At 58.8% G+C, this 115,343-nt stretch carries 74 protein-coding genes, 1 tRNA gene, 2 pseudogenes and 1 riboswitch (1 of these 78 running past the window's edge); of the genes and pseudogenes, 32 read left to right on the top strand and 45 right to left on the bottom strand.

What is annotated here, in order from left to right; genetic code table 11:
• Positions 1–479 carry the 5' portion of a CinA family protein gene (locus tag U9R25_14335; protein ID MEA3337084.1) on the bottom strand. Its footprint begins 25 nt before the window's first position, so 479 of the gene's 504 nt are visible here — the first part of the coding sequence; its start codon is at positions 477–479; its stop codon lies off the left edge, out of view.
• Positions 480–910: 431 nt separating this feature from the next.
• On the opposite strand from U9R25_14335, the gene U9R25_14330 reads away from it, so the two are divergent.
• Positions 911–1,102: a Trm112 family protein gene (locus U9R25_14330; protein ID MEA3337083.1), complete on the top strand. Its 192-nt coding sequence runs from the start codon at positions 911–913 to the stop codon at positions 1,100–1,102.
• A 95-nt stretch (positions 1,103–1,197) separates the two neighbouring features.
• Here U9R25_14330 and U9R25_14325 read toward each other — a convergent pair whose 3' ends face one another.
• From U9R25_14325 to U9R25_14310, 4 genes are all read right to left on the bottom strand, one after another.
• Positions 1,198–2,517 (bottom strand): trypsin-like peptidase domain-containing protein, encoded by a 1,320-nt coding sequence (locus U9R25_14325; protein ID MEA3337082.1) that lies wholly within the window; start codon positions 2,515–2,517, stop codon positions 1,198–1,200.
• Positions 2,518–2,625: 108 nt separating this feature from the next.
• Complete coding sequence (locus tag U9R25_14320; GenBank protein ID MEA3337081.1) at positions 2,626–3,303, bottom strand: zinc metallopeptidase; 678 nt, start codon at positions 3,301–3,303, stop codon at positions 2,626–2,628.
• 280 nt (positions 3,304–3,583) lie between these two features.
• Entirely contained in the window at positions 3,584–5,494 is a 1,911-nt protein-coding gene (gene dnaK, locus U9R25_14315) for a molecular chaperone DnaK (GenBank protein MEA3337080.1), read from the bottom strand.
• A gap of 230 nt (positions 5,495–5,724) precedes the next feature.
• The gene (locus tag U9R25_14310) at positions 5,725–6,786 is read right to left on the bottom strand and encodes an MraY family glycosyltransferase (protein ID MEA3337079.1); all 1,062 of its coding nucleotides are present in this window, start codon (positions 6,784–6,786) and stop codon (positions 5,725–5,727) included.
• A gap of 101 nt (positions 6,787–6,887) precedes the next feature.
• On the opposite strand from U9R25_14310, the gene U9R25_14305 reads away from it, so the two are divergent.
• The 3 genes from U9R25_14305 (at position 6,888) to U9R25_14295 (ending at position 9,927) form a co-directional block, all read left to right on the top strand.
• Positions 6,888–7,955, top strand: a complete 1,068-nt coding sequence (locus U9R25_14305; protein MEA3337078.1) for a peptidoglycan bridge formation glycyltransferase FemA/FemB family protein — start codon at positions 6,888–6,890, stop codon at positions 7,953–7,955.
• Positions 7,956–8,164: 209 nt separating this feature from the next.
• Positions 8,165–8,785: a transcriptional repressor LexA gene (lexA, locus tag U9R25_14300; GenBank protein MEA3337077.1), complete on the top strand. Its 621-nt coding sequence runs from the start codon at positions 8,165–8,167 to the stop codon at positions 8,783–8,785.
• A 128-nt stretch (positions 8,786–8,913) separates the two neighbouring features.
• Positions 8,914–9,927, top strand: coding sequence for an alpha/beta fold hydrolase (locus tag U9R25_14295; GenBank protein ID MEA3337076.1), 1,014 nt, complete (start codon positions 8,914–8,916; stop codon positions 9,925–9,927).
• A 309-nt stretch (positions 9,928–10,236) separates the two neighbouring features.
• On the opposite strand, the gene U9R25_14290 is transcribed toward U9R25_14295, so the two are convergent.
• Positions 10,237–14,100 (bottom strand): GEVED domain-containing protein, encoded by a 3,864-nt coding sequence (locus tag U9R25_14290; protein MEA3337075.1) that lies wholly within the window; start codon positions 14,098–14,100, stop codon positions 10,237–10,239.
• A 448-nt stretch (positions 14,101–14,548) separates the two neighbouring features.
• Here U9R25_14290 and U9R25_14285 point away from each other — a divergent pair, with 448 nt between their 5' ends.
• Positions 14,549–16,390, top strand: coding sequence for a GAF domain-containing sensor histidine kinase (locus U9R25_14285; protein MEA3337074.1), 1,842 nt, complete (start codon positions 14,549–14,551; stop codon positions 16,388–16,390).
• Between the two features lie 2 nt (positions 16,391–16,392).
• Complete coding sequence (locus U9R25_14280) at positions 16,393–17,070, top strand: response regulator transcription factor (GenBank protein ID MEA3337073.1); 678 nt, start codon at positions 16,393–16,395, stop codon at positions 17,068–17,070.
• Positions 17,071–17,369: 299 nt separating this feature from the next.
• Here U9R25_14280 and U9R25_14275 read toward each other — a convergent pair whose 3' ends face one another.
• From U9R25_14275 to U9R25_14225, 11 genes are all read right to left on the bottom strand, one after another.
• Positions 17,370–17,789, bottom strand: coding sequence for a cytochrome c (locus U9R25_14275; GenBank protein MEA3337072.1), 420 nt, complete (start codon positions 17,787–17,789; stop codon positions 17,370–17,372).
• 48 nt (positions 17,790–17,837) lie between these two features.
• Positions 17,838–19,502, bottom strand: a complete 1,665-nt coding sequence (locus tag U9R25_14270) for a copper chaperone PCu(A)C (GenBank protein ID MEA3337071.1) — start codon at positions 19,500–19,502, stop codon at positions 17,838–17,840.
• Positions 19,503–19,785: 283 nt separating this feature from the next.
• Complete coding sequence (locus U9R25_14265) at positions 19,786–20,592, bottom strand: hypothetical protein (GenBank protein MEA3337070.1); 807 nt, start codon at positions 20,590–20,592, stop codon at positions 19,786–19,788.
• Positions 20,593–20,606: 14 nt separating this feature from the next.
• On the bottom strand, positions 20,607–21,716 hold the full coding sequence (locus U9R25_14260) for a hypothetical protein (GenBank protein MEA3337069.1): 1,110 nt from the start codon (positions 21,714–21,716) through the stop codon (positions 20,607–20,609).
• Between the two features lie 8 nt (positions 21,717–21,724).
• Positions 21,725–22,609 (bottom strand): aminoglycoside 6-adenylyltransferase, encoded by an 885-nt coding sequence (locus tag U9R25_14255; protein MEA3337068.1) that lies wholly within the window; start codon positions 22,607–22,609, stop codon positions 21,725–21,727.
• A gap of 2 nt (positions 22,610–22,611) precedes the next feature.
• On the bottom strand, positions 22,612–24,264 hold the full coding sequence (gene pgm, locus U9R25_14250; protein ID MEA3337067.1) for a phosphoglucomutase (alpha-D-glucose-1,6-bisphosphate-dependent): 1,653 nt from the start codon (positions 24,262–24,264) through the stop codon (positions 22,612–22,614).
• Between the two features lie 62 nt (positions 24,265–24,326).
• Positions 24,327–24,884: an MOSC domain-containing protein gene (locus U9R25_14245; GenBank protein ID MEA3337066.1), complete on the bottom strand. Its 558-nt coding sequence runs from the start codon at positions 24,882–24,884 to the stop codon at positions 24,327–24,329.
• Positions 24,885–24,939: 55 nt separating this feature from the next.
• Entirely contained in the window at positions 24,940–25,974 is a 1,035-nt protein-coding gene (locus U9R25_14240) for an acyltransferase (GenBank protein MEA3337065.1), read from the bottom strand.
• 151 nt (positions 25,975–26,125) lie between these two features.
• Positions 26,126–26,851, bottom strand: a complete 726-nt coding sequence (locus tag U9R25_14235) for a PIG-L deacetylase family protein (protein MEA3337064.1) — start codon at positions 26,849–26,851, stop codon at positions 26,126–26,128.
• The gene (locus U9R25_14230) at positions 26,851–28,230 is read right to left on the bottom strand and encodes a cytochrome P450 (GenBank protein MEA3337063.1); all 1,380 of its coding nucleotides are present in this window, start codon (positions 28,228–28,230) and stop codon (positions 26,851–26,853) included. Before U9R25_14230 ends, U9R25_14235 begins: the two co-directional genes overlap by 1 nt.
• A gap of 239 nt (positions 28,231–28,469) precedes the next feature.
• Positions 28,470–29,621, bottom strand: coding sequence for a hypothetical protein (locus tag U9R25_14225; protein ID MEA3337062.1), 1,152 nt, complete (start codon positions 29,619–29,621; stop codon positions 28,470–28,472).
• A 238-nt stretch (positions 29,622–29,859) separates the two neighbouring features.
• Between U9R25_14225 and U9R25_14220 the strand changes: the two genes are divergently transcribed.
• From U9R25_14220 to U9R25_14205, 4 genes and pseudogenes are all read left to right on the top strand, one after another.
• A complete protein-coding gene (locus U9R25_14220) occupies positions 29,860–32,787 on the top strand; it encodes an insulinase family protein (GenBank protein MEA3337061.1) in 2,928 nt (975 codons plus the stop codon).
• 411 nt (positions 32,788–33,198) lie between these two features.
• Positions 33,199–33,903: pseudogene (locus tag U9R25_14215) on the top strand (transporter substrate-binding domain-containing protein).
• Positions 33,904–34,662 carry a transporter substrate-binding domain-containing protein gene (locus U9R25_14210; protein MEA3337060.1) on the top strand — a complete coding sequence of 253 codons (759 nt, stop codon included), beginning with the start codon at positions 33,904–33,906 and terminating at the stop codon, positions 34,660–34,662.
• 180 nt (positions 34,663–34,842) lie between these two features.
• Positions 34,843–35,706: an amino acid ABC transporter permease gene (locus U9R25_14205; protein ID MEA3337059.1), complete on the top strand. Its 864-nt coding sequence runs from the start codon at positions 34,843–34,845 to the stop codon at positions 35,704–35,706.
• Positions 35,707–35,714: 8 nt separating this feature from the next.
• Here U9R25_14205 and U9R25_14200 read toward each other — a convergent pair whose 3' ends face one another.
• Genes U9R25_14200 through U9R25_14190 form a run of 3 tightly spaced genes read right to left on the bottom strand, consistent with a single transcriptional unit; the run spans position 35,715 to position 38,464 of the window.
• Positions 35,715–35,906: a hypothetical protein gene (locus U9R25_14200; GenBank protein MEA3337058.1), complete on the bottom strand. Its 192-nt coding sequence runs from the start codon at positions 35,904–35,906 to the stop codon at positions 35,715–35,717.
• Positions 35,907–35,933: 27 nt separating this feature from the next.
• Positions 35,934–36,197 carry a hypothetical protein gene (locus tag U9R25_14195; GenBank protein ID MEA3337057.1) on the bottom strand — a complete coding sequence of 88 codons (264 nt, stop codon included), beginning with the start codon at positions 36,195–36,197 and terminating at the stop codon, positions 35,934–35,936.
• Positions 36,198–36,202: 5 nt separating this feature from the next.
• On the bottom strand, positions 36,203–38,464 hold the full coding sequence (locus tag U9R25_14190) for an AAA family ATPase (GenBank protein ID MEA3337056.1): 2,262 nt from the start codon (positions 38,462–38,464) through the stop codon (positions 36,203–36,205).
• Positions 38,465–38,797: 333 nt separating this feature from the next.
• Here U9R25_14190 and U9R25_14185 point away from each other — a divergent pair.
• Positions 38,798–39,046: pseudogene (locus tag U9R25_14185) on the top strand (phosphotransferase).
• Between the two features lie 26 nt (positions 39,047–39,072).
• Here U9R25_14185 and U9R25_14180 read toward each other — a convergent pair.
• The 8 genes from U9R25_14180 to U9R25_14145 form a co-directional block, all read right to left on the bottom strand.
• The gene (locus U9R25_14180) at positions 39,073–39,456 is read right to left on the bottom strand and encodes a hypothetical protein (GenBank protein ID MEA3337055.1); all 384 of its coding nucleotides are present in this window, start codon (positions 39,454–39,456) and stop codon (positions 39,073–39,075) included.
• A gap of 54 nt (positions 39,457–39,510) precedes the next feature.
• Positions 39,511–40,863, bottom strand: a complete 1,353-nt coding sequence (locus U9R25_14175; protein ID MEA3337054.1) for a PQQ-dependent sugar dehydrogenase — start codon at positions 40,861–40,863, stop codon at positions 39,511–39,513.
• A gap of 82 nt (positions 40,864–40,945) precedes the next feature.
• Positions 40,946–41,806 (bottom strand): DegV family protein, encoded by an 861-nt coding sequence (locus U9R25_14170; GenBank protein MEA3337053.1) that lies wholly within the window; start codon positions 41,804–41,806, stop codon positions 40,946–40,948.
• Between the two features lie 278 nt (positions 41,807–42,084).
• A complete protein-coding gene (locus U9R25_14165; GenBank protein ID MEA3337052.1) occupies positions 42,085–44,307 on the bottom strand; it encodes an ATP-binding protein in 2,223 nt (740 codons plus the stop codon).
• The gene (locus tag U9R25_14160) at positions 44,304–45,914 is read right to left on the bottom strand and encodes a hypothetical protein (protein MEA3337051.1); all 1,611 of its coding nucleotides are present in this window, start codon (positions 45,912–45,914) and stop codon (positions 44,304–44,306) included. Before U9R25_14160 ends, U9R25_14165 begins: the two co-directional genes overlap by 4 nt.
• A gap of 28 nt (positions 45,915–45,942) precedes the next feature.
• Positions 45,943–47,790 (bottom strand): SH3 domain-containing protein, encoded by a 1,848-nt coding sequence (locus U9R25_14155; GenBank protein ID MEA3337050.1) that lies wholly within the window; start codon positions 47,788–47,790, stop codon positions 45,943–45,945.
• Positions 47,791–47,795: 5 nt separating this feature from the next.
• Positions 47,796–51,710, bottom strand: coding sequence for a hypothetical protein (locus U9R25_14150; protein MEA3337049.1), 3,915 nt, complete (start codon positions 51,708–51,710; stop codon positions 47,796–47,798).
• Positions 51,711–51,743: 33 nt separating this feature from the next.
• Entirely contained in the window at positions 51,744–52,547 is an 804-nt protein-coding gene (locus U9R25_14145) for a response regulator transcription factor (protein MEA3337048.1), read from the bottom strand.
• Between the two features lie 223 nt (positions 52,548–52,770).
• Between U9R25_14145 and U9R25_14140 the strand changes: the two genes are divergently transcribed.
• The 10 genes from U9R25_14140 (at position 52,771) to ggt (ending at position 73,601) form a co-directional block, all read left to right on the top strand.
• A complete protein-coding gene (locus tag U9R25_14140; GenBank protein MEA3337047.1) occupies positions 52,771–55,134 on the top strand; it encodes a hypothetical protein in 2,364 nt (787 codons plus the stop codon).
• Positions 55,131–57,485 (top strand): hypothetical protein, encoded by a 2,355-nt coding sequence (locus U9R25_14135; GenBank protein MEA3337046.1) that lies wholly within the window; start codon positions 55,131–55,133, stop codon positions 57,483–57,485. The genes U9R25_14140 and U9R25_14135 overlap by 4 nt, the downstream gene beginning before the upstream one ends.
• A gap of 65 nt (positions 57,486–57,550) precedes the next feature.
• Positions 57,551–59,824: a 6-pyruvoyl-tetrahydropterin synthase-related protein gene (locus tag U9R25_14130; protein ID MEA3337045.1), complete on the top strand. Its 2,274-nt coding sequence runs from the start codon at positions 57,551–57,553 to the stop codon at positions 59,822–59,824.
• Positions 59,814–61,772 (top strand): glycosyltransferase family 39 protein, encoded by a 1,959-nt coding sequence (locus U9R25_14125; GenBank protein ID MEA3337044.1) that lies wholly within the window; start codon positions 59,814–59,816, stop codon positions 61,770–61,772. The genes U9R25_14130 and U9R25_14125 overlap by 11 nt, the downstream gene beginning before the upstream one ends.
• A 111-nt stretch (positions 61,773–61,883) precedes the next feature.
• Positions 61,884–64,724 (top strand): interleukin-like EMT inducer domain-containing protein, encoded by a 2,841-nt coding sequence (locus U9R25_14120; GenBank protein MEA3337043.1) that lies wholly within the window; start codon positions 61,884–61,886, stop codon positions 64,722–64,724.
• Complete coding sequence (locus U9R25_14115; protein MEA3337042.1) at positions 64,724–67,267, top strand: DUF2723 domain-containing protein; 2,544 nt, start codon at positions 64,724–64,726, stop codon at positions 67,265–67,267. The genes U9R25_14120 and U9R25_14115 overlap by 1 nt, the downstream gene beginning before the upstream one ends.
• Before the next feature lie 8 nt (positions 67,268–67,275).
• Positions 67,276–68,565: a gephyrin-like molybdotransferase Glp gene (gene glp / locus U9R25_14110; protein ID MEA3337041.1), complete on the top strand. Its 1,290-nt coding sequence runs from the start codon at positions 67,276–67,278 to the stop codon at positions 68,563–68,565.
• Between the two features lie 5 nt (positions 68,566–68,570).
• A complete protein-coding gene (locus tag U9R25_14105) occupies positions 68,571–70,541 on the top strand; it encodes a molybdopterin biosynthesis protein (GenBank protein MEA3337040.1) in 1,971 nt (656 codons plus the stop codon).
• Positions 70,542–70,584: 43 nt separating this feature from the next.
• Complete coding sequence (locus tag U9R25_14100) at positions 70,585–71,955, top strand: M28 family metallopeptidase (protein ID MEA3337039.1); 1,371 nt, start codon at positions 70,585–70,587, stop codon at positions 71,953–71,955.
• Between the two features lie 20 nt (positions 71,956–71,975).
• Positions 71,976–73,601: a gamma-glutamyltransferase gene (gene ggt / locus U9R25_14095; GenBank protein ID MEA3337038.1), complete on the top strand. Its 1,626-nt coding sequence runs from the start codon at positions 71,976–71,978 to the stop codon at positions 73,599–73,601.
• Positions 73,602–73,634: 33 nt separating this feature from the next.
• Here ggt and U9R25_14090 read toward each other — a convergent pair whose 3' ends face one another.
• A complete protein-coding gene (locus U9R25_14090) occupies positions 73,635–74,969 on the bottom strand; it encodes an MFS transporter (protein MEA3337037.1) in 1,335 nt (444 codons plus the stop codon).
• Positions 74,970–75,198: 229 nt separating this feature from the next.
• Between U9R25_14090 and U9R25_14085 the strand changes: the two genes are divergently transcribed.
• Together U9R25_14085 and U9R25_14080 are read left to right on the top strand one after the other, a co-directional pair.
• On the top strand, positions 75,199–75,840 hold the full coding sequence (locus U9R25_14085) for a metalloregulator ArsR/SmtB family transcription factor (protein MEA3337036.1): 642 nt from the start codon (positions 75,199–75,201) through the stop codon (positions 75,838–75,840).
• 6 nt (positions 75,841–75,846) lie between these two features.
• Positions 75,847–76,287: an NAD(P)-dependent oxidoreductase gene (locus tag U9R25_14080; GenBank protein ID MEA3337035.1), complete on the top strand. Its 441-nt coding sequence runs from the start codon at positions 75,847–75,849 to the stop codon at positions 76,285–76,287.
• Positions 76,288–76,318: 31 nt separating this feature from the next.
• Here the strand turns inward: U9R25_14080 and U9R25_14075 are convergent, their stop codons facing one another.
• The gene (locus U9R25_14075; protein MEA3337034.1) at positions 76,319–76,912 is read right to left on the bottom strand and encodes a DUF1349 domain-containing protein; all 594 of its coding nucleotides are present in this window, start codon (positions 76,910–76,912) and stop codon (positions 76,319–76,321) included.
• A 61-nt stretch (positions 76,913–76,973) separates the two neighbouring features.
• Positions 76,974–78,020, bottom strand: a complete 1,047-nt coding sequence (locus U9R25_14070; protein MEA3337033.1) for a fatty acid desaturase — start codon at positions 78,018–78,020, stop codon at positions 76,974–76,976.
• A gap of 332 nt (positions 78,021–78,352) precedes the next feature.
• On the opposite strand from U9R25_14070, the gene U9R25_14065 reads away from it, so the two are divergent.
• From U9R25_14065 to U9R25_14035, 7 genes are all read left to right on the top strand, one after another.
• Positions 78,353–81,172 (top strand): putative glycoside hydrolase, encoded by a 2,820-nt coding sequence (locus U9R25_14065; GenBank protein MEA3337032.1) that lies wholly within the window; start codon positions 78,353–78,355, stop codon positions 81,170–81,172.
• An 82-nt stretch (positions 81,173–81,254) separates the two neighbouring features.
• Positions 81,255–82,574: a hypothetical protein gene (locus U9R25_14060; GenBank protein ID MEA3337031.1), complete on the top strand. Its 1,320-nt coding sequence runs from the start codon at positions 81,255–81,257 to the stop codon at positions 82,572–82,574.
• A 125-nt stretch (positions 82,575–82,699) separates the two neighbouring features.
• A riboswitch (SAM riboswitch) is annotated at positions 82,700–82,816 on the top strand.
• A gap of 114 nt (positions 82,817–82,930) precedes the next feature.
• On the top strand, positions 82,931–84,142 hold the full coding sequence (locus tag U9R25_14055) for an aminotransferase class I/II-fold pyridoxal phosphate-dependent enzyme (GenBank protein ID MEA3337030.1): 1,212 nt from the start codon (positions 82,931–82,933) through the stop codon (positions 84,140–84,142).
• 13 nt (positions 84,143–84,155) lie between these two features.
• Positions 84,156–85,187, top strand: a complete 1,032-nt coding sequence (locus U9R25_14050) for a ThiF family adenylyltransferase (GenBank protein ID MEA3337029.1) — start codon at positions 84,156–84,158, stop codon at positions 85,185–85,187.
• Between the two features lie 86 nt (positions 85,188–85,273).
• Positions 85,274–85,498 (top strand): hypothetical protein, encoded by a 225-nt coding sequence (locus tag U9R25_14045; GenBank protein MEA3337028.1) that lies wholly within the window; start codon positions 85,274–85,276, stop codon positions 85,496–85,498.
• 15 nt (positions 85,499–85,513) lie between these two features.
• A complete protein-coding gene (locus U9R25_14040; GenBank protein MEA3337027.1) occupies positions 85,514–87,988 on the top strand; it encodes a penicillin acylase family protein in 2,475 nt (824 codons plus the stop codon).
• Positions 87,981–88,217: a hypothetical protein gene (locus tag U9R25_14035; protein MEA3337026.1), complete on the top strand. Its 237-nt coding sequence runs from the start codon at positions 87,981–87,983 to the stop codon at positions 88,215–88,217. Before U9R25_14040 ends, U9R25_14035 begins: the two co-directional genes overlap by 8 nt.
• 296 nt (positions 88,218–88,513) lie before the next feature.
• Here the strand turns inward: U9R25_14035 and U9R25_14030 are convergent, their stop codons facing one another.
• Positions 88,514–89,626 carry a LysM peptidoglycan-binding domain-containing M23 family metallopeptidase gene (locus U9R25_14030; protein MEA3337025.1) on the bottom strand — a complete coding sequence of 371 codons (1,113 nt, stop codon included), beginning with the start codon at positions 89,624–89,626 and terminating at the stop codon, positions 88,514–88,516.
• A 179-nt stretch (positions 89,627–89,805) separates the two neighbouring features.
• On the opposite strand from U9R25_14030, the gene U9R25_14025 reads away from it, so the two are divergent.
• Positions 89,806–90,687: a class I SAM-dependent methyltransferase gene (locus U9R25_14025; GenBank protein ID MEA3337024.1), complete on the top strand. Its 882-nt coding sequence runs from the start codon at positions 89,806–89,808 to the stop codon at positions 90,685–90,687.
• Positions 90,688–90,736: 49 nt separating this feature from the next.
• On the top strand, positions 90,737–91,441 hold the full coding sequence (locus U9R25_14020; protein ID MEA3337023.1) for a nucleotidyltransferase domain-containing protein: 705 nt from the start codon (positions 90,737–90,739) through the stop codon (positions 91,439–91,441).
• Positions 91,442–91,508: 67 nt separating this feature from the next.
• On the opposite strand, the gene U9R25_14015 is transcribed toward U9R25_14020, so the two are convergent.
• The 13 genes from U9R25_14015 to U9R25_13955 form a co-directional block, all read right to left on the bottom strand.
• On the bottom strand, positions 91,509–93,158 hold the full coding sequence (locus U9R25_14015) for a lipid II flippase MurJ (GenBank protein MEA3337022.1): 1,650 nt from the start codon (positions 93,156–93,158) through the stop codon (positions 91,509–91,511).
• Positions 93,155–94,318 (bottom strand): tetratricopeptide repeat protein, encoded by a 1,164-nt coding sequence (locus tag U9R25_14010; protein ID MEA3337021.1) that lies wholly within the window; start codon positions 94,316–94,318, stop codon positions 93,155–93,157. The genes U9R25_14015 and U9R25_14010 overlap by 4 nt, the downstream gene beginning before the upstream one ends.
• A 112-nt stretch (positions 94,319–94,430) precedes the next feature.
• Positions 94,431–102,047 carry a tetratricopeptide repeat protein gene (locus tag U9R25_14005; GenBank protein ID MEA3337020.1) on the bottom strand — a complete coding sequence of 2,539 codons (7,617 nt, stop codon included), beginning with the start codon at positions 102,045–102,047 and terminating at the stop codon, positions 94,431–94,433.
• 98 nt (positions 102,048–102,145) lie between these two features.
• Positions 102,146–103,519: a sulfatase-like hydrolase/transferase gene (locus U9R25_14000; protein MEA3337019.1), complete on the bottom strand. Its 1,374-nt coding sequence runs from the start codon at positions 103,517–103,519 to the stop codon at positions 102,146–102,148.
• A 62-nt stretch (positions 103,520–103,581) separates the two neighbouring features.
• A complete protein-coding gene (locus U9R25_13995; protein MEA3337018.1) occupies positions 103,582–104,772 on the bottom strand; it encodes an NAD-dependent epimerase/dehydratase family protein in 1,191 nt (396 codons plus the stop codon).
• Between the two features lie 615 nt (positions 104,773–105,387).
• Positions 105,388–105,948: an acyltransferase gene (locus U9R25_13990; protein ID MEA3337017.1), complete on the bottom strand. Its 561-nt coding sequence runs from the start codon at positions 105,946–105,948 to the stop codon at positions 105,388–105,390.
• Entirely contained in the window at positions 105,945–106,994 is a 1,050-nt protein-coding gene (locus U9R25_13985) for a lysylphosphatidylglycerol synthase transmembrane domain-containing protein (protein ID MEA3337016.1), read from the bottom strand. Before U9R25_13985 ends, U9R25_13990 begins: the two co-directional genes overlap by 4 nt.
• Positions 106,967–107,677, bottom strand: coding sequence for a class I SAM-dependent methyltransferase (locus U9R25_13980; GenBank protein MEA3337015.1), 711 nt, complete (start codon positions 107,675–107,677; stop codon positions 106,967–106,969). The genes U9R25_13985 and U9R25_13980 overlap by 28 nt, the downstream gene beginning before the upstream one ends.
• Positions 107,677–108,816, bottom strand: coding sequence for a glycosyltransferase family 4 protein (locus U9R25_13975; GenBank protein MEA3337014.1), 1,140 nt, complete (start codon positions 108,814–108,816; stop codon positions 107,677–107,679). Before U9R25_13975 ends, U9R25_13980 begins: the two co-directional genes overlap by 1 nt.
• Complete coding sequence (locus U9R25_13970) at positions 108,816–109,856, bottom strand: DUF2304 family protein (protein MEA3337013.1); 1,041 nt, start codon at positions 109,854–109,856, stop codon at positions 108,816–108,818. The genes U9R25_13975 and U9R25_13970 overlap by 1 nt, the downstream gene beginning before the upstream one ends.
• A 55-nt stretch (positions 109,857–109,911) precedes the next feature.
• The gene (locus U9R25_13965) at positions 109,912–112,674 is read right to left on the bottom strand and encodes a tetratricopeptide repeat protein (protein MEA3337012.1); all 2,763 of its coding nucleotides are present in this window, start codon (positions 112,672–112,674) and stop codon (positions 109,912–109,914) included.
• A 3-nt stretch (positions 112,675–112,677) separates the two neighbouring features.
• Positions 112,678–114,690: a hypothetical protein gene (locus U9R25_13960; GenBank protein ID MEA3337011.1), complete on the bottom strand. Its 2,013-nt coding sequence runs from the start codon at positions 114,688–114,690 to the stop codon at positions 112,678–112,680.
• A gap of 212 nt (positions 114,691–114,902) precedes the next feature.
• A tRNA-Leu gene (locus U9R25_13955) sits at positions 114,903–114,985 on the bottom strand.
• Positions 114,986–115,343 lie beyond the last annotated feature (358 nt).

Genomic DNA, 115,343 nt, shown 5'->3' with positions numbered 1-115,343 from the left:
CGCGCCTCCAGATAATCCAACAGTAACTGGAGCGCTTCCCGGGCTGAACTGAGCTTGTTTGCCCGGCGGTTACCCTTCCAGACTGCTTTTCTACCGATCTCTGCGTCGGGCGCCGACAGGTGCAGGAAGGTTAAGCCCAGGGGTTTGTCTTCCGTGCCGCCGCCCGGACCGGCGATTCCGGTGACACTTACAGCCAGGTCGGTCTCAAAGAGCCGGCGTGCGCCCAGAGCCATCTCGGCAGCACACTCGGGGCTAACGGCGCCCCGGGCATCCAAAGTTGCTGCGTGTACGCCCAGCAAGGTCATCTTCGCCTGGTTGCTGTAAACGATGGCTCCGCCCAGGAAAACCTCGGAACTGCCGGGCACATCGGTAATATGATCTCCAACAAGACCACCGGTACATGACTCAGCCAGTGCCAGCGATAATCCCTCTCTGTGTAGAAAATCAGCAATTCTGTTTGCTAACTGAAAGCTTTCCATAACGGATTCCGTCCTATGGGATTTGCACTCTGGTACCCTACTCCTTCAGGGCATGGAAACTGCATGATTCCGGTTGGCATTCTACGGCACTGGACAAGCCCGACAGCATGTGGTAGCATGAATATACAGCCACTTGCCTGCGGCGTGACCGTTACATGGTCAATCCTGTATTCGGCAGATCGTTTGGCACATGGCGTGGCAACACGAAAGCATTTGACTGGGCATCCATTCACAGGCCCGGCAGTCACTGAAGGAGCAGGATAATGATTAGATTACTCAAGATTTTCGCTGTCATGGCAGTGATCGGTGGCGCTGCCATCGTGGTTAAGAAGATTCTGGATCAACCGGACGATGCCCTTCCAGCCCCGATGGCCGATGAGTTGGACTCCGCCGATCTGCAGGCGTTCGATGAAAGCGAGTTGGGCGGCGAGGTGAGTCCGGAACTCCTGGACATCCTGGTGTGTCCCGAGGATAAAGGTCCTCTGGTGCTCTCCGAGGATGGAAAATGGCTCATCAATCCCCGCAACGGCTACCGCTACCCGATTCGGAAGGGCATCCCTGTGATGCTTATCGAAGAGGGTCGTAACTATCGGGACGTAAGCTTGATCGTGGAATCTGTTTAGGAAACTGATTCCGTTCCTCATTGATGCAAAAAAGAATGGCGAGGCTGGTCATGAAGGTCAGCCTCGCCGTTTGATTCCCGGTCCCGATAAAGGTGCTACCGGCCGGGGCGCACTCCTAATTCCACCGGTATCACGACCTGAGAGCCATCCGCCCGAAGTGTAGTCAACTGAACCACGTCACCTGGGGAAGCAAAGCGGAACAGGTAGATCAGCAAATCATCGAAGCGCTCGACGGGACGATCATTGATGCCAGTGATCAGGTCGCCGCCGGAGCGAAGGTGGACCGGTTCACCGCTCAACATATCGATACCGATGACAACATCGGTGTCGTTGTGGGCTCCCACCAGACCGGCCAGGTCTGCCGGGTAGCCATCAAGAGCTTCGGTGACATAAGCCCCCTTGACGTCGCGGGAAAAGCCCAGGGCATCCGACCATTCTGGTGAGTAAGTCTGACCGGAGACGCCAATGAAGGGGTGTTCGTAGGTGGTCCCGGCGGCCAGGGCCGGCACGACCCTTTCGGCGATATAGATTGGAATAGCGAAGCCTACCCCTGAATTCGCCCGGATGTCTCCTTCGGTGCGGATCTGCGCATTGATGCCAATGATCTGGCCCCGTGAATTCAGCAGCGGTCCACCGGAGTTGCCCGGATTAATAGGCGCATCGGTTTGAATTACCTCGGGAATGGTGTATCGCATGTTCAAAGAGCGAATGCTTCGACCAAGGCCACTGATGGTGCCCGAGGTCATGGAGCCCGCGAAGTCGAAGGGCGCGCCGATGGCAATTGCCCGATCGCCAACCTGTACGTCATCGATGTTGCCTCGCTCGACAGCCTGCAGATTGAAACCCTCGGGATTGATCTCGATCACCGCCAAATCACTGTTTGGATCGGCTCCCAACACCTGGCCTATGGTGACACGGTCGTCGAGAAAGACAATCTGAACGCCGTCAGCGCCGGTGACCACGTGGGCATTGGTCACGATCAACCCGGAAGCATCCCAGACGAAACCGGAGCCCTGGCCCTGGGGGAAAAGCTCGTCCTCGTCCATGCCGCCCAGCTGCCCATTGCCGAGACTGACGACCTTGACGACTGATGGATTCACCTTGCGATAGACTGCTCGAAGAATCTGTGATTCGACATCCGCACCGGGTTCCACCTCGATAATCACCGATGGGGCGTTAACTGCAGGCTCAACCGGCGTGTTGATGCTGGGCGTCGCTGCGGGCTGGTTCGTTTTTGCCGCCGGAGGGGTGGAAGTAGGAAGCCGGTTGATCTGGACCGGCGCTGGCGGCGCCGCGACCATGTTGTTGGCCATCTGGCCAACGGCTACGGCACCGACGGCGAGGCACAGGCAAAGAAAGATGGACCCTGCCAGGAGGGCAATAACGAGAACCGGGCCACGTTGGTTGGACTGCATGTACTAACTCCTCTAAACCTGGAAAAATAGCGAACGGACATTTGCTGAAAACATGTTCCAGGCAAATGTCCGTGCTGGTGCATCGACAATGATTTTCTCAGACCTCCTCTATCGCCTGCGACGGCCCAACAGGTAGACCAGAGTAAGCAGAGACTGGACGGCCATCGCCACATAGGTCAGGGAGGCTGCTTGCAGTACCGACTTGGCCCCTTTCATCTCTGCATTGTCCAGCAGGCCATAACTCTCCAGCATAGTGAGGCCACGACGGCTGGCGTTAAACTCGACCGGCAGCGTGATCAGGGCAAAAACGACTGTCAGCGAAAAGACAACAATGCCCAAATTGGACAGCGTGGTACTGGCAAACATCATTCCTGCAAAAAACAGGCCGTAGGCGATCATTGGACTGAGTCGCACCGCTGGCACGATAGCGCCGCGCAACTTCAACGGCATGTAACCAGTCTTGTCCTGCATGGCGTGGCCAAGCTCATGGGCCACAATGGCAACCGATGCCACCGAAGCTTGATTGGCGACGCCGGGCGACAGCCGCAGCGTTTTACTCCTGGGATCGTAATGATCCGAAAGTTCTCCCGGAGTGCCTTCCACATCCAGGTGAAGGCCCTGGGCCGCCATCAGCTGGTTGGCGGCCTGCAAACCGGTGATTCCTTTTGCATTGGGGACCTGCAGGTACTTTTTGTAGGTTGATTTTACCTTGGACTGCGCCCACAGGGCCAGGAGAAACGCCGGTATCAACATCAAAAAATATACCGGATCAAAAAAGAACATCATTTACCTCTTCTCTACGCAATAGCTGATCTTGCGATCAATCATCTTCAACCATTATATCATAGCAAAACTGCTCCCGCCAGACATTATCCTTACGTTTGGGCGACATGAACAGTTGCGTAACTGACAAATCGAGTCTGCCGGGATGCTTCAGTGTGGACTAAAAACGGGGCCGCGGCTCGTTTCCCGATACTACTCGACAGGAAAACGACCCACAGCCCCGAAACTCGATGTTCATCCTGCCGGGACGATCATCGACCGTCCCGGCAGGTATCAATTCAGTTTAGACCGAGCGGAACTCACCTTCGACAACGTCGTCCGATTCAGGCTGGCCATTGTTCGCATGGCTGTTGTGTCCGTTCGTCCCGTTGGCGGCTGCGCCGTTAGCGGCCTCGGGAGTGGCATACAACTGCTCGCTCAGCCGGTAGCTGGCTTGCTGAAGCTGCTCCATCGCGCTGCGGATTGCCGTCACGTCTTCGCCGTCCAGACTCTGGCGCAAGTTACCGACCAACTGTTCCAGCGCCTGGCGATCCGCGCTATCGACCTTGTCTCCCGCTTCTTGCAGGGTTCGCTCCACGCTGTAGGCGAGGCTGTCACCCTCGTTGCGGGCCTGGATCAGGTCGCGGCGCCGGTCATCGGCAGCCTTGTTGATCTCGGCTTCCCGGACCATGCGATCCACCTCGGCGCTGTCCAGGTTTGTGGACGCAGTGATAGTTACGCTTTGTTCCCGGCCGGTGGCCTTGTCCTGAGCGCTGACATGCAGAATGCCGTTGGCATCGATGTCGAAGGTCACTTCGATCTGCGGCAGGCCGCGGGGCGCAGGCGGGAGGCCCTCAAGGTTGAACTGGCCGAGGCTGGCGTTGTCAGACGCCATCGGGCGCTCGCCTTGCAGCACCTGAACGGTCACAGCCGTCTGGTTGTTTTCAGCGGTGCTGAAAGTCTGGCTCTTGCGCACTGGCACGGTAGTATTGCGCTCGATGATGGGCGTTGCCACCCCACCGAGGGTCTCGATACCCAGGGTCAATGGCGTTACGTCCAGGAGCAATATGTCCTTTACGTCACCCTGAAGGACTCCGCCCTGCAGGGCTGCTCCAACTGCGACTACCTCATCCGGGTTGACGCCCTTGTGGGGCTCCTTGCCTCCGGTAACCTCTCGAACCAGTTCCTGAACCATGGGCATCCGGCTCGAACCACCGACCAGGACCACCTCGTCGATCTCACTGGTCGACAGGTCGGCGTCGTTCAGCGCCGCCTCAAAGGGGGCGCGCAGCCTGGCGGTCAGTTCGTCGCTCAACTGCTCGAACTTGCTGCGGGTCAGCCGCATCTGAAGATGCTTGGGCCCACCGGCATCGGCGGTGATGAAGGGCAGGTTGACCTCGGTCTCCATAGTGCTGGAGAGCTCAATCTTGGCCTTTTCGCCCGCTTCCTTGAGCCGTTGCAGTGCCTGGCGATCGGCCTTTAGGTCGATGCCTTCCTGCGTCTTGAACTCGTCGGCGATCCAGTTCACGATCAACTGGTCGTAGTCATCGCCACCCAGGTGGGTGTCGCCCGCAGTGGCCTTAACCTCGACCACACCGTCGCCAACCTCCAGAACTGAGACATCGAAGGTACCGCCACCGAGGTCGAAGACCAGGATCGTCTGACTTTCTTTTTTGTCCAGTCCGTAGGCCAGGGCTGCGGCTGTGGGCTCGTTGATGATGCGCATGACTTCCAGGCCGGCAATCTTGCCAGCATCCTTGGTAGCCTGGCGCTGGCTGTCGTTGAAGTAGGCCGGAACCGTGATCACTGCTTGGGTGACCGGTTCACCCAGGTAAGCCTCGGCGTCGGCCTTGAGCTTGCCCAGGGTCATGGCGCTGATTTCCTGCGGCGAATAGGTTTTGTTTTTCAGTGGAATGTGAACCCGGGCGTCACCCGAGGGACCTTCCTTGATCTCAAACGATACAGGCTCATCAGCGACCTCATCGGCTCGTCGACCCATGAAGCGCTTGATGCTGGAAATGGTGTTTTCTGGATTCACCACGGCCTGGCGCCGGGCCGTCTGGCCCACCAACCGCTCGCCGTTCTTGGTGAATGCGACCACGGAGGGGGTCGTGCGACCGCCCTCGGCATTAGGGATAACTACCCCATCGCCGTTTTCGACGATGGCGACTACCGAGTTGGTTGTACCCAGATCGATACCAACAATCTTACTCATCTTTAAATACTCCTCTTAACTTCTTCCTATTTTTATCTGTTCGGATAATTTTTTGTTTTGCGGTGCAACTGGCGATCGATCGCCAGTTGGCGGGTGGAAAAGCGTGGCGATGGCGCATTATCGCATCTCCACACTGTGTAATCAGTATACCAGCCGTGTGTTAGAGGAATATTAGCGAAGTGTTTGAGCAGTGTTAGAGAAACTGTGGCGGGCGGAAGTTTCCGGAGGCGCTACGGTGGGCTGTTTGTCTGCGCGATCTCCTGGCGCTCTGCCCACCAGAGCACGGCCAGGACTACGAGTCCCATCCCCATCAATGCCAGGAGCTTGTAGATGCGAGGGCCGATGCTGAGAGCCAGCAGTCCAAAGGCTGCGCAGAAAGCGTAATACCCCAGGACGATTTGCCGCTGCCCAATACCCAGATCCTGCAGGCGAAAATGCAGATGATCCCGTCCACCCTCGCCTGGCGAGACCCCCCGCCGCCAGCGGCGCCAGATCAACCATGCTACATCCACAATGGGCAATCCCAGCACCATCAGGACCGTTGCCATTCTGGCGCCTCCAATAATACCCAGCGCGGCCAGGGCAAAGCCCAGGAAATAGGATCCGTTGCTGCCCATGAACACCCGGGCCGGATGGAAATTCCAGGGTAAAAAGCCCAGGGTAGCACCCAACAATGCCAGCGGCAGAATCGCCACTGAGAGTTGGGGTGGCACCGCTCGAAACAGCATGTGCAGGACCAGAACCGCACAGAGGATCGCGGCCACACCGGCTGCCAATCCATCCAGGCCATCCAGCCAGTTGACGGTATTCATGGCTCCCAGAAACCAGAAGGTGGTCAGGGCCCAGACGATCAGATCGGGGAAGATGATCTGCGCGTCGACGGCGAAGGGGTTGTTGATCCGTTCGATGAATATCAGCGTGACAATGGCGATACCTGCCGCGCTCAACTGCACCAGAATCTGTCCCCGCCAACTGAGTTCCCGCCAGTCATCGACCAGGCCCATGACAAATGCAAAGGTGCTACCCAAAAGAAGACCCAACAGCCGCGTTGTTTCGTCGGGATCGCTGGAGATGGGTAGCCAATTCTCTGGCAAGCGCAGTGCGATCAGGATGGTAACGACAAAGGCGGCATAAAGCGCGATTCCACCTGTGCGTGGAATCACGCCACGATGGGCCCGACGGCCACCCGGGCGATCCACCAGGCCGAACCGGTGGCCCAACCGACCGGCCAGGGGAGTCAGAATCAAGGCTAGGAGGATGGCTACAGCCAGAAGCAACAGATAAAGGGTCATTGATGCAATTATCAATGGTCAACGGGCAATTGTCAACTGTCAATGGTCGATGATTGACAATTAACGATTGGCAATTGGCAATTGACCATTAGAATGTTATCATGCACGGCATCATGGCTGCCCTGGAAATCCTCTCTACGCAGACCGATGCTGCTGAAATCCAGCGTTGGGATGACTTCGTCGCGAAGCATCCTGATGGCCACCTGTTGCAGACCAGCCGGTGGGCTGCGCTCAAGGAACGATTTGGATGGCAGTCGGAACGGGTGGCGCTTGCCCGCAAGGGAGAACTAATCGCCGGTGCCCAGGTGCTGTTGCGCAAGATGCCGTGGGGCCAGTCCCTTGCCTATGTTCCGAAGGGGCCGATCGTCGACTGGCATGACGTCAGCCAGGTTCGGCCGCTGCTGACGGCTGTGCAGGAGGTGATTCGCCCACACAGCGCGTTCCTGCTGAAGATTGAGCCCGATATCGCCGATGGGCCAGTGACAGATCTATTGCTGGGGAGTTATGGCTTCCGGCGCGGACATCCGGTGCAGCCTCGAAGCACCATTCAGATCGATCTGTCTGAAGGCCAGGACGCTGTGCTGGCCAATATGAAACAAAAGTGGCGCTACAACGTGCGCCTGGCCGGCCGCAAGGGGGTCGTCGTTCGATCGATGACAAGGGAGGATTTCCCCCGTTTTCATGCGATGAACGAGGAAACCAGCCTGCGAGATAGTTTTCCCGTGCACCATCCGACCTACTACGAGACGGCTTTTGAGCTCTTTGAGCCGGTCGGCCAATCGAACTGGCTGCTGGCTGAGTTCGAAGGGCAACCCCTGGCAGCAATCGTCCTCTTCGCCCTGGGTGGCAAGAGCTGGTACATGTGGGGAGCCAGCAGCAATCGAGAGCGCAAACGGATGCCAAATCATGCCTTGCAGTGGGCGGGCATGCAGTGGGCCGCCGGCAAGGACTGTTCGATCTACGACTTCTGGGGTATTCCTGATGAGATCGGCGTTGACCCTGAACAATGGTCCACAAACTACGTCAATCAACAAGGTGACCTGTGGGGCGTCTATCGCTTCAAACAGGGGTTTGGCGGCCAGATTGTGCGCATGACCGGCGCGTGGGATTTGACACTGTCATCTGCCGGCTACAGGCTCTATCGTCTGGGCCGCCGGATCAGGAATTAGTACCTTGAAATCAAAAACCCATAACCGCAGACAAACGCAGATCAGAGAAATGGCGCATGGTACTGTACCATTTCTACATGTGGGGACTTGGGAAACGTTCTTGGGATAATTTGGGAATTTGACATAGAACGGGCGTTCGTGGTACAATGACAGCGAACAGATATTCTACGGGTAATCGCCGGGCGAACAGCAGTGAATCGGAGGCCATCGTGAATCTATCAGAGCGCCAGGCCAGGATGATCGAATTCATCCGGCAGTTTTTGGCAGAGAACCAATATCCCCCCACCATTCGAGAGATCGGCCATAATGTAGGCATCAGCTCGACGTCGGTCGTCAACTACAACCTGAATAAGCTGGTTGATGCCGGTCTCATCGAGCGCAACAAGGAAGTCTCCCGGGGTATTCGCCTGGTAGACCTGGGAGGCAGCGGTTTTCGGGGCATTCCCATCCTGGGCCCCATCGCCGCCGGCCAGCCGATTGCCGTTTTCCCGGACAGCCAGGACACGGCTGATAGAGTCGACCTGGCCACCGACGTGGTCGGCCGGACGGAAGATGTTTATGCCTTGCGGGTACAGGGAGACTCCATGATCGATGCCCTGGTTGACACCGGTGACCTGGTAATTCTCAGCTATCAAAAGACGGCTGAAAATGGCCAGATGGTAGCGGCCTGGCTCAAGGATCGCGAGGAAACCACGCTCAAGTATTTCTACCAGGATGGCGCCATGGTCCGGCTTGAGCCTGCCAATGTCAACTACGACCCGATCATCGTGCCTGCCGACCAGGTGGAGATTCAGGGCAAGGTCATCGCAATCATACGCCAGTTGGGCTGATATCCCTGCTTTTTGCCCGGTGGCTCTGGTCCTAAATCGGTTGTTACTCAGGTCGGTCACGGCTTGTGTTCTCACCGGTCTGAACCGGGCCAGCCCGATTTCCGATTCCCCGGTGACGGAATATCCTGTTGCAATCCCCATCATTCCCGACATCTTTCTCCCTGGAACCATTTCGACCTGCCCGCGGGTTTGCCAACAACCATGTGCAAACGGTTGCGGCGGCTGTTCTAAAACCGACCGGCGGCCTGCAATTTCGTCGGGTCCGTATTGATACTCCTGACGGGGGATTCATTGATCTGGATTTCCCCCAGGTGGCCGGTTGCGACCTGGACCAGGACTCTCCGCTGATCCTGCTCATCCACGGCCTGGAAGGTTCCGCCCGCAGGCCCTACGCCTGTGAGACCTACCGCCAACTGGCTCAACGAGGTATGCGCGCGGTTGGCATGAACTTCCGATCCTGCGGCGGAGAGATGAATCGCACGGCACGATTCTATCACGGGGGCGCTACCGACGATGTCGCACTGGTCCACGACTGGCTCGACCGTCAGTTTCCCGGTGCAAGCGGGGGTGCCGTCGGGGTTTCCCTGGGAGGAAACGTGTTGCTCAAGTACCTGGGGGAACTGGGTGCCAGCCGGGTTGACCGCTGGTCGGCGGCTGCCGTGATATCACCTCCTTTCGATCTCGCCCTGGGCGCAGCACTGGATGACGGGAAAACAGGTCGACTCTACACCTTCAGTTTCCTGCGCAGCCTGAAGGCCAAGGCGAAAGCCAGTGCCGCCCTTATCGATGGCATCGTCGATATGGAAAAGGCCCTGCAGGCTCAGACTATCTGGGACTTCGATGAGGCCTTCACCGCACCATTGCATGGATTTCGCAGCGCCCATGAGTATTACACGCGGTGCAGCTCGGTCCATTTTCTGGAAGCCATCCGTCTGCCAACCCTGGTAGTGCGGTCCCTGGACGATCCAGTCATCCCCCGGGCCGATATTCCCCACCGGAAACTGGAAGATAATCCCTTTCTTTTGCCCGCGATAACTGACTTTGGCGGCCATTGTGGTTGGATGGAGCGGGAGAGGATCGGCCGGTTTCGCTTCTGGGCAGAACGCCAGGTTGCCGCTTTTTTCGCCAGCCACCTGATGTGATCGGCGGCACCCGGGGGCACGGAGTCGGAGAAGTCGGACTTTTGGCAGTCAACTCACCCGTGCCAGAAAAGGGGTGCCGGGATCGGCAAGTGCTAAATAGAGGGTTGCATCGCGATCCCGGCGCCTGCTCAGGATGACCTGTTCGCTCGAGCCAGGCATCCCAACAGATAGAGTATAACACGTCTCCCCGATGAAAAAGCTTACAATGAGCTTACAATCTCCTGCGCCCCTGAAACATTGCCATTACGCGAGTACCACGGAAGCCCCTACGACACCCGTGCACATGACCAGGGCAGGGAAACCCGGCCCCTACATTCCAATGCGGGCGCGCCGGGCGAATCGCGCGGCCAGCAATGCCAACATGGTGCTTCCTGCCACCAGCAACCAACTCAGGTTCCCACCAGCTTGTTCGGTGGCCGCCAGTTCATCCAGTGTGACGACAGTCGGTGCCTGCAGGGTTGCACTGACCGGTCCGTGCAAACTGGTCGCACCATTGGCATCCACATCCTCCAGCCAGTACCAATAGGTCTGCCTGGCAGTCACGTCGGCATCCTGATAGGCATAGCTGGCGCCCGATGATCCGCCCGGCCTGATCGAGGGCACAAAGGCCAGCAGGATTCCCGGTTGGCTGGCCGAACGGCTGCGGTAGAGGTTGAAGCCGATGTTGTCGACTTCACTCACCGTGGTCCACGCGACCTGGATATGGTCACCTGCCGCGGTTGCCTGGAAGTCGGCCAGCGTCACTGCCAGTGGCACCGTAACTACCCTGTAATCCTCCACTTCCCCATCGGGCGCCGGACCGTATGGATCGAGGCCAGGGAGGGTGCTGCAGCGGAAACGGGCATAGGTCGTGCCGATCACCGCATCCGAAGGCACGCTGATGTCTAGCCCCAGAATGTCATTGCCTGACAAAACTACGTCGTCGGCGAATTGCTCTCCTGGATCGTCCCAGGAACCATTGGCGTTGAAGTCGATCCAGGCATTCAAGAAGCAGTCGACTGGGTTGGAAACCGTATTGACGACAACCCGGCCATCCTGACCCGGAACGAGATCCTCAGTAAACTCGACACCATCCTCATCGTCTCCCGGTGGATCACAGGTGCCAATGCTGATGGTTCCTACGTTGTTGTCATCTCCATCTGCGTCAAGCGACGCCAGACCATCGCTTTCGCCGTCGACGCAGTGGCCGAGGAAAGGCCCACCGCTGTGCTGGTTCAGCCCATGGCGAGCGCCATCGTTTACAGCCAGAGTGGGGAAACCATCCAGGGGATTCGGTGGCAGCTCGGGGGCATCCCCCCAGTCGATGCCCTCCACGGCGAATCCCATGTCCAGGCCATGGTTGTTGCCGCCTGGCCCGCCGGTGTCGAAAACGATCTCCGCGAAGGTTTCGATGCCGATGACGACTTCAGAAGCGTCTGAATCGCGGATATCGAAGGTGGCATCATTGCTGGCGTCCCCTTCGACATCGGTGGTGGAGAGCGTGTTGCCGCAACGCAGGGTTTCCTGGCTGAGATCGACGCGGATCTCGCATGGGGTGTTGCGAGGGATGAGGTCGCCATCGGTACCCGGATTGACCTGAGCGTCCCACATCTGATCGGTGAAGAGATATTCGCCGTTGGCATCGGTGGTGGTCAATGCCGAATCAGCGCCACAGGTCAGGCTGACCTCGATGCCGGCGCCTGGGCTGGGCTCACCCGGATCCTGGATCCCGTCGGGCCCTCCATTGCCATCGAATCCGCCATCGCACCAGAGACGATTGCCGATCTCCATGGGCGCTGTATCGCAGAGGGCTTCCACATCTCCCAGGCCGTTGGCCTGGCCGAAAAAGGTGTGAAGGATTCCGCCGGGAACAAAGACAACGGGTGGATAGAGCTGTGTGCGATTCACGGTGAGACCGGCATGGGTCGTGATCGCGTCTGGATAGGGAAGATCGACGAAACCACCCGCGGGCGGCAAATCGGGGTGACTTTCGACATTACTCAAGCGCAGCAGGCCGCCGTCGTTTTTCTGCAACTGGGCGTTGGCTGTCACAGCCAGATGGGGATCACCCTGGCGCTGGAAAAGGCCGCCGGTGACCACCTGCTCATTGCCCCAGTAGTAGCCACCCACCCCAGTGACCACTGTCTGGGTATCGATCAGGTCGGGGGAGGGATTGCGGTTGCCAGGTCCGGAGTCGTCCCAGTACCATTCCCCCCAGCCGCTGCTGCCGTCGTCCGGAATGGCATTGCCCGGACCGGGTCCCTGCCCGTTGTCGACGCCGTGGGTCGTGATTCCGCCGCAGTTTCCATTGTCTTCCAGCATCCAGCCGCCCCCGCCGTCGGCGCAGGCGCGTAATAGATCGCCGTGGCCGACGCCGTTGATCTCATAGGCCTCGGTGGTGATGTCGATGATCTCCCAGGGATCGGAGGGCGGCCCGGTGACATTGGGATAAGCCAGGTTCGCATTGGGCGCAAATGAAAAGTTGCGATCGCCGGTGCGATCGCCGTTGATATCGCGCAAGGCCAGAAGCATATTGTCGTCGTCGAATCCGATATCGCTCAGCCAGGGATGGGGAGTTTCGACCTGAACCAGATCCTGCACGCCGTCTGGCGAACTCTGTCCGCTGCCGTCGTATTTCCAATCTGGCTTGCCGGGTGCGTTACGGCCAGCGTTGCCCATATAGTGCTCTTCCCAGGTCTGTGGCCAGGGATTCCAGTGGGCGTTGTCGTAGTCCATGGCAGTGCCGTCCCAATAGGGCTGGCAGTTCTGGCCCGTGGCTGCGTTCTTGGGCGCGTTGGCGCTGGGGTTGTCGGCCCACAGGCAGCCGCGGGGATAGTTCAGGCTGAGCTGGAATACCGGGCCGGCGCTGAAGGTTTGGCTGGCGGGATCGAAAGTCCAGACCTCCGAGGACAGCTCGCTTTCAATCTGGGTCGACTCGGCGGTGCAGGTCACGCCCACATAGAGCAGGCCATCCTTGAAACCCAGGCCGCCTGGTATGGCATCGGCGGCGGCCGCGCAAGTGTTGGGGACTGGAATCGGTGGCGCGGCCAGCTCTGCAACCGGCCAACCGGCGGTTTCTACGGGCAGCTGGTAAAGCTGTTTATCCTTGAGGTTGATCGCGAAGATGGTGGTTTCCTCGTCGTCGATCTCCAGATCGCCCAGGCCTTGTTTGCCTACCAGGTCCCACCCGACCGGGTCATGCCGCCAGCAGCCAAAAAAACCACCCGAGGGAGGCAAGGCCTGTCCACATTCACCATCGGGATACCAGGAGTCGTAATCGACGTCCCCGGTGCGGCGGGCATCAATGCCCGCCACGTCGTTTGGCAACGGGCTGCCGTCGCCGGGATTGATGATGCCATTCAGATTGGCGTAGAGAGAAGGGTCGCCGCCCGCTGGATCGATGGCATAGATGGCACCCAGGGGATCAGCCACCGGTCCCACATCGGCGTACATCTTCCAGTAGGCGCCCGCCAGGATAATTCCCGCCTGACGCGCGTAGGCCAGACCGAAGAGGGTGCCGGTTTGATCGAGACGGGCGTGGGTGGTGTGGTCCGTCGGGTCCGACAGGTTGCCGCTGGCCGTGTAGGGCAGGCCGATCAGCGATTCGTTCAGTCCGTGGGGATCGTTGGGCGGCAGGGGCATGTAAGTGCGGGACCCGACCGAGGTTTTGGCGGTGATCAGCGGCGGTTCGGCCTGGCAATAGTCGGCCGGATTGTTGAAGCCCGCGTTCACATTGGAGAGGGTCCCATCGATCGGAACGCTGACGAATTGCACGGTGGTCGGGCCGGCTGCGCCCGGATGGAGATAGGCCATGCTGCCATCGGTGGGCAGGGTGAACTCTACCCGGTAGCTGGCCCCTGCCGGCACATCCAGGCTATAGCTGCCGTCGGCAATGCTGGTTGTGCTGCCGGCGGGAGCGCCGGTGGTATCGTAGGCGGTGACAACTGCGTTGGGCAGGCCTGGTTCGTCGAAGGCACCGCTCGTGGAGGCGGTGGTGTCGTGCAGGCCGTTGGCGTTGTAGTCGCGAAAGGCGGTCCCGCTGATCTCGCCGGCCTGCGGTTCGCGCGCCGGGATGGCCTGCGAGGCGTGCAGTGTGGCCGGCAGAATGAGCGCGACGATCATGAGCAGCCACAGGCCGGTGGTAACAGCCTGGCTCTCTTTTCCAATCTTTTTGCCGAGGTTTTCGTTTAGCATATTTCCCTCCGGTTTTTCCAGTGTCTGAGCGACTGAACGTTCGTTGGACAGGTTTCTTTCGGTGCCCGCATCACTCCAGTGAAGCTCCTCGTTGGCGCTGGAATCAATCATACTGAGAGATGGCGGTTTTGTCGAATTTCTGGCGTGCCTCCCTAACCCCCCAAAGGGGGGACGCAGGGAGGGGGCGACACGGGGAGGGGGCGACACGGGGAGGGGGCGACACGGGGAGGGGGGACGCGGGGAGGGGTATTCGGTAATCGGAAAAAGGTGTCAAGGAATATGACAATACCGATTACTGATCACCGATCACCACCCACAATCCACTCCGCTGCTGGACGCCCGTACAATCTCTGTGGTACAATGCAGCGACATTCCTTCAGCACAAAACTTTCCATGGGTTACGATGCCATCGGACGCAGAGCGCCAGAACCAGGACGCCGACAACAGGATGAGCTCGCTTTACCGCCGCCTGGCGGAACTGCGCTGGCCCATCTTTTTTATCGTGGTTGGCGCGGCAGCCATCCATCAGGCGTTGTTGCTGGGCCTCCTGCGTTTCCTGCCTCCTTCACAGCACAATCTTGTCCAACTGGCCCTCTACAGCCTCACGGGCATGGTGGTAGCCTGGTTTGGTTTGAGACAATTGACCAGGGCGGCTGCCAGACAGGAACAGGCCGAGAGTGATCTGCGCGGGGCCTATGCCGGGTTGCAGCGTGTCCATAGCCAGTTGCAGATCATTCACGAAGTGAGCCGCCGGGTCACCAACGCTTCCGATGTGCAGGAATTGCTGGAAATCGCCGCTCGAATTCCGGTTGACCTGCTGGACGCCCGCGGGGCCACAGTCATCACCTTCGACGACGATTCTAACCAGAGCAGCCTGCAATTTACCTTGGGCATGGATGATGCCGTGGTTCGCTTGCTGCGCCACCAGGTGACAGCAGAGCATTCGGCGGACCGTTGCCGTACCTGCCAGCCCCTGAGCGCGCACATCCACGATGATAACGAATGTCCCATGTTGATATCCGCGCATGAGGCAACTGACGAAGATCCGCCAGGCCAGATCGTATGCCTTCCCCTGGGCCGCGGGGAGTCCCAGAGTGGTGTTGTGATAGCTTTTCTCGACAAGGATATCGCCCTTTCCGAAGAAGACTCCCGATTGATGGGTGTGGTGGCAGCCGAGATTACCGGCGCCATGGAAAACGCCCATCTGCGATCGAAACAGATGGCCACTCTCTATGCAGTGGATCAGGCCACCCAGGAGCGGCGCAGCCTGAACCTGTTGCTCAACCGGGCGCTCGAGAGTACAGTGGCCGGCTGGGATGTCCCTGCGGGCGCGATTTTGCTGACCGATGGCGACGGAAGTCGCTGGAATCTTGGCGCTGTCCAGGGGCTGGAACGCGATTCCTCCTTGATCGATTTGGCAATCCGCCTGGCAGATCGGGCGGAGATCAGCGATAACCCGGTTTTCATCCGGGAGCAGTCCGGTGACGAAGCGCTGGTCTCAGTGGCAACCGTTTTGTTGCAGACAGAAGGGGAAATGCTGGGCGCTCTTGTGCTTGGCAGCAATCGCGAAGGGTATTTCAAGCCGTCGCAGCTAGGGCTGCTGAAGGCTGTCGGTAGCCAGATAGCCCTGGCTATCCGCAACGTGCAACTCTACTCCCGCTTGCGGGAAACTGCTGTCGTGGAAGAGCGCTACCGGCTTTCCAGAGAGATGCATGATGGCCTGGCGCAGACCCTGGGATATCTGGGCATGCAGGCTGAACATCTGGAACGTATACTGGATCGGGGAGAGCAAGCCCGGGTGCGTTCGGAGTTGGTTGCCCTGCGCCAGGTGATTGCCGAGGCCTACCTGGAAGTGCGAGAGTCTATCGATGGCCTGCGCCTGACGGTGGATCAACCGGGCGGATTCGTCGGCGCGCTGCAGGCACATGCCGCAGAGTTTGCCAGGCGCAGTGATCTGCAGGTTGACTGCAGTTGCATCGATGAACCGGAGCAACTGCCCGCTGAGGTAGCACTTCATCTTTTAAGGATTACGCAGGAAGCGCTGGCCAACGTCAGGCGTCACGCCAACGCCAGCCACGTGGAGATCAAGCTGGAACGGGACAATGGCAATTTGGAGTTGTCGATACGCGACGATGGCCGGGGGTTCGATATCTCGGCTCCGATGGACCGGCAGCATGTCGGACTCATGAGCATGCAGGAACGGGTACGCAGTCTGGACGGACAACTGACGCTTTCCACCAGCCCGGGCCAGGGTACTCAGGTGATTGCCCGGATTCCCATTGAGAAATAACAATGGAACGAATTAAACTGCTCGTCGTCGACGATCACAACCTTTTTCGGCAGGGCCTCATACGCATCCTGGCAGATTTCGAAACGCTGGAGATCGTCGGGCAGGCATCGGATGGACAGCAGGCGGTGGTTCAGGTCGAAAAACTGGCTCCCGACCTGGTGTTGATGGACCTGAACATGCCGGTTCTTTCAGGCCCTGAAGCGACCAGCATCATGCAGCAACGCTTTCCGGAGATCCCGATTATTATCCTCACTGTGTCTGAGCGGGACGAGGATCTTTTCGATGCTATTCGCGCTGGTGCCAGGGGATATCTGTTGAAAAACGTGGGTACCGATGAATTGCTCGATGCCGTTCAGCGCGTCCATGCCGGAGAGGCCATTGTGGCGCCCTCCATGGCGGTTCGATTGCTGGAGGAGTTCAGGACCCTGGAAGAAGGGCTGGCCAGCACACCGGAATCGGCATCGGTTGAGGTTCTCAGCCAACGGGAGATCGAAGTGCTGAGCCGGGTCGCTCACGGTTTCTCCAACAAGGAGATCGCCGGTCAGCTGAACCTGTCGCAACATACCGTCAAGAGCCATCTACGCAGCATTCTGGAAAAGCTTCGTCTTCGCAGCCGCGCCCATGCTGCGGCCTATGCCGTTCAGGCTGGCCTGGTGCGCGATGTCAAACCGGAGGAATAGGATTTCAGCCTATGCCTTCGAACAGGCCACGCTTTGTCGCGTGCCTGCCACGTTTTCGGAAAGTAGTCTGCCCCTGGCCAGCGCCTAAAACCGACGGAACAAGCGGGTCCCGTCTCTGCCTCTACCTGAATGCGATAGTGCCCGGGGGCCGGATTGCGAATGACGTCGTCTTCTGTCGAGACGAATAGTTGCTCGCTCAAAATATGGGTCTCCTCGGAGTGGCCAGTTAGGTCGTTAGGGACCGCGTTCCGCCATCGCATCTCGCGTGACACGAACGCGGTTCCTCAACCGCCAGATGCCTACTTCTGGATGGAACGCATAAAGGCGATGATGTCCATCAGTTGCTCGTCGGTTAGCGCCGGATTGCCGCCTTTGGGGGGCATATCGACGCCGGTGGTGCTGAGCGGATCGCTGATCGGCCGTCCCTTCTTGACAAACTCGAGCAGTTCAGCATCGGATAAACCGGCGATAAACTCGCTGGTGGTCATGTCCTTGCCCAGGTTGGGCACTCCTTCACCCCCGGGCCCGTGGCAGGCAACGCAGGCGGTGGCAAATTGTTCCTGACCGGCCGCGCTATCGCCGGCCGGGAGTGAAGCTTCCTCTTGTGCAGCTGGCGGCTCGGTGGGAGCGGGCGCGCTCTCCTCACCGCCGCCACCGCACGCCGCCAACACAAAAAGCATCACAATCAACAGTGCTAATCCCAGGGCATACCTTCGCATAATTGTCTCCTTCTCTTGAAATTGAGTGAAATGGGTGGATACAATGGTTTACTGAACATCAAACTCGAAAACAACTTCTCCCGGAAAGTTACCGCCACGTTCTGCAGCTACGGTGACCGTCCAGGGTCCGGACATACTGAAATTGACCTGGCCGAGATAGTGGCCATTCCCAATCGAAACCGGATTTTCGTTATTGGTTGATCCGTGGTCCATGGTAGGCATCCAGGGCGTGATTTCCATATCCAGATCATCTACGGGCGGCCAGTCCGTGGCCGAAGCTTTTTGCATGGCATAAACCTCAAAAGGTTGTGCGCCAACGCCGGGGGCGATAGGCTGCACGGCCATGAGGAATAGCTTGCTCCCGTCCGGGGCGAGGAAGGAGCCAGACAACCTGGAGGGCATGACCTCGACGTCAAAAGCAGTCTCGCCGCTTGCGCCCGTAGCCGGGTCGGCGAAGGAAACTGTCAGGGTCCAATTGCCCAGATCGGGGCCGGAGGGCATGGGGAAGGCGACTGCACCGTGATACATGCCCGGCATTTCTTGCCCAGGTTGCTCGACGCCGGCAGCATGGTTCATCCCTTCCTTCATTGCCATCATTGGCTTGAACATGATCTCGGCGTCAGATACGGGTTCGCCCGCGGCATCGTTGAGGTGCACCATGACCACGTTGTAGCCACTGTGCAGGGGCGCGTGGCTGACCAGCTCCAACTGGAAACCCTCCACGTCTGCCATACCCAACACCGTTTCTTTCATGTGGATCGGCATGGCGTCGCCTGCCATGGCCTCGTGATCGTGCTCCATCCGCATCCCGCCCGGTGCGACAACTTCGGCCGGTACATCTATCGCGCCCGCATTGGCGAATTGCAGCGTGATCTCAATCGTTTCGCCAAGTTTGAATTCACCCGTTTTGCCGATGCACATTACGTGCAAACCGCCCGGCTTCAACTCGACCATTTCACCGGCCGGGACAGGAATCTGGCCTCCTTCCACGGGGCGCATGATCATGACATCATTTTCGATGACCATGTCGTGCAGTTCAATCACAGCGCAGCCATCAACCTCGGCGCCAACAAGCGCTTCGTCTGTATCCGTGCCATTGTGGATTTCCATCCAGAGGGAACCTGTATCCGCGGGTATTGTCAGGTTGGCTCGCACGTTTGTGATTGTCAATTTTCCCTGCGCCGTGCTCTCGGCCATTTCCGTGTCCGGCATTTGAGCGTGAACCATCAGTTCGCCGGCCCGGTGCCTGGTTACAACGCCATCCCAGTCCAGCACCTCGCCGTTCAGCTCTTCGGCCATCTTTTCTGCATCGGCCAGATCGGCATGGGAGGCCGTGCCCTGGGCCATGGGGCTTATCATCTCGTCGCTGAAGACGAAATGTGCTTGCGTGGCATCCAGCCATTCCTGGGTGGCGTAATCGTGGACGTACCAGGCGACGATCTGATGGTTGGGATTCGCATCAGCGTAGAGGAACAGCTCGCCGATATCGTCGAAGGGGATGCTCTCGTAGCGGCCCGGGCTGATTTCGTGTACATAGGCGGACGCGAAGCGCGGGTCGCTGATGATCATGTTGCACTGGATGCAGATGTCCTCGCCATAGCGAATTTCGGGCGGCTCGATCTCGGTTTGGCCCTGGGCGCAGGCGGCGAGGAAAAGCATCATCACCAGCACGGCAACGACAATTTTCAGTATGTTCTTTTTTTCATTGAGCATAGGTCCCATCCAGTTCCATCCTCGCAAATTACCGCTAAGAAACTGTTTGAAAAGTCTTGTCCATGGGCTTGTTGGGTCTTCAAAGTGTGCTTGGCGGCATCAGGCGGGTTTCCAGGCCTGAATTGCAGCTTTCGAGCGGCCTGGGAAGACCTTCGACCCCTTTTCAAACAGCTATCAAGGCCCCGATCTTGCTTTGGGCCACCTGTAGCGCAATTTTCCCGAATTGCGCCCTGGCAAGTTGGAAACTTGCCCAACACTCGCACTTTCCGGGGCCAAACGATGATCATGGCCCCGGCAAAAAATCACCGCGTTGAGCCCTCAAGCTGACGTTCTGGCCGCCCAGTTGAAAACCGTGGGTGGCGTCATGGGCTGTTTCCACGTTGGTGATGTGCCAGGTCACGTGGTCGCCCGCCTTGAGCTCGACACGATCAGGCGTGATGTGGGAACGGATGGAGATGGAGAATATCTCGACCTCGTTGCCGTTGCGATCGATGCGCTCCTCGCCCAGTTGGGTAGCGAACTCCGAGGGCGCCTGGGCGATCGGATCCCAGCCCACTTCGGGATAGACATTCCAGGCGTTGATCTTGTCGGCCTTGATCATCTGGGCGTAGTGCGGCTCGCCAACGCCCAGCGCCATGTCGTAGATCACTTTCATGGGACCGCCGCCAATGTCGATCAATTGCTCGTTCTGCGGCAGCAGGGGCCCTACGGGCAAGAAGAGGTCCACCGCCCACTTGTTCAGCGCCACCAGGTACTTGCCGTCGGGGTCTACGGTATCACCCTCGGCGGCAACCAGGCGACCGATATTGTACTGCACGGGCACCTTTTCTACAAGTGCATAGGCGTCGGGATCGTCGCCACCCAGCTTCCACTTAGCCACGGCGCTGTCCAGGTAGAGGCTGGTGTAACCATGACCGGTATTGTCGAATTGGGTGTGTAGCGGCCCCAGGCCCAGTTCGACCTGCGCCTGCATCACAGCGTCGTAGTCCAGCACAGGAATGCCGTATGGGTCCAGCGTCCAATTCCCGTCGGCGATGGCCTTCTGGAGTTTGCGGAGATGAAGGATGATCAGGGAACTTCTGTCAGTCAATCAGGTGAAGCTTGTCAATTTATCAGGGGTAGAAACACTCGAGGCACGGGTGGCATATCGTTCAGGAATATTACAGTAGCCGGCTGGCTCCAGTCGCCCGGGTAGCGGTGATTGGGCCATGCGCCATTTGATCCCGGCGGTTGTTCCGATCTTGCACGCAGGCGAAATTGATAGCGATGGAAACCACAACTTCCAGCTGCCGTAAACAAAGCTTCCCCGGCCGGCCGGCTTACAAGCCAATCGGTCCAGCTATCGGCTCCATCCTCGCGGACCTGAATATCGTAGAGAAGTTCGTAGGTACCACCCGGTATCGCTGCGATGTCGGGACTCTGGCTGCCATTCCAGCCAACGGTGACCTGGTTGCCGTCCACCAGCGCCGGCAGGCCGACGAAATGGGCGGTCGGCGAGCGAACCAGGCTGATGGCGTCGAGAAAGGCGTGGGCACCGTGCCAGCGAAAGGGGCTGCGAATCCGGGCAAAAATGGTGAGATGGTCCTCCTGGGCGGTGGTACCCAGCCGCAGGTTTGCCCAGCCACTCTCGGTGAAGTTCCTCAGATCCTCGATCCAGACCACGCTTGATGCCTCCGGATCGACTCCCCCGGTCGGGTCGATTCCCAGCATCTTGGACATGTAGTATCCATCGGGGCAGTCATTGGGGATGGCACTGCCGCCGCACAGGCTGACCATCCAGCTGCTGAGACTATAGGCGGTGCCGGCCAAAACAGAAGTTCGCTGGTAGACCAAAGCGTCAAAGGGTTTTCCAGGGTGAGGTGGGGTCTCGATATCCTCGGAAACCATAACCAGGCTATCCAGTCCCTCGATGCGTTCCACAAAACCACCGTCGCCACATTGCCCCGTATACCGGACACGAGAGCTGTCCAACTCGGGTCGCCCATCGAGCAACAGCCCGGTCCATCCAAGGGGCACCGATCCGTCGATTCCCAGTTGGCTACCAAAGCCCTGCGAACATTCAAATCCAGGATTGACGAGAACGGGTCCCTCCGCCGTCTGGTTTTCGGACCAGGAAACCGGCCCTTCACCTGCCTTCACCGAAGAAACCGCCAAGACCAACGCAAGCAGAAGTCCCAGAATCAAAATCCATACCTGGTAGCGTAGTTGAAACATCTTCCCTGCTAAGATTGTTCTCTTTCCATGTACAACGCCTTGACCAACGCTGTTGCCTGCTGCTCGCCAGTCGCCGGATAAGGATACCCCAACAGTTCTGCCGTCTCGGGGGCCAGCCAGGCAAACAGGTCCATGGTCGCCTGCAGTGCCCGCCAGATGTCCTCGCCATCGTAATGCGCATAAACGTCGGTCAAGGCAGCCACCGCTCGCGGATCGGCCCACTGTTCCAGAAACCGTCCCCGCATCCAGGTGTCCCACTCAGGACCCTTAACAGCGTGCGCGTGCCACTCCAGCATCTGCTGTAACAGGTATTTCAGGTGACCGTCACATCCCCCTTTGGCCCACCAGAGTTCACGCCGTCGCAGATGCTTGGCCGCCCAGACCGCGTGATACCAGAAATCGTGGACGAGATTGAGGAAGCGGGAATCAGTCGGTGGCTGGTAGACAGGAGATTCGATCCCGGCTGGCTCCAGATACCGAGCGAAGCCGTCCTTGTCGATCAAGATTCGCACACCGCGGCGAATGATATCCTGGACGCCCGGCGGAAAACCCTGTTCCGCCATGGCCCGGACTTCAGCCACTGACACGGGGGCGAAGTCCACATCCAATCCCCCCTCGAACAGGACGCGACGTTCAAATCCGCTGCCATCGCCAGTCGGCTCCACAAAGGTCAACCATGGCACGCCGATCCCGCGCACCCACTCGCTGTCATCCAGATAGCGTTGCGGATCATTGGCCAGGATGAGCACATCCAGGTCGGACCAGCGGTCGGCTGGATGATCCTTCCGTGCACGCGAGCCTATGACGATCGCGGCTCGAACGTTCTCCTGCTCTCGCGCCCATGAGATGATTTGATCTATCAACTGCTCGTAAGCGAGTTGCGTCTCATCCATGGCTACAACCCGGCTGCCTGAAAGGCGGCTCCCACGATGTCCTGTGCTTCAGCCTGGATCTGTGCCAGATGGGAGTCTCCCCTGAAACTTTCCGCGTAGATCTTGTAGATCGCCTCGGTGCCCGATGGCCGGGCGGCAAACCAGCCGTTTTCGGTCACTACCTTGAGGCCACCTATGGGTGCATTATTGCCGGGAGCGTTGGTCAATTTGGCCACGATGGGCTCGCCGGCCAACTCGCTGGCCTCTACCCTATCTGGTGACAGAGTCTTCAGCACGGCCTTCTGCTCGGTCGTGGCAGGTGCATCCATGCGCTGGTAAACCGGAGCACCGAACTGGGACTCCAGTGCCTGATAGTGTTCCCCCGGGTCACGGCCGGTCCTGGCGGTGATTTCAGCAGCCAACAGGCCCAGGATGATGCCATCCTTGTCGGTGGTCCAGACTGTGCCATCCTGCCGCAGGAAGGAGGCGCCAGCGCTTTCCTCGCCACCGAATCCGTAGGAGCCATCGAGCAGGCCGTCGACGAACCACTTGAAACCCACCGGCACCTCGGAGAGCTGTCGGCCCAGGTGAGCCGCAACGCGATCGATCATGGAACTGGACACCAGGGTTTTGCCGATAGCTGCAGCGCTGGGCCAGGCGGGCCTGTTCTGGAAGAGATACCAGATGGCCACGGCCAGGAAGTGGTTGGGGTTCAGCAGACCAACGCTGGGTGCAACGACGCCGTGGCGGTCCACGTCGGGATCGTTGCCAAAAGCAACATCGAAACGATCTTTCAGGTCAATCAGGCTCGCCATGGCGAAAGGAGAGGAACAATCCATCCTTATCTTGCCATCCCAATCCACCGTCATGAACGAAAAGGCAGGATCGACCCGCCGGTTGACTACCTCCAGATCGATGCCGTACATCTCAGCAATGGGATCCCAATAGGCCACCGACGCCCCACCCAGAGGATCGACCCCTACCTTGAGGCCAGCCTCGGCGATGACTGACATATCTACAACGTTTTTCAGGTCAGCCACATAGGCCGTTACGAAGTCGTGGGTCTGAACTGTGTCGGCATTCAAGGCCTTTTGCAGAGAAATGCGCCTGACCTCAGCCAGATCGCCACGAATGATCTCGTTGGCCCGGTCCTGGATGGCCTGAGTAGTTGCCGCATCCGCAGGACCCCCTTCCGGTGGATTGTACTTGATACCACCATCGCTGGGTGGATTGTGGGAAGGTGTGATGACCACGCCATCGGCCAGGCCTTGCCTTTGTCCCCGGTTGCAGGTCAGAATGGCATGGGAGATGACTGGTGTGGGCGTGTATCCCAGGCCCTCCGGGATCACCACATGGACGCCGTTTGCCACCAGTACTTCCAAAGCCGTCGCCTGGGCAGCTTCCGACAGGGCATGGGTGTCCATGCCCAGGTACAAGGGACCATTGATGGCCATCGATTGCCGGTACTCGCTGATTGCCTGGCAGACTGCCAGAATGTGATCCTCGTTGAAAGAGTTTTTCCGGGAAGTGCCGCGATGCCCCGAGGTTCCGAAGGATACCAGTTGGGAAGTTTCGCTGGGGTCAGGCCGATCTGTATAGTAGGCAGATACAAGCCGCGGTATATTGACAAGAATATCCGGTGGCGCGGGCTGACCCGCGAGCGGATGGTGAGCCATGATTGTCTCCTGATGTTTGTGGGGTGTCGGGATTCCAATGCCTGGCGTATCTCGCAACACCCTCATATCTTTCGCGCGACATCTCCAATCCGAATCACGCCGGGCTGAACAACCCTGGCGTTGATGCCCCGCAGATGGAGTTGTTTGCCCTCGGGAGAATTGACGAATTTCGTGGCGTCCACTCCAAAGCGAAGTGTAAACTTCTTGCAGCCGGTGTGGGGCAGGTCGGTGACTTCGATCACAGACGACCCGAGGGCAAGTTTCGTTCCTGCCGGCAGGTTTTCAGTGCTCAAATCCAGATCGAGAAAAAGCTGATCCCCGGCCAGCGGCCAGCGTTCCTTCTCCTGGGCCAGAAGCGCGATCGCGCGGGCATTCATGATATTGAGTTGTGAGTCAGGGTGTGCCGAGCCATCCGCTGTTTGCGCATTGCCACGAGCTTTCCAGTTGTCCCCCACAAGCCCTTCCTGCAGATCCAATCGTCCTTCTTCCAGAACTTCCCGCTCATCAACCTGTGGCCTGCGCACAATCATGGCCAACACGCCGTCGTCCTTGGGCGACCGGCGGATTAAATCCAATCCTGTCTGCAGCTCTTCCATCGTCAGATGTCTAACATCGGTCATAGCAATACAATCTCCTTACCTTAAATACAGGGTTGGATTACCGAAGCCTCATGTCTCATCCTTCGTTCTTTGATTTTAATCTGATATCTGCAACGGAGAAGCCGGGCACCTTAATTCTCCTGCTCGTCAGGTATGCCAGAACTGGACGTTCCCAGAAAACATAACCCAGTGCTCCTACTGTCACTGCCCCAACTGTCATGGGGAGAGCCCAGATTGGTGCCACCGGCAGTACCTGGCTCCAGGCCTGAAAAAACATGGTGTGGCTCAGATACAGTACATAGGATGAGGCGCCCAGCCAAACGAGCCAGGGAGTCGTCAGGAAGCGTACCATGCCACTTTTCGCGTCCTTCAGTTCAAGGGACGATACTCCTAGAATGAATACTGCAATGGGCACACCGACGATGAACGCCCGTCCCTCGGCGTCGTAGCCGAGATTCAACAATACCGTGCCCACCACAATGCCGAAGAATCCTGCCCACATGAGTGTCCTGGCCTGGGCAGTGCGCAACCAACCGTTTCGCAAGATCACCCCGACACCGTAGCCCAATATGAAGTCCAGATTCCGCTCGGCAAACAACAGATTGTTCCAGTAGTCTGGGAATTGGGGCTGCCAGTTCGTAAGATTATACATCGCGATCAGGATCGCCCAGGCTGAAAAGAGCAGCCACAGAACCTTCTCGCTCTTCACCAGGAAACAGACGCTGAACACAAAATAGAAGAGCATGAACATGGACAGCATCCAGGTGGGGCCGATGACAGGTGCCCGATCCATGGGAATGAAGAAAAAGGATCTCACAGCCCAGCCCAGGTCTGCTTCGCTCCACTTGAAGATCAACGCAATGAAAAACAGGGGAATATAGGTAACATAGAGGCGCCGATAGCGGGATTTGATGTATCCCCACCAGTTGCCGGCGGGAATCCGTTTGGCCTGGGTGTAGGCCGTCACCACGCCCACCAGCACCAGGAAAATATCGGTTCCAGGATGACCGATCGCGACATCGAAATAGTTCTCCCAGAGATGATATTGAACTACTCCTAACGACGCAAACAAACGCAAAGTTTGTAGGCTATTGATTCTCGGTGTCTTCATGATCGAGAAGATTATAACGGCGCTTGACGGCTGTGTCAATCGGGAATCAAACACCATTTTCCAGAAGTTCTTCCTTCAAGGTGTCGCCTGATGGACGAATATCTGAACGGTGGAGCACTGGCCGGCCTCAGTGGGCAGGTCGGGCATACTGCTACTGGCTCTCCTCGTCGACCAGCTTCATCACCCGGAAGGCCTCAGCGTAGTCGAATCCAACAATCCCGCCCGTCTCAACAGCCCACTTGCGAATCCACTCCCCATCGCCCACATCAAATTGACTCTTGTGGCAACGCAACGCCTCGATCTTTTTTTCGATGGTACCCGATATATCGACAAAGGTGTTGATAGCGGCCCTGTCGCTCGTCATGTAAATCTCATTGACCTGGTGCGGCTCATGTCCCTCCGCCAGAAGTTCCGGGAAAATCGGGCGGGTCACAGCACTCGGAAAAACAGCGTAAAGAGCAGCCTCGCCGGCCGCGCGATGGTCGGGGTGGTTGATGTATCTGTCGCCCCTGAAATAGACCGTTGGGTCCCCCACGACCACTCGTTGAGGCTTCACCTGCCGGATGATCCGGGTCAGGTCGCGCCGCAGTTCCAGGCTTGCCTGCAGGGTACCGTCGGCGTAGCCCAGGAAATGTACCTCTTGCACACCCAGGACCGCGCAGGCCGCCCGCTGCTCGGCCTGACGGATGTACACCAGTTCGCCGATATCCTGGTCCCGGTCATTGCTGCCCGCTGCCCCATTGGTAACGATAACGTAGGTGATATGGGCTCCCTGCTCAACCCATGCGGCAGCACTGCCGGCACAGGAAAATTCAGGGTCGTCGGGATGGGCAAAAATGGCCAGGACCCGCAATTCGCCACTGCTTTGATCGTTCATCAATGCTCCCTCTTATGTAATGTCATGAGCAGATCCTTGTCAGGGCGCAATGTCCCCATGAACTCGGGCATGAGTTGTAGTCCCGGCACGACCTGGAGTTGATAACGCTGGGCCAGTTCGGCCACGACCAAAACCCCCTCAAGGAGGGCGAAGTGTTGCCCGAGGCAAATGCGTTGGCCCGCGCCGAAGGGATAGTAGGCATAGCGAGGCCGCTTTTCGATCTCCTCAGGTGTAAATCGTTCGGGCATAAAGGCTTCTGGATTATCCCAAAACTCGGGGTGGCGGTGGGTAATGAATGGCGTTATCGAAACCAGCGATCCTGCAGGCACTTCATATCCTCCGATCACGTCGGCCTCGATCGGATCGCGCGCCATGATCGCCACCGGCGAGTAGAGGCGCAGCACTTCGTCGATGATCATGCGGGTATAGGCCAGCTCGGGAATATCCTCGACGGTCGAGTGCCGGCCGGCCAACACCCTGTGCAACTCATCCTGAAGCTTTTCGTCTACCGCGGGATACTTGGAAAGCAGATACCAGGTCCAGGTCAACAGGGTTGCCGTGGTCTCATGGCCGGCGAAGAAGGTGATCAGAACCTCATCTCGCAGCTGTTCCCGCGTCATCACCTCCCCCGTTTCCTCATCCCGTGCGGTCATCAACAGGCTCAGCAGATCATCCCCGGGCGGTTGCTCGCTCCGTTCGTCGATAATGGCGTAGAGGAAGGTATCCAGAGCCTCGATCGAGCGCTTAAATCGCCGGTTCATGGGTGTCGGAAGGAAGAGCGGCGGATCAATAAACGACATGGAGCGCTCGGCCGCGAACTCCAGGATGGTTACCAGCGCCTCTCCGGCTTCGGCGAAATCCTCGCTGATATCCAGGTCGAACATGGACCGGGAGATCACGCTCATGGTCAGACGCATCATCTCAGCATTGACGACCAGCGTATCATCCGATTTGGTCTGCACCTGCCAGCGTTTGATCATCTGTTCGGTCGCGTCAACCATGATATCGGCAAACCTGGTGACGGCCCGTGGTGTATAAGTGGGTTGCATAAGCCGCCGCTGCCGCTGCCAAAGGGGACCACCACTGGTCAACAGGCCGTTGCCCAGGGCAATGCGCAGCTTGTCATGGCTCATGCCCTTGGGATAGTTAGCCGCATTCCGCACCATGATATGCCTGACATGCTCGGGCAACACAAACTGCTGGACGGCAAGCGGTCCCATGTTCAGACGTACCACGTCACCATACTCTCGCCAAAGCTCCACGTAGGAAGCGATCACGTCCTCTTTGGAGGAGTTCAAAAGTGCGCCAAGCAGTTGATTTCCCTCAGGCCCGGGAGCAACCTTTCCTTTTTCGCGCGTTGTCGTTGTGTCCGTTGCCATGTATTTATCTCCTGGTTCCATGAAACTGACCCTGCAGATCAAACATTTCGTTTGAAGGCGAAATTACGGGGACTATTTGTGCCACCATTTCCATTGCGGTTTCGATTATAACACACAGCATGGGAAAGTCTGTATGGCAGACGGCTTTCAGAAGACCGCGGACGGCAGACGGCGGACCGCGATCCGTGATCGGTTACAGGCGGTCGGCGGTCAGCGGCAAAACTGCGTAACATCGGTTATCAAGCCTGTGCCGGTACCAGATCTGGTGCGACAGGGCACAACCCGCCAGTCTCGCCGGAAGGGAACCCGACACCCAGAGCCGTGCCAAGCATCAGAATTGCGCTGTCAGGCGTCCCGGCATGAGCCAGCGAGGCTGCGGTCCCATCGTGAATGACCCGCACCGTAGGATGATGACCAGTACGCTGCCCAACCGCATCGCCGATGATGGTCTCCGCCGACGCCTGGCCTCCCGCAGCATGAATGGTTGCATAAGGTCCATTGCCCACCAATCTTCCCTGTTGCCTGTAGGCAGCAATGCTGACGATGGCCGCCGGTTCAGTCTGAGGAAGCTCGCTGAGGGCCTCGGCGATGGTACGCGCTACGAAGTTCAGCACCCTGAAGCCCACCGCTTCAGACGCCTCCGCCTGGCCCAGAATCTGCTGCCAGTCGGCCAGGCGCGGCGCCAATGGCTCAAGTCCGACCATGACACCATCCCGGAAAATCAAACCCGCTCGTTTCACCAGCGTATGGCCGAAGTCCAGGCACAGAACAGTGCGTTGTCTATCCATCAACGCGACAGGGACGGTACGGCCAGCGCCCACCAGGGCAACCAGATCCCGATATGGCGACAGCTTCACGGTGATAACGCCACAATGCATCGCCCGCAACAGGGTTTGGGCCTCCTCAGCGATCAGGTCACCCAATTGTCCGATGGAAAGACCGCCGCCAAGCCAGACGGTGCGTACGGCGCTCCACCTTTCCCAGTCCCGGGCGTGCCAATCAGGCCGGACAGATCGATTGCATCTGTCACCCCGGTGCAGAGCCACCAGCAGCCATCCCAGATTACGCCCCAGTCGCCGGGCAATCGACTCTGCCGCGGCCCGCGCCTCCCCTTCCGGTCCGGACAACGCCTCTTGTACCATACGTGCGGCCTGATCCCGCAGAAAAACATCGCTCTGGGTAAGTTGGGGCGTCCTGCCGATCAGGGAATCACGGCGCAGCCCCAGGGCCTCAGCGTATTCGGCTGCCAGCGCCATCAATGCGCGGTTGGAAATCAGTTCATCACCGCGCCGGTCGCGAACCGCGTCATCCAGGGGCAATCCCGGTAGATCCATGATTCGCACCCGGTTCATCGATGCGCTGGGTGGGGTTTCGAAGCGAAAGAGGGTCATTGATGATGAAGTTTTCCCGGACGAAATCTGCGAAGGAGACGCCGATCGCTCAACTTTATCCCAAACGATCATAGAATGCAAAATGAGATCATGTTGCTATTTGGATTTTGCCCGTGCAAACGGTAAAATGCTCTTTCAAATAATCAGCTCAACGACCCGCGAAATCGGTAGAAAAGCCGTTGGAGGGGTCAGTCATAATGGTTTCCTTACCCCGGGAGCCCCAGGAGAAACACGTAGAATGACGATCCATGGATTTGAATTGGTCGAGGAACGTTTCGTTCCCGAGATAAACTCACAGGCATTGGTGTATCGGCACGTCAAGACCGGCGCTCGCCTGCTGGCTTTGGAAAATGACGACGAGAACAAGGTGTTTGGCATTGCTTTCGCCACGCCACCCGAGGACTCCACCGGGCTGCCCCATATCCTGGAGCACTCGGTCCTCAGTGGCTCCGAGTCCTATCCAGTCAAGGAGCCGTTCAAGGAGTTGCGAAAGGGCTCGCTGAACACCTTCCTCAATGCCTTCACAGCACCGGACAAGACCATGTATCCGGTGGCCAGCCAGAATCTTCAGGATTTCTATAACCTGATCAGCGTCTATCTGGACGCGGTGTTCAAACCATTTATCACCCCGGAGACACTGCAAACGGAGGGCTGGCACTATGAGTTGGAGAGCGCCGATAGTCAACTGACCTACAAGGGCGTCGTTTTCAACGAGATGAAGGGTGTTTATTCGTCGCCGGACTCCCTGATCGGTCGTTACACGCAGCAGTCTCTGTTTCCAGACAATGTCTACAGCCTGGATTCAGGTGGCGATCCGACGGTAATCCCCGATCTCACCTATGAGCAGTTCAAGAGTTTCTACCAACGACATTATCATCCATCCAATTCCTATATCTTCTTCTACGGCGATGATCCTTCGGACGATCGCTTCCGCCTGGTCGACGCCTATCTGAGTGGCTACGAAGCAATCGAACCTGCACCGCCGATTGCGCTTCAACCTCGCTTTGCAGAAACCAGGCGGTTCACCTTCGGCTATGATGCAGGCTCGGAAGGCGAGGAGGGAAACCAGGATCCGGTCAATCGCAGTTTTATTACCGTCAATTGGATGTTCGACGAGATCACCGACATCGAGAACACACTGGCGCTGGAAATCCTTTCCCACACTCTGGTTGGCAGCCAGGCATCTCCTCTGCGCAAGGCTTTGATCGACTCCGGCCTCGGCGAGAATCTGACAGGCCAGGGCTACGACAGCGCCTATCGCCAGGGTATCTTCTCCACCGGCTTGAAAGGTATCGCAGCCAAGGACGCTGACAAGGTGGAGCAGCTGGTGCTGGATACGTTGACCGGTCTGGCTCGCGACGGCATCGACCCCGACATGATCGCCGCATCGCTCAATACCATGGAATTTCGACTCCGGGAAGCCAATACCGGTTCCTTCCCGCGCGGCCTGGCACGCTGGCTGACCTCGCTCTACCTCTGGCAGCACGGTGGTGACCCCATCGACGCCCTGGCCTTCGAGGCACCCCTGAATTCAGTGAAAGCCAATGTCGAAAAGGATCCGCGCTACTTCGAAGAGCTGATCGAGAGCAACTTCCTGAACAATCCCCACCGCACGGTGGTGCTCTTGCAGCCCGATTCATCGGCACGGGAAGAGGCAGAAGCCGCCGAACGGACCCGGTTGGAGGCCGCGCGCAGCCAGATGGAGCAGGAAGACCTTCAACGAGTCATGGAGGAGATGAACCGTCTGAAGAAACTGCTGGACATGCCCGACTCCCCGGAGGATCTGGCAACGATCCCGACCCTGACCGTCGATGACCTGGACAGGGAGATCAAAAAGATTCCGATTGAGGAGACAGAGATCCACGGCGTACCTGTCCTCACCCATGACATCGCCACCAATGGCATCCTCTACCTTCAGGTAGGCTTCAATCTGCAGACATTGCCTCAGGACCTGTTGCCCTACGCAGGCCTGTTCGGTCGTCTGCTGTTGGGCATGGGCACCGAGGAGGAGGATTACGTAAAACTGTCCCAGCGTATCGGCAGGGAAACCGGTGGCATCTCCGCCACGACCCATCTGGCTACGTCGCGCCCAGGTGATACAGAAAGCTGGTTCTTCCTGGATGGCAAGGCGACGGTCGACAAAAGCCAGGCGTTGCTGGATATCCTGCGCGACGTCCTGCTCAGCGCCGATCTGGACAACCAGGATCGCTTTCGCCAGATCGTGCTGGAGCGAAAGGCCGGCCTGGAGGCGGGTCTGATTCCCTCAGGGCACAGCGTCGTTTTCCGCCGTTTGCGCTCCCACTTCCGCACAGCCGATTGGCTCAGCGACCAGATGCACGGCGTGGACCAGATCTTTTTCCTGCGGCAACTGATAGAATGGATCGACCAGGATTGGCCTGCCGTTCTCGTCAAACTGGAACAGATGCGAGACACGCTGGTCGATGGTAACAGCATGCTGCTTAACGTCACTTTGGATCATGATGCCTACGATGGTTTCCAACCCCAACTTGCCACCTTTATCGACGCCATGCCCAAAAAGCAGGCTGCCCCCGCCGACTGGCAGCCCGAATTCGCCAGGGGCCCGGAGGGATTGACTATCCCGAGCATGGTCAACTACGTTGGCAAGGGAGCCAACCTGTACGATCTGGGATATGAGTTGGATGGATCATCCCTGGTTGTGGTCAAATTCATGGATAATACCTGGTTGTGGGACCAGGTGAGGGTCCAGGGTGGCGCTTACGGCGGATTCGGTGCCTTCAACAACATATCCGGCATGCTGGCCTACCTCTCCTACCGCGATCCAAACCTGGAAAACACCTTAACTATCTATGATGCAACCGCCGACTACCTGCGCGAGGTGGACCTCACCCAGGAGGACGTGGACAAGATCATCATCGGCGTCATCGGAGGCATGGACCAGTACATGCTGCCAGATACGAAAGGTTTTGCTTCAATGACCCGTCATCTGGATGGAAACAGCGACGAGATCCGCCAGCGCCTGCGCAACGAGGTACTGACCACAGAGGTCAGGGATTTCCGCTCTTTCGCCGATCTGCTGGACCTGGTAGCGGAACAAGGGGACATCGTGGTCCTGGGCTCCGAACAGGCCATCAGCGAGGCCAACCAGTCGCTGTCGCCGCCGCTGTCCGTCACGAAAGTGCTGTAGCTCGAAGGGTCGGAGTATCAGAGTATCAGAGGTCGGAGGATCAGATGGTCACTTCCAGGAATCTGAATCGATACCCTTGACCGCCGACAATTGACGATTTTCCCACCGCCGCCGTGTCGCATTGGCCGCGGGGATGACATGTTGCACCACAGGTTACCCAGAATGCCCCGGGCGGGGTATAATTCACGAAAGACAATCGCCACCTTGAGACTCGTTCCAACAGGAGTGAATAGCATGAGGACCTTCCGAGCCTTTCTGTTCCTGATCGTGATCGTAAGCATGGTCGCAGTGGCCTGCACACCACCAGCGATTCCCCAAGCCGTTGTACCGGATGCGCCGGCGCCAGCCGGGCAAGAACCGGCCAAAGAAGAAGCCCCCGCCCCGGAACCGGCCGCCCCTGTTGCCAAGGGTGATCTTTTTGACCTTGGTGGCCGGACGATCGTGGCAGTCACTGGCAATGACTACATTCCTCTCAACTACGTTGATCCCAAGACCGGTGAGGCCGTCGGATGGGAGTACGACGCGGTGGAGGAGATCTGCCGGCGCCTGAACTGCGACGTCGACTGGAACGTCACCGCCTGGGACACCATGATCTCCGCCGTTCGCCAGGGCCAGTTCGACGTGGGCATGGACGGCATTACTATCACCGAGGAGCGGGGAGAACAGGTTGATTTCTCCAACCCCTACATGGTGTCACAGCAATACATGCTGGTCGGTGCCGGCGAAGACCGCTTCACCACGCCGGAAGAATTCGCAGCCAACGACGAGTTGCTGATCGGCTCCCAGGCCGGCACGACCAACTTCTACGTTGCCGTCTACGACGTCCTGGATGGCGACGAGTCCAACGCCCGCATCAAGCTCTTTGAGACCTTCGGCGCGGCCGTCCAGGCCTTGCTCTCAGGGGATGTGGACATGGTGCTGATGGATGCCGCCTCAAGCCGGGGCTACATGGGTGCCAACCCTGACCAGTTGAACATCGTGGGTGAACCTCTTGGCACCGAGGAGTTCGGCTTCATCTTCACGCCGGAAAGCGATCTGGCAGAGCCCTTCGATGCCGCTATTGCCTCTATGCAAGAGGACGGCTTTCTGCACTTCCTCAACAACAAGTGGTTCTTCCTGACCGATCCGAACCAGGATGACCTTTACGACAGCCTGCCCGATCTGGAAGGCCGCACCGTTGTTGCGGTCACCGGCAACGACTACGTACCGCTGAACTTCGTCGATCCCAAGACCGGCGAGGCCATTGGCTGGGAGTATGACGCCATAAACGAGCTATGTGTGCGAATCAACTGTGAGGTCGACTGGAACGTGACCGCCTGGGACACCATGATCTCCGCCGTTCGCCAGGGCCAATTCGACATCGGCATGGATGGCATCACCATTACCGAGGAGCGGGGGGAACAGGTTGACTTCTCCATTCCCTACATGACCGCCGAGCAGTTCATGTTGGTCGGTGCCGGCGAAGATCGCTTCGCCACGCCGGAGGAATTTGCAGCCAACGATGAGTTGCTGATCGGTTCCCAGGCCGGCACCACCAACTTCTATGTTGCCGTCTACGACGTACTGGATGGCGACGAGTCCAACCCCCGCATCAAGCTCTTCGAGACCTTCGGCGCAGCCGTCCAGGCCTTGCTTACCGGCGACGTGGACATGGTGCTGATGGATGCTGCATCGACCAAGGGATACATCGGCGCCAATCCTGATCAACTGGAGGTGATTGGAGAGCCACTGGCGAGCGAAAACTTTGGCTTTATCTTCACACCAGACAGTGATCTGGTCGAAAGCTTCGACCAGGCCATCGCTACCATGCGCGTGGATGGTTTCTTTGATCACCTGAGCAACAAGTGGTTCTTTGCCTACGATCCAACCGAGTAGAGAGACGCTGATTGGACCTCCCTGCTGGACAGGTGCCTGAAGTACGCTGCCGGCAGGGTGAAGACCATCCACTTAACGATTTGACTGCCGGAGCTCGCGGCGCAGCGCTGCGAGCTCTGTTGCGTAAAAGCGGGACCGACGGAACCGCCACTGTGAATCCTCTGGGAAAAGGATAAAGCTATGAGTGTCAACGCTCAGACCGTACCTACGATTGACCGCAAGGGCTCGATAAGCAGCCTGCTGCGGCGTCCACCCTACTGGTTGATCTTCATTATCATCCTGGGGCTGATTTTCATCTGGAAGATCATCAGCGACGAGGATTATACGGTCATTTTCCAGGCGGTCGTAAAGGGTGTTGGCATCACGATCAAGGTTTCGGTGATCGCATACGCCCTCTCGATGGCGTTGGGGTTGCTGATTGCCTTGATGCGGGTATCACACAGACGCGTGCTGCAGGAAATCTCGACCTTCTACGTCGAGGTCATCCGCGGTTTGCCGATGTTGGTGCTGCTCTATTTCATCGTCTTCGCCGGAGCGCCAGCGATGGCTCAGGCTGTCAACGCCGTGGGAGAATTCCTGCTGGGGTTGGGTATTCTGACTGGACTTGGGCAGGCGCTGGCCGGTGTACAGGTGCGCGATTTCGACTTCACCACAAGAGTCATCATTGCGCTGACCATCGGCTACAGCGCCTTTCTATCCGAGGTCTTCCGCGCAGGGATCGAGTCCATCGAACGTGGCCAGATGGAGGCTGCCCGTTCCCTGGGCATGTCCAACTGGCAGGCCATGCGCTATGTAATTCTTCCCCAGGCGGTTCGCCGGGTGCTGCCCCCGTTGGGAAACAACTTTATCGCCATGCTGAAGGACTCATCCCTGGTGTCGGTGATGGGAGTCGCGGATATCACCTTCCAGGGCAAGGTCTATGCAGCCAGCACCTTCAAGTTCTTCGAAACCTACAACGTGGTGGGCTTTCTCTACCTGATCATGACCATCGGCCTGGCTCTCGCCGTGCGCGCCGTGGAAAGGCACATGTCCACCAGCGAGTGATAGCTGAGTTACCGGGTAAGTTCCTCCAGTGCCGGCGCCTTGCCAACCCAGCGATTCAGCTCGTTGCCCTGGGCATCATACAGGATGAAGGTAGGGGTCACCTCAAAACCGACATCCTCGGCAAATCGCCTGATCTGCGGATCCATCACGTCCAGGGTCACCACCCTGCCATCGGTCCACTGGTCCTCAAGTCGCTGCACGAGCGATCGATTGGCTACACAGCCCAGTCAGTAGTTGGAAAAGAACTCTACCAGGGTTGGTTGTTCACCTGAGGCCAGCGATCTGCGGATATTCTCGTCGCTATCGAAACGCGCCGTATTCCGTTGACCGGTGGATAATACGATCGCCAGGAAACCAACTAGCAGAATGGCCCAACCGGCCCACCAGGTCCAACCGGCATGGCGCGCCAGAAGCACGATCGCAGCAATAGCGAACAGCGTCAGGGGAAAGATCAAAAAGGAAAACTGATTGGCGATTTGAGTTGCTGTCATGTTTTTCACCTTCCGGCCTTGAGGAAAGCATTAGCACCGGACCAGCTAACGGTGGCATTGCTGAGCTGGAGCCGAAATGCCTTCTGCACAGTTTTCAGGTCGTCAGCCGTCAATGTCCGGGCAAGATGGTCACGGTAGCTCGGGCGTTTTTCGTCGGAAGAGGGCTGAAACCAACGATCGAGCATGGCCTGCGAGATGATTAGCTCCCGCTGCTCCGGTTTGAGCACCACCTCGCCCGTCAGATTTCCCCCGTCGAGAGCGGCCCGCAGGTCTTCTTCGTTCCAGTTGACCATGGGATCATCGTCACGCCGGTAAATCGCCTCCTCAGCCTCAACCAGCGCAGCAACCAGATCAGAGTCCAGGGCTGTCCTGTCCAGTAGCTCATAGAGCCGCTGGGTATAGACCGGCACCGTCTCGACCAGGCTGAGTACCCCATCCTCTGCCAGCAGCGATCCTAAAAAACTGACCATGGTCATCTTTTCATCAAGCGAGCCGAGGGCATTCCTGCCCACGATAGCGTCGAAAGCCTGCGAATCAAGCTCGCTGGACGCCAGCAGATCCTTGAGATCGGCCAGCTCGCCCTGCAAGATGATCGGTTGTTCCGCGGCACCCAGACGATTGGCCTGTTGCGCCAGGGCCTGCCCATCGGCACCGCGGGCCAGCGCATAGACGCCCCCCTCGGGCACCCGGCGCAGGGCCTCCCATGTCAGCAGACCACTGCCGGCATTCAAATCCAGCACGACCGAGTGACGTTGTAATCCGGCCACATCCAATACCCGATCGCGCACAGCGCCAAGCCGCTGGCCGGTCCCGCTGACGGTTCGCTGCAGCCATTGGTCGCGCTGCCGTGCGACTCGATCACCGGAAAAGGTCAAAATCTCCGGCGGACCAATCCCATCCCCCTCGACCATGGCAGCCAGCTGGGCCTCCCTGTGCCGTTGTACTTCCGCCTTGATGCCGGCCTCCGCGCCTTGATCGCCCGGCTGATAAAAAACCTTGCCTTGCAGCGATTCGGGCAGGTACTGCTGTGCCACCCAGTGATCCCGATAGGCGTGGGGATAGAGATAGCCCTCGCCATGCCCGAAGCCCTCGCTGTCCCTGCTGGCATCCCGCAAGTGGGTGGGCACCTCGGCCTCCCGTTCCTGCTCCACGGCGTTCAGAGCATCGAAAAAGCCCATCGTGGAGTTGGACTTGGCCGCCGTCGCCAGGTAGAGTGTTGCCTGGGAAAGATGAAAACGACCTTCGGGCAGGCCAACCCGGTCGAACGCCGTTGCCGCAGAGACAACAACGGTCAATGCGTCAGGATCGGCCAGGCCCACATCTTCGCTGGCAAAGATCAACATGCGCCGGAAGATGAACCTGGGATCTTCCCCGGCGTAGACCATCTTGGCCAGCCAGTAGAGCGCCGCATCCGGATCCGATCCCCGCAACGACTTGATGAAGGCGCTGATCGTATCAAAGTGGTAGTCGCCCTCTTTGTCGTAGAGCACCGCCCGACGCTGGATCGACTCCTCGGCGACGGCAAGGGTGACGCGGATGATCTGCTGATCGGTATCCGGAAATCCGTGATTGCTGTTTGGCGGAGTCGTCTCCACAGCCAGTTCCAGCGCATTGAGCACGGCGCGGGCATCCCCGTTGGCAACATTGACCAGGTGATCCAGTGCGTTCTCGTCGAGTTCAACCGGGAGCCTGCCGTAACCGCGATCCCGGTCGGCCAGTGCCTGCCGGGCGATGGCATACAGGTCGGCTTCGACCAGTGGCTTGAGCTGGAAAATTCGGCTTCGGCTGACCAACGGCCGGTTGACCGCGAAGTAGGGATTCTCCGTGGTAGCGCCGACCAGAATGACAGTGCCGTTCTCCACCCACGGCAACAGGGCGTCTTGCTGGGCTTTGTTGAAGCGATGCACTTCGTCTACAAAGAGAATGGTTTTGCGCCCATGTATGCCCCGTTGGTCCTGAGCTACGGCAATGGCGTTGCGAATGTCCTTGACTCCCCCCAGGACAGCGTTAATGGCGATGAAGTGGGCCTGGGTCGTGTTGGCAATGACCATGGCCAGGGTGGTCTTGCCGGTGCCCGGTGGACCGTAAAATATCACACTGCTCAGCTGATCGGCCTGGATGGCACGGCGCAAGAGTCGGCCAGGCCCAACGATGTGTCCCTGGCCGACGAACTCATCCAGGGTGCGGGGCCGCATGCGGGCTGCCAGGGGCTGTTCCTGCTGGATCAACTTTTCCCGGCGATGGTCAAAGAGGTTGGGGGGTGTCATAGGCTAATGGAGGAGGGTTTGAGGCGGATGACATCTCGCACACGTTCGACAAGCTCAGTGCAGGCTCGATCAAGCAGTTTTTTGGGCCGTTGTTCCATAATCTTAGGCGCCTTTTCAATAGTTTGCGCTTGGCAGGCAGAGATAAGTGTTGTATTCTCTTTTTGTTACTACTCAGGCTCGGCAGGAAAATGACTTGTTTGCGCTCAGATCAACCACGGATTGCGCAGATTCCACAGATTTTTTTGTTTGAATCTGTGTCAATCGGCGAAATCTATGGAAAAACCGGGACTGCCTGAGCAGTCACCTTTTTTTGTCTTTTGGTCGTAGTAGTTTCTGGCAAGAGATGTTACATTTTTACAATGTATCCCGCGTTGGACGTGTAGGCGGAATAATACTGATCAACAGTCGTTTCGGGATATTTTACGGGGTATTTCTGGTTTATGCAACTCTCCCGCAGACCAGGCAGAAAAACTTCCCCTTACACTCGTCCACGGGGATGTTCATCCGGGCAACATTCTACAAACTCCGGAAGGAGAAACTGTTTTGATTGATTGGGGGAATGCGCGTCTTGCCCTGGCTATGAAAGATTTTACTGGCAAAGTTTCCGTTTATTGCCCTGGTTGGGTTGATGCAGAATTTGATAGAATTGATCGCTCTCGTCCAGAACGCTTCAATGCGAATGCAACAGTCGTGACTGACGGAGAACGGGCAAATTTTCGGTTTTTCAACGCCGCTTCGTTCGCTACAAGAACCATATGACCCGAGCCAACACGATTCAGCGCCTGCTTAAGGACACCTGGCAAGAGTGGCGCAATGATGATGCCGCCACCCTCGCGGCTGCCCTTGCCTTCTTCACCGCACTTTCCATCGCGCCGCTGCTGCTGGCCATCGTCACGCTGGTCGGGGCCATTTTCGGGCGGGACACTGCAGAGCGGGAGTTGATAGCCCAACTTGCGCAGCTCATGGGACCGCAGGCTGCCGAGTTCGCCCAACTTGTCATCGACAACCAGCCCGAGCCAGTGGCGCGTAGCGGAGATCGCGGAAAGCTAGCGATCGGTCACCCGGTACACGCTGCCGCCGTAGTCAACCACCAACACCTGGCCATCTTCCGTCTCCCCAAAGGAGCTGATCTGCAGGTCGGTATCGGCAAGCTCGACCGACTGCCACTGACCATCGATACCCCGACTCAGCGCCCAAATCCTGCCGGTACAGTAATCCCCGTAGAAATAGGCGCCTGCAAGACTGGGCTGCGCCCTCCCGCGATAGACGTAACCACCGGTAACGGAACACCCCTGGCTGTGAGGATAGTCGGTTGCGGGCAGAACCAACCCATCGCTGTCGCACTCGTCCTCCCCAAAACAATGATTGCCTTCCATGATTGGCCAGCCGTAGTTCTCACCTCCCGGACTGCCGGCCGCCTGGAAGTTGATCTCCTCCCAACTGTTCTGGCCTACGTCGCCGATCAGCAGATCGCCGGTAAGTCGATCGAAGGAAAAGCGCCAGGGATTGCGCAAGCCGTAGCTCCATATCTCCGGACGCGCCCCGGCCACATCGACGAAGGGATTGTCGCCAGGCACGACGTAACGATGGCTATCTGTCACGTCTATCCTCAGAATCGCGCCCAGGAGGCTGGCGCGATTCTGGCCGTTTTCATAGCGATCGTTGGCTGCGCCACCGTCGCCCAACCCTGCATAGAGATAGCCATCGGGACCAAAGGCCAACATGCCTCCATTGTGATTGCCGGCGGGCTGTGCAACGGTCAGCAGAACCACCTCACTCTGCGGATCGCCGGCAGTGCGGTCTTTGTTGGCCAGGTAGCTGGCAATGACCGTATCACCATTCCCATCGGTGTAATAAAGGAAGAATCGGCCATTCTCGCCGAATCCGGGATGGAAGGCCAATCCCAGAAGTCCCTGCTCGCTGGCGCTGCTCCCAACCCGGTCCGTGATATCGAGGAAAGGCTGTTCGCGCAGTTCATTCCCGGCGGCAATCTGGATAACCCCTCCCTTCTCCACGATAAACAGGTGTCCGCTGCCATCAGCCGCATGGGTGACGAAGAGGGGCGCATCCAGCCCGGTCAATACCTCAGCCAGTTCCAGTTCCACCTGTGATGGATCAAAAGGGATCGAGGTCGGCGTTGCCATCGGCTGAGGAACCGGTGGTGGCGTGAATGTCGGAGTGCCGGCAAGCAATGACGCGCTCGTTGCTTCCAGCGTTGGGCCCACGGTCAAAACCGCTGCGGGTGCAGCAACACCCGCAGCGGTCGAGTCTGGGGTAGCGGTGGGCGCGACTAACCTGGCCTGCGTCGAGGAAAGAGTGGGAACCGTCTCACCGGTACAGGCAACACCCAGCGCTGCGAGGGCAATCAGGCAAGCCATCCACCGCAAGGTTCTATGCATGATGGTTTTCCGAAGGTGCCAGTTCCGGGCCATTCGCGAGCCACATCCATTGGCACCTTCTGTGATAGAGCGGGTTTCTATTCTACTCTACGTAAAATGCCACGCCAACGGTACCGGGGCCAACATGGGCACCAACGACCGGGCCCACCTGGGAAAAAAGCATCTCAACTGGTTTGAAGCGTTCTTCCAGTTCTTTCTGCAAACGCTCACCGGCCTGAGGGTCCGCTGCATGAAACACCCCGAGATGCAGTTTGCTGTCGGGCCCAATCTGTTCGGCCATCAGTTCCATGAGCTTCGCCAGCGCTTTTTGCCGAGTTCTAACCCGTGTCAGGGGTTGCACGATGCCATCCTTGACCTGGAGGATTGGCTTGAGATTGAGCACTGAGCCCAGCAGTTTGCCTGCCGTGCCAATGCGCCCACCGCGGTGAAGATACTCCAACGTATCCACCATGAAATAAAAAACCATTTTATCAACCAGAGAACTTGCTGCCTGAGCCACCGAATCCAGATCACCACCGGCTGCTGCTTCGCGCGCTGCCGCCAAAGCAATCAGGCCAATGCCGGAAGACACACTTCGCGTGTCGATGATTTTGAGCGGCAAATCAGGCAAGTTCTGCTGAGCCCCACGGGCTGACGCGAGGGTACCACTCAGTTCCTCGGAGATGAGTACCGCCACGATACCATCGTGGGTTCTGGCCAGTTCGGAAAAAAGGCTCTCAAAGGCTGCCACGTTGGGCTGGGACGTGCTCGGATGATCAGAAGATGTCTGCAATAACTGGTAGAAAGAGGTCGCGTCCAACTCGACGCCATCGAGCCATGTTTTGTCACCCATGATCACCGTCAGGGGTATAACGTGGATATTGTTAGCTTCTGCCACATCCGGAGGCAAATCTGCGGTGCTGTCGGTAACAACAGCGATTCGTTGCTCAGAAGCTTTTGCCATGGGTATCCTCCTCAACTTGATTGATTATTCGGCGAAAAAAACAGTCAGGATCGACGGCAGCGCAGGGCCCAAGAAAGCAACCATTTTGTTTTGCTAACCGGAAGACCTGGCCAACAGGAACATAGTATACCACAAACGCTGCTACCCATCCCACCACCGCAATGGGATGCAGCCATGGAAGAAACTCGCGCTTGCGTCACTCCCGCTGTCATCCCCGCGAACGCGGGAGCCCATCGAAGCCGTCCGTGACGGTTGGCAGTCCTGGACGTGAGAAGTTTCTAAGATCGCGGCAGACCCCCAAAATCCAGGGCGGCCTCGGCGGCGCTTTCCTTGGTGAAAACCTTGGGCAAGGTGAACCGGAATTCACTACCGGACCCGTTAGCATTTTCCACCCAGATGTTTCCACCATGGCGGTTGACAATGTGTTTGCAGATGGTCAGCCCCAGGCCTGTGCCCTTGTAACGCCTGCGGACGCTGCTATCCACCTGATAAAAGCGATCGAAAATCCTCTCGTGTTCCTCTGGAGGGATACCGATACCGGTATCAACTACAGAAAGCTCCACCGATTCTCCCCGGTCCCACCCTTGTATGCGGACCTGGCCCCCCTCTGCTGTAAACTTGATGGCATTTTCCACCAGGTTTGTCAGCACCTGTTCCAGCCGCATGGAGTCAGCCTCGATGGCGGGGAAATCCAATGGCATGTCCTGATGGAGCATAAGCTGCTTGCTGTCGGCCAGGGGCGTCAGCTTGCCAACAACAGTATCCACCAGATCGGTGGTGTAGACCTTCACAGGTCGCAGCCGAATCTGTCCCGACTCCAAGCGGCTAAATTCCAGCAGGTCCTCGATGAGGCGTTGCAGATGACCGGTCTGCTCCTGCACGGTACTCAAAAAGTCCTGCTGCAGCTCGGTCACCGGGCCAGTTTTGCCCATCAGGATGATATCGACGAAGCCCTTGATCGAGTGAAGGGGGGTCTTGAGCTCGTGCGATACCACCGAGAGGAAGTTGGATTTCATGCGCTCCAATTCCTTCTGCGCGGTGATGTCGCGCAAGACGGTTACGACGTCACCGATCTGATCGCCGGTTTCGGTGTCGCTGTAGATCGGGGCCGCCAGGGCCTGAAAGGTACGCACTTCACCGTCGGCGCTGAGCCCCGCCGTGGGAATGGGCAATTCTCGAATACTCACCTCTCCCGAAGTGGCCGTTTTTTCCATCAGATCGAGCAATTCGCTGCTGGGCAGAATCTCAGCCAGCGGCGCGCCAACCAGCGGGGCATCCAGGGCGAATATCCGGGCGGCGACGGGGTTCATCAATCTTAGCTGCCCCTGGGTATCTGCTACGACCACGCCGTCGCCAATGCCCGCCAACACCGCTTCCAGCTCGCGCCCTTTTTCGGCAACATTGCTGTACAGGCGGGCATTTTCTATGGAGGTGGCAGCGAAGTAGGCGAAGCTTTCGATCAGGCTGCGCGGCCGTCTGTCGACCGGCACCGTGTTGTCGAATCCAACCAGGAGAGCGCCGATGGACTCTCCACGAATCGTCATGGGCGTTACTTCCACCTCGGCGACGGGCCAGGGTTGAGTGCCACCGGTGCGCGGGCTCGCACCCTCCGTAGTCAGCACGCGACTCCGACCAGTCTGGAACGCGTCGAGCAGCGCCGGGTTATTCTCCAGTGAAACGGGCCAACTGGCGGGCCCTACCGTGTCGTCGGGCGACACGAGGATGCTCAGGGATCGCCTTTCGCCATCCAGCAGCGCCACAGCGCAGTAGGGCGAGCCTGTGAGCAGGCGCAACCTGTTAGCAATGGCCCGCAGGGTATCGTTGAGGTAGAGGGTGGCGGACAGCGCCTTGGCTACTTCCTGGAGGGACCGCAGTTCCAGCACCCGGTCCCGCAGATCGGTGGCAGTTTGTTGCAGGGCCTGGGTCTGGCTGGCCAGGTCCCGACTGCGGGCATCCAGGGCAGCGCGCAGCTGGTCAACTTCCTGCAGACGGCGACTCATGGCCCAGCTGATTGCGGCGATGGCGACCGTCAGCAGGAACAAGAGCAGATAGCGGGTGAGGAAAAAGCGTTCGGTCAGGAAGGCCAGGGAGCCGTGGGCCCGGAACAAGGCTCCCGCGTAAAGAGGGCCATACAGGAATGGCAACCATACCAGCGCTGGCGCGTCCGCTGCAAACACAAGCGATTGCAATGCCAGCAGGGGATAGAGCAGGTAGAAAGGGCTGGTCAGCCCGCCGTCCAGCGCGATCAGAGCGGTGACGAAGAGCGCGTCCACGCCGTGACAGATCCAGATGGGCAACGCTGGCCTGGTATGGGTTGCCCATCTGGTCGCAAAAAACGCCGTGGCGACAAAAGTGAACAACGCGTAGGCAGCAACCAGCATGGGCTGGGAAGCCCTGGGATCGAGTACCAGCCAGAGCACCCCAATGACCACCAACAGCCACCTGGTGGGGAGCCCGTAGCGCTGTTCGGTCCTTCTCATGCGGGAGACGTTGGCTGTCATCGCGGTCCAGGAGTTGCCAGCGGCGGAGGCGTATTGGTCGGTGGTGCCGGGGTATCGGTCGGCGGCACAGGCGTGTTAGTAGGAGGTACCGGTGTGTCAGTGGGAGGTACCGGTGTATTGGTTGGGGGTATTGGTGTGTCTGTAGGAGGCACCGGCGTATCGGTCGGTACCGCCGTGTTGGTTGGCGGCGCCGGTGTATCGGTGGGTGGCACAAGCGTGTTGGTGGGCCTGGGCGTTTTGCTTGGCCGCGGCCGACGCGTGTTGGTCGGTACAGGCGCAGGCGTGGCCGTTGTCAGGTTGGCGGGTGTATGTGTAGCCGTGGGTGTGACCTGGGATGGTGGCGAAGGTGATTGTCTCACTGTTGGCGTCGAAGTCTTCGTCGGAAGCGGTGTAGCGGTCGCCGAAGGTGTGGCCGAGGGAAGCACTGGCTCAACCGTGGGCGGGGTCGTGGCAGTGGCAGTGAGTGTCGCCGTTGGCTCCGGCGTGGCTGTATCGGTTGGGATCGGGGTCGGCAGCACCGGCATGGCCGGCTGCAACGAAGTTACCGGCAGCACCCAGATACCCTGATCACTGGCCAAAAACAGGCGGCTTCGGTCCAGCGAACCCATGCCCAGATCGCCCAGTGCCTGGTTGGAGCCGGTGGGCACTGTCTGCCAGCGCTGGCCCCCATCGTCGGTGCGAAACAGCTGATTCCTCTCGTCGAGGGCGTAGACTGTCTCGCCAACGGCGGGATCCACCAGCAGATGATCGATCAGCCCGATGGCGCCGGGCAGATCGGCGGCGAACCAGGTGACCCCGCTGTCACGGGATACAAATACCTGGTTTTCACCACCGGCATAAAGAAGTCCTGGCCGGTCGAACGCGGTCACCAGGCTGGCGATTCGGGTCACCTGGCCGGGCAGGATTGCAGGCTGCCAGGTGGTGCCGCCGTTTTCACTGATCATTGCTCCGGCGTTGGTCGACGCGTAGACCTGGTCAGCGTCCTGGCCATCAACCGTCAGCAGGCGTGCCGGGCTATCGTGGGAAGCGCCGGGCAACGGGGCCAGTTCCTGCCAGTTCCGCCCGCCGTTCCGGCTACCCCACACGTTGACCCCATCGGTCAGATAGAGGCGTTCGGCCACCGAGGGCGCCACCGCCAGATGCCATCTCCCTGGTGCTGTTTCGGATGGATTATCGCGGGTTCCGGTAGCCAGCGTCGAGGCCAGGCGCCAGTTGTCGCCCCCATCGACGCTTTGGAACAGCTGTATCCGTTCGTCCGCCTGGATCAGGACGTAGAGGCGCCCGGGCTCGACGAAATCGGCGTGCCAATCCAGGAAGGAAATCCTGCCCAGTCCACTACGCGGCAGATCCGTACCGACCTGACGGAAGGTCCAGCCGTCGTCGTCGCTTCGTTGCAGACCACCCATCGATTCAACGTATAACGATGTGCCGGTCTCATCGCCCCGTATTACAATGCGTTGTACCGCCTGACCGCGCAGGGCCAGGGGCTGCAATTGGGCACCTTGAGATACCGCCACGGGCAGCGCAGCCAGCGGCAACAAAAAGATGATCGAGGCAACGATTAACTGAAGCCAGCGTTGCCGGAGCAGCGGTGGGATGGTTCGCATGGACGAGACTGGTTGCGCGACGTGGACGTCAACGAGGTTTCGGTGTGTTGGTCGGCGTACTGGTCGGTGGTACTGGTGTGTCTGTTGGCGGCACCGGCGTGTCTGTTGGCGGCACCGGTGTGTCTGTTGGCGGCACCGGTGTGTCTGTTGGCGGCACCGGTGTGTCAGTAGATGGTATCGGTGTGTCGGTAGATGGTACCGGTGTGTCGGTAGATGGTACCGCCGTCCCTGTTGGTGGCACCAGCGTCCTGGTGGGCGTGGGTGGCGGCCGGCTGGGTTTGCCCGATCCCGGCTGTGATCCCGTCTCCCCAGGCGTTTCCGTAGGTGTTGGCGTCGCGGTTTGAGTTGCCGTTGGCGTATCCGTTGCCACCGGCGTCGGCGGCAGTCCAACTGGCAAGGAGTCTATATCGGCATTGGTTGTGACCAGCAGGGCTGCCAGCCAGCCTGGTTGACCGTTGACACAGCACACCACCACCCAATCACCGCTCTCGTTGCGGCCAACCAGGGCCATTCGCTCACCGGCGCGAACCTGCCCAAGGACAGGAAAATCGGTTCCTGGCCCGAGTCTCACGTTCAGGATGTCGGCAGCCACCTCGACGAAGGGCGTCGGAAGGGGCGATGGCGTTGGGGTGGCCGTGGCCGCCGGCGTGGGAGTGAAGATTGCGCTCAGGGCGTCCAGCCCATTCCGGGCTGCAGAAGCGTCCTGGACAGACAGGGCCAGTGCCTGCTGATAGTCCGTGAACGCGTCGTCCAGTAATCCGGCTGATCGAGCCTGGTCGGCCCGGGCGGTCAGGACCTGGAAGTATAGCTCTCTCACCTGCCCATCAGCATATTCGGAGTCCTGCTCGAGCAGCGCGCGCAGATGGTTCTCCGCCTGCCGCCAATCCTGCCGTTCATAGGCCTGGCGCGCCGCAAGATACTGGTTGGCAACCTGGCTTTCGGCCCCTGCCTCGACGTTGCGGGGACGCAAGGCCAGCGCATTGCCGAAACGCCCGATGGCCTGGCGGATGGTATCGCTGCCGGCGTCAGGCGTCGCCAGCAGCGCCCTGCCCTCGCTGAGATAGAGCACAAAAAGCAGTTCCCTGACGGCATCCCGCTGGTAGGCCGGGTCCAGGTCGGCCAGCCGCGAGAGATACTGAATGGCTATCGAATAGTCGCCCGAGTCGTAGGCCGACACACCCTTGTCGAACAGCTGGGAGGCGTCGCGCTGGTGGATGACGGCAGTCAACAGGCCGGCGGCCTCGCCATAGGCTGGATCCAGCGCCAGGATGGCCAGCAGGTTGGCCTCGGCGGTATCCCAATCGGCGGCCTCGATGGCAGCCTCAGCTTCCTGATAGGATTGGGCCAGCTTCTCCAGGCGGGAGGCCCGTTCCAGCCCTTGCTGGGCCGCCGGGTTGCCTGGATCGAGCACCGAGAGCGCGGCAAAAGCCTCCCTGGCGCCGGCGTAGTCACCCACGGCCAGGCTGGCCTGTCCCCGGTTGTAGAGGGCCTCCCGTTCCAGGCTCCGGCCAAGATCGATTCCGGGGATCCATCCCTGCCACAATGTCAGCGCACCCAGCAACCCGATCACGATGGCGACCGGCAACAGCCAGCGAATGCCTCGCTGCCCTCTGCCAGTATCCTCCTGGGCGGAAACAGAGCCGTTGGCATCGCCAGAATCGACTTGCTCCAGCTGCAGAAACCAGCGGGATTCGTCGATCAACGAGTTGATTCCGGGCCAATCGGGCCGGATCTGCTTCAACCGGGTGAAACAGTCCAACGCCTGGCCCCACTCCCGCCGCTGGTAGTGGGCCATGCCTTGATCATAGAGTGCGTTGGCCTGTTCGGCTGTTTTCTGCCGGTCGGTGGATTTACCGCGTTCCGAGAAAGTACTCATGGGTATTACCGTATTCTCTCAGCCGGGGTACGATTCGCCGGTTGGGGCATGAGCGTCATGGGCTGATCCTGGAGATCGGGATCGGGTGGGCCTAGCGGATAGCAAACAACGGGTTCGTCGGGAGGAAGCCCTGCATTTTGCGGCGTCAGCGGCATAAACAGCTGGTGTTGCTCGCCCCGAAGCCGGATGCCCTGGACATCGGTCCAGGTATTGAAGCGATTGTCCAGGCGGTTGTGGCTGGCGAACTCCAGGGTCACCGTCTGGCCTGCATAGGGGCTCATGTCGATCGATCCCATTTGCCAGCCCATATCGCGGAAGAGGATTGGAGGGTTGGGGTCGTCATCGGTGATTTGCTCCTCCGGATTGCCGTCCCGGAGAAGGATGTCAACCTCGCCCGTATCACTGCTTTCCGCAGAAACGTCAAAGGAATCGACCCACCAGAACCAGGAGTCTTCAGGATCAGCCGGGTTGGAGGGTGTGCAGAGTCGGCTTGCCCATATGGTGTTAGTAGTGCTGATCTGGTCGTAGGTCTGGATCCGGTACCAGAATTCCAGTACCGGTTCTGGCACATCCTCCTGCTCGGGTACCGAGATGGTTTGGGCGAGGCTGGACCAGGAGTCGCCGCACCGTGGGGTTGGCAACATTGGATATCCGGCCAGTGCGCAAGCCATCCACTGTACCGATCCCAGTCTCATGGCGGCGACGGTTTCTCCCGGGAAAAGATCGGTTTCCTGGAGTGGATCGAGAAGGATTTCTTGGCGAACCGTCCATCCTGCCCAACTGTAGTTTTGGAAATCGCCGTTGTTGACCGGATCGAGCAGCGTGCGGTTCTCACCGCCGGCATCCTGCCACTGTGAAACGTTTCCTGCTCGATCATTGGCCCGCACCCGGAAGGCATAGACCTTGCCTCGCTCACCTTGATCGTAGGGCAGCGATTTGAGCGAAGTTGTGATCCAGGTCTGCCACTGGCCCGCAGCGCCTTCGCGCACCTGAACTTCGTAGCGGTCAAGACCGGAAACTTCAACGCCGCTTACGGGTTCGCCATCATTGCCATCCCATGCGACATGAATGCGCGGTTGCTCGCCACGGGAGGCGCTGTATTTCGCCAGCGGATAGAGGGAGGCTAGCGGCGCCCGCGTATCTATCTTCACGATATGTTCGGTGGGCTGCTCGATATTGCCCGCGTGATCGATGCTGTACACGGCCAGGGTATGCACACCTTCCTCCTGGATGGACAGGGAGTTGGATGCTACGGGCGCCTGGCCATTCAGTTCCCAAAAGGTCGTTCTCACGCCGGCGTGATCGTCGCTGGCCTGCAAAGAGACGATCACCTCTTCACGGAACCAGCCGTCGTCGCTGGGTTCGGCATCGAAGCTGACTGTCGTCACCGGCGGGGTCTGGTCGAAGCGCAGCCCTTCTTCCAGCAACACGGCCTGCTCAAAATCGACGTTGCCCGCCCGGTCCTCGAGCCACATATAGAGATCGTAGGCGCCCTGGCCCGGGGCCTGCAGGCTGGTAGTCTGGTCCCCGGCGGGAACGGAAAATGAGCCCTGTGGATCCGACGGCGGATCGAAACTGGCATGGAGCAATGCTACACCTGATGTGTCCGGCGGGTTGCTCCAGGTCACCGTGAATTGATTACTACTGCTCCAGGTGTCTGGTACGATCTGGGGCGCGATCGGTGGACCCGGCGGATCGGCGTCGAGCTGGAAGGTCTCTGTGTAGGGGCCGGAGCTGTTGCCTGCCAGGTCCTGACCTTCATAGGTCAGCAGGTTGTTTCCAGGCTGGTCGATCGCCAGGGATACCTGGAGCTCGCTTGTCTGCTGCCAGGGATTCCCGTTGGTGCGGTAGCGCAAAAAAGAGGGACCGCTGCCCGTGTCAGCGATGGCGATGGTGGCATCGATGGTGCCCACATACCAGCCATGGCTGCCCAGCGGGCCATTGAAGTCGAGGGTTACCAGGGGCGGCGTTCCATCGAAACGCAGCACACCCATCCCGGTTGGCGGGCTGGCATTGCCGGCAGCATCCACCAGCCAGACCCACAGGGGCCATTCACCCTCGGCGGGAACGGAGTAACTGTCAATCACGGTCGTGTTTTCGAAGAATTCTCCCTCGCCCGGGCCCGGCGGGTCGCCCAGGTGAACGAATGCACCGGCGATACCGCTGGAATCGGCAGGATTCTGCCAGGTCATTACGAAGCTGTTTTCGCTTGCCCAACCCGTCGGTTCGAAAGTGAAGTGGATGGGCGACCCGGGCGGGGTGGCATCCAGGGCTATGGTAAACTGGTGTATCTCCTCAAGATTGGTGGCGAAATCCATGCTCTGGTACTCGAGCAGGAAGCTGCCATCGTCGTCAAACTGGAAGGGCTCAGCCGGTGCCCAATTCCCCCCGTTGATGCGCAGCCAGGTTGCCTGCACGCCGGATCCAAAATCGGGCGGCGCACCGGGCGGTGCGTCCACGGCCTCCAGGTGGCCGGAGACAGGTGCGGTGAAATAGCCCGTCGACGCCATCGCCGGCGTGATGACCACGGTGGTGGTGGGCGGGATGGTATCGATGGAAAAGTCGATCTCAACTGGCAGGCTGCGGTTTCCGGCCTTATCTTTGCCGAATGCCTGCATGGTGTGGTGGCCATTGCCAGACACGAATGCCTCGGGACTTGTGACCGGCGGCTGGTCATCCAACTGCCAGGTGACCTGATCCGGTTGCGAGAGTTGGTCGGTCAGGTGGAAGCTGATGGTGAGAGGCGTAGAATACCAGCCCGTAATGCCAGGTTGGTGCGAGACGGTATAGGTTAGTACCGGTGCTACGCCATCGATTCGGATGCGGGAAGTTGCCGGTGCCATGGTGTTGCCGGCGTTATCGGTCGCGGTTATGATGATCTCGTGGTCCAGATCGGAAACGATGACAGTGCTCAGGGCCGAACTGGTGGTGATCTGGTCCAACTGCCAGCCCCAGGAAGCGACACCGCTTGACTGACTAGGGTCTCCGGGGGGATCAGAGGGATCGAAGGTAACGGTTACCGGGTTCGTGTACCAACCGCTGCCGGTAGGCGGCTGATCAGGTTCGGCGGAGACTGTTGGTGCAGTAAGGTCCAGCTTGAACGGGTCTCCGAAGCCCCTGCGCCGGTGGTCGACGTTGCCGGCCTGGTCGACCAGCCATACGATAAGGTTGTGCGTCCCCTCGGCGGGCACCTGGATGTCGGAGATGGCATTGGTCGTCGTAACGAAGGTGCCATCGGTTGGAAATGAAGGCAGGGTATTGAGCCGATAGTAGGCGCCCACGACAGCGGAAGGGCCCGGTTGGTATTCCCAGGACTCGCTGAAGCTGTTGATATTGGTCCAGGTATCGGGGGTGCTGATCATGTCGAATGGTGCGAATGGCGCCTCGGTGTCGACGGTGATCGAATACTTCCCGCTGTCAACCCACCCAGCTTGTTTTCTCTCTACCCGGAAATAGATTTGGTTCCCGTTGAGGTTTGCGGGCGGGCTGTCGGGCGTGGTGAGGCCGGTGACCGTCAGTTTCAACGAGGTGCTGACCGGGCTGGCGATGGTCAAATCATCGGTCAACCAGCCGCTCCAGGTAACGCCGCCGTCAGTGGAAACCTGATACAGGGCATTTTGAAGCTCGAAGCCATCAGGGTTGCTGGCGGTAATTCCCGCGTCGAAGGGTGTCTCGGAAACCCAGCCGCTGGGAAAGAAGTCGTTCCATTCCGTCTCCGCTTCGGGGCTTTCCGGGGCGGCTGCGCGGGTAGTCTTCCTGTTGGAATCTACAGACGAGGCGGAAGCGCGGGAAATCACCTGCTGTAAGCCGGCAAAAAGCAGCAGCGCGCAAACCAGCGCCAGGCCGGTTCGAGTCAGCAGGCCGATCCATCCCCCGCGCTGTTCGTTTCGATAGCTGTCCATCCCGATCGGTGGTTTCATGGGCGTGCCCTCCGTAACGGCTGGCGGCGCCGATTACAGCACAAATTTATATCCAAGCCCCCTGACCGTGAGCAGGTGCCTGGGTTCTTCCGGATCAACTTCGATTTTGAGACGCAGGCGGCGCACATAAACCGCAACCTGATTGCTGTAACCGTCGTAGTCATAGCCCCACACATTGCTGATAATCTGCTCATGACTGAGCGAACGCCCCTGGTTTCGCACCAGACAGTGTAATAATCGGAACTCAATGGGCGTTAATTCGACATTATCCCCACTGGGTAAACGAACGATATTTGTTACCGGGTCGAGATGAAAACCGTCGGCGACCAGGGCAGACTCGGGCTCGCCGAAGGTGAAAGCCTCGGCGCGCCGCAACACCGACCGTACCCGTGCAAGCAATTCTGACGGCTCAAAGGGTTTGGCAAGATAATCGTCTGCACCAACATCGAGCCCTGAAACACGATCGCTGGTTTCGCCCTTGGCCGAAAGCATGATGATGGGCAGATTCATGCTCTGCCGGATACGCTGTGTTACCTGCAGCCCATCCAGACCGGGCATCATGACATCCAGAATGACCAGGTCGGGTATCTCCTCTTCCACCAGGCGCAGGGCATCGGTTCCGTTGTCGGCCGTGACTACTTCATAGCCCTCTTCCGCCAACAGGAAGGCGGTCATTTTTAAACTTGGAGGATCATCGTCGACAATCAACACACGCATCGGATCGGACCCCTTCTCATCTGGCATTGGCTGCACAGCAACCATAGAATCGAACTGATTATACCACCGGGGAAGAGGTACAGCAAAAGTCCCACTATTTTTATTGCCACTGCCGTCCATTGTTGGACTCCTGTGAATCGATTTTCAGAAACGGGGGAGGTGCCCCGGAGGGGGCACGCCTACATCCCTTCCGCTTCAATTTACCATGGCGATATGAAACGAAGATGAACAAAATGACAAGGAACCATGACAGAAGTTTCATATATTGCCGTTGTTTGGTTCAAAAGCGTTCCTGTGATAGACTAACGGGATTGACACGGGGTTAGCCCCATCTTTCACGACGATGAACGATCAAAAGACGGAAAGCCCGCCAGGCCAGACATCGACGGCGAGACCAGCAGTGACTCTGTTGCTGGCGACGGCGATGGCAATCACCGCCTTTCTGGCTTTCGTCTACCTGTTGACCAACAGCGGGATCCCCCACAACCCCGACGAGTGGTTCTTCCTGAAGGGCACTCAAGCCGCACTGGACGGCGATCTGGGCAGTGTTCAACGCCACGGATGGCTCTATTCAGTGCTTTTATCCCCATTCTACGCGCTTTCAGCGCTTATCCCGCGACTCGGCAGCTTTCAATCGTCGGTGCTGTTAACCATGCTGGTCACGGCGTTGACGGCTGGCCTGTTATACCTCCTTCTGACGGATTTGGGCGCTTCCCCGGCGTTGGGCGCTGTAAGCAGCCTGGCGTATGGCCTGGGCACGCTGGCATGGCCCTACAGCCATTATCTCTTCCGGGAACCGCTGGCGGCCTTTTTATTACTGTTCAGCTTTTTTGCCTCGGCTCGCTTCTACCGTGGGGGTCACCCGGCGATTCTGATCCTGGGGCTGGTCTCCTTTTTTGCCAGTATTGCCGTCAAGGGTACGTTGCTGGCGTTTCTTCCCTTCTGGGCCGGTCTGACCCTGGTAGTGCTATTGAGTCGCTACGGTCATAGCCATCCCTCCTCGCGGTTGACGAATGTCAACCGCTGGCTGCGACAGATCGACCAGGTGCCGGCAGGTTGGCTCTGGTTCATTCTGTTTGTGGTCGTGTGGATGTTGATGGCTGCCGTGGTAGTGGCTGCTGCCGTGGTGGGTGAAAGCGCCCCCGATGTGTTGCAGCGCGGACCAAACCTGGTGAACTTCATAGCGCTTTGGGTCAGTCCCGGGTGGGGGCTGTTGCCATTTGCGCCTGTTCTGCTAATCGCATTTTTTGGCGCGCCTTCCTTCATGCGTCGCCATCCTGTGCTGACTTTCGCTGCCATCGGTGGCAGCCTGTTGTATGTCTTAGCAGCCAGCGGCAGCCGGTTCTGGTGGGGCTATTGGGGATACGGGCCACGCCAGTTGCTGCCGTTGATTCCCTTGCTGTGCCTGCCGATGCCGGACGGTCTGCGTTGGCTTCACAAACGTCTGGGCGCCGCAGGAAAGGCTATTGCCGTGGCACTGATTGCGCTGAGTATCGCAATTCAAGCGGTCGGCGTCGTCGTGCCGTTCAGCGAATATGCACGCGAGGTCCTGCTTCCTGCCAATATCGCGGGGCCAGACGTGGCATGGAACCTGCGTATGTGGCCACCGCTGGCCATGCTGCGTTTCGCCCGTCCGGAAATCCTTGACCCGGCCTGGATCGTGGATCGCACCGGTGGGTCGGTGCGCATCGACTGGAGGGCCCTGCTGCCTGCCCTGGCTGGCTCTGTATTGAGCCTGCTGTGGCTGATCTCTGTGGTGAGATCGAAACGACAGCGCCGCGCAGGTGCTCTCCTGGTTTCGGGAATGCTTGTTCTTGCCTGGTTTCCCGTCGCAGTCCTGGCAGCGCAGGCCAGCTATCTTGATGAGCGCTACCAACCGGATATGGGCTTTGCCAGCGCTGCCGAGAGGGTTCGACAGGAAGGCCAGCCGGGTGATCTGTTGATAACCGATCTCTGGACCGACAACCTGAGCGGTCCGGTGGTCGGCATGTTGAACTACTGTCGGGCGGGGTGTCCGCCGCGCCTGGATCTCACCCGGGAGACACTGACCGACCGGGAGACCGATTGGCAGAACGAACACCTCTCCGATCTGGATGGATATTCCCGGGCCTGGCTGGTACTTGAACGGGTGCCCGAGGGGGATCCCAACAGCATTGTCGAACAATGGTTGGGCACCGTTGGTTTTCCCGAAGGCTGTGAATGGACGGGTCCCCAGGTACGTCTTTGCAGATTCAACCTGCAACCGGGCGACCTCCTGGAGACTGGTGTTCAGGACATCGTCTTCGAGGGCCAGGTTACTCTCGATCAGGCAGTCATCCGCCATGTGAGCCAACAGCCGGCTGCCTATGCCGTTGCACCGGGTGACACGATGCAGGTGGAGCTGGTCTGGCGGGCCCAGGAAACAATCCCGGAGGACCTGGTCGTTTCTCTGCAAGTGCTCGGGCCGGCTGATGAGCTGATCGCCGGGATCGATCGCCGGCCCGGCGGTGGTTTCCGTCCACTGCCGACCTGGGAGCCGGGTGAGCGGGTGCTGGATCGCTTCAGTATCACCCTGCCGGAGGACCTGCCATTCGGCACGTTCAAACTGGCCGTTCTGCTCTACGATCCCGAAAATGGTCGAAGGTTGCCGGTTCTGATGAACGGCGAAGCTGGCAGCGATGTCGCAGTGTTACGGCATTTCGAAGTGCTGCCACGCGAGACGCCATGACCTCCCGGGGAACGCCTGACGCGCCGAAGAGAGACCGACGGGCCGCAAGGTTGACGCAATGGCTGTTGCCGGTTCTGGTTCTTCTTCTGTTGATCCCCGCCTTTCGCCCACTTTGGCAGCCGGGACTGCAACAGATGGACGACGGTATGCACCATCTGTTTCGCCTTTTCAACCTGGACCTGGCGTTGCGATCGGGAAACATGGGTGCCCGCTGGCTGGCCGATGAGGGATTCGCCTACGGGTTTCCCGTCCTCAACTTCTATGCCCCGCTGAGTTACTATGCAGGCCTGCTCTTCCACTATCTCGGCGCCGGGTTTGTGACCACCCTTGAGTTATCCCTGGCCATCGGCCTGGTGTTGGCGGCCCTGGCCATGTTTCTGTTCGCCCGGGAATTTCTCGGGACGATCGGGGGCGCCATCGCTGCGGTAGCTTACACCTGGGCACCCTACCACCTGGCGGATGCCTGGACGCGCGGTGCGTTGGCTGAGCATCTGGCCTTTGTCTGGTTTCCGCTGCTGCTGCTGGCGATTCTGCGCATTGCCCGCGCGGATGGCGGGAAGAAACTTGTGCCGGTCCTATGGGGAAGCCTTTCCCTGGCAGGATTGGCCTTGACCCACAATCTCAGCCTGATTCTCATCGCGCCTGTATTGATTTCATGGACGCTGTTTCTCCTGTTTGTCGAGGGCAGCGATCGCACCGGCCGCTGGCACACGCTGGGAGCTGTCTTTGTCATGGCCCTCCTGGGTGCCCTGATGAGCGCCATGTTCTGGTTGCCCGCCATCCTGGAATCGCCGGCCATCTGGGCTGGCAACGTCGAGCTCGATTTCGAACAGTGGGCGAAAACTCTGGTCCGGCCCCCACTGTTGATCGACCAATCCTGGATTCATCGCTACACCGTGTCACAGGGCGTTCAGACGCTGCATTCCCTGGGTCTGGCACAACTTGTGGCTGCGCTCTCAGGTCTGGCCGTGGGCATTTGGCGATGGCGACATCTGGATCGCACCGTTCGCCTGGCATTGCCCTTGTTTGCGGTGGTGGCGGTGCTCGCTCTCTTCATGCAGTCCAGCCTGTCGCGGCCGGTCTGGCAGCATGTGCCTGGCCTGATTCTGCTGCAATTTCCCTGGCGTTGGCAGGCCATCGCGGCTCTTGCGCTGGCCGTGGTGACTGGTTATGCCGGGTTCGCACCCGGCGTGCCCGCGTCGTGCCGGGCCAAAACAGATAGATCACGGGGCAAGAGCCCAGAATCCCGCCCGGGGACAGGTCTTCTGGCTGGCGCCATTCTGGTAACGGCAATCGGTCTGTTACTCATCTCCGCTGCACTGCCGGCGATACCCTGGGAGTCTTCTACCTATCCTGCGTCGCGGGAACCGGTAACCAACCAAAATGTCAGCCGCCGAACTATGGCCAAGTATGATTTCGGCCGTGGACTCTGGCTGAGGGAGCATGGAAGCGCCTGGATGTTCGAATACATGCCGGCATGGGTGACTGTGCCACGCTCCGAGTTCTTTCTTTCGGCCGGCCCCAGCGAAAAACGCCAACCGCCGCTTGATGTCCAGGTGATTCCGGGCCGGCAAGCGCCCATGGAGCAACGATTTGTGGTATCGGCCGGCCAGCCGTGGACCATGCAGCTGCATCAGTTCTATTTCCCCGGCTGGCAGGTATTGCTGGACGGGGAAAGCATTCTCGCTGAGCCAGCCGGCCCTCTGGCTTTGGTCAGTGTCTCGTTGCCCGCCGGCGACCACGAGCTGGTCTTTCGCTTTGGCACAACCCCGCTGCGTAGCCTGGGGTGGGTGTTGACTGCGATCGGCTGGGGCCTGTGGTTGGCCGGTGTTCTCTGGATGCGTCGCTGGCGATGGGTACTTGGCCTGCTCATCCTCTTTCTGGTGTACGGTGGTTTAGTGCTGGCGCAGCGGCAACAGGAACCAGCCGGCGTGGTGCCAGTGCCTCAGAATGTCAACTTTGGCGATGAAGCCCGGCTTATCGGCTACCATGCACCGCCCGAAAAATTGCAATCGGACGGTGATGGCGCTGTGACCCTGACCTGGCTGGCCTTGCAGCGTCCTGCCGCCGACTACAAGGTATTCGTACATTTGTTGGATGCAAGTGGCAAGCTCTGGGCACAACACGACGGCGAGCCAGGTTATTTCTTCTCGCCGACAACGCGTTGGCAGCAGGGAGAGGTGGTGATCGACATCCACGAGCTGGAATGGCTGGGCCAGCCGCCGCCAGGACGCTATCAGCTACGTGCTGGCCTTTACGATCCGGTGACGGGCAACCGGCTTAAGATACTTGGTCCCGATGGCGTTCCAACGGACGACCAGGTTCTCCTGGTTGAGTTCGACCTCGAATAGAATACATAATGTGACTGGTCGAACGGTTTCCGGTCGGGTATAATGTTGATCCCATGAGTGCTACGATGTCGACCCGGCAGTCCAGAGGAATCCAGCGCTGGCTCGAGGACAATGCGACGCTGGCCTACGGGGCACTGTTGCTTCTGTTGCTGATTCCTGCCTTGTTGCCACTGCTGGGATCAGGTTTTTTTGCTTCGGATGACGGTCGTTTTCACGTTTACCGCACGGCCGCGCTGGCAGATGCCTGGCGACATGGGATCATCCTTCCCCGGCTATTTCCCGATTTCGGCTTCGGCTATGGGCAGGCAGTTTTAAACTACTATTCTCCCCTGAGCTATTTTCCGGGGGCATTGCTTTCACTGCTGGGAGTCTCTCCGGTCGCCGCGGCCAGGCTTACGATCGCATCGAGCTTTGTCCTGGCGGCCCTGGCAGCTTTCGCCTATCTGCGGTATCTGCTGAAGGCCGGCAGCAAACGTTTTGGCAATTGGCCCGCCCGAAATGCTGCCGCCGGTGTTCTGGCTGCCGTGGTATACACCTACGCTCCTTATCACCTGGCTGACGCTTATCTTCGCGGCGCGTTGCCTGAACTTGCCGCATTTATTTTTCCACCTTTGATCCTTTGGGCATACACCGCGGCCTTTCTGGAGGATAACCCATGGCCCGCCATGCTTTGGGGAACACTGGCATGGGCGGGATTGGTGCTGACCCACAATCTGACTGCCCTCATGATGGCTTTGGTGGCTGGCGTGCACCTTCTGGCCATGGCAGGTTGGTCGGGACGATGGCGGCGACTGCCCGGCACCGCGCTCTCGCTGGCCCTGGCGATCGGCATCACCGCCGTCTACTGGCTGCCGGTGCTGGTGGAGAATTCGTCGGTGGGGCTGGGGCTGGGAGCTTCCGAGGGCTACCGAAATCACTTTTTGACGGTTGTCGACCTGCTGCGCCCCGCTCTGGCCTATTTTCGTGGCGCAACCGACACCCTGGGCCGGCTGTATCCGCTCAGCTGGTTCGCGGTGGCACTGCTTGTGACCGGTCTGGGTTTGTTGCTGTTGCGCGCGGTGCAGCGAAGGCTGCCGGGAATCTGGCCATCCACTGCCTTTCATGTTGGGCTGACAGCCTTTGCCATGTTCATGACCACCGGTGCAGCTCTCGTGATCTGGAATCCATTGACACCGGTTCTGGGGCATTTGCAATACCCATGGCGCTTTCTGCTTCTGGAGGCAGTGGGTTTGATGGGAATCGCAGGAGCATTGCCAGCACTTCTACCCAAGGTGCGCCCTGTCATCATCGTCGCCATCATGGCGCCGATTGCCATTCTGGTTTCCACCGCGGGCCTTCAACTGGAACCACTATCGATGAGCGCAGCCGACGTTTGGTTTCCGGATCGCATGTGGCGCGAGGATGCTGATGCCGGTCAGGTTGGCGCCACGTGGACAGGGGAGTTTTTACCCGTCGGTGTGACCGAGCAGCGCTGGGCCCTGGGCCGGTCGCTGGAAGGCGGGGCGGATGGCCCGGCTTTGCAGCCCGCGCCCACCATTGATCTGACGGAATTGTCCTACGACAGCCTTACTGCCCTGGTTTCCACGCCGGGACCCATGAAACTGCGCCTGCACCAGTTCTATCAACCCGGCTGGCAAGCTTCGATTGGCGGCAAGCCGGTACCGCTTGCTGCCACGGGCGAACTGGGGCTGGTGACACTCGATCTGCCAGCCGGCAACCATCAGGTCCATGTTTCCTACGGCGGCACACCGGCTCGAAAAGCCGGTCTTGTCGTAACGCTGCTGTCCGTGGTTGCCTGGGCGGCTCTGGTGTGGTGGCAGGCCCGTTCCCGACGAGGGCTGTTGGTTACCAGTGTTCTGGTGGGCCTGGCAGCCCTGATTTTGACACTGAACAGCCAGGGAATCGGCCGCAAGACCTGGACTCCGAAACCGGTGCAGGCGACTCTGGAGGATGTTGCCACGTTGATTGCTGCGGATGCAGAATCGATGCCTGACCTGGGTGTGGCAGAAGTGACCCTCTACTGGCTGGCTTTGCGGGAGACTACCGTCGATTACACAGCCTTCGTCCATCTGCTTGGGCAGCATGGCGAGGTGATCGCGCAAGACGACGGGAGTCCTGTCGGTGGTTTCACACCAACGACCCGCTGGCGCCAGGGTGAGATCATTGTCGACCGGCACGTCATTCCATTGCCCGCCGATCTGCCGCCGGGAACCTACGGCCTCCGGGCGGGGATGTATCAACCGGAAACCTTGCGCAACCTGACGACCGACCCTGCCACGTCTGACAATCGGGTTGATCTGGGAAGCATTGAATGGTTGTTAATGACCAATGACCAATAATCAATTGTCAATTCTCAATGATCAGCGGTCGCCGAAGCACGTTTTTTTCATCATCCTGCTGATATACCTGATCCTGGCCGTGGCCTATTCGGTGGTTGTGCCATTGGCTGAGGCTCCCGACGAGGCGGATCATTACGCGTATCTGCGCTACATCGGAGTGAATCGCGGTTTGGCGGAGGGCCCCACGGTAACCCAGAGCAAGCACCCGCCGCTCTACCACGCGATCGCAGGCGGACTCACCGGCTGGACCGGGTTGGATTTTGATTTCCTGCGTTCAAATCCTGACGCCGTGCCGCTGGGGCCGGATAAGCCCCCTAATTTTTTCGTCCACACTACGCTGGAGGATTTTCCGTGGCAGAGAGGGCCACTGGCCATGCACCTGGCGCGGGGACTCTCGATTGTTTTTGGCGCAGTAACTCTCTGGGCCACCTGGGCCCTGGGGCGGGAGGTGTTCCCCGAACGAGAGGCAATCGGGTTGTTGGCCGCGGCATTTCTGGCTGGACTGCCGGGATTCCTATTTATCAGCAGCGCCATCAACAATGACAACGCCGCCGGCGCCTTTGCAGCGCTGGCAATGCTTTTGTCGGCGCAAACGGTGCGCCGGGGGCTATCGACCAGGCGCAGCCTTTTACTGGGCATCGTTTTAGGATTGGGGGCCCTCTCCAAGGTCGGAACGCTGGCTATCTGGCCACTGGCAGGCCTGGCGATTCTGGCAACCTGGTGGCTCGAAAGGTCCCGATCGTCGTGGAAGGCGCTGCTGGGACATTTGCTGTTGGTCTTCGGGCTGGGCGCGTTGCTCGCGTCTCCCTGGTACTTGCGCAATTGGCGTCTCTACGGGGATCCTTTCGGGTGGGAGTTGGTGCGCATGACTATCGACCAACGACTGGCACCGCTGGCTCCTGGAGACATACGCTGGTTGTTGTGGGGACTCCACCGCACCTTCTGGGGTCGCTTCGGGGGAGCTGGACAGATCCAGCTGCCAGCCTGGGCCTATGCGGCGGCAGCCTTTTTTGGAGCAGCCCTGCTGGTTGGGATCGTGCGGTATCTGGAGCAGATGGTAAAAGGGGGATCAGCAGATCAACGAATTGGCGAAGCGGAGGGTCGCAAAGATGGAGAAAGGGGGGATAGCGGGGTCAGCGATGCAGGGGCCGCGGAAATGCCATCGAGCGGCGCATACGACCGATCTGAGCTGATTTCCCGGAAGCGACAATTGGGATTGTTGATTCTTCTGGCTGCTGCACCGGCGTTGATATTTGTCACTCTGGTGCGTTACAGCGCTATAGCCCTTGGCACCGATCAGGCTCGCCTGCTCTGGCCCGCGCTTTCAGCCATCGCCGTCTGGGTTGGCGTGGGCGTGGTGGGCCTGCTGGATTGGGTCTATGGCGGTGAGGATCAGGCAGGTGCCTGGCGGGTTGGTGACCTCAAACTCGTCGGCGTATTCACCCTGTTCATGGCTCTCTTTGGCCTGGCGGCACTGTTGGGTGTGATCAGACCTGCTTTTGCTGCACCACAACCTCTCTCGTCCCATCAGGCACCGGTGCGACAACCCCTGGCCTTGTTTGGAGGAACATTCGAACTGGTGGATACCCAGTTGCCTGGCGAGCCGATCGAGGCCGGGCAACCGGCTGCGGTCCGACTTGTCTGGCAGGCCACTTCTGCTATCTCCGCTGATCTGCGCCCATCGGTGCGATTAGTTCACAGCGATGGCTGGCTGGCCGCCGAGTGGACTCACGCGCCGGCCGACGGCCGTTATAGCACCGATCATTGGCAACCGGACGAACCGATCGCCGACGATTACCTTTTGGTGCCCGAGCCGGGGGGATCAGGCGACTATCAAGTGGAAGTCAGCGTTCGGCCATTTGCAGGACCATGGCTTCCTGAAGCCTCCGGTTCCACCGGCTTCGAGGATCGTCCAGCCTTCGTGATTGGCAGCATAGAATACCGGTGAGTTGCGCAAGATGGTCCCGTTGACATCGCTTTGCCGCCGACAGTTGCTCATTGGTACTGCCTATGGTAACATTGTCTCACTGTTGACAGGCTAACGAGGCAAAAAAACGCTATGCGATTCACGCACCTTTTGGTGCTCTTTCTTTTGTTGGTGCTGGCCATTGGTCTTAGCTTTCCATTGGTCACCCAACTTACCACCCATGTGCCGGGGACCGATACCTGGGCCTTCGACGAGTATACGTTCCTTTGGAGCATGTGGTATTTCAAGTTCTCCCTTATCGATCAGATTTCCTCGCCTCTTCACACCGATCTGATCTTTTTCCCGCTGGGCCTTGACCTGATCCTATATACCTACAATCTGCTGGGCACCGTGCTGGCGCTGCCCCTGCAACTGGTGGCCGGGGTACCACTTGCAAGCAACTTGATCAACTTGCTTGCCACGGTACTCAGCGGCTATGGTACGTTCTTGCTGGTCCGCTACCTGCTGAGGCGTGGAATCAGCGGCGTCGATCAGCCAGCGAGTCACCAAGGCCGCGATTGGACGTTTACGCGCGATGGGGCGGCACTGATTGCCGGGTTGGTATTTGCCTTTGCCTCCAACCGGGCCATTTATCTATCGCTTGGCCATTACAATATCTACCATACCCAATGGGTGCCCTTCTTTGTCCTCTATCTCATCAAAACCCTGGATCGCGCTCGCCGGCACGATGCCATCATGGCAGGGCTATTCGGAGGGCTGGCACTGCTGACAGATATGCTCTATGGCGTGTTACTGGCAGCCATTGCCCTGCCACTGGTTTTGTTCGCCCTGTTCCGGCGTGGTTCGCGGGCTGATCCCACCGGACCTTCAACTCGCCAGCTCTTGGTCGGGGTCATTGGTATCGCCGCGGTTGCAGCGCTGGTGAGTGCAGTCTTGCTCGTTCCAACCGTGGGAGAAGGATTGAGTGGCGACTATGCGCTGGAGGGTTGGGGTGATGCGCAAAAACTAAGCAGTGATCTGGCCGGTCTGGTGACACCCACGGATCTTCACCCGTTGTGGGGCGGAGACTGGACGGCGGAACTGCGAGCAGTGGAAGCGGGAGAGGGACGGTTCAGCGATATAAACACCCTCTTTCTGGGCTATGCGACCCTGGCGCTGGCCACTATTGGCGCTCTCGCGGGGCGGCGCAAAACGCTGCCCTGGGTCATTCTGGCCTTGTTGAGCGCTTTGTTTGCCCTTGGCCCGTTGCTGCAGATCCATGGCGAGTCGTTATTTCACCTCGATGGGCTCGACACCACGGTGCCTTTGCCTTTTATCATCACCCACTATTTGCCTTTCATCAAGGGATATCGGGCCCCCAATCGTTTCAGTATCCCGCTGATGCTGGCTCTTGCCGTGCTGGCAGGTTACGGCGTATCGTGGATTGTGGGTCGTCTCCTGAGCCTGAGTTCGGGCCGCGGGGGTTCTCGTTTGCTTCTGCCTGAGATCGAAGGATCGTCGGGCCGTCGCCTGTTGGCCGTCGCCATGGTTTTGCTGGCAGGCGCCGCAATTGTGTTTGAGCACCTGGCGTGGCCAATGCCGGTGACCGACTCTCGCATCCCTGCGGTCTACCAGGAACTTGCCGGCAGCGAGGGCAACGGCACAATCATGCAGTTGCCAATGGGCTGGCGAAACGGCTTCCGGGTCTTTGGTTCAGAAGATACCCGGGTTCAGTGGTATCAGTCCGATCACAAAAGACCGATCATCAGCGGCAATGCCGTTCGCAATCCTCCTTTTAAGTTTGAGTATTTCGAACGCCAGCCGCTGCTGCAGGCAATCGCGGGCCTGGAGATGTACCAACAGCCCGACGAGATCACTGACCAGCGCGCGCGTCAAAGCGCCGATGATCTGGTCGCTCTTTGGAACGTGGACTATCTGGTAGTCAATCCGCCGGTGCCGGGTCGATATCCCTATGCCGATACCTGGCAGGCGGCCCGGGACTATGCGCTGGATGTGTTACCGGTCGATCCTGAACCGCTCTGGCAGGCCGATGGGGTCCAGGTTTTTCGGGTCAGGCAACCGTTGGTTCCCTTCCCCTTTGGTCTCGATTTCGGAACAGCCGACACCAGCGCGTACCGGGGTGTTGGCTGGAGTGCTGATGAGCAGGATATATCGGGAGCGACCGGGGTCTGGGCGATGGGGAGAGAGGCTGATCTGTACCTTCCCCTCCGGCTGGTCGAAACCCGTCCGCTGCGACTGGTCCTGCGGGTCCAGCCTTTCTCCTATCCAGACGCTGCCCCGCAGTCTTTGAATGTTCGGTTCAACGGCGTTGACCTCGGGACCCGGGCAGTCACTCCCGGTTGGCAGGAATTGGCCTTCGATGTGCCTGCCGAGGCCGCCGTCGATGGGTTGAACAGCTTGAACTTTTCTTTCATCGAAAGCGCGCAACCAGCCGATGTTTTACAGGGTCAGGGCATGATCGGCAGCAGCGGCGTTCAGAGCCCGGTGGACATCGAGATCAATAGCGGAGGCACCGCTCAGGACATTGCCTTCATCACAGTGTCGGACCCTGAGGGGGTTGAACAGGATGCTTCATCGGGTCGGCGAGGTTACAACCTGAGTGTCATCGATCCTGACTCCGGTGAACTGCTGGCCGTTCGCGGCTTCGATACCTGGGCCAACGAATTCGAAGCGGAGACGATGGCGGATTTTATTGAAGAGATAGAAGAAGGGGTGATCGTCGTAGCTGCAGTGCGAGATGACGGAAGCCGCTTCCTGACCGATCGGGCGGTCGCCGCCCTGGCGGACCTTGGCAGCCAGGTAGACCTGCGCCAGACCCCCGGCTATGGACATGGCCTGGTCGGTGTCAAGGGTGCATCTCCCGGCTCTGCGGCCGAGGCTATCGGGCCTGATGGCGCGTACCTGCGTGTCGCTGCCGATCGACGGCCTCTGTCGGTGGCCTTCGACTGGTTGCGCCTGGAGGACCCCCGGTAATGGAGGCAGAGGGGCAGATGGCATTGGAGGCCACCACAGCGGCGACAGACCTCTCCGGGGGTTCAATGGCCAGACCGCAACTCCTGGCAGTGGTCGATCTGCTAATCGCAGCGATCGCTGGCCTGATCGCCGGCACTGTGTACTGGCTGGGTTCTGCGCCTGGCCTACTCTTCGGAGATGGTGGCGAATTCCAGTTTTCGGCCTGGTTGGCCGGCCTGCCCCATCCAACGGGATATCCCCTTTACATGATCCTGGGCTGGATATGGACCCACCTCCTGGATATCCTGAATCTGGCAACACCCGCCAGGGCGATGAACCTGCTATCAGTGATCTTTGCCGCGGTGGCGGTGGGACTGACCTATCTGTTCGCCCATGGGTTGGTAGAGCTCGGTGTCCGGCAGGCACCGCCAATTGCCCAGCGAATTGCTGCTTTTCTTGCTGCCCTTGCCTTCGCCTTCACTCCCACTTTCTGGAGCAGTGCCCTGGTGACAGAGGTGTATTCGTTACACGCTGCCTTTATTGCGCTGATCTTCGGACTGGCGTTGCGCTGGCAAAAAGGGCTCGAAATCGAAAAGCACTACGCTCAGGAGGATCAGCCTGAGTTCCGAACGCACCCTTCCCTTTCCCTGATGGTTCTTGCTCTGGTTCTGGGCTTGAGTCTTGCCCACCACAGAACGACGCTGCTCCTGATACCGGTGCTCTTTGTGTTCGTCTGGCGCCAGGATGGCTATCGCGTGCGCCGTCCCCGGTGGTTGGTTCCGTTGACTGTTTTGACCCTGGCACCTCTTCTGCTCTACCTGTATGTTCCTCTGCGGGTTAAGCAAAGTCCTTATCTGTTGGTAGAGCTCAGGCCGGATCACTTCGTGGATCTGATAAATAGATCGCCCAAAGGGCTGGCAGGCTACGCACTGGGTTACAGTTTCGCCAGCCAACTCCAGGGACCGGCAACTGCTGTCTCCGATCCGTTCACACTGATCCAGCGTTTCATGGCTGAACTGACACCGGTTGGGGTTGGCCTGGCGCTCCTGGGTGTGCTCTATCTGATCATCAATCGGGAAACCCGCTTGCTGTGGCTGACGGGTGGTGGCTTCATTGCCCTGACGGCATTCAACCTTTTCTACACCATCGACGACATTGCCGCGTATTATATCCCATCCTACCTGATTGCCTCGGGATGGATTGCCGTCGCAGGCGCGTTTATTGCCGCTGAGATCGCGCAGCTCGTTGCGCGCTGGCGACCGGCCTGGGCCACCGCTGCCAGCGTTTTGACCCTGATTCCGTTGGCTGCTCTGCCCTTGCTGTTGTTCATATCCCATGCGGATCAGGTTGATCGCAGCGGGCATACCCTGCCGGAGCGTTGGTGGGCCAATCTGATCGAAGCCGATCCGCCTGCCGACTCGATTTTGGTGACCAACGACCGGGACGAGATGATGCCGCTCTGGTATCTTCAGCAGGTCGAGGGCATGCGCCCCGATCTTGCGGGCCTTTTTCCCGGTATGTTGCCCGGTGAGAACTGGGACAATGTAGGACAGGTGTTGGAGATTGCTCTGGCCAATGAGCGACCGGTATTTTTGGTCAAGCCCATGCCCGGTTTGGAGGCCAAGGCGCAATTGGGCCAGAACGACTCTGCCGGACTGACGCGGGTCGAGGGTCTAAACACCCTGCGGGGCGATGCCCAGCCGGTAGATATCGCCATCGGTGATCAGATTCGGCTGACCGGTTACGATGTGGAAACGTTACACCCCGCGCCAGGGCAGGATACCGCAGTAACCTTGTTTTGGCAGCCCGTGCAACCTATTGCGACCGATCTTTCAAGTTTCGTTCATTTGACACTTCCCGATGGTTCGAAGATCGCTCAGAGTGATAAACTGATCGGAGGCGATTACTACCCTTCAAGGTTGTGGAAACCGGGCGAAATCATTGTCGATCGCCATGTTGTTTCGTTGCCGGCAGATGCACCCCCTGGTCCATTTCGGGTGTATGCCGGCATGTATGAGTTAATGGGCGACGAGCTGCAGCCCGTTGGCGCTGCAATCCTACCCGGCAGTGTCGGCGGGCAGGCCCCCAAGTCATCCACCCTTGAATTGGCCACGTTGCCAGGGTACGCAAATTTCGATGATTCCATTCTGCTCATTGGCTATGGCGTGGATGGCAATCGTGTGAGCTCTGTCCATGGAAAGCAGGTTGTTACCGAAGAGGCACTGGTGGGAGATCTGGAGGTCAGCGTTCGCTGGCAAGCCGCAGGACCCATCGGGCAGGATTACAAGGTGTTTATCCACGTGTTGGATTCAAATGGACGCATTGTGGCTCAACAGGACGTTCAACCTTTTGACGGACAGTATCCTACCTCGGTATGGGAACAGGGGGAATTGCTCACTGATTCTTACGAAGTGCCATTGTTCTCTGAACTCAGACCGGGTCCCTATCGAATTGTTGTCGGGATCTACGATGCCCTGACGCTCAACCGGCTGCCTGCCTATGATGATGCCCGCGTGCGCTTGCCCAATGATGCTATTGAATTGGCAGAAATCGAGATCAACTGAGGACGGTTATGACCGAGCTATTCGACGTACAAACACCGGCTGAGGCCTGGCGAATATTCAGCGAAAGGTTCAGGTCTTCGGTGAAAACCGAACGACTCTCCGTGCTACTGAGCCTGGACCGCATTCTTGCGGAGGATATCTTTTCCCCTCATGATTTGCCAGCCTTTCCGCGATCCACCGTCGATGGTTTTGCTGTGGCTGCTATCGATACCTATGGGGCTACTGCCAGCTTGCCGGCCTATCTGGAGGTAGTTGGTGAAGTATCTATGGGACAGCCGCCCCAGATCTCTCTGGATGAGGGACAGGCCGTTCTTGTCCACACCGGCGGCATGATTGCCTCGGACTCCGATGCCGTGGTGATGGTCGAAGATACCCAGCGTATCCGCCAGGAGGACACCAGCGCCGGCAGCCAATCAGAGAGAGTTGACCCTGAAAGCGAGTTTCATCCCCACTCGATTGAGGTATTGAAGCCAGTAGCTGTCGGTCAGAATGTCATCCAGATCGGTGAGGATGTCCGCCAGGGCCAGCCTGTCCTGGTAAAAGGCCATCAAATCCGCCCGCAGGACATTGGGGGACTGCTCGCGTTGGGGATCACAGAGATAACGGTGGCTGTGCGGCCAACGGTTGCCATTCTCTCCCAGGGAGACGAGGTAGTGTCGCCGGACCAGGAGCCTGGGCCCGGCCAGGTTCGTGATATCAATTCCTACACCCTGGCCGCGCTGGCTCACCGTGCCGGAGGGATTCCGATTACATATTCGATTATTCCGGATGACTTTCAGGCGTTGCAGAGTGCTGCAGCGAGGGCACTGGCCGACGCAGATATCCTGGTGATGTCGGCAGGCAGTTCCGTGAGCTTTCGGGATATGACAGCCCAGGTCATCGAAGGTCTGGGGTCACCAGGAATCCTGATTCACGGAGTGAGTGTACGACCTGGTAAGCCAACGATTCTGGCTCTCGCCGCCGGCAAGCCGGTGTTCGGATTGCCGGGCAATCCGGTCAGTGCGATGGTGATTTTCGACCTGTTCGTCAACCCGGCGATCCGTAGCCTGTTGGGCGCCGATGCTGTCGTCAAAACACGGGTGACCGCTCGACTGTCCCGCAACATCGCCAGTGTTAGCGGGCGGGAGGACTACGTACAGGTGCGCCTGGAATCGCGCGCCGGTGAATTGTGGGCGATACCCGTTTTTGGCAAGAGCAATTTAATCTATACACTTATCCGGTCTGATGGCGCCGTCAAAGTTCCATTGGACAGCAATGGCATTGCTGATGGTCAATTGGTGACGGTTGAGCTACATTGAAACCTATGATGCGACGAGAGACTCCCTATCTACACGATATTGGTCTGGAAGAGGCCATCGAACACTGGTATGCCGCCTTGCTGCAGGCTGAAGCGTTGGGCACGCTTCCCAGTGAAACATTGCCCGTTGGCGATTGTGCCGGCCGGGTAACTGCAGCGCCTGTATGGGCCCGCATATCCTCTCCCCATTACCATGCGTCTGCCATGGATGGCTATGCGGTACGGGCCGAAGACACCGCTGGCGCTACCGAGACCTCTCCGCTTCGTCTTGCCCTGAACCAGCAGGCGTTTTACGTGGACACCGGTGATCCAATCCCGGCAGGGACTGACGCGGTGATCATGATCGAGGATACGCAGTTGCTGCCGGGGGAGCAAACGGCAGATCCTGACATCTCAACCCATATAGAGATCATGGCTGCCACGCCGCCCTGGCGACATGTGCGCGCCATGGGTGAGGACATCGTCGCAACCCAGCTTGTGTTACCCTCCAACCATTATCTTCGGCCCCAGGACCTGGGCGCCGCGGTTGGATGTGGGCACACCCATCTTGCGGTGCGTTGCCAGCCCCGGGTAGCGGTGATACCAACCGGCAGTGAGTTGGTGACACCCGGAGAACCTGGCTGGGAAACATCTTTGCAGCCGGGCGATATTGTTGAGTACAATTCATTGGTTCTTGGCGCCATGGCGCAGGAATGGGGCTGCCAGGTCAGTCGCCTGGCGTCCGTGCCTGACGAATTCGATCGGATACGGTCTGCAGTCGAGGTGGCCCTGTCCGATCACGATATCGTTGTAATAAACGCCGGGTCGTCAGCGGGCTCGGAGGACTTCACCGCCCGCGTAGTCGACGACCTGGGACAGGTATTGGTCCACGGCGCGGCGATTCGACCGGGACATCCCGTGGTTCTGGGGATCGCCGGGGGCAAACCGGTGATCGGGATTCCTGGGTTTCCGGTATCGGCTGCCATGACCTTCGAACTTTTTGTCAAGCCGCTGGTCTATCGGTGGCAGGGTTTGATGCCGCCCGAGCGCCCTATCGTCAGAGCATCTCTCACTCAGAAGGTCCACTCTCCTTTGGGAGAGGATGAATTCTTGCGTGTCACCGTAGGGCGGGTCGGCGATCGTCTGGTGGCAACCCCGTTGAAGCGCGGGGCAGGAGTCATTATGTCGCTGGTACGGGCCGATGGAATCGTGCAGATTCCTCGCTTCAGTGAAGGAGAACATGCAGGCAGCCAGGTTTCTGTCGAGCTGTTGCGTTCACCTGAGTCGATTCGCAATACCATCGTCTCCATCGGCAGTCACGACTTGACCCTTGACGTTCTTGCCGATCAACTTCGACGGAACCGTCCTGAGCTGACACTGGCCTCTTCAAACGTGGGCAGTTACGGAGGCCTGTTGGCGCTTCAACGGAACGAAGCGCACTTTGCCGGCTCTCATCTGCTCGACGCAGAGACAGGGGAATACAACATCAAGTTCATTCGCGAACTTCTGCCCACTCGACAGATGATTCTGTTGCGCTTCGTTGGGCGTGTTCAGGGATTGATCGTGCAACCCGAAAACCCCAAGGAGATCACCAGTCTTGCAGATCTGGCGCGCGCCGATGTGAGCTTCGTCAATCGTCAAAGGGGCGCGGGTACCCGCGTGCTATTGGACTACCAGTTGAAGCAATTGGGTATCAAACGACGGCAGATTCAGGGCTACGAACGGCCTGAATTTACACACCTGGCGGTGGCAGCTGCCGTTCAATCGGGCACCGCAGATTGTGGATTGGGAATTCGGGCAGCGGCAAGTGCCCTGCGTCTGGGCTTCGTACCACTCTTCAACGAACGCTACGACCTGGTGATTCCCGCCGAGTACTATGACAGCGAGTTGCTGGAGCCCTTAATGGCAGTGATTCGCTCCGCTGAGTTTTCCGGTACGGTAGAGGCGCTTGGCGGTTACGATACTGCCGGGATCGGAGAGGTCATAGCGGAACTATGAGAATCTATGTGACCTGTTCGGAGATCCAGGCGAGAGTGCCATCATGACTTCCATGTTTCGAAGGCTGTTAGCGGGCCTGGCCTTGGGCTTCACCGGTGGGGCATCCCTTGCGTGGTGGTTGGCCCGCTATGAGCCATTGACTCAGGCAGATTACGGTCGGCTGGGAACGAGCACCGGCGCCGAGGGGGGCCTGCCCATGCAGATTGATCCGGGCCGACTACGCAGCGATACGGTTGCCCTGTCGTCCATCAATATGCGTCGAGGGGGCACCCCGGGAGAGGCGCAGGCACGAAACTGGGTTCTGAACCGTTTCGGCGAGATCGGACTCAAGCGAGTGCATCTGAGTCCGGTGATCTACCCGCGCTGGCGACGGCGGGCCCGTTCTCAACTGAGCTTTTTTACACCCGCGCCCTACGAGCCCAATTTCATCGTGATCACAGGCTCGCCGAAAACAGCGCCCACGGGCCTGGAGCGGCCGGTGATCGACCTGGGGGGTGGTACGGAAACCGATTATGCTATTCGATCCCGGCGTGGACTTGGCGATGCCGTTCATTTGATAAGGCGAAGCGACAAGAGCCGAGAACCACGTGGTCGCCTGATCAAAAGAGCCGCCAGCCATGGTGCCGTCGCCGTGGTCTTTGCCCACCAATCGCCAAGCCCGGCCAACATGCAACTCATCGAGAATGGATCAGGTGCCGCTCTGGGTCGCATTCCTGCTTTGGCCGTGAGTTATCAGACCGGGGAATACCTGCGTAAGAAGCTGGCGAAAGGCCCGGTGCGCGCGCTGCTGCACATCAAATCGGCCTATTCGGCGGGCCTGACCGCCAATGTGATTGGTGAGATTCCGGGCAAACGGCGTGACTATGTGATCCTGGCAGCCCATTACGATGCCTGGTACAGCGGTGCTTCCGACAATGCATCTGGTCTGGCGTGTATCCTGGAACTGGCCCGGGTCTGGACAGAGAGTCGTCTGCGTCCCGATAGAACGATCCGCTTCGCCGCGTTTGCCAGCGGCGGGGAAGGCATGGTCGGTTCGCTGTCAGAGGTCATCACGCGCGCTGCTCGAGTCAAAGCGCGCTGCCGGGGCATCGTTACGCCGGACGGGGTAGGCGTTCCAGAAGGTGCCCTGCGCTTCAATGGATTTCCCAGCAGTCTGGCGAAAACAGCGGCCGACCTTGCGGAAGAGATGGGCTACAGCGAGTCCACCGGGTATCCGATCGCAGTCAGAAACTCCCTTTCATATTCCGATCATTGGCCCTATGCCCATTTGCGCTTACCCGCCTTGGCCATCGCCAAGGGGCCTGATCCCTATTGCCACACGCCCTACGATACCGCGGAGCGGCTGGATTACCAGGATATGCGTTGGGCAGCGGCCATCGCAGGTGCCATGGCCTTGCGCCTGGCACAGCGCTGAGCCTTCGAGGATTGTCTAGCATGACATTGGTATCATCGACTCGCCATGGCGCAATCGCTGCCGGCCATCCGCTGACAGTCGCCGCGGGCGCGCAGATATTAGAGCAGGGCGGCAATGCGGTTGACGCCGCTGTGGCTGCCGCGTTCGCCTCCTTCGTGGCAGAATATACTGTTTCTGCAACGGGAGGCGCCGGTTTCGCACTGATCTACGATGCCCGACGCGGTGATGGCACCCTGTACGACTTCTTCAGCGCTGCCCCCGGGTTGGGACGCAAGGAGATACCGGCGCCGGAAGAAATCGATTTTCGCAAGATCACGATTGATTATGGTGATTCCCAGCAAGACTTTTATGTCGGTCGCGGCTCCGTGGGGGTACCTGGAAACATTGCCGGCCTGTGTATGCTGTCACGTGACAAGGGCCGTCTGCCGTTAACTGTACTGCTGGAGCCTGCCATCCAGTTAGCTCGCGAGGGTGTGCAAGTGACGGAGATGCAATATTTCATCAGCCTTATGCTGGAGCCGATTTTCCTCAGCACGCCTGGCAGCGCCGCCATTTTTGGCCGCAGCAATGGCGCTGGCGGACTGTTGGAACCAGGGGAGTTGTTGCGAATGTGCGACCTGGCAGACTCCCTGGAAGCTCTGGGTAAAGAGGGGCCTCGCCTTTTCTACGAAGGTGAGATTGCCAGGGCATTGTGGCAGGATCAAGCTGAAAACGGAGGGCTTATCACTGCCAAAGATATGAGCCGCTACCGCGTTCGGCGGCGGTTGCCACTGGTAACCCATTTTCGCAATCGCACGGTACTGACCAATCCACCTCCCAGCCGCGGTGGACTCTTGATCAGTTTTTCCCTGAATCTGCTCAAGGACTTTCATTTTGAACAGAAGCATCACGGCACCATCTGCCACCTGGAATTGATCGCAGAAGTCATGCGGGTGACCAACCTGGCGCGCGGCGAAATGGAACAGTTGAATCTGCTGCCGCGGCAGCAGATTGGCAGGATGCTGGGACCGGCGACGGTGAATCGCTGGGCAGAAACATTGCGGGATATGCTGCGCCTGCCGATTCCAGAACGGCCAACAGATCAGGTTATCAATGCCCGTTCCAGCACTACCCAGATCTCCGTCATCGATCAAGATGGCCTGGCTGTCAGCATGACGACCAGTGGTGGTGAAGGCGCTGGCTATATCGTTCCAGGCACGGGCATTGTTCCCAATAACATGATGGGTGAGGAAGACCTTCATCCCCAGGGTTTCCACCAGATGATGGCTGGACGGCGTATTCCCTCCATGATGTCTCCCTCTGTGGTGTTGGAGGATGGATGGCCAGTGCTGGCGATTGGCAGCGGTGGCGCAAATCGGATTCGCAGTGCAATCCTCCAGGTCTTGATGAATGTTTTTGAATTCGATCTTGATCTTGAGCAGGCGGTGGAAGCGCCCCGCGTTCACTGGGAAGAGGGAATTCTCCAGGTCGAGGGGGGCAACGACCCCGTCGTCGTAGCCGAGTTGGCGGCGTCTGGGTACAACGTGAACATCTGGGCGAGCAAACACATGTTTTTTGGCGGCACCCACGTGGTCGCCCGCTGTCCTGACGGTCAGTACCTTGGGGTGGGGGATAGCCGGCGGGACGGCTGTGCCCAGGTTGTTTAGTGCGCCGGCGTCACCTTGCAATGAGGGGAGATTCTAGCTCGTTGGAACCGGCTTCAGTTGCCGGGGTTCCTTGACCCACCAGTGAAGCGCTACCAGTGCAACCAGGTTGAACCCGGCGCTGACGGCAAACAACCAGTCGTAGCTGATGCTGGCCAGCAAGGCCCCGAGCAATGGCGCGGCAATGCTGAACGCGCCGACGGTGGTGTTGGCCAGACCGGTATAGGTTGGCCGGCGCGAGGATGGTGCAAATTCCAGCACGACCAGAATGCTGGAAAGCATGATCCCTCCCATGGCAATGCCCAACATGAAGAACACCGCGTAGTACAACATGGCGAAGGGGGCCATCCATGCCAACAGAAAGGCAAACATGCCGAATGCAGCGCTTGACTCCAGAACAAGCTTGTTGCCCCGCCGGTCAGAGAGGAAGCCGAATACAAAGGTCCCCAGGGTTTGGCCGAGAAGCAAGGCGCCTGTGTAGAATCCAACGACGCCATCGGCTACCTCCCAGCGGGCGATAGCGGCCACAGTGACGAATCCGGTGCCCAGGCTGCCGAATACCAGTAAAGTCCTGGCCAGCAGAAAACGGCGAAACTCCTCATCCTGTTGAACGATCGCCGGCAGCTTGCCCAGATATTGGCGCGTACTCTGACGGGCGACCATGTGGGACTGAGTGGGCTCCCGGACCAGGGCGAGAAACACCCAACTCACCGTGACAAAAAAGGCGGCCAGGGTGAAGAGCAGTGCGAAATTGGTTGGAAACAAGAAGGCCGCCAGAATCCAGGCACTCAACGCTGCCCCCAGCAGACCTGTTCCGTTGCCCAGGAAGGTTGCTGTGCCAAAGTAGCGCCCTCGTTGCTCGGGGAAAAAGCAACGAGCGACCAGGTCCTGCCAGGCAGGAGCAACAGCCCCGGCGCCCAGGATATGGCCAGCATAGCCGATGAAGAACAGGGCCAATCCAAGCTGGGGATGGCTGGCACCCACCAGCGCGGCGATGGGCAACAGCCAGAGGGGCAGGCGCTCCAGAAAGAAACCCAGATTGACTACCACTGGTTTCATCAGCGGCAGACGTTCGGTGGCATTGGCGGCAAAGAGCTGCGGGAAATACCAGCCGGCCTGGGCGATAACTGCTGCCAGACCGATGGCCCACGGGCTATCGCTAAGTTTGCTGACAAAAAGGGGAATGATGGTTGCGCTGGACATGAAGCTGGCGCCGAGCCAGAAGAACACGCCGTCCAGCACATGAGTAGTGAAATTCCAGTGGTAGTTTCGCTCCATGTCGGCAGCGATCTCGCCGTCGCTGCGCTCGGGGATAGGCGTATTTGCCCGCAGTAACCACCGCATGGTCGTATGGAATTGGGTCTTGAGCATGGCGCCCATCCTTGCAGGAAAATGGGATGCGAAAAACGAGACAATGATACGCCAAAATGGCCTGCTGGTCAAAAGGAGTGCGTTGCAATAGGATAATTTGGAAACAAAAGCGTTTATTTATTATCCGAAGTTTACAAGGGCTGCAAGGGATGGTATAATTGGCGTGTTCATCGGTGGATCAAAAAAGCCTGGTCCGCCGACCAAAAAAGTGTAGCTTCGGGACCAAGCCATGCAATCCGGCCGTAAAACCCTTGCCAGTCAGTTACAACCAACCCGGCGAAAGATCTTGCTGGCCTTAAAGAAGTCAGGGGGATTAACCGCGGGCGAATTAAGTGGGTTGTTGGGGATGACTGCCATGGGCGTGCGTCGCCACCTGACTACCCTGGAGAAGGATGGTCTTGTGACATTCGACTCCCAGCAGCGAGGCATGGGCCGGCCCGCCTATGTCTATCACCTGACCGATCTGGCAGAGGAACTCTTTCCCAAAAACTACCACATTCTTGCCAATGAGCTTCTGGGCTATCTGGAAGAGGATGAGTTGGCTCGGGTATTCGAAAGACGGGCAGCGCGGCGGCTGCGAGTCGGACGAGCCCGTCTGGCAGGACTCGATTTTGAGCAAAGGATCGCCGAACTGGCTCGTTTGCTGGACGAGGATGGTTACCTGGCCGAGTGGGAGCGGGTGAACGACGATACCTACCTGCTGAGGGAGTTCAACTGCGCCGTCCACCGCGTCGCCTATCGCTACCGTCAGGCATGCGCCACCGAGATCGACTTCATTCAGGCATTGTTGCCTGAGGCTGAAGTCCAACGCGAACAACACATCATGAGCGGCGACGCTGCCTGTACCTACCGCATCAGCCGGCGCGCCTGACCTCCCATGTCGGAGATTGTTCGTCGACCGGCCGGCACCATCGCTGGCGGTCGCATCACACCACCCTTGACCGATGAGACGAAAGGCCTTGTCGGCGCGGATGAGTTGGATTTGCTCCCCGATGGGGCTATTCTGATCAACGTGGGACGAGCCGCCATTGTCGACGAAGAGGCCTTCTACAATGCCATCGTGGCCGGCAAGTTACGAGCGGCGGGCTCCGATGTGTGGTACAACTACCCCGACAGTCGGGAAAGCCGGACCAATACTCCACCTTCGCGCTTTCCATTCAACGAGTTGGACAACATGGTCATGAGCCCACACCGGGGCGCGGCTTTTGGCTCGCCCTATACGGAGCGAATGCGGATGCTTCACCTGGCGCAGCTGTTCAATGCGGCCAACCGGGGTGAGACCATTCCCAACCGGGTTGATCTGGCCCGGGGCTATTGAATCAGCTTGTCTAGACTGACTCCCTGCTCGACTATGTATCCCACTGATTCTCACCGGTTGCCAGATACTCAAAGGTGCACTGAAATCCTTCTCCGACCGGGCTACAAGCATAGAGACCTGCGTCAAGGCTTTCCGGGCAATTGGCAAGGTGGGTAATCCTCATCTGATACCAACTTTCACCGTCCCATGAATATTCGATCAGAAAGTCCTGGCCGCTTTTACTGATGCGATAGGATATTGTGTAGACCGGCGTTGTGATATCCTGGGTGGCCCAATCGGAGAATCCGCCGTTTGTCACCACCGAACCCAGTCGGCTCAGCGAGCTGTTCTCATATTCCAGGGAGCACTTTATCCAATTCGCGCTGTCCACCCTCACCATCAAACCGCACTGGTCATATTGGGCAACAGGGGCAAATTCAGTTCTGGTTTCCAAAGTGAAATCACCCTGTATCGAGGTCAACAGGCAGTGCCCATTATCCCTGCGAAATCCGTAATGGGTGCCCTGCCAGAAATCGGTCTCAGGTCGTGTCATCAATGTTAACCCCTGACCAGTGGAATAGGCCAGGGGCTCATTTAACCAGCGAAAAGCGTCTGGCAGTGTTTCAGACAGGAATTCAAATTTCATTATCCTCAGTGAACCTCCCTATCTTTCCCGGAGACCTCTCCAGACGCAAGGCCTGCCTCGACTATGGGTTGGGTTTGGCGGGCGCGGATCGAAGCTCAGCTGCCCGTTTCGCCTCGGAAAAGCCTACCAGCTGATGATTCTCCTCATCCCATAGGCGGAAGCCCAGTGACTTCAGACTCGACCTGGGCGTCACCGGGGCAATCTGAAACAGGGAGTTCTCGTTGTTGGCCTGCTCCAGGTTGTAATTAGGGATTTTGGGGCTCAGATGGTGGATATGGTGAAAGCCGATGTTACCGGAAAACCACTGCAGAAGGCTGGGCAATTTGTAATAGGAGCTGCCCTGCAGAGCGGCGTCGACATAGTCCCAGTCCTCATGCCGTTGCCAGTACACCCCCTCGAACTGGTGCTGGACGTAGAAAAGCCAGACTCCGGCACTGGCGGCCAGGCAGATGACCGGTATTTGAATAAGCAGATACGCTTTGAGCCCAATTGTCAAAGTTGCGACGACCGCAATGGCCAGCAGAGCCACATCGGTCCAGATAACGCTGTTCCGCGCCCGCTTGTCCTTCTCCCAGAACCAGAGTCGCTCGAAGACCAAAAAGCTCATCCATGCCCCCACTGTTAACATTATCGGCGGGAAACGATAAACCCGGTAGCCCAACCGTTTTAACGGGGGGGATTCCAGGTACTCATCTACCGTCATGGTCCACACGTCGCCCGCTTCGCGCCGGTCCAGGTCTCCCGCCGTAGCATGATGGATGGCGTGGGCTCTGCGCCAGCGATGGTAGGGGGTGAAGGTCAGGACGCCGGTGAATCTGCCCACCCACTCGTTGGCCTCTCGGGAGGCGAAAAATGAGCCATGGCCGCAGTCATGGAAGATGATGAAGATCCGAATCACGAAGCCTGCGGCTGGAATGGCCAACAGCAGAGTCAGCCAATACGAGATGTCCAGGCTGAAATACATCAGGACCAGCAGCACGAAGTAGGGCACAACGGAAGTGATCAGCTGTATCACACTTCGGTTGAGGCTGGCCGTCTGATACCTGGCAACAATCTGCCGCCAGGCCGATTTGTCCTGGGGCAGCTCTTGATTCATAGTTGTAGTCATGGTTTTGCTCCAGTCTGACGAAGCTTTCGTATCTCAATCCATGTCCGTGGCACACAGCAGCCACCATTTACGCGCAACCCTGCCAAACACTCTGTTTTTGTCCCTGTTTGCCAATAGTTGATCCGCATTATACCACAATAGTCGACTGTGTACGTGACGGGTGGGTAGCTGTTCAGCGCATACCGCGGCGCCTGAGAAATTCTCCTGTCGATGCCCTTCTGCTTTTTCAAAACAATTGCCGCCGGTGGGGCGCTGTGCTATAATACGGGCCGTTCCGACCTTAAAGATGAAGCGTCGGAACCATCGATTTTTTGACCAGGGAGGATCTGTTCGTGCCAGATGCAAACACCGTGCAATCCCGTCAACGTACGGTGACCACTATACTGATTGCCATTCCCATTGTTCTTCTCGTTCTCTATCTCATTCCGGTCAAGGTCGGCGGTCAAGTCACCGACGCCCGGACAGCGCAACCCCTGGCCGATGTGGCGGTCGATCTGGGAAAAAAAGAGATTCGAACCGATGCCGAAGGACGTTTCTCCACACGCACCTTCCGCTTCCGGCCAGTAAACGCCAGTATCGAGCTCGATCGCTACCAACCGTGGCAAGGGAAGAGCCAGTTCAACTTGATTCCCCTGTTGCCTGCCTCCATCGTTGCGGCGGTGCAACCTAACCGGTTGGGTGGCCAGATCGTCGATGCTTCCAGCAATGAACCGGTGCCCGGTGTGATTCTTACTGCAGCAGACCAGTCCGCGACCAGCGACAAGGCTGGCCAGTTCGAGTTGCTTAACGTGCCCCGGGAGAATGTGATCCTCCAGGCGGAGTCCGATGGTTTCATTCCATTTCAGCAGGCGGTGGACGCCGGGCAGCTGGCAGCCAATGCGAGTATGTTGACCCTTCAGTTGCTGCCCGACGGCTTGCGCGGTACTGTCAGCGATGCTGCCACCGGGCAGACCTTGCCAGGCGCCTCGGTACTTTTCGGTGACCGCACCACCGAAAGCCAGGATGATGGTTTCTACTATGTCTCACATGTCAGCGGCAGTGACCTGTTGCAGGTGATCTTGCCCGGGTACCTGCCAGCCTCGATCGCAGTCGAGTCGACGGCCATTCTGGCGGGGGAAGAACCACTTGACGTAGCCCTGGAGCCGACGGTGTTGTCGGGCAAGGCTGTCGATGGACGCACCGGTGAGCCCCTGGCTGAGACGAAGCTTGCAATCGGCGGTAAAACCCTGATTGCCGACGAAGCCGGCGGTTTCCACTTCCAAGGGCTGCACGGCAATGGTCTATTGCTGGAGGCGTCGCTCGCCGGCTACGAGCCCGTTCGGGTGGCTGTGGATGAGACCAGCCACCTGTTGGATGGCCAGGACCTGGTCGTGGAGCTGCTGCCGAAGCATCTGGCAGGCCGTGTCTTCAACCTGGTTACCGACAGCCCCCTGGCTGGCGCCACTGTCATTGCCGGCAACAATGGGGCGGATACCGACGACGATGGCCGCTTCATTTTGTGGGGCGCCGAAGCACCCCTTGAAGTGGTAGTCAGCGCTGAGGGCTTCTCCGATGCTGAGTCCAGGTTTGACGACAACCAGGAGATTCGGGTCGCCTTAAAACCGAGGCATGCGGTGATCACGGTGGAGGATCTGGAATCGGGTGAAAGGCTGCCGGGGATTTCGTTGATTGGCCCGCGTAGCCAGAACACTTCCGATGCCCAGGGGGTTGCCCTGTTGCGTCTGCTGGATCCTGGCGAGGTTTTCACCGTCACGGCTGATGGATTTTCGACAGCGGTCATTCCTTATGACGGGGCGGACCAAGTTCAGGTGCAGCTCTACCGGGATACGATTGCAGGCCATGCCGTCGACGGCAAGAGGGGCGAAGGGATCATCGGTGCCACGGTGTACGTTTATGATGGCGCGCAATGCCAGGGCGCGCAATGCCAAGGTACTGAACCGGCGGTCATGGCAGATACAAACGCCGACGGCAGCTTTCTGGTCGAAGATGCGCCACCCGATGCCCAGGTGATGGTCAAGGCGCCAGGATTCGATCTCTATTTTCCCGAGGCGCTGGACCAGGGCGAATGCGGCGCTCCCTATTGCCTGGAAGCGGAGTTGCAGCCATTCGAGGCACGGGGCTTTTACATTCCCTTCCACTATCTCTATAACCGGGCGCTGATCGAGGAACGGCTGGACCTGGTAGCAAATTCACCCGTGCTGAACACGGTAGTGGTCGATATGAAAAGTGACCTGGGTGAAATCGCCTGGGAACCCAGGAACGAGGTGGCCCGGGACATCGGGGTCTACGACCCGAATCTCATGAGCGCTCAGGAGTTCCTGGAGAAAGCCAGGGAGCGGGGCATCTATACCATTGCCCGCTTTGTGACCTTTAAGGACAATGCCCTGGCCGAGGGACGCCCGGAATGGGGCGCCCGCAAGAAGGACTCCCCTGGTGTGTTGTGGCGGGACGCCGAAAAGCTTGCCTGGGTCGACGTCTATCGGGATGAGGTGCGCCAATACGAAATCGATCTGGCCAAGGAACTGGCCGAACTGGGCTATGATGAGATCCAGTTCGATTACTTCCGCTTCACAGGCCATCCCGATCACACCCAGTTTGACTACGTGGTGGAAAGCACTACCGAGAACCGGGTCGAGGCCATTACCACCTTTTCCAGCGAGTTGATGGATGCGCTGAAGCCCTACGGCGTGTTCACATCGATCGACGTCTTTGGCAGCATTATTTTGACAGGCCAGGAACCCTTCATTGGTCAGAATCTGGCCGAAATGGCAGCGGGACTCGACTACGTGAGTCCAATGATCTACCCTCAGGTTTGGTGGCCCGGGACCTTCCCCGGTTGCGATGAGCCGGTGCTTTGTCCCTATCAGGTAATCTATGACAGCACCGAACGGGTACGGGACACCGTGGCGCTGCCCACGCGGATTCGGCCCTGGTTGCAGGGTTATCCCAACAACTATCGAAGCTCGGGGCCTGCTGCCGGCTATAACTATTCGGTACCCGAGATGATGATCCAGCGCAAGGCCGCGGACGATGCCGGCGCCGACGGCTGGCTTTTCTGGTCGGGCGGTGGCAATTTCCCCGATCAGATCTTTGGACCGATGCCCTCACTGGTTGACCTGCAGGCCCAGGTGGCTGCCCGCCAGGGAAGATAGCCTGCTGGCCTGAGAACCGCGGACCGCAGCCAGAGGACGGCGGTCGGTGGTCAGCGGTCATCAGTCTTAAGGAGAGTAACTCATGTCCCGTTCACTTCGTATCATCCTGGTTCTGATTTTGATTGCCGGCGGGAGCGGGCTTTTGCCGGCTTTCCAGGCGCCCCTGGATGCTCAGGAAAAGCCTGAACAATCGATAGAGACAGTCGCGCCAGCGGCTCTGGTGGGCTGTGATCCCGATGGTGTGCAAAGCAGCGGGGCGATCTATCGCATCTGTATGCCTCCCGATTGGTGGTGGAACGGCGATCTGGTGATCTATGCCCATGGTTACGTCGCCTACAATGAGCCGCTGCAAATTCCCGAAGACCAGCTCTGTCTCGACGACGGCACCTGTATTTTCGATATTGCCAACGTCCTGGGCTACGGATTCGCCACTACCAGCTATGCTACCAACGGCCTGGCCGTCAAACCTGGTGTTCAGGATGTCGTCGATTTGATCGATATCTTCGCTCAACAGTATGGCACGCCAGATCGGGTATTTGTGGTAGGTGTTTCCGAAGGAGGCCTGGTTACAACGCTGGTGACAGAGCAGTACGCCGGCCTGGTGGATGGAGGGCTGGCGACTTGTGGTCCGGTAGGCGATTTCAACGTCCAGACCAGTTACTTCGGCGATTTTCGCGCAGTATTTGATTACTTCTTTCCTGGACTCGTGCCGGGAAGCCCCGTAAACATCCCCCAACCGCTTATCGACAATTGGGATGACTTCTACCAGAACGTTATCCAGCCGGTGGTCTTTGATCCAGTCAACCGGGCGGCGCTGCAGCAATTGTTCAGCGTTACAGGGGCACCATTCGATGTCAATGATCTCGCCTACTCCGTGGACGAATCCCTGCACGATGCTCTCTGGTACAACGTGTTCGCAACCAACGATGCTATCGGAAAGCTGGGCGGCCAACCTTTCCACAACCTGACGCGTGAGTATACGGGGTCACTGGATGACGCGGCATTGAACGCCGGTGTGGCGCGTTTCGGGGCAGACCCGGCCGCCATTGCCGAAATCACCGCTCATTACCAGACCTCCGGCCAGTTGAGCGTGCCGTTGGTGACGATGCATACGCTGAGGGACCAACAGGTGCCCTACTATCACGAGGGCATCTACCGGCTCAAGACACTGTCCACCGGCTCGGCATTCCGCCACATCAATATTCCTATTGACCGGTATGGACACTGCGAATTCACTACCGTGGAGGCGATTGTAGCCTTCGCGATCATGATATTCATGGCTACGGGCGAGTCGCTTGACCAGGTGGCGGTCCAAAAGCTGCTTCCCGAAAAGACTGATCAAGCCCGGTTCACGGAGCAGTTCCGGCAAGTACAGGCGGAATTCCTCAACCAGAAACAGTAGGAATAGCGCGGAAAGTGTATCGGATTCGGTGGGAATCATGCACAGAGGTAGTAGGGCACTGCTTGACAAGGCTGCGGCCCTGTGGTAAAACTGCGCCACAATCCAAATAGCGTAAGTTGATTACGCCCTTATCCAGAGAGGTGGAGGGAACGGCCCTGTGAAGCCTCGGCAACCGGGAACTCGCCCATTGCGGCGAGGACCAAGGTGCTAATTCCGTCAGCGATACGGCTGGAAGATAAGAGGACGCGACGTTGTGGTTATCGACCTCTTCACCCGGGTGAAGAGGTCTTTTCTCAAGCGAAGCTTCCCCAACCTCCTGGATAATGGCTTGCGCCAGTTCCAGGAGGTTTTGCAATATGTGCGTTGGAAACGACAGTGTCAACAGACCGGGACCTTCGACGCAGTCGGTCCATAGCGGCGAAGTCCGCCGTAAGGCTCATAGCAGCCTTACGGTGCCTGTTTTCCAGACCTCGACCTACACCTTTGAAGACACCGCCGATCTGGTGACCTATATGGAAGAGCGGCTGTTTTGGGATGAGCCAAAGCGGGTCGAGTATGGCCGCTACGGCAATCCTACTGTGCGTGCGGTAGAGGCTCGACTTGCGGCTCTGGAAGGTGGGGAAGATGCTGTACTTTCGCCCAGTGGCATGGCGGCAATCACCGGGACGCTGTTTGTATTCCTGAACAGCGGCAGCCATCTGATCATGACCGCTGACTGTTATCGTCGCACTCGTGACTTCGCGAATACGTTCCTGAGTCGCTTCGGCGTCGACTTCACCGTCGTGCCGGCCGGGGATCTGGATGCCGTCGAGGCGGCCATTCGCCCTGAGACGCGCATGATCTTCTCCGAGTCGCCCACCAATCCTTTCATGCGATGTCTGGATATGCAGCGCCTTGCCGGGATCGGACGCAGGCACAAGATTCGCACAGTGATTGACAGTACCTTCGCGACACCTTTCAACCTGCGGCCGCTGGCGTGGGGAGTCGATCTGGTGATCCACAGTGTCACGAAATACCTGGCAGGCCACAACGATGTGTTGGCCGGCGTGGTAATTGGCAATGGCGGTCTGACGGTGCCGTTGCGCCAGATGCAAGGAGTGCTGGGCAGCATCGCCGATCCTCAAGCCGCTTTTCTGGTAGGGCGCGGCCTGAAGACCCTGGGGCTGCGGGTGGAGCGGCAAAACGACAATGGCCTGGCCGTGGCCCAATTCCTGGAGAATCATGCCAGGGTACGCCGTGTATGGTATCCGGGCCTGGCGAGTCATCCGGATCATGCAATTGCTTCTGCCCAGATGGAGGGATTCGGCGGAGTGGTCAGCTTCGAGCTGGCAGGTGATCAGGAGACCGCCAGTCGATTCGTCGATGCCCTGCAGATTCCCTACATTTCGCCGAGCCTCGGCGGGGTGGAGAGTCTGGTCAATCAGGTGCGATTGATCAGTTATTTCGACGTCGACCCAGAGCAATTGGAGGAAATCGGCATTCGGCCAGAGCTGGTGCGATTGGCTTGTGGCATCGAAGATGCAGAGGATCTGATTGCTGATCTGGCCCAGGCGTTGAAGAAGGTGTAGTCAGGATACTTGCATGAGCTCACAGGATCTCTCCCGATATGTTCGCCAGACGATCTTTCCCGAATTGGGAGAAACGGGACAACGAAAGCTACTGGAGTCGACTGTGGTATTGCTTGGCTGCGGCGCCACTGGCACGGTCATCGCCAATCATCTTGTCCGCTCAGGCATCGGGCGATTGCGCATCATTGACCGCGATTTCATCGAACTGAACAATCTTCAGCGGCAATTGCTCTTTGACGAGCAGGACATTGCCATGCGGTTGCCCAAGGCGGAGGCGGCCCGGCGGAAGTTGGCCGCCGTCAACTCCGATATCGAAATCGAAGGAATTGTGGCGGATGTGAATCCCGACAACGTGGTGAGCCTGCTGTCGGACGCGACGTTGGTGATGGACGGTTGTGACAACTTTGAGACCCGTTTTTTGATCAATGATGCCTGCGTCAAAGCTGGGATCCCCTGGATCTACACCGGTGTCATCGCTGCCTATGGCATGAGCATGACGATTCGTCCCGGCGAAACGGCCTGCCTGCGCTGTTTAATGGTTGATATGCCGCCGCCCGGTGCAGCGCCTACCTGCGATACAGCCGGGGTACTGGGGCCGTCGGTAGCTGTGGTAGCCTCCATTTCGGCTGGCGAGGCGTTGAAACTGCTGGCAGGTTTCGGTCAGCTGAACGATGGTCTGCTCAACTTCGACCTGTTGGACAACAGCCTGGACCAATTCAGCGTTTTGAGGCGATCCGATTGCCCCACCTGTGGCGAGGGTTCTTTCGAGTATCTGGATGCAGAACATGGATCCCGCACCGTCACCCTTTGCGGGCGCAACGCTGTGCAGATCAGCATCACAGGCAATTCGGGCCTTGATCTGGAGGGTGTGGCACGACGGCTGCGGGCCGCCGGTATCGAAAAGCTAAGCGTCAATCCCTACTTGCTGCATGCAACTCTGGACGGGCTGGAGGTCACCCTGTTTCCCGATGCCCGCGCGATCGTCAAGGGTACCGACGACGAACGGGTAGCGAGGACCGTGTATGCCAGGTATGTGGGGTTGTAGGGATATAACTGGAGTTTGCCCTTTTTACCGTGGAATCCTATAATCAGGGAGAACTTTCCATTGGTCCAACGAAAGGGAGACTGCATATGCGCGGTGATGTCGCTGACCAGCTTGACGATCTGGCGAAACAGGCTGAAGCGCTGGCAAAAAACCTGGCGTATTACTGGGACGAGCAGGGTGTCTCGCAGCTACAGATTTTCATTGACCCCGATCTTTTTCAATATATCGACAGGCTTTACAACGAATCGCGGGAATTCGCTTTGCAGTGCACGGCTTTGTCTGCGCTGGCCGACAAACTGCGCGTCGATTGATCTGAGGCCTGCCCGATGACTCCCGGTTATTCCATCGCTCTGGTGGCCCTGATCATCGTGACAGTGGGGCTGCTGCTTTTCCTCGGCATGATCTGGTACATCTTTCTTCGTCCCCTTGCACGCACCGAGGGAGAACAGACGGTCGCGGGGCTTCGGCAGGCTGTCGAGGTGGTACGGGACCGGTGGGGGATTCCCCATATCTATGCCCAAAACGAGCAAGATGCCTACCAGGCCCAGGGTTATGTCCATGCCCAGGACAGGTTCTTCCAGATGGAATATGCGCGCAGGTTGAGCAGAGGAACCTTGTCCGAGGTGTTTGGATCCGCTACGTTGGCAGCCGATCGCTGGTGTCGCATTGTAGGGCTGGAACGCAGCGCTGCACTGGACCTGGCAATGCTGGGCGAAGCGGAGTTGGCAAACCTGACAGCCTACGCTGCGGGCGTCAATGCATTTATCGAACAAAACCGGCTGCGGTTACCTGCCGAGTTTTCCATCCTGGGCCATAAACCTGGACCCTGGACTCCCCTCGATACCATCGGAATCGTGAAGGTGTTGGGCTGGGCGCTCAGCCACAACTGGCAAGGAGAGATTCTGCGGTTGCAGCTTCTCGACCTGTTGGGTCCCGGGCGCGCCGCTGAATTGGAGGCTCTTTACCCTGAGACAAGCCCCGATATTCTGCCGACCTATGGCGAGATCGAGGGGCAGGCGGTTGCCGAAACTGCCGGCCGGGTTCGGCTGGCCTACGATTCGGCAGCCCAGTGGTTTGGCGGCAGCGGTCAGGCCGCCAGCAACAACTGGGTGCTTTCGCCAGACCGCACCGCAACCCGCCGTCCGCTGTTGGCGAACGATCCCCACCTTCATGTCTCGATGCCGGCAATCTGGTACCAGAGCCACCTGGTGGCTGAGGATGGCTCGCTGGCAGTCTCCGGTGCAGGCATTCCTGGCGTACCTGGGATCCTGATTGGGCACAACGAGCAGATCGGCTGGGGCATCACCGCGGGCGTGGCAGACACCCAGGACCTGTACGTGGAACGACGGGATACTGAGGATCCAAGCCGTTTTCTTTCGGCGGACGGCTGGCGCAGGGCACAGGTTTTGCGGGAGGAGATTGGCATCCGCGACCAGGACGAAGCTCACGTGGAGGAGGTGTTGATCACCGACCACGGCCCCTTGATCGACGGCCTGCTTCCCGACGAGCAACGAGCCAGGTTGCCATCGCTGGCGTTGCGCTGGTCCGGCCATGAGCCGGCCACCTCGTTCAAAGGGCTGTTTTTGCTGCAGAAGGCGGGGAATTGGAGCGAGTTCAGGGCCGCCCTGGCTCATGTCGCGGACCTGTCACTGAACGTGCTATATGCGGATGTGGCAGGCAACATTGGCTATCAGTATGTGGCTCGCGTTCCCAAACGAAAAGGGGGCTTCGGGCTTCTGCCCAGTCCGGGCTGGGCATCTGATAATGACTGGGATGGCTGGATAGCCTTCGAGGAATTGCCGCACGCGCTCAATCCAACGGAAGGGCAACTGCTCTCCGCCAACAACAAGCCCGCATCCGATGCCTATTCCTTTTTTCTGGGCGAGGATTGGTCGCCCGGCTACCGGGCGACCCGTATCAAACGGATGTTGGAAGTGAAGCCGCGCTACACGGTGCAGGACTTTCAGCGAATGCAGATGGATGTCTATTCCGTTCAAGCGGAAGCGCTGGTGCCCTTCATGATCATGGTCAATGGCAGTACCCAGCTTGAACAACGAATCGTGCGGGAGTTGGAGACATGGAATCTGCACGTCGAAGTGGATAGTTTCGGGGCAGCCGCCTACCAGGTGATGCGCTTGCATCTGGCCGGCCTTGTGTTCGGGGATAAGTTGGCGGGCCTCGAAACCTATTATGAGGGAATGACTTTCAGCGATGTGTTCAAGGCTTCCAGTTTCGCTGGAAAGGCAGGGCAATGTCTCGTAGCGTTGTTGGACCAGGAGAAAAGTTGGTGGTTCGGCGATGCAGCGACCGGCCAAACCCGTAACCGGCAAGAACTGCTTCAACTTGCGTTAAAACAGACAGCGACAACATTGCGGGATCTTATCGGAAAGGATCCCCGGAAGTGGGCCTGGGGCAAGGTTCATCAGGTGGAATTCGCTCACATCCTGGGACGCCGGCGACTATTGAGCGCCATTTTCAACCGCGGCCAGTATCCCGTCGGGGGCGATGGACACACAGTCTGGATGACCGGGTCCGACATGCAATTGCCCTTTGGGCTGGTGAACGCTACGGCCAACTATCGCCAGGTGTTGGATGTCGGTGATTGGGACCGCTCGACGGCTGTTCTATGCACCGGGCAGTCAGGGCAACCAGGAAGCGCCCACTATGCCGACCTCATCGACATGTGGCGCGAAGGAGATCAACATCCCATGCTGTGGAGTCGTGATGCGGTCGACCGAGAGGCTGATGTTTCACTTTGGCTCAAGCCGGTTGAGGAGTTTTCGGGGATGTCCAATGAATAATCCCAACAGTTCCAGGGATGCACCGGACGGAAATCAAGACTATGGACAGAACTGGTCTGCAAGCCCGCCGCGGGCGGAATCGGCGCTTGATTCCGACGAAAACGTTCAGAAAATGGGCGGATTTGTCCTTGGGCTGGGATTTCTCCTGATCATTCTCTCCTACGCCTGTGCCGCCGCGGTTGTAATCGGCTTGCTGTGGTTTGTATTCACGCGGGTTGTATTGCCCTGACAATCGAGGGCACGATAGACCTGAATGAACCGCAGATGACGCTGACGGATGCAGATCGGACATCAGAAAAGATCAGAGAAGATCGGCGGAAATCTGCGCAGGAGGTCTGCGCAAATCAGCGGTCCTCTGGCTTGTCCAGATTTGGAATGAGAATTCATTTACTTGCTCAATGACAAATGAGACAGTAATTTTATCCCGATTCCTTAAGGCGATGATCGGTGTGACCGGGTTTGCGGTTCTTCGTGGGGGGGATACGGAGGTGAACAAGGTAAGGTCGGTAGTTATTCCTGACCGGTCTATGGTTCCAGGAGAGGCTCCGGGTCGATCAAATAACCGAAATCTCGCAGCTCAAAGTGAAGGTGAGGTCCGGTGGAGTTGCCGGTGGAACCCACGGTGCCGATGATCTGGCCCTTTTTCACTACATCGCCTTGCTCGACATAGGACTGGTGCAGGTGAGCGTAGAGGGTGACGTAGTCGATGTTGTGGTCGATGATTATCCGCCCACCGTAGCCAATCTTCGAGTAGCCAGCCTTGAGAACAACGCCGTTGTCGACCGCTCGCACAGGGCTGCCAACAGGAGCGGCGATGTCGATAGCCTTGTGCCGGGCAGCAAAACCCTGGGAGATGATTCCGTCGACCGGCCAGACGAAGTCGCCATCGCCATAAGGCCAAATTGGCGGCTCGACGGTTGGTTCCGGCACGGGCTCGGATGCCGGCGTTGCAGTCGGGTCCGGGGTCGTCGCTGGCGCTGACCCGGCTTCGGTGCGACGGTTTCCGGCGGCCTGTTTATCTGATTCTGACCTGACACCATAGGGAATCAACAGACGGCGCCCAACCGTCAGGGTTGTTTCAGGAGCTATGCCATCAGTGTCCAGTTCATTCCAGGCAGTTTCCAGAATGGCGGAAACTGCGACTTGATAGCGCTCGGCGATCTGCACAAGGCTCTCGGATTCTGTGACGGTATGACACAGGTATTCCGGGCCCGGGATGATGATTTCCTGCCCGGGTCGCAGCAGGCTGAGCGCAAAACTACTGGATGGTGAAACACAGGCCATGACATCCACATCGCGACCCAACTCGATGGCCAGCGCACTCAGGTCATCATGTTCCTGAAGGATATAGGTGCTGTGCTCCCCGGGTGGTGGCAAGATCTCGTGGCCGCGGAAGGTGCTGGCATTGGTGACTGCCAGCGGAAGAAAATAGCGTAGCAGTTGTTGCTCTTCTGGCTGCGCCATTGGTGTAACTGTTTCAGTTGTGGTGCCAAGCGACTTTTCCGCCGGCGGTGTGGGTGGCGCTGCATACACCAGGTTTGGTGCTGACAAGAACAAGATGACCAGCAGTAAAAAAACTGCCGGCAGCGCGCCCAAATGCAGGCAGGCGAAACCGGAGATGGGGATTTTCCCACCCACGTCTAACGACCCACTCGTGTTTCGGTTTGTCTGAGAAGCGCCTGATAAGAATGTCATGAATCCGACGATGATTTTACAGGATAACCGGCCTAAAGAGCAAATTACCAATTGTCAACTGTTAATGGCGGTAATATACTCAAGACGGACCTGCTTGCACAGAGGTTCCCGGAGGAGCTGTTTTGAAACAAAAAACGCAATCGCGGCTGCAAACAACGTTATGGGAAATCTATGATCGTCCTCAGCCGCCGGTGCCGTGGCGGGATGGTGACAACCTGCCATGGGACGATCCGGACTTCAGTGAGCGGATGTTGCGCGAGCATCTGGACCAAAGCCATGGTGCTGCCTCGCGACGCAGCCGCGAGATATTGCAACAATCTGATTGGCTCTGGGATCACCTGAATCTACGGCCGGGAGCCAGGCTTCTTGATATAACCTGTGGCCCCGGTCTTTACGCCACGGAATTCGCCAGCCGGGGGGTTCAGGTAACCGGAATCGACTTCAGCCCTGCCAGCATTCGCCACGCGCGAAAACTGGCCGAGAAGCAGGGCGTAGAAGACCGCTGCAGCTTCATCCGGGCCGATGTCCGTGGGGCGCTGCCGGAGCAGGCCGGACAGGGCTACGATGCCGCGATTTTCATCTACGGACAACTGTCTGTCTTCCGGCGCGAGGAGGTGGCCAGTCTGTTGGAGATGGCCTGCAGTTCGTTGCGGGCGGGGGGCAGACTGGCGGTGGAATTGCTCGACTACGATCGAATCGACAAGAAGGACAGCAATTTCTGGTTCACCGACGATACCGGGCTGTGGAGCGAGTCTGCCTTTTTCTGCCTGGGGGAACGCCACTGGGATCCGGAGCAACGGGCCTCCATCGATCGTTTCCATATCATTGATCTGGCGACTGGAAATCTTCAGGTGGTTGCTGTCTCTGAAAATGGATACGAAACCCAGGAGATGTTGGGCCAGCTTAACGACGCCGGCTTCAGCCAGGCGTGGGCCATCCCGGCATGGCGAGGTATCGAGCTGTATGACGGGGAGGAATGGATGGTCTACCTGGCGGAGCGGTGATGATGTCAGAATGTCAGAGTGTCGGAGTGACACGAAGAAGGAGTATGTGATGGAGGCGATTGATGCGGCGCGGGCACTGATTGAGCGGGACTTTCCCGACTGTCTGGCGGCTTTTCTGGCGGGTAGCGTGGTTCGGGGAGAGGCCACAGCAACATCAGACCTGGATATCATGGTGATTCGAGGTCCTGAGCAGGAAACCTTCCGGGAGTCCCTTCGAGACTTTGGCTGGCCTATCGAGGTCTTCGTCCACACGGAGGAGACTCATCGCCGCTTCGCCGCCAGCGACGCTGCCCGACGCAGGCCTGCCACCTCACGCATGGTGTGTGAAGGCATAATCCTTGTGGATCAGGATGGGCTAGCGACACAGTTGAAACAGGATGCCTGTGCCCTTCTCGCGCAAGGGCCGCCACCCCTCGACGAGGATCGGATCGCCATGGCTCGTTACAGCCTGACCGATCTGCTTGATGACCTGATCGGTTGCCAGGATGAAACGGAGGGCCGCTTCATCGCCCAGTTGCTGGCCGAACAGTCGGCAGACCTGATCGTCGATATCCATGGGCAATGGCGAGGCCAGGGCAAATGGCTGCCCCGGGCGCTGGGTGTGGTTGATCCGTCGTTGCCAGTCGAGCTTTCAGACGCGCTTCGGGAGTACTATTGTCAAGGCGACTGCACGGCCCTCATCACCTTTGCGAAGAAAACACTGGATCTGGCCGGCGGGCCGCTGTGGGACGGATTTCGCCTTACCTCGAATTGAATCCTGGGCGGAGGGCAGGGAGACCGAGGAGCGAAAGGCAGGGAGTCAAGGGAATGTGGTTGCCGGGTTATTCCGGTCGGACCCCACGCTGTCGAATGAGGTCCCAGGCAAGTCCAAGTTCTTGCACCTGCAGGAGCCAGGCACTGGCAAGAAACACCAGCCCGCCCAGGGCCAGAGCCGGCAACAAGGCCCAAGAGGAATCGGGAAGAACCCGCAGGACACCAAGCGCTGCTAATGCCATCAAGAGGGAGGCAATGGCTACCTTGGCGTTGAGCACAAGCAGGGAAACCAGTCGTTGCCGATCACGGTCAGCGCTGCGATCTGGATATACCTCGTGCCAGAGTAGCATCAAACCCAGGATTGTGGTCAGCAAGGTGCCCACGGTAAAGCCGATAGCGATTCCCTGAACACCGATCCGGCCGGCCAGCCCGATATCGAGAGAGATGGTGGTCACGGCGAGAACGATGAACAGAATCAGAACGACACCCGCCTTAAATGCCGCGTAGAAATAGGCTTGCACCACCCGGAAGTACCCCAGGAACAGGATACTCACCGCATAGAGACTCAACACGGTTCCCGTCAGCTGGCTTGCCTGTTCGTCGAAGCGTCCCCGTTCAAACAGCAGGCGAATGACAGGCACGCCCAGAGCCGCCAGGCCGATTCCCAGGGGGATAGCAAGAAGCGTGACCAGACGCATGGCAGTCAAGAGGGTCTGTCTGACCTTTTCCCGGCGTCCTGCTGCCAGGTCCTGACTGAGCACGGGCATGCTTGCGGTGGTGATACTGCTGAGAAACACCGAACTGAGCACAAAGGTCAGGCGGCTGGCGTAATTGAGTACAGTTACGCTGCCCGGCGGCAGGTAGGAAGCCACGGCAGTTTCGGCCAGGGTGATGCTTTGGCGCACCAGCGCTCCCGCCGTCGGAGCGGAGGCCAGTCGAGCAGTTCGGCGCAACGTGGGATGACGCAGGTCGAATAGCGGTTGCCACTGCAACGAGGTGTGCCGGCGGGCCTGCCAGGTGACCACCAGCAGCTGGACCACAGCACCGGCAAGAAAGCCCCAGGCCAGCAGGTGCAGACCGCTCCAGTCACTTTCGGTCAGCGATGGAAAAAGAAGGCTTCCCGCCATGAATACGACAATGGCAGTGGTGCTGCGCGCGAAATTGATCGCCGTCGGGAGGGCAAAGATCTGATGGCCGTAGAGCAAGGACCGGAGGACCTCCACAGGACCTGTGAACAGAACGGTCAGAAAGAGGACCTGGGAGAGGCTGGCGGCTAACGCCTGACCTGGTGCCGGCAGGCCTGCAAAGAGGGTGCTCACAAGCCAGGGGGACAGCAGTATGCCCAGCCCGCTCAGCAGGGCCGCCAGAATGGCAACCGCGTTGAAAATCCGGCTGAACGTTTCCGAGAGAGGACTCTCCTGTCCGCCGGCTACGCCGCGGGCGAACAGAGGAACCAGGGTAGCACTGGCGGCCATGCCGAAGACCACGGTGATCAGGAAAGGGAGCCGCCAGGCTGCGAAAAAGGCATCGGTCTGAGTGCCTACGCCGAACGAGGCGGCGATCAGGGCATCCAGCGCAAAGCCTGCCACCACCCCCAGGCCATTGAAGACCGATACGGTCGCAGAACTGGCTACGAGTCTCCTGGCGGGGCTGGTTTGGTCCGCGTTTTCCTGGATCTCTAAGCCTTTGTCGACGCCACCAGGACCTTGATCGGTCACGGAGCCTTCCCGGTCCCGGCATCCAGGCTTTCCAATAGCCGCAGGGCATGGGCATTGTTGGGGTTCAGTCGCAGGGCCTCTTGAACGGCCAAAATCGCACGCTCAGTTTCTCCTGTTGCAGCCAGGACTTCCGCAAGGCGTAAGTGATAGCCTGGATTTTCGGGGGCCAGCTCAACGGCTCGCTCCCATGCTTCGACCGAGGGGTTTAGCTGCTCATTGGCACGGTATGCCCGCCCCAAGAGGACAAAGGCGATTGCCAGATCGTTTTGACGCTGCGATGCCGCGGCCAGGGCGGCGATGGCCTCGTCAAACGCCCTTTCCTCAACATAGATCTCGCCAAGATGAACCAGCGGCCAGGGATTTGTTTCGGCCAGCTGTGCCGCCTGCTTTAGCTGCGTGATCGCCTCCTGGTTACGCCCCAACTTTCGCAAGGAGGTGGCCAAATGCTGGCGCACGTCGGCCCGTTTCGGTCTGATCGCGACAGCGTTTTCGAAGGCGCCCGTTGCCTCCTGCCAGCGTTCTTGGTCCAGAGCGAGGCGCCCCTCGGCCAGGTAACGGTAAAAGGGTGCCAGAAGATCGTTGGCCAGCGATTTTTCATACAGTTCGACGGCCTTCTGGCGGTCGCTGTGCCAGTAACGACCTGCAAGGGCGTGATAAGCGTTGGAGTTCCGGGGATCGATCTCGGTTGCCAGGAGCAGCATGGCCTCGCCCTCGGAGCTGTCCAGGCTGGAGCCGATACGGTGGAGTTGTTGGCTGACAGCCTGATCCAGGTTCGCGCGCTTCCAGATCGCATGGGCATTCTCCTGGCGACCCTTTTCGTCAAGCAGGTTGCCCAAGGCAAGCAAGGCAAAGGGATCCTCGGGATCTGAAGCCAGCACAGCGGACAGGGCAACTTCAGCTTCTTCGTACTGACCAGCCGATGCCAGAGCTACCCCCTCGAGCCACGATGGCGCGGGGAGTTTTTTCAGCAGGGCAGCGGCCCGCTGCAGGCGTTGCTCTTCCACGGCGCGACGGACTGCAGTGGACGATGAGCCAGGTGTTTCCATGTCGTAGCCTCGAGCCAGCGTCCAGATCCCCGGCGTGTCAGCTCCAAGGGGAAGGTCGCCCGCACCGGCGCGGCCCAATAATGCCCCGCGCAGCTCACGACCAGCCCGAGCCATCTGTACATCCTTGCCAAGGCCAGGCAGGCGCAGTACCAGTAACAGCGGGAGAAGCACCAGGACTGCTATGCCAGCCCACTTTCCGGCCTGTTTCGTTTTCAGGAGATCCAGTTTATCGTTCAGCTTTGAGAACCTCCAAAACCTGGCGCGGTGCCTCGCGGTCTGGATCGATTGCCAATCCTCTTTCCAGGGATGCGATGGCCTCATCGATCATATCCCGAGCCCGGTAGGCGGTCGCCAGCGTGAAGTATGCGTCGGCGCTATCGGGTGCTGCGGCAACGGCAGCCTGGTAAGCTGCCAATGCTTGTGCCGACTCGCCCAAGGAGTCAAGGACTTCAGCCTGCTTGATGTAGGCGAAAGGGAAATCGGGTGCGATCCGGTTGACCAACCGGAACTGCTCCAGGGCCTGGTCGATCCTTCCCGAGGCTGTAAACGCGTTGCCCAGGGTCATCTGCAGGCCCACCTCTTCGGGGTTGGCGATGGCAACTCGTTGGTATTCCTGCAGGGCAGCCTGCCACTGATCGGAGGCAGCGTAGGCCTCAGCCAGTTTGAGGCGCAGGGCGCTGTCGCCAGCAGTCGAGGTCCGCATGTCAAGAGCGGTCTTGTAGGCGTCGGCGGCCCTTTTCGGGTGCTCGTAGAGCATCATCAGATCGCCCATGGCTGTATGGGCGGCAACCGAGTCGGGATCAAGGAGCAGCGCATTTCGCAGTGCAGTATCGGCAAAATCAAAACGCAGTGTTCTGAGTTCGGACGCCTGCGCCATATGGGATTGGGCCAGACCGATGTGGGCGTCAACTACCTGAGGTGATTCATCGATCAATTGTTCGAAGAGCTCCTGGGCATCCTCAGGCCGATCCAGGCGAAGCAGATAATTGCCCAATCTCAGACCCAACGGGATCCTGTCGTTCACAATGGATAGGCCTGATTCAAGAATCTCCATCGCATCAACCAGATTGTTCTGGCCCCCGTAGATATCACTCAACAGGCCATAGCCCCGGTAGGACGCGGGTTGCTGGTCGATCAGCGTTTCGGCGACTGTAACGGCATCGTCGGTCTGTCCTAAGCGAAGCAAGGCTTTGCCCAACTGATTCTGTGCCTGCCCCAGAACGCTCATGGCTTCATCGGAACGATCATCGGGTTCGATGCCTTCGATTACTTCCCGGTAGAGGGCTTCCGCCCTGCTGATTTCTCCTTTCGTCAGGTACAGATCTCCCAGGGCGATCTTAAGCTTGTGATCGCCGGGCTTGCGTGTCATGACTTCGAGATAAGCCTCTTCGGCCCTTTCGAAGTCGCCCTGGCTGCGGTAGATCTGGGCCAGGTTGATCCACGCGCCTGGCTTGTCGGGCAACTCTGACGCCAGTTGCAGAAGCTCCTGTTTGGCCTCCTCCACCATGCCAGAGCTCAGCAGACTTTCCGCCAGTTTCTGGCGAACCTCGCTCAGGCGGGGAGCAATCTCCAGCGCAGACCTGTAGAGGGCAGCAGCCTCGCTGTGGCGGTCGAAACTTGCATATAGATCAGCGAGGCCAATCCGGATATCTGGGTTTTCAGATTCCAGCTCAATGGCCTGCCGGAATCGGGCTTCAGCCTTGAGGAAATCCAGGTTACTTCCATCTGGGCCTGTCTGGGCGTAGAGACGTGCCAGTCCTTCCAGAGCAGCAGCGTGGGCCGCATCCAGATCAAGGGCTGTCATAAAGGCAGTCTCGGCGGCTTGCGACTGGCCAGGTTGTGCCAGATAGATATAGCCCTGACGGCTATAGGGCATGGCAGCGCCGCTGGAGAGCCTGATCGCCTCGTCGTAGGCTGCCAACGCCTGCCCTGGTTCAGCCAGATCCCGGTAATTGTCACCGATCAGGACCTGGATCTCGTAGAGGTCAGGCCGGATTTCTGCGATGGCCAGGTTGGTTTCGAGAGCCTTTTGTGGCCTGCCAGTCTCTGAATAAGCGCGAGCCAGTTCAGTCCAGGCCTGCCACAGTTGCAGGTCCCCGGACTCGCCGTCGCTGCCGGGACCGGTCCGCCCGACCACGTCCGGGATCAATTCCAGCAGAGCGACGGCATTTTCGAAGATGGGAATCGCCTCGGCGCTTCTGTCCAATGCCATCAGTACGGCACCTTGGCGAAGATAGGTTCGGAAATCATCAGGATCGATGGCTGAGGCTTGTTGATAGGCATCAAGCGCAGAGTCGAAGTCTGCAATCTGGCTGTAGGCCTGAGCCAATTCGATAAGTGGACCGGCATCATCGGGTTGGGCTGCGACTAACTCCTGATAGGCATCGATTGCTTGCTCGATCTGGCCAACCGCCAGCAATGATTCCGCCACAATCAAGGGAAGTTGCTCCCTTTCAGGATCCAGAGTTTTCTGAAGCAGCGCCAATCCTTCATCCCTGTGACCAGTCGCCAGATAGGCTCGAGCCAGGCCACGGGGCACAGCACTCGTCCTGGCCAGGGCGCGCAGTTCCCCGGTCGTATAGGCTTCCAGTTCCTTCTCCAGCGCACTTTTCAGGTATGGAATGGCCTCATCGGCACGTCCGGAGTCCAGCAGAAAACCGCCTAAAGCAGCTTGAGAAGCCCGATAGCCGGGATCGAGAGTGAGTGCCTGCTGCAGCAAGTCAAGCGCGATACCGGGATGGCCCTGAGCAGACTCGATCCTGGCCAACCCGATCAATGCATCGGGATTGCGGCGGTCGGCGGCAACACCCGATTGGTAGGAAGTCCTGGCGTTTTCCTGGCGATCGGCCCGCAAATAGCCCTCCCCGACCTGCGTCTGCATGAAACTGTCGTCCGGAGCCAGGCCGCCGGCACGGCGAAAGGCGAGCAGCGCCTCTGCCTCATCCTGATTGGCCTGGGCACTCTGGCCAGCAAGCAAGAATCCATAGGCTGATTCCGGCTGGTTTTCCATAAGGTTGTCCGCCAGCGCCGAGGCCTTTTCCAACTGGCCGGTGTCCAGGTGAAATCTCCCCAGTCGCTGAACGGCGCGGGCGTCGGCCGGATCAATGTCGACGGCTCTTTGCAGATGACTCTGGGCTTCCTGCAGCTGATGATCAGCCAGCAGCAACTCTGCCAGCGCCAGGTGAAGCTTGCTTTCATCAGGGTTGGTCTCGAGCAGAGTTGTCAGGGTCTCCCGTGCGTCATCCTGCCGGTCGAGGCTGCGGTACGCCATGGCAAGGGCGAAGCCAGCCTCCTCACCGACCTTGCCATCTCCGGCGCCCGCGATGAGCTCTTCATAGCCAGTCAATATTGCTTCAGCATCCTGGGCGGCAGCCAGGGCATGTCTGAGGCTGTGGCCTGCCGACGGGTGGGTAGGCTGATTCAGCAGCAACGCCTGGAAAAGTTCAATCGCTCTACCGGCATCGCCCAGGGCCAGAAGTGTGTCCCCCAGTTCTCTCTGGGCGTGCAGATTGCCGGGCGCAAGTGCCAGCGCTCTTTCCAGCAACTGCTTCGCCCGCTGCAGCTCAATGCGCTCATCCTGCGCCAACGAAACAGCGGTCCCGCTTTCTCGATTCAATACCTTTGCCAGGCCGATCAGGCTTGCGACGTCCGATGGGTTGGCTTCCAGGGCTTTTTCGTAAGCCAGCCGGGCGTCGGCCAGATCCCCGGTTTCGAGCATACGGTGAGCCATCTGGCGGTTAGCCGGCCCATCATTGTACGCCAGGTCGAGAGCCCTTTCATACTCAGCCAGGGCATCGAGCGGCTGCCCCAACGCCTGGAAGGTGTCGCCAAGCAGTACGCGGGTTTCGGGGCGAGCTGTCTGCCCGTCGACCAGTTCCCGGGCAATTCGATGGGCATCCTCGATATGCCCCTGGTTCAGTAGAACCCGTGCCAGCCCCAGGTTGGCCGATGCCAATGTTTCCTTTTCAACGGTTGCATCTGCGATCTTCTCGATGGCCAGGCGATAGGCTGTTTCGGCATCGGCCAGGCGATTCAGGGTTGCCAGCGTGTCTCCCCGGCCGACATGGGCCAGGGCCAGGGCCGGTCGCCGGCGCGTGATGCGATCGAAGGCGGCCAGGGCCTGTTCGGTGAGACCGCTGTTGGCCAGGGTGTGGGCTTCGGCCAGCATTGCATCCAGGTTGTCGGGATGCCTGGACAGGAACAGATCGAAGGCGTCGACGGCGGTATTCGGCTGTCCCGCGGCGATCAGCGCCTCACCCAGGAAGGTCAGCACGACCACATCATCAGGATGGTCGCTCAGAAGAGATTCGGCAAAGACGATCAGAGATTCGGTGTTGCCCAGCGATAGATAACTGTCAATCAGCGCCTGCTGCACATCTTTCAGGCCAGGCGCCAGCAGGAGCGCCTCCTGGTAGTAACGGGCAGCTTCGCCGAGCTGAGCAAAGGCCACATTGAGATCGCCAAGGCCAATGAGGGTCGTCAGATTTTCGGGATCACCCGCCAGCACTGCGTTAAATGCCTGCTCCGCCTGGGCAAACCGGCTATCGTCCGTCGAGACCTCTCCACCGCTCTCCTGGACCGCCAGATTCAACGTGACTTGCCCCAGGGTCAATTGCGCGTCCAGGTTGTCGAGGTCAAGCCGGGCGGCGGTGAGAAGGCTCGGTTCAGCCCGTTGATTGTCGCCAAGATCGTAAAGGGTCTGGCCGATCAGACCGTGGACCAGTGATACTTCGGGCGCCAGGGCCTCGGCAGCCCGGAAAGATTGCAGTGCTTCGGCAAGCTGACCCAACGTGCGATATGCGTCGCCAGCCAGCACCCGTATCTGGTAGACGTCCGGCCGGAGGTTGGCCATCTCTATGGCGATCTTCAAGGCCAGCGCCGGTTGCTCTTTTTTCATATAGAGCCGGCCCAGATTGTGGGCTGCGGGCCAGTAGGCAGGATTGGCTGTCAGAGCGGCCAGATAAGTCTCGATGGCGGCGTCGCGGTCGCCCGCTGCGACCATCAGGTCGGCTGTGGCGCCGAGCATCTCAGATCGGCCAATACCCAGGGCAACTCCGGCATCGATAACCTCCCGGGCCTGCTCGTATCGGCCTATTTTAATCAGGGTTTGGACCAACGACAGGCGCGCGGCCGCGTTGTCTGGCAGTAGTTCGATGACCGCCTGGAAGAGATCGATGGCATCGTCCGCCATGCCCAATGAATCGAATGCATGCGCGGCAACCAGGAGCGCCTCGGCCGCGTTGGGCAAGGTTTCAACCAGCCTCTGAGCCAGTTCGAGCGTTTCTTCAGGTCGATTCAGGGTCAGCAGGTGATTGATGGAGTCTGCGTAGGCCGGAACCTCCTCCGGAGCCAACTCGATCGCCTGTTGGTAGAGCGCAAGGGCGCCATCCGGGTCACCGAAGCCCTGCAGGGCCGCGGCCTGTACTCGCAGCGGTTCAGGGGAGCGGGGATCGATTTTGCGGGCCTGCTGGAGGTGTTCTTCGGCTGCGTCGACCTTCTCCTGGACCAGATCGGCTCTGGCCAACTCCAGGTGAGCCTCCAGTCGCCCGGGTTCCAGCCTCCTTGCCCTGGTCAAGGTATCGATGGCCTGGGAAATGCGCTGCTGATCGATCAGGAAGCGACCCTGTTCGATCAGCGTGTCGTAATCGTCCCGTAAAACGCGGTTGGCCTCTTCGTAGGCAGCCAGTGCGTCCAGTGGCTGTTGAAGACCATCGAACGCAGCTGCCTGGCCGAGAAGACTGCGGTGCCGGACCGGGTCGCGCTCATCGGACAGATCGATGGCCAGCTGGTACTGGTCGATAGCATCCTGGTAGCGGTGCTGTTCCAGGTAGAGATCGGCCAGCGCCACATGGCCGGCAAGGAAGTCGGGTAAACGATCGAGGGTGTGTTGCCAGCGTTCAACGGCCTGGACATCGTCGGGCAGCTGGGCAATAGTTTGGAGCCACTGGGCGCGGGCGAGCTCGCTTTGCGGCGTGATCTGGAGGATGTGGTCCAGAAGGAGAAGCTGCTGGTCCAGATCCATCAATTCGAAGGGCCGGGCGACCTGTTGCATGATCCAGACCGTCGACCCATCGGGCAGGGGCTCGAATCGACGTTTGATCTGGAACCGGTCGTCGAAGGCCTGTGACGAGTCGATTGTTTCGATCAGGGTGTTGAAGTTGTCTGCCGCAGCCTTCCGGTTGGGATCGTCGATCCCGGTATCGACCTGACAACCCATGTCGCCGGTTTTACCGATGATATAGTCGGAGTTCAAGAGCTGGTAATAGTAATCATCATCGGCCCCCAGCGATTGGAAGGTGATCCGGTCTTCGAGACCTTCGCGCGTCGCGTAAAACGCGAAGGTTTCGTCGGAGAAGCTGTTGAGGCAGGGCAGAACCATCACTGAGCAACTACTGCCTCGCGGGCACTGACGGTCGATGTAGTCGCCGGTGGTGGCGACCAGCCACTTGACCCGTTGCGGTGGGTGTTGCTGAACCAGCGCGCGGCCCGGCGAGATCAGGGGCGCGTCGTCGCTCAACGGAAGCGCTGAGCCTGACGCTGCCGCGGTTGGACCCAACAGGGAAGCCGCCTGGGAGGACACGCCCCAGCTGATGATGGCGAAGTTGATCGTTCCCACCGCCAGCATGACGATGGCAATGCCGGTCGCGACTCTCGACCAGCGGCGCGCCATGGCTTGAGGCTTTCTCAGGACCCGGGGCAGGTCTCGCCACCAGACGACACTCAGAAAAGCAGCAGCAGGCAACAGCGCAAGGATCTGGCCTGCGTCAGGCCCCTGTGCCGCCTCGTTAGCGGCGGCTGCCGGGATCAGGTAACCCAGGAGAAACCAGCTCAAGGGCAGGGCAAATGCCAATCTGATACCGGCGTGGGCCGGGCGTATGGCCTGCCACAGGGCATAGACCAGTCCCAGGATCAGTAACAGCAGGAAAAAACCGCCCATGGCATCGTCCAGATGACTGAGTGTGGAGAGAAACCCGGAGCCCTGTTGCGGCAGCAGCGGTACCCCGGCGGTGAGATAATAGGGCACAAAGAGCAGGGAGAGCAGAAGAGCGAACAGGCCGTTCCACTGGCTGGCCTTCAGGGGCAAACGATGGATCGAACGTTGGATGGCGTTGCGGCTGCGGCGGCGCTGGGAGGTTTCCGCCGCCGGCTGGCGCAGCGTCTGGATGATCACAATGGTCGTTGGGCCGATCAGGAATACCCAGAACAGGTTGGCGGTCAGCATGCCGGCCGCAACTGAAAGGCCAAAGGCGACGGCATAGCGCCGCCTGCGAAATCGGTCTGTGAGCAAGAGGAACCAGATGGACAGGACTACCATCGCGGCCAGGGCCAGGGCTGGGTTGTAGACCCGGGTGTAGGTGAAGACCAGGGGGAACAGGCTGAGCAGCGTGGCGGTTAGCAGGCCCGAGATTTCCCGGGCAGGATCATCACCGGTGGGTGAGCCAATCAGTCCCAGCAGCCTAAGGGCAATGCCGAAGGTGCCGGCCAGCAGGAGGGCCAGAAAAGCCAGATTGATCAGGGTCGCGCCGTCGGCGCCTGGTCCGAAGAGCCAGATCAGCGGGGAGGTGACCAGGTAGTAGAAGGGTGGTTGGCCGTCGGCGGCCTGTGCCAGGCGGCTAACCAGATCCAGGGAAGGATGGGCTACTGCATCGGCCACCCGAAAGGCGCGGGTCAGGTGCAGGGCTGTCTCGCCAATGGGAAAGCGGTTGTCCAGGCGCAGCCAGGCGACAGCACTGACGGCGTGGAACAACCAGAGCAGCGCGAGGGCGACGCTTGCCAGGGAAAAGGACCGCAGCCCGCGGGTTTTGTCCTTGGGCTGCGTTATTGTGTGATTGGATGGGTTCATGCCGCTGTTCAGACGAACAAGATGAATAGCTGCGCGGGCAGCCTGGCCGTCATTATACGCCAGAACCCAAGCGGTCGCAAAGATTTTCCGGTTCCCGTTTAAGAGTTCCAGGCCGCAGCCACACGCTGGACATCGACGACATCGATATCGGCATCGTAGTCCAGATCCATGCGATCACCGCAGATGCCTGGTTCATACTGTTTCCAACATGCAGCAGCCAATGTAACATCGCTGACATCGACGTTGCCATCGCGGTTGATATCAGCTCGATGGTAGAGCAGCGCCCATGGTGGGGGCTGAGCACTGTCTATCTCCTGACAGCCCGACCCCGCGCAGACGAAATACGCATTCAACCAGGAGGAGAGTTGGTTCTTGAAAGTCAGATCCGCATCATCGTACTGGTTGTATATTTCGTAGGGATCGGATACCATGTCGTACAACTCGCGGGCGGGGCCAATGCGGGAGATATATTTGTACGATTCTGTGCGCAAGCCGGTGAAATCCGGTACCGGCGGATCCGAACCGATAGATCGGTGGGTGAGAGCTTCGGGAATCACGCTGCCAAAATTAGGGAAGGCCGCCGCATTCGACTCGGGACGCCAGTGTTCGAACAAGATTGCCTGGCGCCAGCCATCAGGAGGCGTTCCGCCAAGCATGAGGGGCAGCAACGAACGACCGTCGCTGGGCACCAGGGGTGACGTTTCCGCTATCTCCGCAAAAGTGGGCGCAAGATCGATAAGTGCGGCGAGGCGACCGTCGCTGGTTCCCGGCGCAACACCTGGACCTCTTACCAGCAGGGGAATCTGAAGATCCTCTGCATAGGGAGTGCCCTTTCCGACTTGATAGCGATGTTGCCCCATGTGCAGACCGTTGTCTGATGCGAAGAAGATGTAGGTGTTTTCCAACTGACCGGCATCCTGGAGGGTTAAAACGACGCTTTCCACTAACTCATCGACCGCCTGCAGCGACCGCAGTTGCCCGCGTCGAAAGTCGTCCATACCTGCGATTTCTGATGGAGTCAGTGGAGGAATGGTGGGATAGTTATTCAGATATTTCCCTATCAGTGCCGTCTGGTAGCCGGCATCTTCCAGGGTGACTGCGATTGTGGTCTCTTCCTGACCATTGTCATGAAATTTCTGGAAACCTCCCAAAGGGGGAAGATTGTAGTAGTTCTGGTGATTGTGGGCATACTGTCCGGTGAGCAGAGATACCCGTGCAGGACAACACAATGAGATCGGCACAAATGCGTTGGCAAAGGTCATGCCCTGGTTGGCAATCAGATCCTCCAGGCGGGGCATCACATCCAAGCTTCCCAACCGAAGGTCCTGGTCATCGGTCAGGAGAAGCACGATGTTCGCCCTGGTGTTGGTTGCCTTGCGGGTACCAACCTGGGCGCGCAGTACCGGTGCCAAACTGATCCACAACATAAGGCTGGCCATCAGGAATTGTAGCGTCAACCGTCCGGTAATCATGTCTTCCTCCCGCGCGTCTGCCAGCGAACCGAGACATTCAGGAAAACACGTCGGCTCCCTCGCTATTCTTCATTCAACCATCGCGATTTGCGCCGCGTGCCATCCCATCGAATATCTGGAATCAATACATCCTTGACCGCCTCGATACGGTCGCTATAGGTGATCAGGTCGCCCAGCATCACGCGCAGCTCCGCTTCCATATCGTGGGTGGGTTGGTAGCCCAGGTCGAGCAGATGTTGGTGGTCGGGCTCGTAGTAGTGCTCTTCCATCTCCATGCGCGGGTTCTCGATGTTGCGAATCTGGCCGTCAAGGCCCAGCTCACGCGATACCTTTTGCACCTTCAGAGCCAATTCGGTGACGTCATAGGTCTCCTCGAACTGGTTGAATACCCGATATTCGCCGGCCTCCGGCGGATTTTCGATGGCGAGGGTCATGCATTGCATCGAGTCCCTTAACGGCAGGAAACCGCGCTTCTGATGGCCGATGCCGAAGGGGGTCATGGGCTCGCCGATGACCGACTGGCAGCAGAAGCGGTTGATGGCGGTACCGAAGCTCTGGTCGAAATCGAGCCGGGTCAGCAGGCGCTCGTCATCCCCCATCTCGTCGATGCGCGTGCCGTAGACCACGCCCTGCATGATGTCGGTGCTGCGCAGGTTCCAGATCTTGCAGGCGAACATGATGTTGTTGCTGCCGTGGACCTTGCTCCAGTGATACCAGGAGCCGGCCTGGCGGGGGAAGGGCAGCCTATCCTTGCGGCCGCGGAACTCGATGTCGAAGAAGCCCTCGGGAATGTCCACATTGGGCGTGCCGTACTCACCCATGGTGCCCAGCTTGACCAGGTGGGCGTCAGGTGTGATGTCATGCATGGCGAAGAGGATGTTGAAGGTGCCCACGATGTTGTTTACCTGTACCCAGGTGGCGTGCTGGACATCGATCATCGAATAGGGCGCCGAGGGGCACTCGCCCAGGTGTACGATGGCCTCCGGCTGGAAGTCCTCGAAGATGCCCTTGACCAGATTCCAATCGGTCAGGTCACCGGTTTTGTAATAAGGCGCTTCGCCCCATCGTTCCTCGAAGGCATGCAGACGATCGGGCATGTCTGCAATCGGCGTGGCGCTGTGGCTGTCCATCTCCGCCACCCATTGGCGGCGGAAGTAGGCGTCAACGCCGGCGACCTGATGGCCGCGGGCGGTCAGGTACTGGGCCAGGGTCCAACCAAGATAGCCATCCATTCCCGCAATGAATACTTTCACTTCTTGCTCCTTTTTGCCGGGCCAGTGCCAGGCTTTGATATGGGACAAAATATCATGGAGCGTCAAACGCTCCGATAGGTACCGATTCCAGATGCCGAAAGCGAGTCGTCGATTCCGCAATACCTTCTGGCACCGACACCTGTGGCTTCCACGCCTCATTCACGAACAACAATTATACGCCAACACCGATTGCGTCGCAAAGCTTCTGCGGGCCGCTTCGACAATTCCCCTGAGGAAACTCGGTTATATCATGCTGAAAGCTGTCCTGAGCTTGCCGAAGGGTCACTGAGTTTCTCTTGCAGCACGAATGATCCCTCCGTGTCTCCTAACCTGGACAAGCCGGAGGAACGCTGATTTACGCAGACCTTCGGCGCAGATTCTCGCTGATCTTCTCTGCTCTCTGATCAGCGTTTATCGGCAGTTATCTGCGGTAATGTTTTTTTCTCTCTTCACCGCTGATTTACGCAGACCTTCGGCGCAGATTCACGCTGATCTTTCTTGGATTGATCTGCGTCTGTCAGTGTTCATCGTGCTCCGGTACATCCTTGTTAAGTTCGTGAGGGGAGCCGGTATCGTCGATGGGCACGGCAGGCCTGCCAGATCGGGTAGGGTTGCTCAGGCGCTCCAGGCACCGCTAATCTCTTCCGGCAGCGATTTGTCGCCGCGCTGGCCGATGATGCGGGCCGGGACCCCGCCGGCGATGGCGCCGGCGGGGATGTCTTGCGTCACCACGGCACCAGTGCCCACCACCGCCCCGCGGCCGATGCTCACCGCTGCAGCGATGATCGCGTTCATGCCGATGAAGACATCATCCTCGATCACGACATCCCCGACCCACATGGCATGCTCGTTGTAAGCGGGGTCGTAGAAATGTGTTAATATCTTGGCACCGTCGGTGATCTTCACATTGACGCCGATATGGATTCTTTCCGGGTGAAGTTGGTCAAATACCACGTTATCGCCGATGAACACCCGACGATGATCGACAAAATCGACGCCACGCCAGGCGTGGATGCCAGCTCTCATTCGAGGCGTGACCCACACGCTGTGGCGGGCCCAGTGACCGAGAAGCTTGTTTAGGAGCCGCCGGGGCCTGGCAAAGATGCGCCAACGGCTGGTCCAGGCGGATTGCTCCAGGAACGTGGCCTGTGAAGGTTGCTGCTCTTTCCCGGTCATGCGATTCCTTCCTGGCGGCGGATGCTGCGACGAACTGTCGAAGTCAGGCCCGCCAGCAGTCCCAACAAAATCAGGTAGCTCAACGTCACGGCATGGATGCTGAAAGCCAGCGTGGTTGCTTCAGCCGTGGAAAACCCGAGGGCGGTCAATCCCAGTATCCAGCCTACTTCCCTAACACCGAGTCCGGCAATGCCCTGGATCGGCAGCAAATTGGTCATGAGCGCCAGTGAAGCGCAAAAAGCGGCCATCCAGTAGTTGAAATCGTAGCCCAACGCCTGAATGACGACCAGAAATACCAGATAACTGATGCCCCAGATCAGGAATGAATAGAAACCGATGGCGGCGACCTGGCCAATGTTGCTGATCTGGCGCAGGTTATCGATAAAGCGATGGCCCGCAGCAAGGACCCGGTTACCCCCTTGCCGAAGGCGTTCGGGCGACCAACGCGTGTGGAGACTTTCAAGGATTTTCAACAATCGGTCGCCCATCCACGGCGCCAGAATCAAGGCGACGATAGCTGCGGCCAGCACCACCAGGGCAACGAAGATCAATTGTGACGACATGGCCAATTGCTGGCGAATGACCAGCGCGGAGACCAGGAAGATCAGGCTGACCATGATCAAATCGAAGAGACGGGTAACCACCAGCGCCGGGGTACTCTGGCTGATGCCCACGTCATGCCAACGACGCATGAGATAGGGATAGGAAATCTCGCCAGCGCCGAAGGGCAGCAGGCCGGTCGCCATGTTGTACAGGCAAGTGGTTTCGTAGACATCCAGTCTGGTGACGGGTCGGTCGGTCGACGTGGCCAGGCGGAAGCGCAGGCCTTTGAACCAGTTGGCCACCGCATAGATGGCAAAGCCCAGCAGGATCAGTCGCCGGTCGCTGGATGCCAGGACGACTGCGATCTCGCCCAGGGAGGTCTGGCGCGATAACAGGGCGACCAGAATGGCCGACATAGCCATCGCTGCCAGCAGGCGAGTCCAGCGCCGCCGGCGCCCGGACCTTAGGTCGGCATCTACCGTGTGTTCGTTGTCTTGCGACATATCCAGAAAACTCGCACCCGCCAGTTGGAAGGCAAGGCTAATTCTCCCTGCTCCAGCAGCCGTACCATCAACTCTGGCAAACGATTGTACAACATCGGTGCCAGGAAAAACATCTCGTGCCGCTGGGTGATCTCCAGCCCAGCCTGCACCAGGAGTTCGGCAAAATCGGAATCCCGGTGATAATGGACCGTGGACAGTTGCCTTCCGGCGAAACCCAGATGCCGAGGGCTCCGGCGGTTGGTATCCACGATAAGTGTGCCGCCCGGTTTGACGACGCGAGCCAGTTCACGCAGCAACCTGGCCACTTGATCCTGCCTGTCGGGCCCAAAGAAGTGGATGAAGCGCAGGCAAACACAGGCGTCGAAACTATATGGCAGCAGGGGTAAGACCGAGGCGTCAGCCTGGACCAGGATCGGCGCGTTTGGACCACTTTCACTGCTGCCGACAAGTGCCAGCATATCCTGGGAAAGATCGATGCTGGTGACATCGAAGCCCTGCCCGGCCAGGGTCAGGGCGACGCGTCCAGTCCCTGTGGGCACGTCGAGGACCGTTCTCGTTCCTGAGGGAAGAGAGGCCAGAACGGTGTCCAACTCCCGCATATTGACGTAGCGACCGCCGGCGCCACGAAAGCGCCGGGCATCGTAGCGAGCGGCCAACTCGCCCTGGTAGGCTCGCTGAACCATTATCTTCTCCTGGTCAAAAGCTGTTGATAAATCTGATGAAAAGCTGCAGCCACCACGGTCGGCGAGCAACGTCGGGCGACCTTCTGTTGGTTAGCCAGTTGCCTGAGCCGCGCCGCTGGATCATCAGCCAGTGCCAAAATAGCCTGAGCGACGGCCGCAGGATCGCCGGGCCGCACCAGGGAGGCAGCCTCGCCACCCGGTAACTCATCGAGAGGGCGGATATCGGAGGTTACCAGGGGCACCCCAACGGTGACTGCCTCGAGCAAGGTATTCGGGAAAAGCTGTGTACCAACCAGGTGTCGATAAGGCTGAACCAGCAGATCGAGGCCACGCAGGAATTGAACCCTGTCGACTCTGCCCCACAGCCTGATGCAGTCAGCGTAGCGACTGCGTTGGATGGCCTGGCGCACTGCGCCACTATCTCCACGCCCGCTCCATGCCAACATCAGCTCTGACGAGTCTAACTCGCCAGCTACCTGTTCGAATGCTTCCAGCAACAGATCAACGCCCTTGGAGGGGGTAAAGTGCCCCATGAAGCCGATGCGAAACCGCCTGGAATCACGTTGGGCCGGCATTGCATTGGGCGTGATATCAGTGGTATTCGGCACAACATGCAGGCGATCGGCGGGAAACCCCAGGTGTTTCAGTTGATCGATCTGAAACTGGCTGGCGACACTGAAGGCAGCACTGTTGGGCATCCTTGCGCTGAGCCTGGCCCAGAGCGGATGGTAGGCAACATATTTGAACATATACCAACTCATCGCGTCCAGCGATCCATTGTGCAGGAGCCAATTAAAACCTTCGTGGCATTGGGTCGAAAAGGTGGTCAGAACCGGTGCCGATCCGGCACGAACAAGCAGTCCCGATATCCAGGCCAGGCTGGGATTCAACAGGAAAAGATGTAACAAATCGGTATCCGCCGTACGCAAGTAATGGCGCAGTAAGCGCACATTTTTTAGCACTTGATTCACCCCTGCGGCAGGTGGAGACCACCATTCAACCTGATAGCCCAGCCCGTTCAGTACCGCCTCTACCTGGTCTGGTGCGATGGGCATACCGACCGGGGATTGGTTGGCCATCTCCAGGCTGGCGTCGGGGCTGGCAAGAAGGATGTGCGGGCGTTTCTGCAGCCTGTCCATCAGCGCAGCCACGTGGAGAAAATCGCCCGCGTGAAGCCCAATGCGTAGCGCACAGTCGGCCCCTTTTTGCTCTCGCCGCTGGCTCGGCGCCGAACGGTGATTGGGACCTCGATAACCCGCAAGCCCTTCTTGAATGCCTCGATGAGCATCTCCGTGCTGTGATACTGAGTCTGGCGCAGGTCGAGCCGGGCCAGATCCCCGGCTCTGATGGCTCGAAAGGCGTTGGAACAATCGGTGATGTGGGTCAAAGTCAATGCGCTGATCAGCCAGTTGAAGAGTACGACGCCCAGGGCTCGCACCTCGCTCTCCTTCTCGTAGGAGCCCAGCACGCGGGAGCCGTTGACCAGGTCGGCCTGATCGTCGAGAATGGGCGCCACGAGGAGAGGAATTTCCTCCGGCAGATGCTGGCCATCAGCGTCCAGGGAGACGATGATCTCGGCGCCCCGCTCCAGCGCCAATTCGTAGCCCGCTTTCAGGGCCGCGCCGCCGCCCCGGTTGATGATATGGGTGACGGCCGCGGCCTGACTCTGGCGCACCACGTCGGTCGTATCGTCGGTGGCGCCATCCACCACCACGATGGCGTCCACATCCAACCCGCCGACCTGCTGGGGCAAGCGCTGCAACACATTTCCAATGTTCTCGGCCTCGTTGTAGGCTGGGATGATTACTGCGATCGGTGCGCCGCCCTCCTGACCGTACTGGCGGCGAAACTCCGCCTGTGCCATGGCCTGCACCAGGCGGTTCAGAGTCTGCTGGTTTTCGGCGATGCCGGCCCGGGTGCGTAGATAGAGCAGGAAGAGCAGAAAATTGGAAAAGATCAACAGCCCGATCAGTCGCCCGCCGCCCCCCTTGTTGAAGCTGAACCAGCCCAGGACCGTGTTGAAGGCATCGGGGAAGAGGGAAACGAGCAGCAGGCCGGCCGCCATGAACAAGGCCAGCAGAGCGTCCTGGTTGCTGATTCGCCTGCCGCGCTTGGCTACCAGCACGAAGGCGAAAAGGGTGAGGCTGACGATGAGACCGGCAATCCGAAGTAGCGACATAGGGCGTTTGGCTCTGGCTTTTGACGGAATGACTCAATAAAAATGTGTTGTAGTGTTAGTTCTCCAACCCCTGCAGGCGCCGGGCAGCTTCCTGGCCAAGAGTCGAGTTGGGCCATTGGGTGATGACCGCCCGATAGGCTGCTGCGGCCTCAGCGTCATCACCAGCACCCTGCTGGGCTTCGCCCAACAGAAACTGGGCCCCCTGATGCCTGGGATTCACGTCGAGCACCTGGGTGAACGAGTTAACGGCCTTACGGTAATCCTCCAGGCCCAAATGTACCTTACCGAGGTTGTATTGGAAGGACAGGTTATCGGCATAATTCGGATCCAGCTCCAGTGCTCTGGCAAGGGCATCAGCCGCCTGATCCCAACTGCTCAATTCGATAGAAGCCCGTCCAACCTGAAAGTGATAGGAGCCATTGTCAGGCGATAACTCGACAGCTTTCTGATAATAAGGCAGGGCCTCCTCAGCCCTATCGATCGCGAAATAGGTCTGGCCCAGGCCAAAATTGAGCCAGGGGTTGTCGGGAATATGCCGCAGCCCCCGGCGGTAGACGTCGATAGCCCCCTCGTTGTCGTCGCGAGTTCTGTGGTATTTGGCCAGGCCCAGGTAAGCGCGAACTGCATCTGGATTCACCTCGATGACTCGCTGATACGCGTTCGCAGCTTTGTCCCATGCATCGCCGGCATCGGGATTATCTCCTGCCTTGGCTATGGCCTCCCAGAGTTTTCCTTGCTCCAGCAGGATTGAAGGATCATCCGGAGCAATCTCCAGCGCCTGGGAGAAGGCCTGGTCTGCCTCTTGAACTCTGTTGCCCAGCGCATACAGGTCACCCAAAGCCAGCCAAAGTGCCAGGGAATCCGGCCTGGTTTGCAGCCCTTCCAATAGCGCTGCCTCGGCCCCGGCCTGGTTGTCGGCGGCTCGCAGAGATTCCGCGTCATTCAGGATAGCCTGTACGGCAGGATCAATTGTCTGTTGCTGCGTCGAGGCAGACAGGGGCACTGGCTCTCCGTTCAAGCGGGCCAGCAATTTCTGCGCCTGGGTGCTCTCAGGTGACAGTTCCAGTACGTATTCGAGTATGCGACGTTGTTCATCGGGGGGCAGTTGTTTGACTGGTGGCCCGGTGCGCTTGAGCACCTCCACGACGTTTCCGTCGCCAAGGGAAATGGTGCTGATGCTGGCAAAACGGTCCTTGAGAACCTGGTCGCCGGCCAGCCAGCGCTGGTTGATCAGGTTCGCTTCTTCCCGCCAACCGCCCACACCGCTGTTGAAGATCAAATAATCATGATCCATCAGCATGAGCGCAAAATCCCTTATCCCTGGAACGTCGCCTATGGTAAGGGATTGAGCGGCGGGCCGGCCCCGTTCCCTGGCCAGCTGATTTTCGTAGGAGAAGGAGGAATATCCGAAATCCACCAGCTTGAACAGCAGTGTCAATCGCTGTGACTCTTCAGGGGATGCGCCTGCCTCGATATCACGCCAAACGAAATCAAGGATCGGTCGAACAGGCCAGGGATGGGCTTTGGGCGGGAATTGAAAGTAGATAGGTGCCGCCAGATCGACTAGCGGCCTTTCTTCTGGCGATTTGACGTTAAATGGGCGGAAGGAGTCCTGTACGGGTCCTGCATAGCGTTCCTGCAACGTGGAAGGCAGACCCCAGCTTACCACGAAAAAAGCGACCAGCTGGAAACCGATCGTCAGCGCGATCAGGCCTCGCCGCAGCGCGGGACGGCGAATGCCAACCATCCATTGGGCCGACAGCAGCGCAACGGCGGGCAAGAGCGGTATCATGTATCGCATATGCCCCCGAGAGACCAACGGATAGATAATGCCTGGCACCACAATCCAGATGATGGGGAACCAGTTTCGGCGGAACTCGAGCAGCCCGGTGACAAATCCGACGATGAACAGGATGAACGGCAATAACAGGAGGATATCGTCCAGCCAGGAAAGATACCACCATATGGGCCGGTCACGGAAACCACCGCTGGCAACGTTTTCGACGACACTCGCCTGTCTGCTAATCGTCTCCATGTGGGCGAGATACCAGGGCAAGGCGATGATCAGAGCCAGGACCACCGCGCCTGCCAGGTTGGCCAGGCGTCGCAGCAGTTTGGCACCGTCAGGTCCCATGGGTTGCTGTGGTCGCCAGGCCATCAGGTCGCGCCAGCCATTACCCTTCTCGGCGGTCAGGGCCATGATTGCAACTGCAATGCCGGGACCCAGGGCGAAGATAAAAAAGGTCTTTTTGGTCAAGAGACCCAGGCCGAGAAGCGCGCCAAAAACAAGGCTGGAACCTGTCTGGGAAAACGCCTCCGATCTCAGAAGGAGGTAGAAAGCAGCCGCGACCATCACCGCCAGGGATATATCCAGATAGTAGGTGCGCGAGATGGTGGCGACGATGGGATAAAACGACACCATGGCCGCGGCCAGGACTCCGGCCGTCTGATTGTAGAGCCTCTGGCCGATCAGGTAGGTCAAAATGATCAACAGGGCCAGAAGGACGGTATTGGTCGCCACGGAGACGTCGGGGTTGAACCCGAAGATCAGGTAGAGGGGCTGGGTGAATAGATAAGTGAGGGGCGGCCAAAAGGTGGTGGCCTCACTGATACCACCAAAGACACCCACATCTGGCTCGCTCAGGATGTGAGCGATCTTCATGCTGATGCGAGCGTGGTTGCCTGTATCACCAAACAGGATTCGGGTGTCCTGCCACAGCCAGATCATATTGGCTGCCGCGTGGAATAGAATCAGAACTGCCAGCGCAACAATTGGCCACCAGCGCGGCATCGCCGGCTTGGAATTGTCTGTCGCCACCTGTTACCTCATCTCACCAACGTGATCCGTCCAACATTGAGCCGCCACAATCACATCACGAATATCGATGATGCCATCTTTTTGAAGGTCGGCGGCCGGGCTGGCCGGGGGCACCGACAGATTGAACATTCCTGCAACTGTCTGGACATCGGCGATGCTGACGGTGCCGTCATCATTCACATCACACTGGATGTCCCGAATGTAAATCCGGTTGCTGAAAACAATCGGGTAACCCGAAAGATCCCGCACTTCGATGCGCACAAAGCTGGGCTGCCCAGTGTCGATCAACACCGGCTGGCCGGCCGAGATTGGCTCGTGATCGCGCAGATAGACCAAATCCCGGCCGGGGCTCTCGAGCACCTGTACCAATTGAACCTGGACATCGTCGGGCCAGGGGTCGATGTGAACATCCAACAAGGCCTGCCCGTCATGAACCGGGTAGACGCCACCCATGAGGGTATCTGCAAGCCGAAGATCCAACGCACCATCAAAGAGGGCCAGGTCGCCAAAAAAGACCCGGCAGCGCCGCAAGCCGTGCAACATGGCGTCCTGGCTGGATTCGGTCGCCTCGATCCATGATACCATGCTGGCTCTTCCCGGAACAAACGGTCCGCTGTGCTGATCGCTGGCCGCAATGCCGCATAGGGGAACCTGGTTGATGGCCAGCAGGTCCCAAAAACGGATGTGGTGATTCCAATCGATGTTGGCCCGATTGCGATAGATTTCGAGGATGTCTACATGCCAGGCCGAGACCGGCAACAGGATATCGAGAAGATCCTGGACAATCGCCTCCTGCTCATCGTCGGGCAACGGAGCGCCATAGGTTGCGCCGAACGGATGATTGAGAGCAACCAGCCCGCCGTTGTCATGAATCAGGGGAACGAAATCCCGGGCCTGGACATCGTCCCATCCCGGCACCAGGCCGGCATCCGATGGCAAGTAGGGATTCAGGTGTCTGAGACCGGCATTCTGTTCCCAACCCTCCAGGCCTACAACCTGGTAACGACTCTGGTAATCGGATATGGTGGCATGATGGTCTGCTACATTGGACACCGCATCGGGTTGGTGGCTATGCAAGTTGAAATTGCTGATCTCCATGCAGCTTTCTGCGCCTTCCCGGCCGCCGACCGAGAAATAGAGCTCCTGAATCGCGTTATCGTTGCCGTCCTGTAATACACTCACACCATCCAGCAGGGGCAGTTCCACATGAGTACCGGTGAGGGGCACCGTGGTCGTAACCCGGTGCGTGCCGATGATGACACTGGCCGGCTGGTCTGGATCAACGAAACGATAGACCAGGGATTGCGATCGGGGCTGGCCGTAATCATGCCAGGAGAGTCCCAGTTCCATCTGTGCGTAGGCGTCCGGGCCGCTGTCCACACACAGCGAAACATCGAGGCCCAGGACCGGATCGCTGGCCAGCGGGCGTACCAGACCGTGCCCCCTGAGGTTGGTACTGGGATTCCGCATGGCGCGATAGGTGAGCCAGGAATAATCTGTTCCTTCTCCATGGGCACTCATGCGCAATGAACCATCTTCCAACGCCACCGATTGTGAGCCATCGGCGCTGGTACTGGCTGCGAGCCAGCCAACCTGCCACCCTATCATGTAGATGTGGGTATCAGGTGGTGGCGGCATCTGGATATCCAACGTGTTGCTGATGGTGGCTTCGGGCAGGTTGATGGTGAAATCGGTGTCCTGGGTAAAGACCTTGTTGTACTCGCTCCACCAGATCACGTCGAGCCCGGCGTCGTGGGCCCAGTCGGTGTGCAACTGAACGGAAGCAGGTTGGGAGCCCGCGTTGTGGTTGCTCCAGCCGTGGATGTGCATCTGGGTGGAGTGCCACTCGTCCTCGTCGAAATGGGGAAATTCGTCATGTGGTGCCAGTTGGGCGGAGACCGGGGGGATCGACCAGCCACCGGGGCCGAGGCCGCTTGCCCAGGCGATCAGGAGGCAAACCGCAAAAACCATCATTGTTATCGACGATGCAGCCAGCTTTCGCTCAAAGCGATTCATATTGTTTTCTCCCAAATCCATCGGCCAAGGAACGGTACCACTCGATAGTTTCGCGTAGACCCTCTCTCAGTGAAAGAAGTGATTGTTGTGGATGATACCGCAAGTTGGTGGAATAGAGAAACAGTGGTGGGGGAATTCAGGCCCCGGAAACAAAACGAGAAAGGTGCCGGTGCGACGACCTTTCTCGGGGTGCCATGGTTCTCTTCCTCAGGTGCCCCCGGTCCGACTCGAACGGACACGCCCTATCGGGCACAGGCCCTCAACCTGCCGTGTATACCAATTCCACCACGGGGGCAAGTGGTATCAGGGATTATAGCATGGAATCGGGGAAATGTGGAAATATTGTGGCGAGTCGGGGACGCGGGGAGGGTTTGGACCACGAAGGCGCGAAGGGTGCGAAGGACGCGAAGCGCGAAGGGTACGAAGGACACGAAGAGGGGGGACGCGGGGAGGGGAGACGCGGGGACACGGAGACACGGGGAGGGGGGACGCGGCTTTCGGAAGACAGCGGACGACAGACGGCAGACCGCTTCCAGAAGACCGCAGACAACGGACGACGGACCGCGATCTATGGCCGGCCCTATTCGTGGACGGCCTTCGCACATCCCTCCCGGCCCCTTGCAGCGGGAGCGACCGGAAATTCCCCCCTCTGG

The sequence above is a fragment of the Chloroflexota bacterium genome, assembly GCA_034717495.1.
GTDB lineage: Bacteria > Chloroflexota > Anaerolineae > JAAEKA01 > JAAEKA01 > JAYELL01.
This window is presented reverse-complemented; position numbering and strand designations above follow the sequence as displayed.

Coding starts and splice junctions, on each gene's coding strand:
- U9R25_14170 (MEA3337053.1), bottom strand. CDS start 41,806: ATGGCAAAAGCTTCTGAGCAACGAATCGCTGTTGTTACCGACAGCACC.
- U9R25_13990 (MEA3337017.1), bottom strand. CDS start 105,948: ATGACCGGGAAAGAGCAGCAACCTTCACAGGCCACGTTCCTGGAGCAA.
- U9R25_14290 (MEA3337075.1), bottom strand. CDS start 14,100: ATGCTAAACGAAAACCTCGGCAAAAAGATTGGAAAAGAGAGCCAGGCT.
- U9R25_14105 (MEA3337040.1), top strand. CDS start 68,571: ATGATGCGACGAGAGACTCCCTATCTACACGATATTGGTCTGGAAGAG.
- U9R25_14080 (MEA3337035.1), top strand. CDS start 75,847: ATGTCGGAGATTGTTCGTCGACCGGCCGGCACCATCGCTGGCGGTCGC.
- U9R25_14175 (MEA3337054.1), bottom strand. CDS start 40,863: ATGCATAGAACCTTGCGGTGGATGGCTTGCCTGATTGCCCTCGCAGCG.
- pgm (MEA3337067.1), bottom strand. CDS start 24,264: ATGGCTCACCATCCGCTCGCGGGTCAGCCCGCGCCACCGGATATTCTT.
- U9R25_14235 (MEA3337064.1), bottom strand. CDS start 26,851: ATGAACGATCAAAGCAGTGGCGAATTGCGGGTCCTGGCCATTTTTGCC.
- U9R25_14205 (MEA3337059.1), top strand. CDS start 34,843: ATGAGTGTCAACGCTCAGACCGTACCTACGATTGACCGCAAGGGCTCG.
- U9R25_14145 (MEA3337048.1), bottom strand. CDS start 52,547: ATGGACGGCAGTGGCAATAAAAATAGTGGGACTTTTGCTGTACCTCTT.
- U9R25_14100 (MEA3337039.1), top strand. CDS start 70,585: ATGACTTCCATGTTTCGAAGGCTGTTAGCGGGCCTGGCCTTGGGCTTC.
- U9R25_14005 (MEA3337020.1), bottom strand. CDS start 102,047: ATGAACCCATCCAATCACACAATAACGCAGCCCAAGGACAAAACCCGC.
- U9R25_14305 (MEA3337078.1), top strand. CDS start 6,888: ATGCACGGCATCATGGCTGCCCTGGAAATCCTCTCTACGCAGACCGAT.
- U9R25_14130 (MEA3337045.1), top strand. CDS start 57,551: ATGTCGACCCGGCAGTCCAGAGGAATCCAGCGCTGGCTCGAGGACAAT.
- U9R25_14150 (MEA3337049.1), bottom strand. CDS start 51,710: ATGAAACCACCGATCGGGATGGACAGCTATCGAAACGAACAGCGCGGG.
- U9R25_13980 (MEA3337015.1), bottom strand. CDS start 107,677: ATGGTTCAGCGAGCCTACCAGGGCGAGTTGGCCGCTCGCTACGATGCC.
- glp (MEA3337041.1), top strand. CDS start 67,276: ATGACCGAGCTATTCGACGTACAAACACCGGCTGAGGCCTGGCGAATA.
- U9R25_14035 (MEA3337026.1), top strand. CDS start 87,981: ATGAATAATCCCAACAGTTCCAGGGATGCACCGGACGGAAATCAAGAC.
- U9R25_14085 (MEA3337036.1), top strand. CDS start 75,199: ATGCAATCCGGCCGTAAAACCCTTGCCAGTCAGTTACAACCAACCCGG.
- U9R25_14195 (MEA3337057.1), bottom strand. CDS start 36,197: ATGACAGCAACTCAAATCGCCAATCAGTTTTCCTTTTTGATCTTTCCC.
- U9R25_14090 (MEA3337037.1), bottom strand. CDS start 74,969: ATGCTCAAGACCCAATTCCATACGACCATGCGGTGGTTACTGCGGGCA.
- U9R25_14230 (MEA3337063.1), bottom strand. CDS start 28,230: ATGGCAACGGACACAACGACAACGCGCGAAAAAGGAAAGGTTGCTCCC.
- U9R25_14325 (MEA3337082.1), bottom strand. CDS start 2,517: ATGCAGTCCAACCAACGTGGCCCGGTTCTCGTTATTGCCCTCCTGGCA.
- U9R25_14040 (MEA3337027.1), top strand. CDS start 85,514: ATGACTCCCGGTTATTCCATCGCTCTGGTGGCCCTGATCATCGTGACA.
- U9R25_14070 (MEA3337033.1), bottom strand. CDS start 78,020: ATGACTACAACTATGAATCAAGAGCTGCCCCAGGACAAATCGGCCTGG.
- U9R25_14310 (MEA3337079.1), bottom strand. CDS start 6,786: ATGACCCTTTATCTGTTGCTTCTGGCTGTAGCCATCCTCCTAGCCTTG.
- U9R25_14160 (MEA3337051.1), bottom strand. CDS start 45,914: ATGCGAACCATCCCACCGCTGCTCCGGCAACGCTGGCTTCAGTTAATC.
- U9R25_14155 (MEA3337050.1), bottom strand. CDS start 47,790: ATGAGTACTTTCTCGGAACGCGGTAAATCCACCGACCGGCAGAAAACA.
- U9R25_14075 (MEA3337034.1), bottom strand. CDS start 76,912: ATGAAATTTGAATTCCTGTCTGAAACACTGCCAGACGCTTTTCGCTGG.
- U9R25_14245 (MEA3337066.1), bottom strand. CDS start 24,884: ATGACCGATGTTAGACATCTGACGATGGAAGAGCTGCAGACAGGATTG.
- U9R25_14140 (MEA3337047.1), top strand. CDS start 52,771: ATGAACGATCAAAAGACGGAAAGCCCGCCAGGCCAGACATCGACGGCG.
- U9R25_13970 (MEA3337013.1), bottom strand. CDS start 109,856: ATGTCGCTACTTCGGATTGCCGGTCTCATCGTCAGCCTCACCCTTTTC.
- U9R25_14240 (MEA3337065.1), bottom strand. CDS start 25,974: ATGAAGACACCGAGAATCAATAGCCTACAAACTTTGCGTTTGTTTGCG.
- U9R25_14225 (MEA3337062.1), bottom strand. CDS start 29,621: ATGACCCTCTTTCGCTTCGAAACCCCACCCAGCGCATCGATGAACCGG.
- U9R25_14275 (MEA3337072.1), bottom strand. CDS start 17,789: ATGCGAAGGTATGCCCTGGGATTAGCACTGTTGATTGTGATGCTTTTT.
- U9R25_14010 (MEA3337021.1), bottom strand. CDS start 94,318: ATGGCTCGGGCTGGTCGTGAGCTGCGCGGGGCATTATTGGGCCGCGCC.
- U9R25_14285 (MEA3337074.1), top strand. CDS start 14,549: ATGAGCTCGCTTTACCGCCGCCTGGCGGAACTGCGCTGGCCCATCTTT.
- U9R25_14320 (MEA3337081.1), bottom strand. CDS start 3,303: ATGATGTTCTTTTTTGATCCGGTATATTTTTTGATGTTGATACCGGCG.
- dnaK (MEA3337080.1), bottom strand. CDS start 5,494: ATGAGTAAGATTGTTGGTATCGATCTGGGTACAACCAACTCGGTAGTC.
- U9R25_14045 (MEA3337028.1), top strand. CDS start 85,274: ATGCGCGGTGATGTCGCTGACCAGCTTGACGATCTGGCGAAACAGGCT.
- U9R25_14220 (MEA3337061.1), top strand. CDS start 29,860: ATGACGATCCATGGATTTGAATTGGTCGAGGAACGTTTCGTTCCCGAG.
- U9R25_14270 (MEA3337071.1), bottom strand. CDS start 19,502: ATGCTCAATGAAAAAAAGAACATACTGAAAATTGTCGTTGCCGTGCTG.
- U9R25_14055 (MEA3337030.1), top strand. CDS start 82,931: ATGTGCGTTGGAAACGACAGTGTCAACAGACCGGGACCTTCGACGCAG.
- U9R25_13985 (MEA3337016.1), bottom strand. CDS start 106,994: ATGTCGCAAGACAACGAACACACGGTAGATGCCGACCTAAGGTCCGGG.
- U9R25_14280 (MEA3337073.1), top strand. CDS start 16,393: ATGGAACGAATTAAACTGCTCGTCGTCGACGATCACAACCTTTTTCGG.
- ggt (MEA3337038.1), top strand. CDS start 71,976: ATGACATTGGTATCATCGACTCGCCATGGCGCAATCGCTGCCGGCCAT.
- U9R25_14165 (MEA3337052.1), bottom strand. CDS start 44,307: ATGACAGCCAACGTCTCCCGCATGAGAAGGACCGAACAGCGCTACGGG.
- U9R25_14135 (MEA3337046.1), top strand. CDS start 55,131: ATGACCTCCCGGGGAACGCCTGACGCGCCGAAGAGAGACCGACGGGCC.
- U9R25_13960 (MEA3337011.1), bottom strand. CDS start 114,690: ATGAATCGCTTTGAGCGAAAGCTGGCTGCATCGTCGATAACAATGATG.
- U9R25_14000 (MEA3337019.1), bottom strand. CDS start 103,519: ATGATTACCGGACGGTTGACGCTACAATTCCTGATGGCCAGCCTTATG.
- U9R25_14020 (MEA3337023.1), top strand. CDS start 90,737: ATGGAGGCGATTGATGCGGCGCGGGCACTGATTGAGCGGGACTTTCCC.
- U9R25_14115 (MEA3337042.1), top strand. CDS start 64,724: ATGGAGGCAGAGGGGCAGATGGCATTGGAGGCCACCACAGCGGCGACA.
- U9R25_14190 (MEA3337056.1), bottom strand. CDS start 38,464: ATGACACCCCCCAACCTCTTTGACCATCGCCGGGAAAAGTTGATCCAG.
- U9R25_14255 (MEA3337068.1), bottom strand. CDS start 22,609: ATGGATGAGACGCAACTCGCTTACGAGCAGTTGATAGATCAAATCATC.
- U9R25_13975 (MEA3337014.1), bottom strand. CDS start 108,816: ATGGACAGGCTGCAGAAACGCCCGCACATCCTTCTTGCCAGCCCCGAC.
- U9R25_14260 (MEA3337069.1), bottom strand. CDS start 21,716: ATGTTTCAACTACGCTACCAGGTATGGATTTTGATTCTGGGACTTCTG.
- U9R25_14060 (MEA3337031.1), top strand. CDS start 81,255: ATGTCCCGTTCACTTCGTATCATCCTGGTTCTGATTTTGATTGCCGGC.
- U9R25_14050 (MEA3337029.1), top strand. CDS start 84,156: ATGAGCTCACAGGATCTCTCCCGATATGTTCGCCAGACGATCTTTCCC.
- U9R25_14120 (MEA3337043.1), top strand. CDS start 61,884: ATGCGATTCACGCACCTTTTGGTGCTCTTTCTTTTGTTGGTGCTGGCC.
- U9R25_14125 (MEA3337044.1), top strand. CDS start 59,814: ATGACCAATAATCAATTGTCAATTCTCAATGATCAGCGGTCGCCGAAG.